The sequence below is a fragment of the Bifidobacterium asteroides genome, from assembly GCF_048001765.1.
Taxonomy (GTDB): domain Bacteria; phylum Actinomycetota; class Actinomycetes; order Actinomycetales; family Bifidobacteriaceae; genus Bombiscardovia; species Bombiscardovia asteroides_K.
In genome coordinates, this window is sequence record NZ_CP181447.1 from 1,787,121 (window position 1) to 1,902,463 (window position 115,343).

The 115,343-nt window shown below is 60.8% G+C and carries 84 protein-coding genes, 6 tRNA genes, 3 pseudogenes and 1 CRISPR repeat array (1 of these 94 only partly in view); of the genes and pseudogenes, 15 read left to right on the top strand and 78 right to left on the bottom strand.

Annotated elements, in window-relative coordinates:
* Positions 1–32: 32 nt before the first annotated feature.
* The 13 genes from rpmG to ACNAOV_RS07445 all read right to left on the bottom strand — a co-directional run bounded on the left by rpmG (position 33) and on the right by ACNAOV_RS07445 (position 10,258).
* Positions 33–200, bottom strand: a complete 168-nt coding sequence (gene rpmG / locus ACNAOV_RS07385) for a 50S ribosomal protein L33 (RefSeq protein WP_015022386.1) — start codon at positions 198–200, stop codon at positions 33–35.
* Positions 201–246: 46 nt separating this feature from the next.
* A tRNA-Met gene (locus ACNAOV_RS07390) sits at positions 247–320 on the bottom strand.
* A 4-nt stretch (positions 321–324) separates the two neighbouring features.
* A tRNA-Thr gene (locus ACNAOV_RS07395) sits at positions 325–396 on the bottom strand.
* Between the two features lies 1 nt (position 397).
* A tRNA-Tyr gene (locus tag ACNAOV_RS07400) sits at positions 398–479 on the bottom strand.
* A 117-nt stretch (positions 480–596) separates the two neighbouring features.
* Positions 597–1,592 (bottom strand): class 1b ribonucleoside-diphosphate reductase subunit beta, encoded by a 996-nt coding sequence (gene nrdF, locus ACNAOV_RS07405; protein WP_029678084.1) that lies wholly within the window; start codon positions 1,590–1,592, stop codon positions 597–599.
* A gap of 171 nt (positions 1,593–1,763) precedes the next feature.
* Positions 1,764–3,959, bottom strand: a complete 2,196-nt coding sequence (nrdE, locus tag ACNAOV_RS07410; protein WP_416517194.1) for a class 1b ribonucleoside-diphosphate reductase subunit alpha — start codon at positions 3,957–3,959, stop codon at positions 1,764–1,766.
* A gap of 51 nt (positions 3,960–4,010) precedes the next feature.
* Positions 4,011–4,508 (bottom strand): class Ib ribonucleoside-diphosphate reductase assembly flavoprotein NrdI, encoded by a 498-nt coding sequence (gene nrdI, locus ACNAOV_RS07415; protein WP_416517195.1) that lies wholly within the window; start codon positions 4,506–4,508, stop codon positions 4,011–4,013.
* A gap of 175 nt (positions 4,509–4,683) precedes the next feature.
* Complete coding sequence (nrdF, locus tag ACNAOV_RS07420) at positions 4,684–5,679, bottom strand: class 1b ribonucleoside-diphosphate reductase subunit beta (protein ID WP_416518178.1); 996 nt, start codon at positions 5,677–5,679, stop codon at positions 4,684–4,686.
* A 65-nt stretch (positions 5,680–5,744) separates the two neighbouring features.
* On the bottom strand, positions 5,745–6,233 hold the full coding sequence (nrdI, locus tag ACNAOV_RS07425) for a class Ib ribonucleoside-diphosphate reductase assembly flavoprotein NrdI (RefSeq protein ID WP_416517196.1): 489 nt from the start codon (positions 6,231–6,233) through the stop codon (positions 5,745–5,747).
* A 178-nt stretch (positions 6,234–6,411) separates the two neighbouring features.
* Complete coding sequence (locus ACNAOV_RS07430) at positions 6,412–7,512, bottom strand: histidinol-phosphate transaminase (protein ID WP_416517197.1); 1,101 nt, start codon at positions 7,510–7,512, stop codon at positions 6,412–6,414.
* Between the two features lie 119 nt (positions 7,513–7,631).
* On the bottom strand, positions 7,632–7,925 hold the full coding sequence (gene groES, locus ACNAOV_RS07435) for a co-chaperone GroES (RefSeq protein ID WP_015022393.1): 294 nt from the start codon (positions 7,923–7,925) through the stop codon (positions 7,632–7,634).
* 178 nt (positions 7,926–8,103) lie between these two features.
* Positions 8,104–9,528 carry a hypothetical protein gene (locus ACNAOV_RS07440; RefSeq protein WP_416517198.1) on the bottom strand — a complete coding sequence of 475 codons (1,425 nt, stop codon included), beginning with the start codon at positions 9,526–9,528 and terminating at the stop codon, positions 8,104–8,106.
* A 76-nt stretch (positions 9,529–9,604) separates the two neighbouring features.
* On the bottom strand, positions 9,605–10,258 hold the full coding sequence (locus tag ACNAOV_RS07445; RefSeq protein WP_416517199.1) for a GNAT family N-acetyltransferase: 654 nt from the start codon (positions 10,256–10,258) through the stop codon (positions 9,605–9,607).
* A gap of 79 nt (positions 10,259–10,337) precedes the next feature.
* Between ACNAOV_RS07445 and ACNAOV_RS07450 the strand changes: the two genes are divergently transcribed.
* The 4 genes and pseudogenes from ACNAOV_RS07450 (at position 10,338) to ACNAOV_RS07465 (ending at position 12,872) form a co-directional block, all read left to right on the top strand.
* Complete coding sequence (locus tag ACNAOV_RS07450; RefSeq protein WP_416517200.1) at positions 10,338–11,015, top strand: 5-formyltetrahydrofolate cyclo-ligase; 678 nt, start codon at positions 10,338–10,340, stop codon at positions 11,013–11,015.
* 101 nt (positions 11,016–11,116) lie between these two features.
* The gene (locus ACNAOV_RS07455; protein WP_044097723.1) at positions 11,117–11,332 is read left to right on the top strand and encodes an FmdB family zinc ribbon protein; all 216 of its coding nucleotides are present in this window, start codon (positions 11,117–11,119) and stop codon (positions 11,330–11,332) included.
* A 72-nt stretch (positions 11,333–11,404) separates the two neighbouring features.
* Positions 11,405–11,743, top strand: a pseudogene (locus ACNAOV_RS07460) (SAF domain-containing protein); the annotation flags it as partial.
* Positions 11,744–12,461: 718 nt separating this feature from the next.
* The gene (locus ACNAOV_RS07465; protein WP_416518179.1) at positions 12,462–12,872 is read left to right on the top strand and encodes an MscL family protein; all 411 of its coding nucleotides are present in this window, start codon (positions 12,462–12,464) and stop codon (positions 12,870–12,872) included.
* A gap of 9 nt (positions 12,873–12,881) precedes the next feature.
* Here ACNAOV_RS07465 and ACNAOV_RS07470 read toward each other — a convergent pair whose 3' ends face one another.
* The 12 genes from ACNAOV_RS07470 to ACNAOV_RS07525 form a co-directional block, all read right to left on the bottom strand.
* The gene (locus ACNAOV_RS07470) at positions 12,882–13,115 is read right to left on the bottom strand and encodes a hypothetical protein (protein ID WP_154312797.1); all 234 of its coding nucleotides are present in this window, start codon (positions 13,113–13,115) and stop codon (positions 12,882–12,884) included.
* Positions 13,115–16,825 (bottom strand): helicase, encoded by a 3,711-nt coding sequence (locus ACNAOV_RS07475; protein WP_416517201.1) that lies wholly within the window; start codon positions 16,823–16,825, stop codon positions 13,115–13,117. The genes ACNAOV_RS07470 and ACNAOV_RS07475 overlap by 1 nt, the downstream gene beginning before the upstream one ends.
* An 8-nt stretch (positions 16,826–16,833) precedes the next feature.
* Positions 16,834–18,423, bottom strand: coding sequence for an FHA domain-containing protein (locus ACNAOV_RS07480; protein WP_416517202.1), 1,590 nt, complete (start codon positions 18,421–18,423; stop codon positions 16,834–16,836).
* A gap of 259 nt (positions 18,424–18,682) precedes the next feature.
* Positions 18,683–20,218 (bottom strand): glycoside hydrolase family 30 protein, encoded by a 1,536-nt coding sequence (locus ACNAOV_RS07485; RefSeq protein ID WP_416517203.1) that lies wholly within the window; start codon positions 20,216–20,218, stop codon positions 18,683–18,685.
* A gap of 52 nt (positions 20,219–20,270) precedes the next feature.
* A complete protein-coding gene (locus ACNAOV_RS07490) occupies positions 20,271–21,812 on the bottom strand; it encodes a glycoside hydrolase family 30 protein (RefSeq protein ID WP_416517204.1) in 1,542 nt (513 codons plus the stop codon).
* Positions 21,813–22,090: 278 nt separating this feature from the next.
* A complete protein-coding gene (rplL, locus tag ACNAOV_RS07495) occupies positions 22,091–22,471 on the bottom strand; it encodes a 50S ribosomal protein L7/L12 (RefSeq protein WP_015022403.1) in 381 nt (126 codons plus the stop codon).
* Positions 22,472–22,573: 102 nt separating this feature from the next.
* Positions 22,574–23,095, bottom strand: a complete 522-nt coding sequence (rplJ, locus tag ACNAOV_RS07500) for a 50S ribosomal protein L10 (protein ID WP_015022404.1) — start codon at positions 23,093–23,095, stop codon at positions 22,574–22,576.
* Positions 23,096–23,321: 226 nt separating this feature from the next.
* Entirely contained in the window at positions 23,322–25,889 is a 2,568-nt protein-coding gene (locus tag ACNAOV_RS07505; protein WP_416518180.1) for an alpha-L-rhamnosidase C-terminal domain-containing protein, read from the bottom strand.
* Between the two features lie 188 nt (positions 25,890–26,077).
* Positions 26,078–26,971: a hypothetical protein gene (locus ACNAOV_RS07510; protein ID WP_416517205.1), complete on the bottom strand. Its 894-nt coding sequence runs from the start codon at positions 26,969–26,971 to the stop codon at positions 26,078–26,080.
* A gap of 3 nt (positions 26,972–26,974) precedes the next feature.
* Positions 26,975–27,874: a carbohydrate ABC transporter permease gene (locus ACNAOV_RS07515; protein WP_416517206.1), complete on the bottom strand. Its 900-nt coding sequence runs from the start codon at positions 27,872–27,874 to the stop codon at positions 26,975–26,977.
* Positions 27,875–27,878: 4 nt separating this feature from the next.
* Positions 27,879–28,868, bottom strand: a complete 990-nt coding sequence (locus ACNAOV_RS07520; protein WP_416517207.1) for a carbohydrate ABC transporter permease — start codon at positions 28,866–28,868, stop codon at positions 27,879–27,881.
* Between the two features lie 130 nt (positions 28,869–28,998).
* Positions 28,999–30,351: an ABC transporter substrate-binding protein gene (locus ACNAOV_RS07525; protein WP_416517208.1), complete on the bottom strand. Its 1,353-nt coding sequence runs from the start codon at positions 30,349–30,351 to the stop codon at positions 28,999–29,001.
* Positions 30,352–30,659: 308 nt separating this feature from the next.
* Between ACNAOV_RS07525 and ACNAOV_RS07530 the strand changes: the two are divergent.
* Positions 30,660–30,911, top strand: a pseudogene (locus ACNAOV_RS07530) (DeoR family transcriptional regulator); the annotation flags it as partial.
* A gap of 201 nt (positions 30,912–31,112) precedes the next feature.
* A complete protein-coding gene (locus ACNAOV_RS07535; RefSeq protein WP_416518181.1) occupies positions 31,113–31,997 on the top strand; it encodes a substrate-binding domain-containing protein in 885 nt (294 codons plus the stop codon).
* A 198-nt stretch (positions 31,998–32,195) separates the two neighbouring features.
* On the opposite strand, the gene mtnN is transcribed toward ACNAOV_RS07535, so the two are convergent.
* From mtnN to rpsO, 14 genes are all read right to left on the bottom strand, one after another.
* On the bottom strand, positions 32,196–32,930 hold the full coding sequence (gene mtnN / locus ACNAOV_RS07540) for a 5'-methylthioadenosine/S-adenosylhomocysteine nucleosidase (RefSeq protein WP_416517209.1): 735 nt from the start codon (positions 32,928–32,930) through the stop codon (positions 32,196–32,198).
* A 65-nt stretch (positions 32,931–32,995) separates the two neighbouring features.
* On the bottom strand, positions 32,996–34,216 hold the full coding sequence (locus ACNAOV_RS07545; protein ID WP_416517210.1) for a 3-deoxy-7-phosphoheptulonate synthase: 1,221 nt from the start codon (positions 34,214–34,216) through the stop codon (positions 32,996–32,998).
* The gene (locus tag ACNAOV_RS07550; protein WP_416518182.1) at positions 34,213–35,334 is read right to left on the bottom strand and encodes a 3-deoxy-7-phosphoheptulonate synthase; all 1,122 of its coding nucleotides are present in this window, start codon (positions 35,332–35,334) and stop codon (positions 34,213–34,215) included. Before ACNAOV_RS07550 ends, ACNAOV_RS07545 begins: the two co-directional genes overlap by 4 nt.
* A gap of 178 nt (positions 35,335–35,512) precedes the next feature.
* Positions 35,513–36,877, bottom strand: coding sequence for a C1 family peptidase (locus tag ACNAOV_RS07555; RefSeq protein ID WP_416517211.1), 1,365 nt, complete (start codon positions 36,875–36,877; stop codon positions 35,513–35,515).
* 112 nt (positions 36,878–36,989) lie between these two features.
* On the bottom strand, positions 36,990–38,006 hold the full coding sequence (locus ACNAOV_RS07560) for a CPBP family intramembrane glutamic endopeptidase (RefSeq protein ID WP_416517212.1): 1,017 nt from the start codon (positions 38,004–38,006) through the stop codon (positions 36,990–36,992).
* Between the two features lie 199 nt (positions 38,007–38,205).
* A complete protein-coding gene (locus tag ACNAOV_RS07565; protein ID WP_416517213.1) occupies positions 38,206–39,930 on the bottom strand; it encodes a cell division protein in 1,725 nt (574 codons plus the stop codon).
* Positions 39,931–40,074: 144 nt separating this feature from the next.
* Positions 40,075–40,794: a pyroglutamyl-peptidase I gene (locus ACNAOV_RS07570; protein WP_416517214.1), complete on the bottom strand. Its 720-nt coding sequence runs from the start codon at positions 40,792–40,794 to the stop codon at positions 40,075–40,077.
* A gap of 22 nt (positions 40,795–40,816) precedes the next feature.
* Positions 40,817–41,608: an IspD/TarI family cytidylyltransferase gene (locus ACNAOV_RS07575; protein ID WP_416517215.1), complete on the bottom strand. Its 792-nt coding sequence runs from the start codon at positions 41,606–41,608 to the stop codon at positions 40,817–40,819.
* Between the two features lie 119 nt (positions 41,609–41,727).
* Entirely contained in the window at positions 41,728–42,708 is a 981-nt protein-coding gene (locus ACNAOV_RS07580; protein ID WP_416517216.1) for a polyphenol oxidase family protein, read from the bottom strand.
* A complete protein-coding gene (locus ACNAOV_RS07585; protein WP_416517217.1) occupies positions 42,705–43,586 on the bottom strand; it encodes an aldo/keto reductase in 882 nt (293 codons plus the stop codon). The genes ACNAOV_RS07580 and ACNAOV_RS07585 overlap by 4 nt, the downstream gene beginning before the upstream one ends.
* A 78-nt stretch (positions 43,587–43,664) precedes the next feature.
* Positions 43,665–45,932, bottom strand: a complete 2,268-nt coding sequence (locus ACNAOV_RS07590; protein ID WP_416517218.1) for a DUF2207 family protein — start codon at positions 45,930–45,932, stop codon at positions 43,665–43,667.
* Positions 45,929–46,513 carry a LemA family protein gene (locus tag ACNAOV_RS07595; protein ID WP_015022422.1) on the bottom strand — a complete coding sequence of 195 codons (585 nt, stop codon included), beginning with the start codon at positions 46,511–46,513 and terminating at the stop codon, positions 45,929–45,931. Before ACNAOV_RS07595 ends, ACNAOV_RS07590 begins: the two co-directional genes overlap by 4 nt.
* Before the next feature lie 109 nt (positions 46,514–46,622).
* Positions 46,623–49,403 (bottom strand): polyribonucleotide nucleotidyltransferase, encoded by a 2,781-nt coding sequence (locus ACNAOV_RS07600; protein ID WP_416517219.1) that lies wholly within the window; start codon positions 49,401–49,403, stop codon positions 46,623–46,625.
* A gap of 250 nt (positions 49,404–49,653) precedes the next feature.
* The gene (gene rpsO, locus ACNAOV_RS07605) at positions 49,654–49,923 is read right to left on the bottom strand and encodes a 30S ribosomal protein S15 (protein ID WP_024626835.1); all 270 of its coding nucleotides are present in this window, start codon (positions 49,921–49,923) and stop codon (positions 49,654–49,656) included.
* 420 nt (positions 49,924–50,343) lie between these two features.
* Between rpsO and ACNAOV_RS07610 the strand changes: the two genes are divergently transcribed.
* Together ACNAOV_RS07610 and ACNAOV_RS07615 are read left to right on the top strand one after the other, a co-directional pair.
* The gene (locus ACNAOV_RS07610; RefSeq protein WP_044097728.1) at positions 50,344–50,547 is read left to right on the top strand and encodes a DUF4176 domain-containing protein; all 204 of its coding nucleotides are present in this window, start codon (positions 50,344–50,346) and stop codon (positions 50,545–50,547) included.
* Between the two features lie 636 nt (positions 50,548–51,183).
* A complete protein-coding gene (locus ACNAOV_RS07615) occupies positions 51,184–52,410 on the top strand; it encodes a hypothetical protein (protein ID WP_416517220.1) in 1,227 nt (408 codons plus the stop codon).
* Between the two features lie 160 nt (positions 52,411–52,570).
* On the opposite strand, the gene ACNAOV_RS07620 is transcribed toward ACNAOV_RS07615, so the two are convergent.
* The 12 genes and pseudogenes from ACNAOV_RS07620 to ACNAOV_RS07675 form a co-directional block, all read right to left on the bottom strand.
* Positions 52,571–53,287 carry a hypothetical protein gene (locus ACNAOV_RS07620; protein WP_416517221.1) on the bottom strand — a complete coding sequence of 239 codons (717 nt, stop codon included), beginning with the start codon at positions 53,285–53,287 and terminating at the stop codon, positions 52,571–52,573.
* Positions 53,288–53,638: 351 nt separating this feature from the next.
* The gene (locus tag ACNAOV_RS07625; protein ID WP_198183408.1) at positions 53,639–53,917 is read right to left on the bottom strand and encodes a hypothetical protein; all 279 of its coding nucleotides are present in this window, start codon (positions 53,915–53,917) and stop codon (positions 53,639–53,641) included.
* A gap of 600 nt (positions 53,918–54,517) precedes the next feature.
* Positions 54,518–57,835: direct repeats of the CRISPR family, unit length 32 nt; unit sequence ATTTCAATCCACGCTCCCGTGAAGGGAGCGAC.
* A gap of 461 nt (positions 57,836–58,296) precedes the next feature.
* The gene (cas2, locus tag ACNAOV_RS07630; protein WP_029678121.1) at positions 58,297–58,587 is read right to left on the bottom strand and encodes a CRISPR-associated endonuclease Cas2; all 291 of its coding nucleotides are present in this window, start codon (positions 58,585–58,587) and stop codon (positions 58,297–58,299) included.
* A 12-nt stretch (positions 58,588–58,599) separates the two neighbouring features.
* On the bottom strand, positions 58,600–59,631 hold the full coding sequence (gene cas1c, locus ACNAOV_RS07635; protein ID WP_416517222.1) for a type I-C CRISPR-associated endonuclease Cas1c: 1,032 nt from the start codon (positions 59,629–59,631) through the stop codon (positions 58,600–58,602).
* Positions 59,632–59,690: 59 nt separating this feature from the next.
* The gene (cas4, locus tag ACNAOV_RS07640; RefSeq protein ID WP_416517223.1) at positions 59,691–60,392 is read right to left on the bottom strand and encodes a CRISPR-associated protein Cas4; all 702 of its coding nucleotides are present in this window, start codon (positions 60,390–60,392) and stop codon (positions 59,691–59,693) included.
* Between the two features lie 10 nt (positions 60,393–60,402).
* A complete protein-coding gene (gene cas7c / locus ACNAOV_RS07645; protein WP_416517224.1) occupies positions 60,403–61,335 on the bottom strand; it encodes a type I-C CRISPR-associated protein Cas7/Csd2 in 933 nt (310 codons plus the stop codon).
* Positions 61,328–63,121 (bottom strand): type I-C CRISPR-associated protein Cas8c/Csd1, encoded by a 1,794-nt coding sequence (gene cas8c, locus ACNAOV_RS07650; protein ID WP_416517225.1) that lies wholly within the window; start codon positions 63,119–63,121, stop codon positions 61,328–61,330. Before cas8c ends, cas7c begins: the two co-directional genes overlap by 8 nt.
* The gene (gene cas5c / locus ACNAOV_RS07655; protein WP_416517226.1) at positions 63,118–63,774 is read right to left on the bottom strand and encodes a type I-C CRISPR-associated protein Cas5c; all 657 of its coding nucleotides are present in this window, start codon (positions 63,772–63,774) and stop codon (positions 63,118–63,120) included. Before cas5c ends, cas8c begins: the two co-directional genes overlap by 4 nt.
* A 45-nt stretch (positions 63,775–63,819) precedes the next feature.
* A complete protein-coding gene (cas3, locus tag ACNAOV_RS07660; RefSeq protein WP_416517227.1) occupies positions 63,820–65,964 on the bottom strand; it encodes a CRISPR-associated helicase Cas3' in 2,145 nt (714 codons plus the stop codon).
* A complete protein-coding gene (locus tag ACNAOV_RS07665; RefSeq protein ID WP_029678130.1) occupies positions 65,951–66,199 on the bottom strand; it encodes a hypothetical protein in 249 nt (82 codons plus the stop codon). The genes cas3 and ACNAOV_RS07665 overlap by 14 nt, the downstream gene beginning before the upstream one ends.
* A gap of 563 nt (positions 66,200–66,762) precedes the next feature.
* On the bottom strand, positions 66,763–67,002 hold the full coding sequence (locus ACNAOV_RS07670) for a helix-turn-helix domain-containing protein (protein WP_110413429.1): 240 nt from the start codon (positions 67,000–67,002) through the stop codon (positions 66,763–66,765).
* Positions 66,986–67,432: pseudogene (locus ACNAOV_RS07675) on the bottom strand (hypothetical protein); the annotation flags it as partial. The pseudogene ACNAOV_RS07675 and the gene ACNAOV_RS07670, both read right to left, overlap by 17 nt.
* Positions 67,433–67,494: 62 nt before the next feature.
* Here ACNAOV_RS07675 and ACNAOV_RS07680 point away from each other — a divergent pair.
* Together ACNAOV_RS07680 and ACNAOV_RS07685 are read left to right on the top strand one after the other, a co-directional pair.
* Positions 67,495–67,647, top strand: a complete 153-nt coding sequence (locus tag ACNAOV_RS07680) for a hypothetical protein (RefSeq protein WP_416517228.1) — start codon at positions 67,495–67,497, stop codon at positions 67,645–67,647.
* 799 nt (positions 67,648–68,446) lie between these two features.
* The gene (locus tag ACNAOV_RS07685; protein ID WP_416517229.1) at positions 68,447–69,451 is read left to right on the top strand and encodes a hypothetical protein; all 1,005 of its coding nucleotides are present in this window, start codon (positions 68,447–68,449) and stop codon (positions 69,449–69,451) included.
* Between the two features lie 367 nt (positions 69,452–69,818).
* On the opposite strand, the gene ACNAOV_RS07690 is transcribed toward ACNAOV_RS07685, so the two are convergent.
* Positions 69,819–70,289 (bottom strand): holo-ACP synthase, encoded by a 471-nt coding sequence (locus ACNAOV_RS07690; protein WP_416517230.1) that lies wholly within the window; start codon positions 70,287–70,289, stop codon positions 69,819–69,821.
* Between the two features lie 683 nt (positions 70,290–70,972).
* On the opposite strand from ACNAOV_RS07690, the gene ACNAOV_RS07695 reads away from it, so the two are divergent.
* A complete protein-coding gene (locus tag ACNAOV_RS07695) occupies positions 70,973–71,374 on the top strand; it encodes an RDD family protein (RefSeq protein ID WP_416517231.1) in 402 nt (133 codons plus the stop codon).
* Between the two features lie 112 nt (positions 71,375–71,486).
* Here the strand turns inward: ACNAOV_RS07695 and ACNAOV_RS07700 are convergent, their stop codons facing one another.
* The 6 genes from ACNAOV_RS07700 to ACNAOV_RS07725 all read right to left on the bottom strand — a co-directional run bounded on the left by ACNAOV_RS07700 (position 71,487) and on the right by ACNAOV_RS07725 (position 88,100).
* Positions 71,487–71,792 carry a hypothetical protein gene (locus ACNAOV_RS07700; RefSeq protein ID WP_416517232.1) on the bottom strand — a complete coding sequence of 102 codons (306 nt, stop codon included), beginning with the start codon at positions 71,790–71,792 and terminating at the stop codon, positions 71,487–71,489.
* 482 nt (positions 71,793–72,274) lie between these two features.
* Positions 72,275–72,348 (bottom strand) — tRNA-Gly (locus ACNAOV_RS07705).
* A 2,103-nt stretch (positions 72,349–74,451) separates the two neighbouring features.
* Entirely contained in the window at positions 74,452–83,817 is a 9,366-nt protein-coding gene (locus ACNAOV_RS07710; protein ID WP_416517233.1) for a fatty acid synthase subunit beta domain-containing protein, read from the bottom strand.
* Between the two features lie 51 nt (positions 83,818–83,868).
* Complete coding sequence (locus ACNAOV_RS07715) at positions 83,869–85,440, bottom strand: acyl-CoA carboxylase subunit beta (RefSeq protein WP_254478269.1); 1,572 nt, start codon at positions 85,438–85,440, stop codon at positions 83,869–83,871.
* Positions 85,437–87,272, bottom strand: coding sequence for an acetyl/propionyl/methylcrotonyl-CoA carboxylase subunit alpha (locus tag ACNAOV_RS07720; RefSeq protein ID WP_416517234.1), 1,836 nt, complete (start codon positions 87,270–87,272; stop codon positions 85,437–85,439). The genes ACNAOV_RS07715 and ACNAOV_RS07720 overlap by 4 nt, the downstream gene beginning before the upstream one ends.
* Positions 87,273–87,338: 66 nt before the next feature.
* Positions 87,339–88,100 (bottom strand): biotin--[acetyl-CoA-carboxylase] ligase, encoded by a 762-nt coding sequence (locus ACNAOV_RS07725; RefSeq protein ID WP_198205707.1) that lies wholly within the window; start codon positions 88,098–88,100, stop codon positions 87,339–87,341.
* A 522-nt stretch (positions 88,101–88,622) separates the two neighbouring features.
* On the opposite strand from ACNAOV_RS07725, the gene ACNAOV_RS07730 reads away from it, so the two are divergent.
* On the top strand, positions 88,623–90,515 hold the full coding sequence (locus tag ACNAOV_RS07730) for a DUF6020 family protein (protein ID WP_416517235.1): 1,893 nt from the start codon (positions 88,623–88,625) through the stop codon (positions 90,513–90,515).
* Positions 90,512–91,744, top strand: coding sequence for a PucR family transcriptional regulator (locus ACNAOV_RS07735; RefSeq protein ID WP_416517236.1), 1,233 nt, complete (start codon positions 90,512–90,514; stop codon positions 91,742–91,744). The genes ACNAOV_RS07730 and ACNAOV_RS07735 overlap by 4 nt, the downstream gene beginning before the upstream one ends.
* Positions 91,745–91,818: 74 nt before the next feature.
* Here ACNAOV_RS07735 and rplA read toward each other — a convergent pair whose 3' ends face one another.
* The 12 genes from rplA to dapE form a co-directional block, all read right to left on the bottom strand.
* Positions 91,819–92,508, bottom strand: a complete 690-nt coding sequence (rplA, locus tag ACNAOV_RS07740) for a 50S ribosomal protein L1 (protein ID WP_029678147.1) — start codon at positions 92,506–92,508, stop codon at positions 91,819–91,821.
* Positions 92,509–92,572: 64 nt separating this feature from the next.
* Complete coding sequence (gene rplK, locus ACNAOV_RS07745) at positions 92,573–93,004, bottom strand: 50S ribosomal protein L11 (protein WP_198205710.1); 432 nt, start codon at positions 93,002–93,004, stop codon at positions 92,573–92,575.
* Between the two features lie 138 nt (positions 93,005–93,142).
* Complete coding sequence (nusG, locus tag ACNAOV_RS07750; protein WP_416517237.1) at positions 93,143–94,000, bottom strand: transcription termination/antitermination protein NusG; 858 nt, start codon at positions 93,998–94,000, stop codon at positions 93,143–93,145.
* Between the two features lie 30 nt (positions 94,001–94,030).
* Positions 94,031–94,255, bottom strand: coding sequence for a preprotein translocase subunit SecE (secE, locus tag ACNAOV_RS07755; protein ID WP_416517238.1), 225 nt, complete (start codon positions 94,253–94,255; stop codon positions 94,031–94,033).
* Positions 94,256–94,299: 44 nt separating this feature from the next.
* Positions 94,300–94,375: transfer RNA gene (locus ACNAOV_RS07760), tRNA-Trp, on the bottom strand.
* A 120-nt stretch (positions 94,376–94,495) separates the two neighbouring features.
* Positions 94,496–95,704, bottom strand: a complete 1,209-nt coding sequence (locus ACNAOV_RS07765) for a pyridoxal phosphate-dependent aminotransferase (protein ID WP_416518183.1) — start codon at positions 95,702–95,704, stop codon at positions 94,496–94,498.
* Positions 95,705–95,747: 43 nt separating this feature from the next.
* Positions 95,748–96,890, bottom strand: coding sequence for a glutamate 5-kinase (proB, locus tag ACNAOV_RS07770; RefSeq protein WP_198205712.1), 1,143 nt, complete (start codon positions 96,888–96,890; stop codon positions 95,748–95,750).
* Positions 96,887–98,566: a GTPase ObgE gene (gene obgE, locus ACNAOV_RS07775; RefSeq protein WP_416517239.1), complete on the bottom strand. Its 1,680-nt coding sequence runs from the start codon at positions 98,564–98,566 to the stop codon at positions 96,887–96,889. Before obgE ends, proB begins: the two co-directional genes overlap by 4 nt.
* A 140-nt stretch (positions 98,567–98,706) precedes the next feature.
* Entirely contained in the window at positions 98,707–98,958 is a 252-nt protein-coding gene (rpmA, locus tag ACNAOV_RS07780) for a 50S ribosomal protein L27 (protein ID WP_015022457.1), read from the bottom strand.
* 32 nt (positions 98,959–98,990) lie between these two features.
* The gene (gene rplU / locus ACNAOV_RS07785; protein WP_024626855.1) at positions 98,991–99,299 is read right to left on the bottom strand and encodes a 50S ribosomal protein L21; all 309 of its coding nucleotides are present in this window, start codon (positions 99,297–99,299) and stop codon (positions 98,991–98,993) included.
* 155 nt (positions 99,300–99,454) lie between these two features.
* A complete protein-coding gene (locus ACNAOV_RS07790) occupies positions 99,455–102,115 on the bottom strand; it encodes an Rne/Rng family ribonuclease (RefSeq protein ID WP_416517240.1) in 2,661 nt (886 codons plus the stop codon).
* A 236-nt stretch (positions 102,116–102,351) separates the two neighbouring features.
* Positions 102,352–103,581: a succinyl-diaminopimelate desuccinylase gene (gene dapE, locus ACNAOV_RS07795; RefSeq protein WP_416517241.1), complete on the bottom strand. Its 1,230-nt coding sequence runs from the start codon at positions 103,579–103,581 to the stop codon at positions 102,352–102,354.
* A gap of 144 nt (positions 103,582–103,725) precedes the next feature.
* Here dapE and ACNAOV_RS07800 point away from each other — a divergent pair, with 144 nt between their 5' ends.
* Positions 103,726–104,670: an AEC family transporter gene (locus tag ACNAOV_RS07800; RefSeq protein ID WP_416518184.1), complete on the top strand. Its 945-nt coding sequence runs from the start codon at positions 103,726–103,728 to the stop codon at positions 104,668–104,670.
* Between the two features lie 22 nt (positions 104,671–104,692).
* On the opposite strand, the gene ACNAOV_RS07805 is transcribed toward ACNAOV_RS07800, so the two are convergent.
* The 8 genes from ACNAOV_RS07805 to ACNAOV_RS07840 all read right to left on the bottom strand — a co-directional run bounded on the left by ACNAOV_RS07805 (position 104,693) and on the right by ACNAOV_RS07840 (position 114,556).
* The gene (locus ACNAOV_RS07805; protein WP_416517242.1) at positions 104,693–106,042 is read right to left on the bottom strand and encodes a Maf family nucleotide pyrophosphatase; all 1,350 of its coding nucleotides are present in this window, start codon (positions 106,040–106,042) and stop codon (positions 104,693–104,695) included.
* Complete coding sequence (gene thrB / locus ACNAOV_RS07810) at positions 106,032–107,084, bottom strand: homoserine kinase (protein ID WP_416517243.1); 1,053 nt, start codon at positions 107,082–107,084, stop codon at positions 106,032–106,034. Before thrB ends, ACNAOV_RS07805 begins: the two co-directional genes overlap by 11 nt.
* Entirely contained in the window at positions 107,084–108,424 is a 1,341-nt protein-coding gene (locus ACNAOV_RS07815; protein WP_416517244.1) for a homoserine dehydrogenase, read from the bottom strand. The genes thrB and ACNAOV_RS07815 overlap by 1 nt, the downstream gene beginning before the upstream one ends.
* 112 nt (positions 108,425–108,536) lie before the next feature.
* Entirely contained in the window at positions 108,537–110,108 is a 1,572-nt protein-coding gene (locus tag ACNAOV_RS07820; protein WP_416517245.1) for a diaminopimelate decarboxylase family protein, read from the bottom strand.
* A 26-nt stretch (positions 110,109–110,134) separates the two neighbouring features.
* The gene (gene argS / locus ACNAOV_RS07825; protein ID WP_416517246.1) at positions 110,135–111,892 is read right to left on the bottom strand and encodes an arginine--tRNA ligase; all 1,758 of its coding nucleotides are present in this window, start codon (positions 111,890–111,892) and stop codon (positions 110,135–110,137) included.
* Positions 111,893–111,935: 43 nt separating this feature from the next.
* On the bottom strand, positions 111,936–112,325 hold the full coding sequence (locus tag ACNAOV_RS07830; protein WP_416517247.1) for a Rid family detoxifying hydrolase: 390 nt from the start codon (positions 112,323–112,325) through the stop codon (positions 111,936–111,938).
* A gap of 103 nt (positions 112,326–112,428) precedes the next feature.
* A complete protein-coding gene (spxB, locus tag ACNAOV_RS07835; protein ID WP_416517248.1) occupies positions 112,429–114,183 on the bottom strand; it encodes a pyruvate oxidase in 1,755 nt (584 codons plus the stop codon).
* A 297-nt stretch (positions 114,184–114,480) separates the two neighbouring features.
* Positions 114,481–114,556, bottom strand: a tRNA-Arg gene (locus ACNAOV_RS07840).
* A gap of 366 nt (positions 114,557–114,922) precedes the next feature.
* On the opposite strand from ACNAOV_RS07840, the gene ACNAOV_RS07845 reads away from it, so the two are divergent.
* A protein-coding gene (locus ACNAOV_RS07845) for a hypothetical protein (protein ID WP_416518185.1) crosses the window boundary here: on the top strand, positions 114,923–115,343 show its 5' portion. 209 nt of this gene lie beyond the right edge of the window; 421 of the gene's 630 nt are visible here — the first part of the coding sequence; its start codon is at positions 114,923–114,925; its stop codon lies off the right edge, out of view.

Below are 115,343 nucleotides of genomic sequence, written 5' to 3' on the forward strand. Positions count from 1 at the left end.
CGGGTTCCGATGAAGCCAAAAGACGGGAAAACTCAGCGGGTCTCCCGGTGCAGGGTATGCTTGCCGCAACGGGGGCAGAACTTCTTGAGCTCCAGACGGTCAGGAGTGTTACGACGGTTCTTGGTCGTAATGTAATTACGCTCCTTGCACACGGTGCACGCCAGCGTAATGCCAGGACGGATATCTGCGGCTTTTGCCATGGTTCACCTCTATAGTCGTTGCACGACCGACGTATGTCGGCCACAGTAGCGAGGAAGAGACTCGAACTCTTGACCTTACGATTATGAGTCGTACGCTCTAGCCAGCTGAGCTACCCCGCCAGAGAGCCTCGGGTGAGAATCGGACTCACGACCTCTTCCTTACCAAGGAAGTGCTCTGCCACTGAGCTACCGAGGCGTGGCGGATAGAGGATTCGAACCTCTGAAGCATTACGCGGCTGATTTACAGTCAGCTCCCTTTGACCGCTTGGGAAATCCGCCATGCCGCACTAGAACCGGAGCTCCGTACGGCAACTTGCCTATAATGACATGTTTTTCCGTTTTCCGCAAGTCCCGCTCCAACGTCGTGTCTTCCGTGTCAGAGCGGGACCGGACAGGTCAGAAATCCCAGTCGTCGTCGTCCGTCTCCACGGCCTTCCCCATGACGTAGGAGGAGCCCGAACCGGAGAAGAAGTCGTGGTTCTCGTCAGCGTTGGGGCTCAGTGAGGCGATGATGGCCGGATTCACATCGGTGGTGTCAGAGGGGAAGAGGGCCGGATAGCCCAGGTTCATCAGCGCCTTGTTGCCGTTGTAACGCAGGAACTTGGTGACATCCTCAACCAGACCCACCCCGGAGTACAGGCTCTCGGTGTATTCCACCTCGTTGTCGTACAGGTCGCCCAGGAGCTCGTAGGTGTAGTCGCTCATGGCCTGGCGCTCGGAGTCGGAGACCTTGGCCAGCCCCTTCTGGTACTTGTAGCCGATGTAATAGCCGTGTACGGCCTCGTCACGGATGATCAGACGGATCAGATCGGCCGTGTTGGTCAGCTTGGCATGGCTGGAGAAGTACATGGGCAGGTAGAAGCCCGAGTAGAAGAGGAAGGACTCCAGCAGGGTGGAGGCCACCTTGCGCTTCAAGGGGTTGTCACCCTCGTAGTAGTCCAGGACGATCTGGGCCTTGCGCTGAAGGAACTCGTTGTGCTCGCTCCACTCGAAGGCGGCGTCGATCTGAGGCGTGGAGGCCAGGGTGGAGAAGATGGAGGAGTAGGACTTGGCATGGACCGACTCCATGAAGGCGATGTTGGTATAGACCGCCTCCTCATGGGGGGTCAGCGCATCCGGGATCAGGCTGACGGCGCCCACGGTCCCCTGGATGGTGTCCAGAAGGGTCAGCCCGGTGAAGACCCGCATGGTCAGGGTGTGCTCCTCCTCACTCATGGCCTGCCAGGAGGGCAGATCATTGCTGACAGGAACCTTCTCCGGCAGCCAGAAGTTGCCGGTCAGACGGTCCCAGACCTCCAGGTCCTTCTCGTCCTCCAGACGGTTCCAGTTGATGGCGGAGACCCGGTCGATCAGCTTCAGCGGCTGCCGGGGAATGGAAATGGGTGGGACCATGGTTGATTGCTCCTTGTTGGATAGGTGTTCGACAGTGCGACGCGAATCATGACAGGACCGTCAGTCTACCGCATGGACGGACCCGACCTGTGGATGTGGATACCAAAGGGCCGGCGCCGCCATCAAAGACAGCACCGACCAGTGATTGCATATGCCTTAAGGACAGGTTCCTTACAGCATGCAGCTGACGCAGCCCTCGACCTCGGTGCCCTCCAGCGCCTGCTGGCGGATCCTGATGTAGTAGAGGGTCTTGATCCCCTTGCGCCAGGCGTAGATCTGTGCCTTGTTCAGGTCACGGGTGGTGGCCGTGTCGGGGAAGAAGAGGGTCAGCGAGAGCCCCTGGTCCACATGCTGGGTGGCCTCGGCGTAGGTGTCCACGATCTTCTTCCAGCCGATCTCGTAGGCATCCTCGAAGTAGTCCAGGTTCTCGTTGGTCATGTAGGGGGCCGGGTAGTAGACGCGCCCGATCTTGCCCTCCTTGCGGATTTCGATCTTGGATGCGATCGGGTGGATGGAGCTGGTGGAGTGGTTGATGTAGGAGATGGACCCGGTCGGGGGGACGGCCTGGAGGTTCTGGTTGTAGATGCCGTCCTTGAGGATGGCAGCCTGGAGTTCCTTCCAGTCCTCAACCGTGGGGATGTGGACCTGGTACTGGTCGAAGAGGTCCTTGATCCGCTGGGTCCTGGGCTCCAGGGAACGGCTGCCCTCGGTGTACTTGTCGAAGTAGTTCCCCTGCCCTGCCGGCTTGGCATAGTCGGACTTGGCGAAGGAGGCGAAGGCCTTCCCCCGCTCCACGGCCAGGGCATGGGAGGCCCTGTAGGCATGGTAGGCCACGGTCATGAAGTACATGTCCGTGAAGTCCAGCCCCTCCTCGGATCCGTAGTGGATGCCCTCGCGGGCCAGGAAGCCGTGGAGGTTCATCTGACCCAGGCCGATTGCATGGCCCTCGTCGTTGCCTCGCTTGATGGAGGGGACGGCCTCGATGTTGGTGTGGTCGGAGACGGAGGTCAGGGCCCGCACCGAGGTTTCGACCGTGTCGGCCAGGCCGCCGTCCATGGCCTTGGCGATGTTCAGGGACCCCAGGTTGCATGAGATGTCGCGGCCGACATGCTCATAGTTCAGATTCTCGGAGTAGGTGCTGGGCTCCTGGACCTGCAGGATCTCCGAGCAGAGGTTGGACATGGTGATCCGGCCGTCGATGGGGTTGGCCTTGTTGACCGTGTCTTCGAAGAGGATGTAGGGGTAGCCGGACTCGAACTGGATTTCGGCCAGGGTCATGAAGAAGTCGCGGGCGTCAATGTACTTCTTGTGAATCCGCTTGTCCTTGACCATCTCCTCGTAGTGCTCGGTAATCGAGATGTCGGCGAAGGGCTTGCCGTAGACCCGCTCCACGTCGTAGGGCGAGAAGAGGGCCATGGGCTCCTTGCGCTTGGCCAGCTCGAAGGTGATGTCGGGGATGACCACGCCCAGGGCCAGGGACTTGATGCGGATCTTCTCGTCCGCGTTCTCCCGCTTGGTATCCAGGAAGCGCATGATGTCAGGATGGTGGGCCGACAGGTAGACGGCGCCGGCACCCTGGCGGGCACCCAGCTGGTTGGCATAGGAGAAGGAATCCTCCAGGAGCTTCATGACCGGAACCACGCCGCTGGATTGGTTCTCGATGTGCTTGATGGGCGCGCCCATCTCACGCAGGTTGCTGAGCAGCAGGGCCACGCCGCCGCCCCTCTTGGACAGCTGCAGGGCAGCGTTGACACCGCGGGAGATGGACTCCATGTTGTCTTCGATGCGAACCAGGAAGCAGGAGACCGGCTCGCCGCGCTGGGCCTTGCCCAGGTTCAGGAAGGTTGGGGTGGCGGGCTGGAAGCGTCCGGAGATGATCTCATCCGTGTACTCCATGGCGGCCTGCTCGTCCCCGTCGGCCAGCTCCAGGGCCACGGCCACGCAGCGCTGGGGGAAGTCCTCCAGGTAACGCTTGCCGTCAAAGGTCTTCAGCGCGTAGGAGGTGTAGAACTTGAAGGCGCCCAGGAAGGTCTCGAACTCGAAGCCGCTCTCGGCTGCATGCTTGTAGATCCTATCCAGGAACTCAGGGGTGTAACGCTCGAAGACCTTCCGGTCATAGTACTCATGGTCCAGAAGGTAGGCGATCCTCTCGGCCGTGGAGGGGAAGGTCATGGTGTTGGGCCCCACGTGCCGGTCCATGTACTGGCGCTCGGCCTCGTGGTCCTTGTCGAACTGAATCCTGCCGTCCTTGTCGTACAGGTTCAGCATGGCGTTCAGGGCATGGTAGTCGTGAGCCGGATCGAAGGTCTCCTCATCCTCGGATGCGGTCCTATCCAGGGCCAGGGACGTGTCCTCGTTTGCTCCCATCAGGTGTCCTTTCATGAATATGACGATGATGATACGTGTAATGAAATCGGCTCAGGACTCGGGGTGGTTGCGGAAGAAATCCACGACCCCACGGCGGACCTTCTCCTGGTCCTCCTTGGTGCCCATGAGCTCGAAATAGTAGAGGAAGGGCACATTGCACTTGCGGGAGATGATGTCACCCGCCATGCAGAAGGCCTCCCCGAAGTTGGTGTTGCCCGAGGCGATGACCCCGCGGATGCCGGCCCTGTTGGCCGGATCGTTCAGGAAGCGCTTGATCTGCGGCATGACCGCCTTCTTGGCTGACCCTCCCCCATAGGTGGGGACGATCAGGATGTAGGGCTGCCGAACGTTGAGCGGCGGATCCTTGGGCCTCAGAGGGATGCGGAAGACGTCAATCCCCTCGTCATCCAAATGGCAGTTGGCAATGAACCGGGCGGTGTTGCGCGAGGCCGATGAAAAGTAGACCACGGCCCCCAGGCGCTGACCCTGGGCGGCGAACTCGGGAGCACTGAGCTCCGAATCAGTTCCGGCGGTCTGCTGTTGCTCCATGCTTCCTCCTGATCAGGCCATCCAGAGCCTGTCTTGACGGTGATGTCCGCCCAGAGGACGGACCGATCAGAACCCGCCCAGCGCGAGCCTGAACTACTATATGTGCTATTTATATTGAAAACGGTGAGCATATATAGGGTTTTCTGTGCCCAATATCACACCGGTTCCAACTCGCCTAGAAGTCCCAGTCGTCGTCGTCCGTGGACTCGGAGTGCCCCATGACGTAGGAGGAGCCCGAACCCGAGAAGAAATCATGATTCTCGTTGGCCGATGGCGACAGGGCCGCCAGGATCTCCGAACTGACATCGGTCTGGTCGGCTGCGAACCGGGCCGGGTAGCCCAGGTTCATCAGCGCCTTGTTGGCATTGTAGCGAACGAAGGCGAAGACGTCCTCGACAAAGGGGAAGCCCTCATAAATCTGCCCCGAGTAGACCATCTCCAAATCATAGAGCTTGTCCAGCAAATCGTTGGTGAACTTCTCCAGCATGGCCTGGTCGGCCTGGGTCCTCTCCTCCAGACCCCGCTGATACTTGTAGCCCGAGTAATAGCCGTGGATGGCCTTGTCGCGCAGGATCAGCCGAATCATGTCGGCCGTGTTCATCAGCTTGGCACGGCTGGAGAAGTAGAGGGGCAGATAGAAGCCAGCGTAGAGCATGAGGGAAGAGAGCATGGTGGAGGCCACCTTGCGCTTCAAGGGATCCTCGCTGACATACTCGTGCAGGACCGTGTGGACGCGCTCCTGGAGGACGTCGTTGGCCACGGCCCAACGGTAGGCCTTGTCGATCTCCTCGCTGGAGCAGAGGGTTGAGAAGACCGAGGAGTAGGAGCGGGCGTGAACCGACTGCATGAAGGCGATGTTGGTGTAGATGGCCTGCTCTTGCTCGGTGCGGGCGTGATCGATCTGCACCAGCTCGCCGATGGTGGCCTGGGTGGTGTCCAGCATGGTCAGTCCGGTAAAGACGCGGACCGTGGTCTGGCGCTCATGATCGGTCAGTGTGTTCCAGGAGGGTATGTCGTTGGACAGGGGCACCTTCTCGGGCAGCCAGAAGTTGGAGACCAGGCGGTTCCAGACCTCCAGATCCTTCTCATCGGTGATCTTGTTCCAGTTGACCGGGCGAATCCTGGCCTCAGGAGTGACACGGTACTGGGGCGGAGTGATGGATTGGCGCATCATCTCGTCGTCGGCATAGACGCCGGCCTCTGACTTGGTGCTTTCTTGCGTGCTTTCCTGCTGGCTCATGACAAAACCGCCTTTCGTGAATCAGTCGACTGCTGCTGGAGCTGCACTCCCATACCGGCCAGAATGGCCCTGACCGCTTGAACGTCCTCCGAGGTGCCCAGCAGCTCGAAGCGATAGAGCTCAGGGACGCCGCATCGACGGGCTATCAGCGGGCCGGCCGCGCAATAGGCACTGCCGAAGTTTCGGTTGCCAGAGGTGACGACCCCGCGGATCAGTCTGCGGTTGACCGGATTGTTCAGGAAGTGGATGACCTGCTTGGGCACGGCTCCCTTGGCTGACCCACCGCCATAGGTGGGCACCAGCAGAAGGTAGGGCGCATCCATAACGGGCATGGGCCGGCGCCGTTCATACAGGGGGATGCGGATGGGCTCCTCCACCCCCAGCCGCTGCACAAAGCGATGGGTGTTGTTGGAGACGCTGGAGAAATACACCAGCTTGGAGGCGCCATCGGGAGGATCGTGCCGATCCACATCTGCTGAGGACATAGTGACTGCTGCTCCTTGGTAAACACTATATATTGGATAGACTTGGCCAGCCAACCACAATATATAGGTTTATCCAAGACGACACAAGTTCACGCAAGCAAAACCGCCCCCGCTGTGAGATTCCATACAAGGACGGAGACGGCAATCAAATGCTTTTACGCTCGAGCCGGCGCAACCTTCAGTCGGAGGTCGAGTCCTGGGGTAAACCCTCTCGACGCAGGGCGGCACAAACCTCCAGAACCCGGTCGTTGGCCTCCCGCTCCCCCACCGTGATGCGAATGCCCTCGCCAGGGAAGGTCCTGACCGACAGGCCGGCATCGCGGAAACGCCGATCAGCATGCGCTGCGGCCTCGCCCAGAGGCAGCCAGTAGTAGTTGGCCCTAGGCTGAGGAATCTTCCACCCCTGATCCTGCAAACCAGCCAGGATTCTGGCCCGTTCCTGCTTGAGCGCCTGGACCCGTTCGGCCAGTCGATCCTGTGCGTCCAGGCTGGCCATTGCTGCCGTCTGGGCCACATCGGTGACGCCGAAGGGCAGGGCCACCTTGTTCATGCCGGCAATGATCGGCTCGGCAGCCACGGCGTATCCAATCCGCAGACCCGCCAGCCCGTAGGCCTTGGAGAAGGTCCGGGCCACTATCACATTGGGATGCTCCCGCATGAGCGACAATCCGTCGGCTCGATCGGGGTCGTCGTTGAACTGTATGTAGGCCTCGTCAAAGAGCACCGGCAGGTCGGCGGGCAGAGCCTGTAGCAGACGTTCGGCCTGGTCGTGGTCGACATTGGTCGCAGTCGGATTATTGGGATTGTTGACAATGACCAGTTTGGTGTGGTCGTTGACTGCGGCGATCATGGTTTCGATGTCATGCCGCCCCTGCTTATCCAGGGGCACCGGCACCCCGGTGGCACCAGCCATGGTGACGATGATGGGATAGGCCTCGAAACTACGCCAGGGATAGACCACCTGGTCGCCATGACCGGCCACCAGGTCAACCAGCTGGGTGATGACCTCAGTGGACCCGCATCCCAGCTGGATGCATGCTGGATCCACCCCGTGCAGCTGGGCCAGCCGCTCTACCAGAAGGGCGCCACTCATGTCCGGATAACGGTTCAGATGACCCAGGGCCTGCTCCGAGACGGTCTGAACCACGCCTGGCAGGGGCGGGTAGGGGTTCTCGTTGCTGGAGATCTTGTAGCTGGTCAACCCGGGAACGGCTGGTGCCGGGCTACCCTGCCGGTATCCGGGAAGGGAATCAATGCTGGCGCGATGACGATAGTACATGAGCACCATGCTAGTGGCCGCTATATGTCCCTGACGTGTTTGTTCCGTTGGACGGTACTGACGAGACGCAAATGGCCCCTGGTCCTTCCGCAGGACCAGGGGCCACTATCACCGCTTCTTTACTTGAGGATGGCCAGAACGTCGCGCGCGGACACGATCAGGTAGTCCTCGCCGCCGTAGTTGACCTCGGTGCCGCCATACTTGGAGTACAGAACCTTGTCGCCAACCTTGACATCCATGGGGATGCGCTCGCCCTTGTCGTCACGACGGCCGGGGCCTGCCGCCAGCACCTCGCCCTGCTGGGGCTTCTCCTTGGCGGTATCTGGAATGACCAGCCCGGAAGCGGTCTTGGTCTCCGCCTCAGCCTGCTTGATGACGATCTTGTCTTCCAACGGTGTGAGTGAAATCGACACTGTGGACCTCCTACATCTTGTGAGAACAGCCAATGAACCCACGCCGGAACGTCGATGAGAGGCTGACGAACACTCACCACGCATTCCTTTGCGCTACAAGTCATAGTAGCGCGAAATTAGCACTCTGCCAACTTGAGTGCTAACGCTGGTGGTGAAAGATGACTTGCCGATTGGCCCCTCAGGACTTGTCTGCCGGGCGACGCCGGGCCAATATGGCCTCCACGCCGATGGACAGGGAGTCCTCGCTGCGATCAGGCGCTTCGACCTGGGCCTGCATCTCCCGCTTGTGAAAGTCGTCGGGCTGTCCAACAGACTTCTTCTTTTCGGGGGGACGGGCCACAGAGACCTGCCGGGTGGACTTGATCTCCAGGCTGTGAGGGCCCTCATCTTCGTTATGCTTGCCATCCTTGTCTGATCCCTCGCCACGGGCCGACCCCAGGGAGAAGGAGATCAGATCCTGGCCAGCCGCCATACCGAAGGCATCCAAGGCCGGAGAGGGGCTGATACGTTCGAGTTCGTTGGTGGCATCCTCCTGAGCCTTAGCCGAAGCCGACGAATCCGGACGCTCCCTGCCAGCAGACGCAGAGACCGAGCTGGGCTTGCCCGAATGGGCAGAGGCGGATTGGGCGGGCGTCGACTGCGGGGAAGCCGAGCGGGCTGCAGGCTTGGATGCCGAGGACTTGTCCACTGACGGTTTAGGAGCTGTGATCTTGGAGGCAGTCTTTTGGGCCTTTGAAGATTTGGTAGTTGCCGGTTTTGAAGTCTTCGGCCTAGAAGCTGCTTGTTTGGCCGGGGTCCGTTCGGAGGCCTTCCTGGCGACGGATGGACTATTCGACGCATGTCCAGTCTGTGCAGCGGCCTTCTCGGTCGACTTGACGGACCCGGCCGAACCCTTGGCCTTACTGCTGTCGACTGTCGACTTCGCAGTCTTGGCCGAATTGTGCCGTCGAGCCTTGAGGGCTACCTGCTGATCAGCCTTGGCTTGGGCCAGCGTTCGACGGATCTCACCCTGGTCAAGCACATCCGTGGCAGTTTCAGCACGGGCCTCAACCTTGGCCTGCCCAGACTTGCCGGAGGTCTTGCTCTTAGTCAGACTGGCCGCCTGCTGACGACGCTGCCGGGCACGCCGCTGGGCTAAATTGCGCTCCCAGGCCCGAGCCTGGGCTGAAGCATGCGCGCCTGCGGCCAACACCACTATCACTAGGGCCAGAGGAATCAGAGTGAACCATGGGCTGTAGCCCATAAGGAAGGAGCATCCGGCCACAAGCAGGGTGATGACCAACAGGGTAACGACCAGGATGCGACGACGGCGTATGGCCGCGCGGCGCAACTGTCTGATCTGCTTGATGCGCTGGGCCTGACTGCGCCGGTTGCCATCCTGCTGCCCTTGCTGCATGACCAACCCTTTCACCGTCCTCGACTGCCTGTCGCAGAACCTCATGCCGTCTTCCCGCCCGACCATGTGCAGGGAGGTGGAAAGCCTGTCCTGGCGATGCTCCGAGGCCCGCTTCATACCCTTGACAGTGCGAAACGGCAGCCAACCCAGCACCAGAATCACCGCAATCACCAAAACCACGATGCTGCTGAGTGATTCATAAACCATAGGTACTACGTTAGTTGACGGTATGCCCCAAGCGGCAAGTCAAACCCAGCGTGTCGACCATATCCGCCCCAGAGGTTCATAGACGATCCAGCAGATCGGGATCGAATTGGTCGCTGATCCAGGCAAAGGTCAGGTGGTCCCTCCACTGTCCGTTTACATACATGTAGCTGCGGCGCAGTCCCTCCGGCTCCATGCCCAGCTTTTGGACCACACGCAGGGAACGCTGGTTTTCAGGCAGAATCGCCACCTCCAGACGGTGCAGATGAGGCCCCCGCCTGTCCCTGAAGGCCCAATTCGCCAACATCGTCAAGGCCAGGGGCGCGAATCCGTGACCAATCCAATCCTGGTCCACCCAGTAGCCCGCTACCCCCGTGCACATGGATCCATAACGGATGGCGCCCAGGGAGATCTGCCCTACGATGCTCTGATGAAACTCCATCAGGAAGACCGCCGAAGTGCCCTCCTGCCGGGCACGCTCCAGCTCCTGCATCCACTGGGCATAGGTCATGCCAGGTCCATGGCGGGGGTCCCCTGATTCCCATGGCGCCAGCCAATCGCGGTTCCTCCAACGAACCGCATTCCAGGCTGCCTGGTCACCCTCGCGGATGGGCCTGAGCAGGAAGTCCCCATGGCCTGGAGGCGGAGTCAGACAATCAGGCAAATCCAGTGCATGGGCCGAGCGGGCACGGGAACCCTGCCAGACCTGGCGGAAGGTATGCAGAACCGACATGACCCCATATTCTCACCGAACGGCAACCGAGGCGGGCATGCGTCCACTGGGGAAAGCCCCTGCTGGTAGAACTGAGGACATGAACGAACAGGGACGCATCAATAAGGACAAGCAGAATCGGCGTGACCGGCTACTTGAAGTCCGGCGGCACATCGACCGGGCTCAATGCCTGGAAGCAGGCCGCAAGCTGGCCGATCTGCTGGCCAGTCAGGTGCTTGCCAGATTCAAAGGCTCCCGAGGCCGCCAGAGCCTGATCGTGGCTGCCTTTTCCTCCATTCGGGGGGAGATAGCCATGGACCCCAGCCTGGACCTTCTGCTGGGCCGGGGTTACCAGGTGCTTATCCCTATGCTTGGTACGGGCATCCAAGTAGGTTGGGGACGCCTGCAATCAAAGCAGGATCTGGATGGCATGAAGCGGATTCCCGGCTGGCGGCCGGACGAGCCCGATGTGTCGGCCCTGCCAGCACAGGCCTTGAATCAGGCCGACCTGATTCTGGTGCCCGCACTGGCCATCGACCATGCCGGCATTCGTCTGGGTCGGGGCGGCGGCTGGTATGACCGGGCTCTGGACCTGCGCGCCGAACAGGCTCCAGTGGTGGGCATCTGCTGGCCTGGCGAATTCGTGGAAAACCCTCTGCCCCATCTGGACCATGATCTTCCTGTGGATGCCGTCCTGACGCCCCAAGGTTTCACGCCCACAGCCGCAGGTCTGTCACGAAGGCCCGGAGCGGACCATAATGGTGATGAACATGACTGACGAGAGGCCCGGTGCCGATTCTTCTGGTCGAAGCCACCACTAGGATATTGGGTGTTGAACCAATCGTCGCGCGAACCGACCATCAGCGGAGGGAAAGAACGGTGCCCACCTATCATTATCGTTGCAAGAACTGCGGATACGACTTTACCAAGGAGCAGTCTTTCAACGACGAGCCCATCACCATCTGCCCCAAGTGCGGGCAGCAGCAGGTCCGCAAGGTCTTCTCCGCAGTGCCCATCGAGTTCAAGGGCCATGGTTTCTACCGGACCGACGGAGCCTCATCTTCCTCCTCTTCAAGCTCCACAAGCAGCAAGTAGATCGAGAAGCACATTCGACCACATCGACCATGCGGACCCATATGCCTGCCAAAATCCTGACAGGCTGGGGGCATGGTCGATTTTTCCATCTTCACCAATAAGAACAGGCCTTCAGCTACCACCGGTTCCCTGACCCGACGACGGCGGCTTTTTAAGCTGCGACGTGCGGGAGCCGCCCTGGCATTGGGGCTGGCGGTCTTCTGCACCTTGCAGATTCTGGTCCAGGCCCAGGGCCGCCTGTCTGTACTGGTCGCCTCGCGGCCTATTGCACGCGGATCAGCTATCGAGCCTGGCATGGTTGAAACGCGTATCCTGCATGGCAGGGAACGGCTGCCCGGCCTGATTTCTACATTTGGGCAAGTACGTGGGCGGCGGCTGATGATCAGCCTCCACACAGGGCAACCGTTGACCACGGCCATGATCAGCAGCAGACCGGCACAGCCACCCGCGACCACCCCGGTGACCGTCCGCCTGGCCGACGATCCAGGAGACCTGCAGGCTGGCGACAAGGTGAATTTGCTGGCCTCGGGAGACTGCCCAGCCAGTGCCGGCATGCATTCTGTTCAGCCGAATTCTCTGCCACCCTCATACGCGAGAGATCAGCCAGGTTCTGACGGCGAGCCAAGGCCTCCCCATGTCCAGCAAGTCAACGGCCTGCAAACGTCAGCTCCCAGGCAGTCTTCAGGTGGTGGAGGCTGCATGATAGCCGAGCAGGCGTTAGCTCTACAGACGGCGCAGGCCATCGCCAAAGATCGATCCGATCTGGAAGCACGGGAGGGCAACCAGTTCCGGCAAGCGTCCCAGGCGGTCTTCGCCCTTGATGCCAGTCAGGCTCTGCTCCTGCTATCGCTGGATCCATCTACACCTGTCATTGCCATCCGCCCCGACAGAACTTCTGCACCGACACCCTCCATTCATGTCGGAAAACCGAAACCAACCTGGGCCCGCGATAATGGAGGAAGAAGCAGGCATAGGTGCTCTATGCCTCACATCAGCTACGGAAGGATGCAGGATGGCCTCGATCAATCAGGTGGCGGCCAAGGATACCGCCGAAGCAGTCCACAAAATCTCGCAGATCAGCAACAAGGGCGTGCTGGGCGAGTTCAAGCAGTTCATCTCGCGCGGATCCATGGTGGATATGGCCGTGGGCGTGGTCATGGGTTCGGCGGTGACCAGCGTGGTCAACGCCATCGTCAACAATCTGATCAGCCCCCTGATTGCCATGATCTTCGGCAAACCGGACCTCTCAGGACTCCTGACCATCACCTACCGGAACGCCACCATCTCCTTCGGCGCCATTCTGACAGCCCTGCTCAATTTCCTCTTAATCGCCATCGCCGTGTACTTCTGCATCATCATGCCCATCAACAAGCTGCGGCAGCTGAGCCGGGCGGCCTCAGGCATCAAGGACCAGCCCAACGCTCCCAGCCCCCAGGACCAGAGCCTGCAGCTGTTGCGCCAGATTGCGGACGACATCCACCAATCGACAAATGCAGACAGTCAACAGGCTGGAACCGGACTGCCCAGGAACCAGGATTAGGACCGACAGTCAGTCGCCGCGCTCATTGGGGAAGAGCCCCCAGTGAGGCGGCAGCTCGCCCAGAATCCGCCGGTCATCCCCGTCAAGACGATCCTGCGCACATACCCGGTCCTGGGGATCCTCCTCGGTGCCATCAACATCGAACCGTTCCTTGCCTGGACGAACCACCCGCCGATGGCGACGCCGTCGCGGAGCTGAAGGCTCACCGGTCTGATTCCCCCGGTCTAGCTGGTCATCCTCCATCAACGCGCCTGCTGGTAGATATCGGCAAGACGGGCAACGATCCTGTCGGCTTCCTTGTCGGGGTTGACAAAGGCTGAAACGCTCCAGACGGTCATGACCGACCAGCCGAGATACTGCAAATCCTCGGTGGTGAACCGGTGACGCTCCCGGGTGGACTGGGTGTGCATGAACTCTGCATCGTCGGTCAACACGGCCAAGGCATAGGGCTTGTTCTTGAGTCCTACCACCAGCGGAATTCGGGGGGCCTGGTCGTACCCGTAATCCAGGGCCACATCCAGCCCCCGGGTCCGCAGCCGCTGGGCCAGATCCCTGAAGAGCACATTGGTGGACTGTTCGGCTTGTTCGGGCCGGGCGGGTTCAGCGTCGGGATGCTCAATCCAGGTCAAAAGATCCTTGAGCAAACGCGGCCCGGGCTGGTGAATGCGGTCGTCCTCCAGATCATCAGCGGAAAACGCCGCGACGATATCCAGATTCCGATCCGGCAGAACCAGAGCATCCAGCAACATGCCCTTGCCCCCTTCGCCCTCCAGATCACCGAACTGCTGCAGAAGACGGCCGTGGGTGGTCTTGGCAAAGCCCAGAGTAAGGATCACGTCCGTGGCCCGGGCACCGCAGACCTCGTCAATGCCGACGATGCGTACATGCCGCAGGAACTTGGCAAAAACCCTGTCCTTGGCTGCTGCCGACTTGAGCTCGGCACCCAACCTGGAGCGGTGGGTTGCCGACAGGGTGACCACAGTCAGCAGATAACTGTTGGGCACCAGGGAGAAGGATCCGGCCTTGCGTTTGAGCATGTTGACAACGGCGGCCACCTCCTGTTGGCTGGACTCGACCAGCCCAGTGGCCATGACAGGGACCCCGGCGCCCTCCACCCTGGTCAGGGTTACCCTGCCAGGCTCCCGGCAATCGGGCACAGGCGCCGACAGATCCCCATATCCATGATCTTTCAGGAAGGTGTCCAGCCGAATTGAACGGCGCGAGGGGCGGGCTTTGACAGTGACCGGGACCAGTTGGTCGACCAGCTGCAAGAGGCCATCCGAGGTGATGGTAGGCCGGTGGGCGATGACGGCCACCTGCCGGGCACGAGCCAGCACGGTCAGCACCTGGATGGAAGGCATATGGGCTCCGGCATCGATGATGACCGTGTCGGCCAGCTGTGTCGGATTGGTCCTGGTCGCCAGTGTGGCCGGAGTTGCGATGATGATGGGTTTGGCCGCCGACAGGATGCCGGGGTGGGCCTGCTGGAAGACCGCAAGGGAGGCACCAGGGTTGCCGGCCAGCATGGTGTGCAGCTGATTGGCCTCCTGGGTGCGGGAGAAGAGCAGCTCGGACAGGCGCTTTTCGCTCTCCTGGGCAACCATGGGCCCTACGCTGGCCACGTGCTGGGCATCGACCTGGCTGAAGCGGTCGGCTGCGTTGGACAGGGCGGAGCCGTCCTGGTTGGAGATGATCTGCGAGGAGCGCATGATGTCGTCGAAGACCGTGGTCCACCAGGCCAGCTGCAATTCAGCCCGTACCGCCTTGCCCTCAACCTGGCGGTTGCGCAGGTCCTGGACCAGGTCCTGCAGCCCCGCCTTGTTGAATTCGCCTTCCAGGGCGCAGCGCTCAGGCAAGGTATCCAGGGCTGTATGGTCGTCAAAGAGGGCTTTGAGCCGCTCCTCCACCTTGTTCAAGTCCATGGTCTCCAGATCGCCGCCAGCTGGAGTCGAGGCCAGAACGGTATCCAGAGCCGTCATGTCGCGGATCAGGGATTCCTGAGTGTCGATGATGACATCCAGTTTGGGCGGCAGGACCGGCCAGCCGCCGTGGGGGACGAAGGTCCGCCATTGCTCGGCCTGCTTGGAGACCACCACCAGTGACTCATGCAGATCCTCGACCTGGGCACCGGGCCTGAGCAGGCTCTTGGCCTCCTTGACCAGACGTCGACGTTCCCAGAATCCCAGATTGGTGCCATTGGCCTTGCGATCAGCCTTGGACTTGGTGGCCTCGATCATGGCAGGAAGGTCACGCTCGAAGATGGAGGGCTGGAAGACATCCAGAACCCGGCGCAGATTCTTGAGGACCACCACCTGCCGTCCCCAATCCTTGACGGTAGCCGGCACGGGGAATCCGCAGGTCTCCACAGTTGATTTGACCTGTTCGCGGGTGTCCGGCAGAAGCCGTTGCAGGAGACGAACCACGCGGGAGTAAGCGTCCACAGCCTCGTTCTCGTTAACCAGGGTGGCACCGAACCAAGGCGTGTCCTGGGGGCCGATGACGAATTCACCCAGCTCGGCAGCCCTCTCCAGCTTGTCTGCCCAGGCATCCAGCTCAGGCTGCAGGTTATGGGCTGTGGCCGCGCCCAGACGGACACGGGTGGCGGGGTGCGTAGGCATATTGGCGATGTTGGCCAGATTCTGAATGGTCTGGTAGGCCGAAACCCCCCAGCTGGAATCGACCCCATGCAGATCACCCAAATAGCGGGTCAAGCGGGAGCGGACACCCACAAGCTCGTCAGCCACCTGATCGAAGTGTTCGCTGGCCTTGCCGGGTTTGAACCCCACTGCATCGATCAGCCGCTGATCCAGGACCCGGCCAAGCTGATCGTCGGTCAGGTCAAGAGCCATGTCCGCCATCCCGGCGGCATCCAGACGATGCTGGAAGCGTCGCTTCTCCTCCACCACGCAGGGCACATAGAGCACGGTTCTTCCAGCGGTGACGCAGCGCGAGGCGATAGCCAGAGCATCGTCGGCGCTGTGGCGGCCGGTCTGTTCATCGACAAGCACGCTGTGCCCAGTCGCCACCAGCTGGGCGGCATAGCGGACCCGGTTGTCCACATCTCCGGCCTCGAACTCGCTGTGAGGGTCAGCATCAAAGGGGCTGTAATCGGGCACAGGCCCGCCCTTGAGCCGCTCGGAGGCAGCCTGGTCGCCAGCCAAGGCATCCAGCAGATCGTTGCCCGTGGACCCGGCGGTCATCCGATCCAGAATCCGAAGGCTCTCGCCCAACAGCTGGGCCGATGGCTCAATGAAGCATCCCAGAACGATTTTCCGTTCGATGGTGAAGTCGCTGATATGCGGCGTGATCAGGGCCGTCATGTCCTTGAACAGGGATGAAGTTTCGGGGGTGCCGCCCTGATAATGGGAGGCGGAAAACAGACGGTCCGGATCCAGGGTGATGCCCCGCTCACGCATAGCTGAGATCAAGGCAGGATTAAGGTCCACCTTGCCTGTGAATCTGATGGATGCCCTGGATGCTCCCTGCGTGCTCTCGTCGATACGCACAGGATAGAGCAGTACGGGCATGTCACGCCCCTGCCAGGCAGCCACCCCCACCACCATGGAAAGCTGGGCGAAACCACTGGCACGCTCCTTGGCGGCCTGATCGTCCAGAACCCGCTCCATGCGTCGGTGGGCCGCACGCAGCATGCCGCGGTCGCGGAAGAGCGCATCCAGATGGACCTGGCCGCTGGCGAAGAGCTGGGCAATGCCTGAAGGATGCGCATGCGTCAGGTCCATCTGCGCCGCCAGTTGCGACACATTCTCCAAGGGGGTCAGGCCCACCTGGTTCTGGTAATCCTGGCGCCATCCTCGAATTCGCTCCAGGGGAGTCAACGGGGCCTTGACCTCTTCTGCCGCGCGGTCAGAGGAAGAGCCTGCTGTTGACGCCTGTGCATCTTCAGCCCGTTTGTCCTCTTCCGACCCCCCGGTGCTCATTACCGTCTCGCTCATCCGTCCACTCACTTCCGCACGGCGTTCAGATATTCGTGATACCCGTCATTGTTGCGCAGGGCAGCGTCGATGTCCTGGTCGCCCTGAGCCTCCAGCCAGGCGTACAGATCATCATAGAGGGCCGGGTTCATCGCCAGGAAAGGCAGCAGCTGCCGATGCTTGGCCATGGCGAACTGCAGGGCGAAGTCCCCGGTGCGTTTGGCATCATCGGAACTCATCCCGTCCACCACGATGGCCTCCTGGCCACGGTCATAGTCACCCTTGGAAACCCGCTCGAAGACGGATCCGGGCTCGAAGGCCGGCTTATAACGCTGGTCATTATCCTGCTCATCCGCTTCTTGGGGACGCCGGGCCTGATCCGATTCCTTCTTGGACAAGCGGGCCAGCTCCACAGCTCCCAGCGGGGTGAACCCCTGGGCCGAGTCCGCTTGGCCCCTCCGACCTTGCCGTGGCTGGCCGTCCTCATAGCCACTGCGGCCGGAAGCTGCACGATCGTCACGATGACCACGACCGTCACGGGTGTCACGGGCATTGCGAGCAACCTGGTCGTAGCGATTCTGTTCAGGAGCGGGTTCAGCGGAACGGGAACGGCGAGCATCTGCGAAAAGGTCGCGATCGACAGGCTGGCTGTCCTCCTCTTGGGTGCCGACCAGCGGCAGTCCCTGCTCGGATTCTTCCTCTTGCCATGGCAGATGTCGAGGGGTTTCACCACGAGCATCCTGGGCCTGAAAGTCACCTTCACGCCGGTCGCTCTGACGGTCTTCGAATGCCCTGTCATCCGGCTGGTCGGCATAGGCCCTGCGACGGTCCGATTCCTGACCATCCGCTGGGTCTGCGTCAGCCGGCTCCCTGTCAGCCTGGCTAGGCTCAGCTGAATCAAAAGCATCGGAATACCGGGCTTGCGAGCCCCGCGAATCTGCGGGCTGCGACGGATTGTCCTGCGCGTCGCGAGCGACTGGGGCAGACCTGGGACGATCTTGTGGAGCGCTGGCGGCCTCTTGGGAAGAATCGGCTGTCTTGGCGGCACCCAGGGCCATATCGTGAAGGGCAGTGACCCGGTTGCGGACTCCGTCGGCCTTGAAGATGCCAGTGGGCTCACCGGCGCGCATGTCCAGAATGTCATCGACGGACATTTCAGCCGCATCAGGCTCCACCACGCCCCGGGGCTGTGTGGAGTATGAGAAGAGATCAGGCACTTGGGTCGAAGGATCGGTCTTATCCTCTTCAGGATTGCTTATGCGCACGAAGTCGACGGGAACATCTCCGAATTGGAAACGAGCTGAGCTGCTGGACAGCGGGAAGTCGGCATCCACAGGCAACCTGACCAGTGATCCGTCGGACTGGATCAGATAGGAGCCATTTGTGGAACCCATGTCGCGCAGGGTGGCCAGACCGTCCTGGTCGACGGCGAAAATGGCATGTCGCTTGGACATGGATTTAGTCTTATCGGGCACCTCCAGGCGACGCCGGCCGTCATCGGCCAGCGGACGCAGAGGCTTGCGGCCGATTTCGACAGTCTCACCAGGCTTGAGCCGGGTCTCTTCCGCCCCATTGAACTTGATTATCCACACCTGCCCCGGTCGCCGATCGTCACTCACGCTTTCGACCTCCCAAATCTGCAGCCGCCTTCACTCGGTACTATCGCCTATTCTGTCATGAAACCCAGAGATAGGATTGATTGCGTGCCGAATTAACTGATAAAGGACACATGAAAGACTGGCAGGCATGTCAGCGCAGTGAACCCTCCCTGCAGGCAGGGCTTTGGCAACAACGCGATCGACTCGAGCGACAAGAAACGGCGTCCGCTCTTGCTCTGGATAAAACCATCAGAGTCAAGCAGCGGACGCCTTCATCGGATCAGTCCTGGTCGACCTCGCCCTCATCGTGGTCGTCTGCTGGATGTGAAGTCATATGGACGACGAATTGGTCGTCCTCGGGCACCGTACTGCGGTTGAGACGCTCGGAGTCTGACATGTGACAGGAGACCGTTCCGAAGGCAGGTACGCTCACCGGTCGCCAGCAAGCGCCCCAGCCATTGACGGTCAGGGCCGCCTGGATGGGCTCTCCGGTCGGATTGTAGAGGATGGCGCTGAGCTCACCGTCGTCGCGAACGAAGGCGACCGACCCCAGGCCGCCGGTCCGGCCGTCACGGGTATGGCTGGTGGAGGCCACCCTGCGAGCGCCGACCGGCACATCCTGTCCGAAATTACGGAGCATGAAGTATTCCAGATTGCGTTTGACCCCGCCGGTTCGAGAATCGACGGTGATGACCCCGCGCCGACCCATGGTTCGCGCCCAGCTGGGCAGACCCCGCTCATCCAAGGCCAGATTCCACAGGTCGATCATGCCCACGCCCTGGCGGACCAGTCCGATACCAATCTCCCCGAACATGACGTGGCTGGCCTCATCCACCTGCTCGTCCAACATGCAACGGCGCTCACTCATGATCGAGCGCCATCCGGGGAACTGTCTGGTGGCGTTCACGACCCACTTGGGCAGACCGGAATATGTATGCATGGCTGTCCCGGCGAAGCTTTGGGCCTCGACAGGAGTCATATAGTCGCTGACCGGTCGGCTGAAGAACCTCAGGCCGTCATCGCCGAAGAAAATCTCCACCTCGGGGAAGCTACGGTCCAGCGCCGGACGCAGGTAGTCCACGCCCCAGCGCACCAACTCTTCGGGGGTCCAGATCGTCATGGGCCAGGGCGGATTGTTGGAGGGCTCGTTCTGCATGGTGACGGCCGCAATGGGAATGCCAAGCTCCTGGTAAGCCTGGATAAACCGCACGAAATAGCGAGCATAGGCGGCATCGACCGTGTCACGTGGACGGTAGCCATTACCGCAGTATTGCCCCAGCCGCAGACGCCCGGCCCCGTCCAGCCGACCGCTGTCCTTCATCCATGCAGGTGCACTCCAGGGAGAGGCCAGGATCCGCACGCCCGGGTTGATGACCATGATCTCCTGAAGGACGGGAACCACATACTTCATGTCCTTGGTGGCCTCGGGCGAGCCCGGCTTCCCTTGCCCAATGGAGAAGTAGGTCATATCCGAATCCGACATCACGCCCTCGGGCAGATCGTCATAGGAGTAGTAGCGCTGGCTGGAGAAGTCGCAGGACCCCATGGAGATCCTCAAGGTGGACAGGCCCGCCTGAGCCGGATCGAAGAGCTCGGTCAGAATCCGATGACGTTGGTCGGCATCCATGGCCGTCATGAACAGGTAGGCACTGGAGTCCGTCAGAGCAGCACCGGCCCCCTCCCAGTACTGGTAGCGTCTGGTCGGATCAATGACGATGGGGACGGCTGCACCGGGCCCATTCGTCGTCTCCGGGGTCGCTATCTGTTCTCGCCGCTGGGACAGATCCCCTGCCGTCGCGGTCCAAATCTCCTTCATGTTCGTATGTCTCCTTCCGCCGGGCCCTTTCCCGGCATCGCCATTCCGGTCCTTAGTCCTGTCCGGGAGCCTTGTCATCCACGGTGTACTCAGGCAGTTGCAGAGCAAAGTCCTCATCCTCGGGTACGGCCGAATCATTGATCCGCTCGCTGGTCGTCGCGTGCATGGTCACGGTCCCCCAGGCCGGCACGGTCACACTCTGCCAGCGGTTCCCCCAGCCGTTGACGGTGACAGCCGCCTTGATCGGCTCGCCCGTGGGGTTGTAGATATGGGCGGCGATGGATCCGTCCGGGCCCAGGAAAGCCACGGAGCCCAAAGAGCCGCTCCAGCCGTCCGGAGTGTAGTTGCTGGAGTCAATCACTACTGAACCGGGTTCCACATCCTGGCCGAAACTGCGGAGCATGAAATACTCCAGGTTTCTGCGAACCTTGCCGCTGCCATGATCGATGGTGACCACCCCGCGTCTACCGTCGGCACCGATCTGGTTGGGCAGCCCACGCTCGTCCAGGGCCATGTTCCACAAGGTAATAAAGGAAGAGCCATGACGGACCAGCCAGTTGCCAATGACACCGGACATGATGTGAGCCGCATCCTCGGGGGTCTGGTCCAGCATGCAGCGACGTTCGGTCATGCCATAGATCCACTGCGGATAGACCCGGTTGGCATAGTCCAGATTCGGGTAGTCGTTGTCATAGGTGTGCAAAGTCAGACCATCAATGGATCTGGCCTGCTCAGCGGTGACATCCTTGTCGACCGGTCCGGTCAGGCAATGTGCCGAGTCGTCGTTGATGAAGATGCGCACCTGGGGGTGCCGACGGTCCAACGCAGGACGCAGGAATCGGTAGGCGAAGTCGGCCTGCTGGGCCAGAGTCCAGGTCATGGCCGGCCAAGGGGCGGCGTTGGAGGGTTCGTTCTGCACAGTGACCGCCCAGATGGGGATGCCTATGGCTTCCATTTCGTCGATGTAGCGGGCGAAGTACCGGGCATAGGCCCCTTCGATAGAGTCCTCCAACGGATCATAACCGTTGCCTGTCCATTCGCCGAAACGCAGATGGCCGCCCATGCACAGGTGGCCAGTGTTCTTCATCCAGGCCGGTGCGGTCCAAGGGGAAGCAATAATCTTCACAGCAGGGTTGATGGACAGAATCTCCTGAACGACGGGGATGATGTACTTGTAGTCCTTGGTGGCGTCCGGAGCGCCCGGCTCGCCCTCGCCCAGGGAGAACCTATTCAAATCCTTGTCATGCTCGCCGTAGGGAATGTCGTCGTAAGTGTAGTAGGGCTGTGAGGACGGCTCGCAGGAGCCCAGCGGTATGCGGATGACTGAAAAGCCGCCCTTGTCCGGGTTGAACATGTCATCCAGAAGAGCATGCCTTTGCTGCGCGGATTGGCTGCCCCAAATCAGCGAGGCCGCGGCATCGGTGATGGCGGCTCCGGCCCCGAGCCAGGGCTGACGTCTCTGGCAGGGGTCAATGACGATAGGCTTGGCATCCTTGGGCTTCTCCCCCATTGCAGGGGCTTGCAGGGGCCGGCGGCGATCGGTCAGGTCTCCGGAGGTCACGGTCCAGAACTGGTTGGTGAAGGTGATGGTCATGATTGCTCTCTCGTTGTCATATCTGTGCATCGGCGCCACGGTCGATAGGACAGGGCCTTAGCTTAGCAGCGATTACAATCATGAACAAACCGTTTCGATCAACTTCGATCATCACGACTGAACGCTCATCCTACGTTCCGAAATGACCTATGCAAATCGGCTCGGGCAAGCATAATCACCCCTGCGTGCACGGTAGGACAGGGTATAGGAAAAGCCCCGCACCACATCAATTGCAGTGCGGGGCTTTTCAGCATGCAAAGGCTCAGAAGAGCCGATGACTACTTGAGCTCGACGGTGGCGCCGGCCTCTTCCAGCTGGGCCTTGGCCTTGTCGGCGTCTTCCTTCTTGGCGCCTTCCAGGACGGTCTTGGGGGCACCGTCAACCAGAGCCTTGGCATCGGCCAGGCCCAGGTTGGTGATGGCCTTGACGGCCTTGATGACCTGGATCTTCTTGTCGCCGATGGCGGAGAGGACGACGTCGAACTCGGTCTTCTCCTCCTCAGCGGGAGCAGCAGCACCGGGGGCGGCAGCGGCCACGGCCACAGGGGCGGAGGCCTCGACATCGAACTCGTCCTCGAACTTCTTGACGAAGTCGGACAGCTCGACCAGAGTCATTTCCTTGAACGCGTCGATGAGCTCGTCAGCGGAGAGCTTGGCCATAATGGCTTCCTTTCATTTGTGGCGACCGGCATTGACTGGTAGGCCGATCACCGAACATCTTTTTTGTGTTTGCCGTATGAATCCGGGCCGATGGCCGTGGACTCAGGCGGCCTTTTCCTGCTTCTCGCGCAGGGCGTCGAACGTGCGCACAGCCTTGGTAGGCACAGCGACGAACAGGTTGGCGGCCTTGGACATGGTGCCCTTGAGCGCGCCGGCCATCCGGGAGAGCAGAACATCGCGGGATTCCAGATCCGCGATCTTCTCCATGGCATCCGCGTCAGCAACAGCTCCATCGATGAAGCCGCCCTTGACGATCAGTGCCGGGTTGTCCTTGGCGAAATCACGCAGCGTCTTGGCGGCATTGACGTAATCACCCTTGACAAAGGTGATGGCGCAGGGGCCGGCAAGCATCTCATCGAGACCCTCGATTCCAGCCTCTTTGGCCGCAATCCGGGCTAGCGTGTTCTTCGCCACGTTGTAGGAAGTATCGCGGCCTAGCTTGTTTCGCAGATCGGCGACCTGCGGAACACTGAGCCCGCGGTACTCGGTGAGGATGATGGCATCGGCGTCACGGAACTTGTCCGTCAGCCTGGCGACAGCCTCTTCCTTTTCGGGCCTTTTCATGGCGTTCCTTCCTAGACAGACCTCTGGAGGGAGCCGGACGACTGAGCATGGCAGGCAAAAAGAAAGCCCTGCCGACAGGCAGAGCGGAAAACAGGTCGCAAGGACCAATTTGAAACTCAACCTGTGCTGGCTCGATCATCCGAACTTAGGAGACCCAAGGGTCCCGACCAACGGTCTTTGGTATGCAACGGCTAATAGTACACAGATCAACAAGGACCGTCAAGTTCTATAGACGCGGCACCATCAGATGGTGATGGCCGCAGGGCAGCGCATCCGTAACCAGGGATCCTGCTCTGCAACGAATGCCGGCCAACCGGCTCTCTGCATCCAAGGCCTTCAGCATGATCGGCGACCCGTCCAGGAAGACCTCGACCTGAACCCCTGGTCTGACGCCGAGCACAGGAGGGAGGACCAAGTAACCCCGGCAGCCCTGGGGCACGGTCAATTCCAGATCGATGCCCGGCAGGAGGACAAACCCTGGCCTGTTATCCACTCTTCCCGTGATTGTATAGGAGATATGGATGTCCCCCGTGGGCACGGGCATGGTCAGCTCGGCCCGGGCCAGGCCTCCGGGCTGTGGGGCTGCAAGGAACTCACGGTACCCGGGCTTCAAAGGCCGCAGTCCCATCAGCCCGCTGGAAATCAGCCAGACAGGCGAGGCTCCCCAGGGGTGCGAATAGGTGGTGTTGGATTTGATCGATGGGTCCCAGGCCTCCATGGTGCCTCCAGCACCCTGGTCCAACATGTGCTTCCAGCTGCGCATACCCTCCCCTGCTGAGAGCAGAGCCAGAGCATCAGCCCCTAGGCCTGATCGATAAAGTCCATCCAAAAGCACGGCGGCCCCGTAGGCACTGCAGGCCATTCCCCTACGACGTAGATAGGCACCGACCTCCTCCAGACGAGCGGGATCAGAGGGAGGCGCAAAAGCCAGCACAAAGGCCGAAGCATGCATGGCGCAGTGATTGATGGCCGGACCGTCGGGACCGTCGAGCAGACCATCCCGGTAGGCACCGACCGCTGGATCGTAGAGCCGCTCGTCCAAGGCCTCTTGCATTTTCCGGGACACCTCTGCCAGACGGGCAGCTCTGCTACGACGTCCCAATGCCCGTGACAGACGAGCCATGGCTTTATAGGCGGCACTGGCCAGTGCGTTGATGACCGTGTTGACACGACCGAAGACATATCCATCACGTTCAACGGGCGGCCAGTCGACCAGGTCTCCATCCATCTGGCTGGAGGCGCCGGGGTCCTTGACGATCAACCCGCTGTCCTGGTCCAGATACCTGTCTGGCAGCAGTCCCATCAGCCGGTCGTACTGGTCCGCCGCCTGGGTCAGATCTCCGGTGTGCATCCAGGCATCGTGAACAGCCAAAATGCTGTAGAGGGGCCACTCGGTGGGCCAGGTTCTATTGGCGATCAGATAGTCCACGCTGTAACGACCCAGGGCGGGCGCATCATCCAGCACCATATGAGCCCGCTGCTGGATCCAGGCATCAGCCTCATAGGGAGCCCGCTCCCTGGTCCAGGAATCGACGTAGATGTCGGCGTTGAGTCCCCTGATGGTGTTTCGCCCCAGCTGCCAGACCTCATCCAACAGAGGCCTGTCGCAATGAAACCTGGCATGGTCGTCATATACGGGAGCCTCAAGGCACTCTGCCCACAGGCCCCCGTCAGACAGGCTCGCCAGCAGCCCTTCAGGGTCGGATTCCGCCGACCATATCAGCTCCAGATATCGGAAGACCCGGATCCCCCAAGTCTGTGCCCGGTTGCGGCCAGGCTGCAGCCGCCAGCGATCCTGATAGACGTTGGAGGTGGCCAGACGGTAGCGAACGCCGCCTTGGCCGTCCAGGACCTCCCCGTAACGGACAATCAAGTCCAAATGTTGCGACAGATCCACCCGCAGACCGATGCCGCCCAACCGTACGGAACCGAAATCCAGCAGAAGATGGCCGGGCACTGTCTTCAGAACCCGATGAACATCCACCCGGGTCAGTCTGGTGCCGTCTGCAGGAGCTGCCAGGCACTTGGAGAATGAGGACCGAATCCGGACCTTGGGCCAATCCGAGTCGTCAAAGCCCGGTTTGGAAAAACCCCAGGGGTATCGGGACAGATCAATGTCCTCAGCCGGAGCCTGATAGTAGGTTGTACCGATAGAGGCGCTGTCAGGAAATGCCTTGGCCCCGCTAATAGCCTTCCATTCGGCATCCGTGCCATACTCCACCCTGCCATCAGGCCGACCAACATCCAACTGGGCCTGGAAACGGCGGCCCTCCATGGCATAGGCCACCACGCCCAGAACGTTCTGAGCCCCCGGACGCAAGAGGTCGGTGACCTCGTAACCCCTGTAGCGATCCTCTCCATCCAGGGGGAATACTGGACCACAGCCCAGAAACCGCCCGTTGAGCCATAGTCGATAGACAAATTGACGCGCGGGTACAGTGCTGTCGGCGGTCGCATACAGGCTAGCCCAGAGGATCGGCCCCGGGGGCAGCCGGACCACACCACGCATCAGCGCCCAACCTTTGGCATTACCCTGAGAACCTGAGGGGTTCTTTTCGTCCTCTGCGGACCAAATGGCTTGAGCATGCCAGACCAGGCCAGGCCCCGTTCCAAAGGTGATGGGTTCAGACCCTATCAACCGACGGCCCTGTGCATCCAGCAGAAGAACGGTCAGCCAATACCGTTGCGAAGGACCCATATCCGGTCCAGGGAGCCGACTGCCATTGAGCTCGTCCGCAGGTTGGATGCCGGTGTCTACAAGTATCCTCCCCTTAGGCTGTTCGAAGACTTGCACCCTGGCCAAACGGACCCTATCCGCCCAGGACGGCAAAGGGTCCAACCTCCACCTGACCGTGGGCCTGAGTCCCGGTTCGATATCCACGGGACAATCCCGATCCTCGATCAACACCTGCAAAGGCTCACAGCCCATTCCAGTAAATCCTCCTTGAGCCTGCTCTCAAATGCAACTTTCTTCATGAACCGCTATTGCCGGTAGTCCTGCAACGCAGTGAAGGAGGAACCCTTGGGTCCAGCAGCCGGCAGTCCATACATGACCTGGACGCCTGGGTCCTCGCTCTCACGGGCCATCTGCCGGAAGAAGGGGTCAGCCTGCCACCGCACGGCTGCCCAAACCAGATACCAGATCAGGCCAGTGGCCAGAAGAGCCACCAGGATGGGCGAGCGCATCAGCCCCCAGACATACCCAGCCAGGATCGCCAGCGACAGAACCAGCATGTACCAGCGGCGAACCGACAGGAGGAGACCATTGATCAAGACCTTGCGGATGCGCGCCAGAGGATATTCCACCAGTAGCACCAGAGAGACCAAGGCGGTCTGCACCAGGAGCAGCAGGCATACCAGGATTGGGAAGAACATGATCTGGCCCCATGAGAGCTGTGACATGATCTGCAGATCATAAATCAGCGCGAAAGCAATGAGCCCCAGAGGTAACCAGGTCGCCCATGACCTCAGGGCCAGCACCTTGTAGGCCCGCCAATATGCACGGAAGAACCCATAGACCGCCCCCGAATCCACATAGGGTTTCGCTATCCAATCCGGCAGAGATTGCCCACGCTCTGTCATGGAATCCATGGCCTGCCGCCTGGCCCGGGCAGAGGCCGAGGACAGGCCTGGATGATCGCGGTAGATAGCAAAGAGGGCGGCCAGACCAGGCGCGGACAGCACGGCTGCCAGCAGATAGGTCGGGAAGTACTGCGGATCTCTCAGAAAGACCACTACAGCAGCCAAGGGCAGCATCCCCAGCAGGGAGCAGCACCCAGCACCGAGCACCACAGCAATTGAGTTGGTGATCCCCAAGAGGGCACGCATGGCGTAGCCCTTGGCGGGACGCCCCTGGTCGCCATCGCTTCCAGCCAAGACTCAGCCTTTCATTCCGGATGTCGCAATGCCGGCGATGAACTGTTTCTGCCCGATCAGGAAGACAATCAGAATGGGCAGGACCGAAAGGACCGAGCCGGTCATGATCATGGCAAAATCAGCATTGTACTGGGAAATGAAGAGCTTGAGGCCCAGCTGGATCGTGTAGAGCTTCTGGGAACGCAAGTAGATCAGCGGACCCATGTAGTCGTTCCACGTATTAGTGAAAGTGATGATTGCCAAGGCTGCCAGTGACGGTCCCGACAGGGGAAGCATGATGCGCCAGTAGATGCCGAACTCACTGAGCCCATCCAATCGGCCCGCCTCAGACAAATCCTCAGGTATGGTGTCGTAGAACTGTTTCATCATGAAAACACCGAAGGCTCCAAAGGCTTGCAGAAGGATGATGGACCATCGCGTATCGGAGAGACCGACGGCGGAGACCAGCTTGAACTGCGGAATCATGTAGGCCTGCCAGGGCACGGCCATGGTGGCAATATAAATCAGGAAGAGGGTGGTACGCCCTCTGAAGGGGATCTTCGAGAAGCCATAGGCGGCGAAGGATCCGGTAAAGACCTGTAGGAGGGTCACAATCACAGCAAAGAAGATGGTGTTGAGCAACCAAGTCGTCATATCGGACTTGGTCCAGATGGCTATGTAGTTCTCCCAGTGCCAGACCGATGGGAACCACTTGATGGGGATGGCGTAGACCTCATTGTTGGGTTTCAGAGAGGACAGGAACATCCAGAAGAAAGGCAGGAGCACGAAGGCGGAGACAGCAATCATGGCCAGATACCCGATGATTGTTCCGACGATCTTGGTCGGGGGGACCTGCTTCTTGTTCCAGGGTATCTCCTCACCAGTAGGCGAGGGAACGGTTGCAGAGACTGTGTTGGTGGACATAATCTCAGTCCTCCTTCAGGTTGTTGTACCAGAACTGGACCAGCGTGACCACCATGCAGATGGCCAGAAGAACCAGGGAGACGGTCGAAGCATAGCCGAAGTCACCACGTTCGAAGGCTACACGGTAGATATACTGCGCCAGCACCAGAGTGCTGGTGCCAGGGCCGCCATCGGTCATAACCAGTGTCAGATCAAGGATCTTGAAGGATCCGATGGTCAGGGTGACCATGACGAAGAAGAGTGTGGGGCGCATCATGGGAACGGTCACATGCCAGAAGCGCTGCCATCCGTTTGTGCCATCAAGCTCAGCGGCTTCATAGAGCTCTGAGGGGATGGTCTGCAGACCTGCCAGGAGCAGGATCATATAGTAGCCAACCTCACGCCAGGTGCCCACGACGATGACGGCAGGCATGGCCCAGGCCGTCGAGCCCAGCCACCCCGGGGGATTGCTGATGAAAAGCCGAAGGAAGGAGTTTATGGGGCCGGACTTGGGGTCGAAGAGCATTCCCCAAACCTGGGCCGCAGCCACTATAGAGGTGATGTAGGGGAAGAAGGCCACTGTTCTGAAGAAGGCGCGCCCGCGCAGCTTGGAGTTGAGCAGGACGGCCAGGGCGAAGGCCAGGACCAAAGTCAGGGGGATGTGGACTATCGAGTAGTAAATAGTGTTCCACACCGAGGTCATGAAGATCTTGTCGTGGGATAGCCTGACCCAGTTCTTCACACCGTTCAAGACTGGGTTGCCGAAAGCCGACCACTTGGTAAAGGCTATATAAAAGAGCGTCAGGGTGGGCAGGAGAGTCAGGCAGATAAAACCTATGAAATTCGGCGATATGAATATCAAGCCATTGCGCAGGTTCCTTCGTGAAATAGCCTTGGCGTTGAACTTGCCCTGCTTAATTTTGGGGGCTCGTCGCCCGCCGCCGGGCCCATGAGACCCCGTTTGGTGATCAGCGACCGCCTGTCGATCGTCGACCACGCCGATTTCTTCTGACATCTGTGCCTCTCCTTACTACCATCACGCGTCGTGGGTTTGAGCAGTCCCCAGCCGCTCTTACTCCAATTGGCTCAGTGGGAGGCTTCAGAACACGTATATGCATCCTGAAGCCTCCCTGCGTCACCGGAGACTATTCGTCCAGCACGCCCTGATCCTTGACGTTCTGAGTTGCCTCCTTGAGCCCATCGGATGGAGATTTGGCACCGGTCATGATCGAGGAGTGGGTGTCCTTGAGGATGGAGTTGATGGTATCCGTGGCCGTGGCCACGGGGGCTTCCATCTTCATGTCGTGCTTGCTCCATGCATCCTTGGAGGCCTGGTCGGAGGCCATACCCTCAGGAGAGAAGAAGGTCTCGGTCACCTTGTCGTCAATGTAGGCGGGGGTGGTGGAGAGCTTGGCCAGCTCAAGAGCACCACCTTGACCTGTGGCCCACTTGACGAACTCCTTGGCAGCAGCCAGTTTCTGACCGGAAGACTTGGAAGAGATTGCCAGGCTGGTAGGGCTCCCGAAGGTAATCGGGGTCTTGGGCAGCTTCTTGTCGGGATTCTGGGGAGCCGGAGCCATGCCCCAGCTGAACTTCTGGGCTTCGCCTGACTGTTGCTGACTGACAAGGGTGGCGGCGTACCAGGTGCCCATGGGCATCATAGCTGCCTTCTGAGTGCCAAACTGCGCTTGATACTGAACCTTGTTGGTAAATGAGGTGTTCCAGTCGATCGTATACTTGTCTTTCTGCCACTCCAAGGCCCTCTTATAGAAAGGCTCCATGTAGGAGAAGTCGGCCTTGAGGAAGGTGCTGTCTGCAGACTTGCCGCACTGTGCCAGAGCGAAGGACTGCACGACTGACTGCCAGTTGTGCATGTACATGGGGTAGACGCTGTTGGCATCGTAACCTGCTGCCGGCAGCTTCTCCTTGAGTTCCTTAGCAGCCTTGGTGTAATCATCCCAGGTCCACTTGGCGTTCGGCTCTTCGACCCCGGCCTTCTTGAACATATCCTTGTTATAGAAGAGCACCCAGGTATCACTGCGGTAGGGCAGGGCGAAGTACTTGCCGTCGTGGTTATAGCCGTTCAGATCAATATGCTTGTTGCCCTGGTAGCCCTTGGCGATATCGGATATATCCGCCAGTCCCTGCGAGTCTGCATAGGTGACATACTTGAGCATGTTCTTGATGGGGAAGACATCGGGTTGGGCGCCTGAGGAGATGTCCGCCGTCAGCTGCTTGTCATAGTCATCAGCTGAGTACTGCTTGACGTTGACGGTCACGTTGGGGTGGGCTTTATGGAAGCCGTCAGCCAGAGTCTTGAACTCAGGGGTCATATCCAAAGACCATCCTGCGAAGGTGATGGTTGTATTGGCCTTGCTGTCGAATCCGTCGCTGCCTGAGGAGGCCTGCTTGCTTGAGCCGCCACCGCCGCAGCCAGCCAGCAGCATGATGCCCGCAGTGGTCACCGCCAGAGCCTTGGTTATAGTTTTCACGTTCATGGTCATCCCTTTCCTTCGGCGACAATGCCGGGGAAGAGGCCGGATATGGCCGACCCCTCTCTCGCTCCGGATTCATCACAGTCCTTAGGTAAACCCTTGTTGGATCACCTACCCATGATGATTCCGAACGAACAAATCCAGACTAATTGGTCGGAAAATGACCTGAAGAGTTTGTTGCAGTCTGTTTCCATCACTCTTAGGCCATAACTCTGGTATACACTATGAAAGCTAGGAGAGCTGAAAATGCAGGGATGTTGGCCGTCGTGACTACCCTCATCAGCATCGCAGTAAAGCATCGAGGCCGGAGCATGAATCAAAGAGAATCAGGGGCAAGGAATAAAAGACAGGACCACGCTGATGGGTCCTTTCCAAAGCCCCCGGCAGCAGGATGGCTCCCGGCTCAGAGACGAGAACTGATCCTCAACGCACTTCTTAGAGAGAGCGTAGTCAGAGTACCCTACCTGGCGCGGATGATGGGCACCACTGAAATAACCGTCCGAAGGGATTTGAATAATCTGGCCAGTGCTGGTCTCGTCAGACGAGTGCGCGGGGGTGCCCTGGCGGTCAAATCTCTGGATTCCCAAGGCCAATCTTTTGAATCGCTCACAATCTCATCCTCCAACAATTCTGACCCAACCTTGACTGGAATACCAGAGTCATCAGTCAGAACGAAAGTCGCCTCGAAAAGGAAAGCCAGAAGAAAGGGCAATCCATATCAAGCTAGCAGCAGTGGAAACACCGACGGCAAAACCAGTGATGGCATGTCAAGCATCACCATGGATAAAGCCTCCAGCCAGGATAGAGGAGCTGTTGTTCGTAGAAGCCGAATCGGGGTGGCTCTGCCCGAGCCTAGTTTCATCTGGCCCTCAGTGAACGATGCCATCAGACGTATGGCGGCTGAACAATTCGGACTGGAGATCGTGGCCAAGGAAACTTCCTATGAGACCTTTCCTGAGGTAGATATTCTGGAAGATCTGGCCACTGATCCACAGATGCTTGGACTGATCGTGGCCCCAAGCATCGAACCGGATGTCGCGCCGGAAACCTGGCAATGGCTGACCGAGTGCCAACTGCCTGTAACCATTCTGGAACGCCATCCGCCACAGTGGCTGCCCGGATTCTTCGACTCAGTTCATACCGATCACCCAGCCGGAGTCCGCCGAGGACTGCAACATTTCCGCCAGCACGGCCACCACCGGGTGGGACTGGCTCTGGGTAGGACCCCCACCGCAGGCGATATCGAGCTGGGCTGGCAGCTGATGATGCGAGAAGGAGACGGGCTTGAACAGACCTTCCTGCTCAAGGACAAGCAACCATATGCAGCTGAGGATGTCGAGCAGATTGTCCAGACGATTCTCGACACACACACAACGGCTGTCCTGGTCCATCCAGACTACCTGTCCATCGCTCTGGTCCAGGCCCTGGAAAGACGGGGGTGCCGCATTCCCAACGATCTATCCATGATTACCATCGATGGCTACACCAAGCGCCTGACCGTCCTGCGATCCTCGGCCCAGGATCTGGCGACCGCTGCCCTACGCCTCCAAGTGCGGCGGATACAAGACCCGGACCAGCGCATCGAGCACCTCTACATAGAGCCGGAGCTTATTGACAGAGGATCGGTTGCCGACATGGCTGACAAGTAGGCAGCGCCTACTCAGGGCCTGTATGGCGCAACCGACCTCCGGCTGGTCCATGAATCGGTCAAGACCAGAATGGTCGCAATAACCATGTAGTTGATGAATAACGAGCCAATGAATGTATAAAAGAAGGCAGTCAACCCAAGGTCAACAGCCTTCAACAGGCAAAAGGCGCTCAAGCATGGGATTCTTGCCGGTCAGCAATTAAAGCTCGCGCACGATGTCCAGTACCAGCCTGGCGGCCGTGTCGGCATATTCGGAGATGTCGAACTCCCGGAAGACCTCGTAGTCGGTATCGGCGTTGTCACTGAGAGCACGGATAACAAGAGCAGGCACCTTGTTGCGGGCAGCCACGTGGCAGACGGCCGCTCCTTCCATCTCGACCGCATCGGCCCCGGTCTGCTCCTTGACCTGGGCAATCTTCTCCGGGTTGTCCACAAAGTAGTTGCCTGTGGCAATGGTGCCGACGATGTGCTTGATTCCCATGGCATCCAGAGTGCGGCTTGCCAGATCCAACAGGTGGGGGTCCGAGTGGAACTCCTCGGTACCGGGAGCCGACTGGGCCACCAATCGCATGTCCGTGTCCAGATAGCGCAGGGTGCCTCCAAGAACCACGTCGTTGATGTGCAAGTCCTTGTTCAGGTTGCCGGCGATGCCGGAGAAGATCACGGCCCTGGGATGGAAGGCATCAATCAGATACTGCGTGGTGGCGGCGATGTTGACAGTACCCATGCCGCCCACTGTGGCAGCCAGTCGAACCGGGCCCTGCGACCCATCAAGGGTGCCACATATGACTTTCAGTCCAGCATCACTGGCGTGCGGATCCTGATCCGCCTGCTTCAGACCTTGGCCAATCAGGGCCACTTCCTCGTCCATGGCTCCTATGACGACAACCGGTCGTCGATCTTCACCCTTCAGGGAACCGTCCGTTTCGCTCATGCCTGACTCCTTATCCATGATTTCACCTGCGACTGCGGCCCGACCAGCCTACTGCAAGCCATGAGTCAACGAGCCGTGCTGCGACGACGTTCCACTGCTTCTGCCAGCTCCTCCAGCAGATCCTGAGTATCGGGCCAGGAGATGCAGCGGTCGGTGATCGAGCACCCGTAGACCAGTTGGTCCAGCGGGGCCGGCTTCTGATTGCCGCCACGTATGAAACTCTCCATCATCAGCCCGGTAAAGCCCTCCTCGCCGTCGCCTATCCGCTGGGCCAACTCATGGATAACCTGGATCTGACGCCGCTCATCCTTGCCGGAATTGCCGTGGGAGGCATCGATGAGCAGTCCGTGGGCAGCCGCGCTGTCCTTGGGCATGCGCTGGCGAAGCACGGCGAGAGCCGCCCGCACCGAATCCTGATCGTAGTTGGGGCCGGACTTGGAACCGCGAAGGACCAGATGACAGTCGGGATTGCCCATGGTCGCCACCGCTGCGGCCTGACCCTCGTGGTCTATACCGAAGAAGGTGTGGCGCTGAGAGGCCGCATAACAGGAGTCGATGGCCACATCCACGCTGCCGTCCGTGGCGTTCTTGAAACCGATGGGCATGGACATGCCGCTGGCCAGCTGCCGATGGACCTGGCTCTCCGTGTTCCGAGCACCGATGGCCCCCCAGCTGACCGCATCAGAAATGTACTGGGGTGATGTAGGCTCAAGGAATTCAGTGGCCGCCGGAAGTCCGGCCTCCAGCACACCAAGCAGAATGCGCCGTGCCAGAACCAGTCCCTTCTGGATGTTGTGGCTACCATCCAGGTCGGGGTCGTTGATCAGCCCCTTCCAGCCGACCGTGGTCCGGGGCTTCTCGAAGTAGACCCGCATGACAATCAGCAGCCGATCCTTCAACCGATCATTGACGGCCGAGAGACGACGGGCATAGTCCAGCGCAGCATCGGGGTCGTGGATGGAACAGGGGCCCACAATGACCAGCAACCGGTCGTCCCGCCCATGCAGGCAGTCCACAATCTCCTGCCGGGAGCGGATGACCAGGTCCTTGGCCGGTCCATCCAAGGGGTATCGGGTCAGCATCTGCGCGGGCGAAGGCAGGCGGTCAAGCTCAAAGACCCGCCTGTTGACGATCCGGCCTATGCCTACCTCGTCCTCCCACCTGGGCACGTTCCCGGTCTGCAGGGGGTTGACGCCGGCCGCCAGCGCCTTGTGCACCAGTTCAACCTCGTAGGCCTTGCTGGGTCGGGGCAGAGGCTCCTGTGGCTCATCCTTCATCCCACTCATGCCTTCATCCTTTCCCGACGGGCTTGCACGGCATCGGCCAGAATCTGCAGCAGTTCCTCGGTCCTGTCCCAGGCGATACAGGAATCGGTGACGGACCGGCCGAAGACCAGCTGATCCAGTGGGGCCGGCTTCTGGTGACCGCCCTCAAGAAAACTCTCCATCATGATCCCCGACAAGCCCTGCTCGCCCTTGGCGAGACGGTCTGCCAGCTCCTCGACCACCTGGGCCTCGCGTACGGGGTCCTTGCCGCAGTTGCCATGGGCTGCATCCACAATCAGACCCCGGCAGGCACCAGGACCCAGCGGTGCCTGACGCATAACCTCCAGGGCGGCCCGGACGGATTCCGCATCGTAATTGGGACCATGACCGGAACCGCGCAAAATAATGTGACAGTCGGGATTGCCCCTGGTCTCCGCAGCGATGACATGACCGTCCAGGTTGATAGACAGGAAATGATGCTCGGATGCCGCAGCCAGGCAGGAATCGACCGCAGCCTCTACACTGCCCTCGGTCGAGTTCTTGAAGCCCATGGGCATGGACATGCCACTGGCCAGCTCCCTGTGGACCTGGCTCTCCGTGTTCCGAGCACCGATGGCCCCCCAGCTGACTGCATCAGAAAGATACTGCGGGGTGATGGGATCCAGCCATTCCGTGGCCGCCGGAATCCCCTGACCCAGGACCTCCCAGAGCACCTGACGGGCCAGGCGAATTCCCTTGCGAATGTTGAATGTTCCATCCAAGTCGGGGTCGTTGATCAGCCCCTTCCAGCCGACCGTGGTCCGGGGCTTCTCGAAGTAGACCCGCATGACAATCAGCAGCCGATCCTTCAACCGCTCATTGACGGCCGACAGACGACGGGCGTACTCCAGAGCAGCCTCAGGGTCGTGAACTGAACAGGGGCCGGTGATGACCAGCAGCCGGTCATCCCTGCCATGCAGAACATCGCGAATGGCCTGGCGGGAGTCCCGGACCAGCTCCATACGCTTCGAATCCAGGGGCCTCGAGCGCAGAAAGACCCTAGGTGCCGGGATGGGATCCAGCTGACGAATGTTGACATCCACTGTTTCGGGAAAGACGGCCGTATCGGCAAAATACTGCCGCTCCTCTTCCGGGATGATATCCGGTTCCTTGACGAATGCCACGGTCGCTCTCCTCTCTGTCGCGCTACGACGATCATGCCCGAATTGCTTATGACCGCCCACATCCGGGTCAATGTGGACGGTCCGTTCCCGCGACCCTGATAGACCACGGGAACGGACAGTGAGATAGGTAAATATGGCTAAATGGTGCTGTTGCTCAGGCCAAGGCACCCATGGGGTCCCAGGCGGGCAGCATGATGGCCTCCAGGTCGAAGGCCTTGCGATACTCCTCGGACAACATGGACTTTGGTACGGCCACCTCATAGACATACTGGCTGAACCAGTCGTCGCTCATGGTGAAATAGCCCTTGTTGGCGATGTCCCCGCCCCAGGAGTTCTCCACCCGCCAGCGATTGGTGGTCCGACCGTCATCGGCCACGTCCACGCCCACGAATGCCATGGCATGGTTCTGGGCCGAGTCGCCGAAGCGCACCCGTTGCTCCTTGTCCATGTCGAAGTCAACACCGTAGACCCGGCCATACTCGAACAGGTCGGTGGCCCACTGACCGGCCTTGCGGTCCATCATGGGGTGGCAGTCAGCGCCGAACCAGACCGGCAGACCCTGCTCGCTCATCAGACGACGTGCACAGTCCTTCATAACCTCCACCGGGACGTTCAGGTACTCGGTGGGGTCGCCGCCGGCCACGTTGCCCAGATGCTCGATGCCAATCTTGCGACCCTTGGGGTGCTCGGGGCGCGGATCGTCGACCAGGCAGACATAGTCCTCAAGCCCGGCATTCACGTAGCGCTTCCAGAACTCCTGCGGGGTGATCCGCCCATCCCGGTGGAAGACGCCATCCTTGTCGGTCCACTCCCAGTCGAAGCTGGTGGGCGGTGTGCCCAGATGAATAGTGAGGATACGGTGACCGGCCTCCAGGGTCTGGTCGATAATCTCGTCGATGCCGTTCGGATTGGCCACCATGTGAGCAGTGGCCTGATGGAGCAGACGACGCAGCTGATCGTTCATCTGGCTGGTGTTCTGGGAGGAGGCGGTCTCGGGATAGTACTGCTTGGGCACTGCGCCGTACTTCTTATAGATGTTCATGGCCATGATCCACTGGCCGCCATCGCCCATGACATCGCCCATCAGGAAGCGCATGAGCTGGGAGTCGACGGGCTCGCCTGCACGCACCAGAGCCGCCACGTCGCGCAGGAAGTAGTTGACGCGCTCAAGCTTGTCATAGTACATGGCGTAGTTCTGGGACAGCTCGAAGTCGCCCATGGGGTTGGCGGTGCTTTCGCCGTCAATGTTCAGAGCCTTGCGGGCAACGAATCGAGCTACATTCAGCGAGCTGAAGAGCCAGCAGCGGCCGGAGTGCGCCTGCGAGGTGACCGTACCATTGTCGATGCTGACCGAAAATCGGTGCTGGAGCAGACGGGAACGATTATAGTTGTGGGCCACTTCGTCAATGCCTACCTGAGTGACGGCGTTCATGGCGACGTGGTTGGCCTCGCGCTCATCGAAGGCGGTGCGCAGGCCCTCCAAACGGGTCTGATCCAGTGGTGTCAGTGCTGATGTCATACGGTCTACCCTTGTTTCCTTTCATGCGGATGTATCTGCATCCCTGCATCCAGCATAGCGGGAATCAGTCATCGAGGGTTCGCCTGGAGGAGGATGTGGACAACTGTATCTATCAAGCCAGGGAGAAGCGCTGGGCTGCATTGACCACTGCCAGGACCACCAGGACGGCCAACCCAAGAGAGATCCAACCCTTATAGGTTCCGTGGCGTGAGCGGTTGGCGCGCAGGTAGTCTGCCAGTTGTCCCCGAATCACCCAGAGGACGGCCAGTCCCCCAACCAGGCCCAGAATGGTCATTCCTTGGTTGATCATCGTGCCGGTGCGGGCCGGCACCGTCTGGGTCAGCCACATCATGGCGTCAGCCAGGACCAGGTTGTTGAAAATATGCAGAGCCATGGACCAGAGGATGGAGTATTCCATGGCGATGAAGCCCAGGACCAGACCCAGCAGGAAGGTGAACAGACTCTGGGTGATGTCCCCGTGCAGGCAGGCGAAGATAAAGGAGGAGGTGACGATGGCGAAGGTCCGTCCGAAGGGTCTGAGCCTGCCCATGACCACGCCACGCAGCAGGAACTCCTCGACGACGGGGACCAGGATGGCCGTGTCCAGGGGCGACAGGAAACCGTGCTGGCCCGCAGCGATCTGGGAGGTGGTGGAATGGTAGACCAGCCCCAGGGCCTGGGATCCCTGGTTGACCACCCAGGTGAAGCCCGTCTCGATGCTGCTGGCCAGCATAATCAGCAGGATGGCCCCGATCAGCACGGCCGGACCGGGATCGGTCTGCGCCTTGTAGCGCACCGGGTTAGAGCCACGGCCGAGCAGGTCCTGGCCGCGGGTACCGAAGAGAAAGACCAGCATAACCAGATCGCCTAGCAGATCAGCCAGACCTGGCTGACGAGCAATGCCCAGGGCTGCGGCCACCGAGGGTAGATTCAGAACTCCCGCAATCAGATTGGCTACCACCAGGTACACCAGAGCATAAAGAGATTGCAGATCCACCCCACGACGCACCTGAGCGCTCCATGAGCGTACAGGTCCTTCGGATGCGCTCGACCCTCCCTGTCTGCCCGCATCCGTCTCAATCGAATATGTGGCAGACACATGTGATGATGCATGCTGTGAATGCTGCATGATGCTCTCCCAACCCTGTGACCTCTGGCCTGCACCCTTTCACCACCGACTCTAGGCCACGGCAGCGGTTCGGATCGAGATTGACGCCCATGCCGGTTCGGCATGGGGTCACGCAATTTCCAGGAAGGAGGGGAAAAAGAAAGGCCGGCTTGCAGATCATGCCTGCAAGCCGGCCTTGGCGAATATGGACGTTCGCTGATCAGTCCCGATCGGTCGGGGTCACGTCATCGTTGATGGGTGGAATGACCGTAGTCTCCTGGTCAGTGACCGCCTTCTCCACCTGTCCATCCTTGGCCTGGTCTGGCGTATCATCGGCCTGGACGGATGCATCGGGCAGGACGCTCGGCGCCGGGGAGGGCAGGACCTGGGTCGGCATATTGGCCGAGGACCGGACAGCCACAGCTGCGCTGGCTTCATCTTTGGCATCCTTGACGGAATCAGCTGCCGCATCATCAGCCGCCAGGTCATCGGCCGGTTGGCTCTCCGCGACCGAATCGACCGAAGTCTGAGTGGCTTCTTCCTGATTCTCGGTGACGGGCTGACCGATACCATCATCCTCGCTTTCGGCCTTCGAAGCAGGCACAGGTAGCGGATCCGCGGCAGGTACAGCGTTGACTACGGGAACACTGGGAGCCTGGCCATCGTCCTGGTCATTGACCACAGCCTCATCGTGGAAGCCATCAAAGTTGCCGAAGGACTTGGAGAAGATGTTCCGCAGCTCGTCGACCCGGGAGGTGATAGTGGCTTCCCGATGCTGCAGCTTGGTGATGTGATCCTTGAGCCCGTCCAGCTCAGCCTGGGCGGCCTTGCGATAGGCCTCGACCTCGGCCTGGGCGCGCTGCTTGGCCTCCTCCAGCAGCTGGCTGGCCTTGCGCTCGGACTCTTCACGCTTGAAGGCGGCGAACGAATCGGCATCCTTGCGGGTGGCCTTGGCCTGTTCTATCAGCTCCTGGGTCTCCTTCTCGGTCTTGACCCGCCGTTCCTCCAGGCTCTTGAGCAGCTCGCCCACCTTCTTGGTGGCATCCTCCTGCTGGGCTGCGATGTCGGAGCGGACCTGCTCGGCCTCGGCGTTGACCTTGGCCATGGTCTCGGCACTGGTGACCTTGGACTCGTCCACGATCTGCTGGGCCTCGGACTTGGCCTTGTCGGTGATCTCCGAAGCCTGCCTGCGGGCATCGTTCAGGCTCTTGGAGACCTGCTCGCGTACGTCGGCCAGCTTCTTGTTGGCCTCGGCCAGGGCCTTCTGAATCTGATCGTTGGCATCCTTCTTGAGCTTGGCGATCTCCTCGTCACTCTTGCGCCGCTTGTCGGCGATCTCCTTGGCAGCCTTGGCCTTCTGCTCGGACAGCTCCTTGTCCTGGGTGGCCTTGCTGGTGGCCAGCCGCTTCTCGTGCTCCTCGCGGGAGTTCTGCAGCTCCAGATCCAGGGCCTGGCGACGTTCGGCCACCACCTTGTCGGCTGCGGACTTGCTCTGCTCGCTCTGCTGCTTGGCAGTGGTGGTGACGGTCCTGGCTTCGTCGTTGGCGGCCTCGACGATGGACTTGGCCTTGGCGTTGGCCTCGTCCACGATGTGCTTGGCTTCAAGCTGGGCCTCGTTGACCAGGGTCGTCGCCTTCTCCTGGGCGGAGGTCTTGGTGGATGCCGCATCCTGCTTGGCACGGTTGAGCAGCTCGGTGCTGGTCTGCTCGGCCGAGGCCAGCAGCTGCTGGGCGTTGGCTCCAAGGGAGGCGAAGGAGTTGCGCGGCTGTTCGACCTTGCGTGACTTGGCCTCCTGGAGTTCCGCCTCCAGCTTCAGAATGCGATCATCGTCAGCCTTGATCTGCTGACGCAACCGGGCCAGATTGCTCCGTGAGGCCGCCAGGGCCTGGTCGACCCGCTCCTTGTCATAGCCTCGCAGGACAACGGGAAACTGATCTTCGGCCATGGAAACACTCCTCTTCGCCACCAGGACATGCCGGCCCGTGACAAGGATGTCTTCGGTCCGGTGGATTTACCTCGACTCTACCCCATGGCAGGCCAAAATTCGCCGTCTGACCTGCCGCCGACACATTGGCCTTACATAAGGGTCTCAGGCAATAAGAATAGGACTGGAGGAGGGCCTGCGATAGTAGCGAATGGTCTCATTGACCACCTCGCGCACAGCCTGTATCTGCTGATCCAGGGGCAGACCGCACTCCTGACCGCCGCTTTCATTGACCAGGGGAAGGCTGACGAACCCGGCCAGGACATCCTTGTGTCCTGCAGCCCATGCCAGCAGGTTGTAGAAGAGCGCGTTGCAGACATAGGTACCCGCGTCCGAGCTCAGCGTGGCGGGAATGCCACAGGTGCCGAAGTCGTGCAGGATGGCCCTCAGCGGCAGTCGGGTCCAGTAGGCGGCCGGGCCCCGGGGGTCGATGGGCTGGCGGCTGTTCTCGCGGCCGGCATCCGAGGGCTCCTGCTCCCCTGAGTTGTCACGGTCGTCTGCGTCGTCCTCCTTGAGGTTGACGGCGCAACGCTCCATGGCGATGCCGCGAGCCCGACGCTTGAGACCTGTGGCGATGATGATATCGGGGTGCACCCGCTCTATGGCCTCATGCAGTATAGGCCAGGCCTTGGCGAAGCTGACAGGCATGGTGACGGAGGAAATAGCCAGGTCCACGCCCTCCAAGGGATCCTCCTCGGTGGGGCCGACTGGCCGCATGCCCTCCATGCCATGCTCGGCCAGAGCCTGTGAGACCTCATAGGAAGGGTTGACGTCAACACCCTGGTAATGGTCGTATCCGGCGACGATGACCTTGATCTGCTCCATGTGCCCCATGGTACACAGGACTTCACCCGGCTAGGGAGCGCGCTATCCATTCAGCCATGGGCACGTCCGAGGGCAGAGTGATCTTCATGTTGGTCACGCTGCCGGCCACGATGGCCACCGGCTCCTCAGGCAGGTAGTCCACCACGACCCGGGTGTCATCAGTGGGATGGAAATCGGGGTCCGCGGCAGCCAGGTCGTAGGCCTTGCGGAGCGTGCTGAACCGGAAGGCCTGCGGGGTCTGGGCCCGGAACATGTTGTCACGGTCGGGTACCTGGCGCACCACCTTGCGTTCGCCCAGGTCGCCGCCCATCAGCATGGTGTCGGTCGAGGCCACGGCCACGGTTGCGGCCTTGAAGGTATCCAAGGCATCGATGCAGCCATCGATGGACTCCTGGCTGACGAAGGGCCGCACCGCATCGTGGATGAGCAGCTTGGCATCCTGGGGGATTTCCGCATCAGCCAAGGTCTGCAGGGCCGCTTCGGTGCTGTCCTCACGCTCGATGCCGCCCTGGATGACCGTGCGGACCTTGTCATAGGTGTCATCGCTCACAATGGCTTCGACAGCCTCCCGCACCCGATCGTTGACCACAACCAGGATGTCGGTGACCCGGGCATTGGACTGGAAGGCGTCAATGGACCAGGTGATGATGGGTTTGCCGCCCACCTGCACCAGCTGCTTGGGGTTGCTCTCGTCAAATCGAACGCCCAGCCCGGCCGCCAGAATAACCGCCACAACTGGCTGAATCTGCTCCTCCGAGTCCGCGTTATCCTGACTGACATCGGACGGGGCTGCTGATGCTCTGCTCTCACTCATAGACTCAACGGTACTCATACGAGAACAGAGAAAGGTGCAGACCCGGCGCTATCTGCACCGAACATCTGCACCCGAGGCCTGCTCCGGCTGCTGGGAACAGGATTAATCAACCTACAGTGTCAGTCGTCGGCCAGAATAAGGGCCAGCATGCGCCCCTCCCCCGACTTGCTGGCCAGTGAGGCCCGGCGGTGGGAGTACCAGAGCGGATTTTCCAGCGTACATAACGGTCGGCGCAGATCTTCAAGACGCTTGGACAGGGAGGGACCCTCACCGTCCTGGCTGCACAGCTCTTCCAGGTCCGGGTCCTTACGCAGGTAACTGGTTGCGGCACCGACCCTGTGGGCGGAGTCTACAATATTGGTCACTCCTGCCGCCTTCAGTTCCATCCTGGCTGCGGCGGCGATGTCGATGGCGATTCCGCCGAATCGGCATGGTCCGGATGCGCCTGGGAAACGCTTCTCGAAGCCATCGGCCAGTTCCGAGCCCACCTGATAGCAATCCGCACAGATCCGAGGCCCCAAGGTTGCCACAATCCTGGACGGGTCGGCGCCCTTGTCGACCATGGCCTGGACTGTTGCCGGAATGACTCCGGCAACCAGACCACGACGGCCGCAGTGGGCCGCCCCCATCACGCCGACCTGAGGGTCGGCCAAAAGCACAGGAAGGCAGTCGGCGGCAAAGATGCCCAGGGCCAGGTCACGACGGGTGGTCACCTGAGCATCGGCCTCGCAGCGTCCCTGGGGTTGCCCCTGGTCGGCATCCCAGACCCGGGCTGAGTGAACCTGGTCCACCAGAACTATGGGACGGTCCAGCTGGCGGCCCAAGGCCTGACGGTTGGAAGCCACCGCCTGCGGGTCGTCACCGCCCTTGCCGCCTAGATTCAGCTGGGCATAATCGCCTGATGAAACCCCGCCCAGCCTTGTGGTATAGACCACCTTGATCCCTGGCGCCAGGGCTATGGGAATGGTGACTGGGATGGGACGGCCCTGATCGTCCAGCGAGGACAGGGGGCTGCTGTCCAGCAGGGTTCGTTCCTGATCCCAGGCTTCGCCCTGAAGGCTCCGGGCGTCCTGCTCGCTTGGTTGGGGCTTGCGGCTCATGCAGTCGCCGCCCGGTTCAGACGCTCCATCTCCTCCTCGCTCAGCTCCATATCGGCCGCCTGCAGGGAGTCCAGAATGGTGGCCGCCCTGTGAGCCCCGGGGACCACAAAGACGTTGCTGTTCTGGGACAGCTCCCAGGCCAGGACCACACGCTGGTAGGAGACGCCGTGCTCCTGGGCCACCTGCCGGAAGGCATCATAACGGGTTTCGTCCTTGGGTGCTCGGAAGCCTCCCAGGGGACTCCAGCAGACAAAGGCCAGGCCCAGTTCGGCAGCATGGTCCAACTCCTGGCGGGAGCTGGTGAAGGTGGGCGAGAACTGGTTCTGCACTGCTACGAGGTCGTCGCCCAGAATCTGGCGAGCCAGGTCCATCCGCTCGATGTCTACGTTGGAGACGCCCAGGGTCCGGGCCACACCTTGCTTGGCCAGCTCAGCCATGGCCTCCAGGGACTCCTGGTAGGGCACCTCCGGGTCAGGCCGATGCATATAGAGCAGATCGATGGTGTCCACACCCAGGGCCTGGGCAGACTCCTTGGCGTGCCGGATCAGGCTCTCCGGCCGACCGTCCACAGCCCAGGTGGGCCGCCCGTCGGTAAAGTTGCGGTAGTGTCCCACCTTGGTGGCCACCAGCACATCCTGACGGGGTCCCTGCCAGGAGTCCAAAGCCTGGCGAACCAGTCGCTCGTTGGTCTGTTCGGGACCGCCCGATTCGTAGTATGACCAGGCGGTATCCAGATGCCGGCAGCCGGCATCCAGGGCCTGGTGGATGACGTCGATGGCCGTTGCCTGGTCCGGCTTGCCTTCAATGGACAATCCCATGCAACCCAGTCCGACCGCTGTCGCAGTAAAGGGCCCCAAGGCCCGCATCGACGATGTCATGCATATACTCCCGTCTTGTAGATTGAGGCCGGCTCCGATGCCGCCGGCCTCCCATTGAGCTTAACCTGCAGTCCAGTCTCAGCGGCCGCCGAAGGAACCGCCGCCAGAACCGCCACCGGAGCCACCGAAGGAATCACCGCCACTGCCAAACCCACCAATACCACTGCCAGAGCCATTGCCGCTGGCTTGGCCGATCAGCCCGCCGATCTGTTCGAGTCCCTGGGTCAATTGAGTACCCAGATCAATCACGCCGCCTTGGCCGAGTATCGAATTGGCAGTCAATACTTCCGGGCCACTCAGGGAAGAAGCCACTGGAACATTCTGGCTATAGGGCAGGAAGGTCCAGTAGAGCAGACTGCCGCGAGCGTTGTCATTCAGCCAGTCATAGTCGGTCAGTTCAGGGCTGGACTGGGCCAGCTGACGGACGACCCGGTCACTTATGCCGAAGGCCGCAGCGTAGACCAGGTAACGGTCCCAGAGCACCAGATCCTCCACGCCCCGGTGGCTAAAATCGCTGAAGTCCAGCAGGTAGCGTCGGAGCCCTGAGACCTGGCCGGCCATGAGTTGTCCATTCCGGCTGAGCACTTGCGAACTACCATAGCGCATGGAGAATGCTGCCACAGCCACCAGAAGCACGGCCAAGGGCGCACGTACCAGCACGGTGCCCGGCAGGAATCCAGCCAGCAGGATGAAAGCGGCCAGGAGAACGGACAGGACGGCCAAGACCCCCAGACCATGGCGGTAGGCGCGCAGGTCGGCATTGTTGGTCTCATACTTGACGGCCTTGTCGAAAGCCTCCAGGTAGACCTTGCCATGATTTGCTTCGGTGCTGGCGAAGAGCGCAATCATCTCATATAGGTCGAAGCGTTTATCCTCGGAGCCCATCATGGCGCAGGCACCTTCCAGCATGGTCAGGCAGGCTTCCTCGCTGAAGGACAGGGCCAGGGAGGCTCGATCCTGACTGCAGACCGGATTGATGACCACTTCCATGGACTGCAGTTTGCCTTTGTGGAACAGCGAATGCATCACCTTGGTCACGGCACTTCCGCCTGGATTCGCCCGGTCCTCATACCTGACCGGAATCAGAGCGATGGCCCGCTTGGAGGCCAGGGAGAGAATGGTGGCCGACAATTGCCTGCCAATAGAGGATTCTCGGCTCAGCATCAGATCGTTGATAACGGCGGCCACGGCCGGTGACAGATCAGGAGGCTGACGATAGTAGATAATATCGCCTCGGTACTGGGAGTCCCCATAGGTGCGGAAGGCCTGCCAAAGCATGACCGCAATCAGCGCGATAGCAGCCACGAGTGCCAAGACGCCCGCCAAGAGTCCGATCCGCGCCCGTCTGGTCTGCTCGGCCTGCCAGCGCTCATACTGCTGACGCTCCTGCTGGACGATGCGGTCAAGTGCCGGTTCAGAGTCGGTCCTGACCACCGAAGAAGTCCTCCCCGCATCGAAGAGCACCACCAAATCCAGATGCTGGCCAGGCTCGATGTGGTCTGCGGAGAATTGGATACGGTTGTCATCCTCTACCTGGTAGGAGCCCCTGCCAGCGAAGTGCAGCCAGGCCTTGGCATCCTTGTCCTTCTTTGTTCCTATCTGCTTGGGCAGCTTGACATCGGCACTCATATGCTCAACAGGAATCTGGTTGGTGTCACCCACGGGCTCCCATTGGAATTCGGCCACATCGGGATGGGCAGTGGTGACCCCATGGAAGGTCATGTCGATGCGGAAGCGCCGTCCCGAATCCTTGGCAGTCTGCGGAATGTTCCATCCCAGCTCCACCTGGCACTGGTTTCCTTGGTCGCCGCAGGCGGAACCCTGACCCGCATCGCCCGGATTGTAGGATTCCAGCCCCGAATCCGAGACCGTGCCCATATACCAGGTGCCAGCCATGGTCTTGTCCCAATCGGGAACTTGATTGAGGTTATCAGGATCCTTCGGCGGGTCGGTCTGCCTATATGTGGAGCCATTAGTCAGATCAGTCACGCTTACGTCGCTTATACCGGTCAGCCGATCAGGCTTGATCTGATAGCGCTGGTAGAGCTCCCGCCAAGGACGTTCGTCGCCGTTGTCATCCTCGCGGGAATTCATGGTGACGGTCAGGTTCTGACTGATATGCAAATCGCCATTATCCATGACCTGAACATCGTAATCGACTGAATCGTATACCAGGTCGGGCCGATTCCTATTGAAGACCAGCAGGGCAGCAACCAAGCACGTCACCAAGCCTGCCACCAGAGCCAGGACCAGGGCTCGGAAGAAACGGGAGGTACTCCAGGAGGGATGGCCAGAGGAGGGATGTTTCGAGCCCGCCTTCCCGGAGGAGGCCGCTGGGGCGTTCACTGTCCGAAGTCCACAACGGGCGCCTGGCGGCTACCCTCGTCAGCCTGGAAGTACTGGGCCTGACGGAAGTGGAAAAGTGAGGCGATGATGTTGGAGGGGACCGTCTCGATGCGGGTGTTGAACTTCTGGACCACGTCATTATAGAACTGCCTGGCGTAGGCAATCTTGTCCTCCAGGTCCTTGAGCTGACGCTGCAGATCCAGGAAGTTCTGGTTGGCCTTGAGCTCAGGGTAGGCCTCCGCCCGAGCCATCAGGGTGACCAGGGATTGACCCAACCGCTGCTCGGCATCGGCACGGGCCTGCATCTGGTCCCCACCAGCCGTCTGGGCCTGGGCCACATCGGCGCGGGCCTTGGTCACCTCCTCCAGGACGGTGGACTCGTGTGAGGCGTAGCCCTTGACCGTCTGGACCAGGTTGGGCACCAGGTCGGCACGCTGTTTGAGCTGGACGTCAATCTGGGCCCAGCCATTGGCCACGCGGTTGCGCAGATTGACCAAGCCGTTGTAAGCCCCGATGCCCCAGATGACCAGCAGCACGACCAGCAGGACAATGACGATAAGCACGATCAGTGATACGGACATGTTCCCAATTCTCTCACGGAAGGGTCTGCATACAAAACAGGACCCCGCCCATTGGAACGGGGTCCTGTCGGAAGACACCGAATCAATCAGCATCCGGCATCAGTGGGAATCAGTCCTCACTGTCGAAGGGATCGAAGTCCCTGCGCACGCGGCGACGGGGACGCTCGGAGCGCTCCTCCCGGTCGGCCCGATACTCGTCATAGTGCTCGTCGGCGGCATAGCGCGGGTTCTCCCTGCGGCCACGATAGCCGCCACGCCCGGAAGAGCGACGCTCATGACGACCGCCACGATCACCGCGGTCATCACGGTCGGCACGGCCGCTACGACCACGGCGCTCGCCACGGCCACGGCCGCCACGGTCCTCGTCCTCGTCGCGGGAGGCCCGACGACGATCGCGACGGGAGCCACGGTCCTCGTCCTCGAACCAGTCTCCGCCATCCTCATAGTCGCGATCGCGGCTCTGACGACGGTGCCGGGGACGGTCCTCCTGGTCCTCGTCGTCATAGTAGCGGTCATCACGCTCTGAGCGGGAGCGGCGTGGGGCCTCATACCGATCCTCACGCTCTGAGGAACGGCTGCGGCGATCACGACGATCACGGTCGCCACGGCCGCCGCGCTCACGGCGATCTCCGCCACGGTCACGACGGTCTGTGCGACCGCCGCGATCACGGCCTCCTGCGGACTCCTGGTCCTCGAAGCCAGGGATGGCCAGGGAGATCTTGCCACGGTCGTCCACGCCCTGGACGATGACCTCGACGGTGTCGCCCTCCTTGAGGACGTCCTCTACGGAGTCGATGCGCTCGCCGTTGGCCAGGTTGCGGATCTGCGAGATGTGCAGAAGTCCATCGGTGCCAGGGGTCAGGTTGACGAAGGCGCCGAAGCTGGTGATCTTGACCACCTTGCCGTTGAAGGTCTCTCCCGCCTCGGGCACGTGCGGGTTGGCGATCTGGTCGATGACCTCCTTGGCCTTGGCCGCTGCCTCGCCGCCCTCAGAGGCGATGTAGACCGTGCCGTCATCCTCAATGGAGACGTCGGCACCGGTGTCCTCCTGGATCTGGTTGATCATCTTGCCCTTGGGTCCGATAACCTCACCGATCTTGTCGACAGGAACCTGGGTGGTGATGATGCGCGGCGCATAGGGGCTCATCTCAGCAGGCCCATCGATGCACTCATTGATCACGTCCAGGATGGTGGCCCGGGCTTCCTTGGCCTGCTGCAGGGCGGCGGCCAGGATGTCGGCGGGAATGCCGTCCAGCTTGGTGTCCAGCTGCAGGGAGGTGATGAACTCGGAGGTGCCGGCCACCTTGAAGTCCATGTCGCCGAAGGCATCCTCGGCACCCAGAATGTCGGTCAGGGTCTTGTAGGTGGGCCGACCGTCGACCTCGCCTGTGACCAGACCCATGGCGATGCCCGCCACAGGGGCCTTCAGAGGCACGCCGGCAGCCAGCAGGGACAGGGTGGAAGCGCAGACGGAGCCCATGGAGGTGGACCCGTTGGAGCCGATGGCCTCAGAGACCTGACGAATGGCGTAGGGGAACTCCTCGCGGCTGGGCAGAACCGGGATCAGCGCGCGCTCGGCCAGGTTGCCATGGCCCACCTCGCGGCGCTTGGGCGAACCCACGCGGCCGGTCTCGCCGGTCGAATAGGGCGGCATCTCGTAGTTGTGCATGTAGCGCTTGGTGGTGGGGCCGGACAGGGCGTCGATGGTCTGCTCCATCTTCAGCATGTTCAGGGTGGTGATGCCCAGCACCTGGGTCTCACCGCGCTGGAAGAGGGCGGAGCCATGCACGCGGGGGACCACGTCCACCTCGGCGGACAGGGTGCGGATGTCGCGCAGGCCACGGCCGTCAATGCGGTAGTCCTGGGTCAGGATGCGGCGACGGACGATCTGGCGCTGGAGCTCCTTGAAGGCGTTGCCCAGTTCCTTGTCCTTCTCGGCCTCGTCCATGTCGGTGAACTCGTCGGCCAGAGCCTCGCGGACCTTCTCCTTGATCTCGTGGATGCGCTCCTGGCGGGGCAGCTTCTCCGCGATGGACAGGGCCTGGTCCAGGTCGGCGTGTGCCACTTGGTCGATGCGAGCATAGAGCTCGTCGGTGTACTCGGGGAAGAGCTGGAAGTCCTTGGTGGGCTTGGCGGCCTTGGCCTTGAGCTCGCTCTGGGCCTCGCAAAGAACCTTGATGAAGGGCTTGGCAGCCTCGAGACCCTGGGCGACCACCTCTTCGTCGGGCTTGATCTGGCCCTCGTCATAAATCAGGCTCCAGGCGTTCTTGCCGGCGCCTGCCTCGATCATGGCGATGGCGACATCCCCGCCCTCGACCACACGACCGGCCACGACCAGCTCGAAGACGGCGCGCTCGCGCTCGCTCCAGCGGGGGAAGGCCACCCACTGGCCATCAATCAGGGCCAGGCGCAGACCCGAGACCGGACCCTCGAAGGGCAGACCCGCGATCAGGGTGGAGGCGGAGGCCGCGTTCAAGGCCAGCACGTCGTAGGCATCCTCGGGGTTAACAGCCAGGATGGTCTCCACAACCTGGACCTCGTTGCGCAGGGTGTGCGGGAAGAGGGGGCGCAGAGGGCGGTCAATCAACCGGCAGGCCAGGATGGCCTCGTTGGAGGGCCGACCCTCGCGGCGGAAGAAGGAGCCGGGGATCTTGCCCGCGGCGTACATCTTCTCTTCCACATCAACGGTCAGCGGGAAGAAGTCGTAGTTCTCCTTGGGGCTGGATCCGGCGGTGGTGGTGGACAGCACCATGGAATCGTCATCAAGATAGGCGGCTACTGCCCCATCCGCCTGCTGGGCGAGACGACCCGTCTCGAAGCGCACCGTGCGCTTGCCATATGATCCGTTATCGATCGTGGCTTCTACAGCCGTGATTTCGGGACCCTCCATAGGGTTCCTCCTTTTGTTTACTTCTTGTTTACTACCTGATGTCAGGATGCTCGGCATCAATTGACTGCCGGAGATCCTTGTACTTCGGTCTGGTCCTGCCGAACCCCATGTCCGGCTATCTTCATTCCTTGCGGACCAACCTTGCATTTGAGTTCAGCACCATCTTCTACAACCCCATCCCGGGGTTAACGGTGCCTGGTTCAGTCATGCAAAAGCGCCCGAGCGCTAGGCCCGGGCGAAAGCATGCATATTAGTGGCGCAGTCCAAGACGCTCCACCAGGGAACGGTAGCGGTTGATGTCCACCTTCTTGAGGTAATCCAGCAACCGGCGACGATGGCCGACCATGAGCAGCAGGCCGCGACGCGAATGATGGTCGTGCTGATGCTGCTTGAGGTGCTCGGTCAGGTCGGAGATGCGCTTGCTCAGCAGAGCCACCTGGACCTCGGGGGAACCGGTGTCACCCTCGTGGGTCGCGTATTCCTTGACGATTGCCTGCTTCTGCTCACTCGTAAGAGCCACGGCTCCTCCTCTTGCATTCTTCCGTTACGCGGTGCACCAGCCCTATGCTGAAGCGCTCTCGATCCGCGGGCGAAACACGCCAAAAGTCCATTATACACATTTTGCGGACCAAACAAACAGTGACGGAATCAGCAAAATGAAGGAGAGCATAACGAAAATTGGATTAGTACCAATGAGGAATCAGCCATCTCACTCCGATGTAGCGAAGATATCGCACTGTGTTGCACGAACCGACCGTGATTTACCGTGTAGTCCTACCATAGGTTGTTAGAGAAGTTGAGGGAATGTAACTTCATTCATCCACCAAAGAGGGCACCTAATGAAACAATCCGAGCAGAACTCCATCAAATCAGAAAATACCATTCTTCCTCTGGGATCCGTGGTGAAAACCAGAAGAGACCCGGGTACCCTGCTGGTTACATGCATGGAACAACGGGTTACTTTGACTATGGTGCCGTACAATTCCCGTATGGCATGACTGATCCGGCCAAGATCGTTTTCTTCAACCGCCAAGACGTGACGGAAATAGTGTTCATGGGATATATCAACGCCGAGGAACGATCCTATGAACGAAGGTTTGATGAAGTCACCAAATCAACCTCCTACCCCCACCTTCATCTCTGATTCAGTTACCGGTCACATAGGACATACTCGATAAAAGGGATAGAGGGGAGAAGACCAAAAACGACCTTGACGGATGCGTTAATGAAGCAACCGCCTAGGCTATGCAACTGAGCACGTTGAACCGCTCTTTCATGGTCGGCGATTTTCTTTCTGGCGGTTTTGAATCATTGAGCGGCATTGCTGATTCCTTCGGCACATACTGACAACAGGCAGCTACCCAAGATGCTATGGCTCATGGCCTGATCACTGCCTCTGGTGGTGTTATCGGTGCTGCAGCATGAGCTGCCGCTGGAGCAGTTGTGGGATTCAATCGCCCCTGGACCAAGTACGATTGTAGGAGGTGGAATTGGTTTAGCCGTAGGATACCTCGGTACAGTAGCCGGCAACGCTTTTTACGACGATTCCGTCAATCGCGGGAATGGAGATGACAGTGGGGCCACATGAAGGACAATCTATGGTAGCTTTCCCACTGTCTTCTGCATCGCCATGTGCGCGGCTCGGATTGAAACCGGGGATGACATTAGTGGGGGCGTACTGATGTTGTACCTATTGATAGATGTCGTATTAGGCTCTCCGGCGATGCTGGTCTGGTTGTTTGTGTTGATGTCGTTCAATGCGTGGAGGTCGAGGCGGCTGATGGACCGCGTCCTGGCGCCCTACCTCCTGGCGCGGGGCCTGTGCCTGCAGACCTTCCAGGGGCATGTGTGGCGGCGGCGCGGCAGGATCGGCCGGCCCCGGCCTGGGCAGGTCCTACCCCTGGGCTCGCTGGTTGTCCTGGCCGACGGGCCTGCCAGCGTATCCGGGGCCTACAGAGGCACCGGATGGTTCGACGGACTGGGAGAGGACGGGCTGGTGGTCCGCCTGGTCGGCCAGTACGTGCAGCCACCCGAACAGGCCGCCGGGTCATCCGGTCCATGGTACGCGGGCAGGATCTGCTCCGTGGGCGGCCTTGCCTGCGGACCCGGCGTGGTCCCCGGCGACGACGCCCCCCTGCCCGAGGTCGGCGTCGGCCACACCCCCGACCCCGACCTGGTCATCTTCACCCAGGACCAGGTCAGCCTTCTGGCCTGGAAGGGGCCCGACAACCCCGTCACCAGGCTCCTGCGCGCCCGCCAGGTCCGCGCCCTCGCCCGCGACCACCGGCGTGAGGACCAGGTTCGCCGCCGGGCACGGCCGACACCGAGCTGGCACGCCAGCCGCCCCGCATGGTGGCGCTACGAAGCCATCGGCTTCCTGCCCGACCGGTTCACCCGCGTCTACTGGGACCGCGTCCGCAACCAGCCCGTTAAGGCCCCCATGCGCTACCGGACCCCGGAAGCCAGGGAATACAACAGAAGACACTACTCCGTCCCCTTATCCATCATCGCGCTGATCGTCATCATCTTCATATCCGCCTTAAAAATAGCCCGCGCATGGCACCGCTTCGAACCGTACCATCCACTCCAGGGCGGCGATGTCCTCCTGGGCATGCCCCGACGGACCACAGCGATCGTCAGCTGCGTCCTAGGCCTCGCCATCGGCGTCGGCGCATGGGTTTGGGCCACCCACCGGCAATTCCCCCAACACCAAATGACCCCGGCCAGCAGCCGCGAACTCCAAATCGCCCTCGACAATTACTGGATCGGCATGCGATACATCACAGGAACTACCATCCCCTACACCATGCATGTCCTCGGCTACAGCGTTTACATCCTGGTGCCGCTCATGTTCCTCACTGATTTCTTCACCCTTCCCGAATGGGTCCATACCCTCATGGGCTGGCCCTTCGTCGCTCTGTTTGTGACCTGCGGGATCCTAATCATCATAGATACCTCCTACGCCGAGCGGATAGCCAAACGCCTGGATCGGGAATTAGCCGAGTAAAGCCCATATGCATCAGCCCCCTCCCCCGTGGTCAATTGCGCTTTGGTCTTACTTTCGCACCTCTTGACAGCGTGCGGACAGGAATCAACCCAAAACCACAACTGACAGTTACCGACACCCATCGTGCAGCATATTCTGGTAAATTCAGCGATCCTATGATTCATGCCGCGGTGATGAGGCCTCCGAAGAGGACGATGGCGATGGCAATCAGTTCAATGATGCAGAACATGGACAGTGCCGACCAGCTGTGAGTCAGCGTGTTCCAGGGGGAATCCTTGCGCACGCAGACCAGGATGGCCACAAAAATAACAGCAAAGACCGCCACGCCCAGCCCGGCCGCGATGATGCCCAAGTTGGCCGCGTTGGCCAGGATGGCCTGATGCTGGTAGACGACAAAGGTGCTGTACCAGAAGTTCATCTTGAGCAGGCAGAGTCCGGCGATCAGCTGTTCTGCAGCCAGGCCCAGAACGAAGACCACCCGCCAGAACCATGAGGACGACTCGATGATGGACATGCCGATGCCCATAAAGGTCAGCACGGTCACTGTCCAGGCAATCAGGGCTATGCCTCGCGGATCCAGGACCGAGGCATAGTGGAGCACGCCCTGGGTGTGGTTGATGGCCAGCGAGCGCCCATATCCATAAGGAATGACGATGGCCAGGAGGACCGCCAGCGCGAAGACAACCCAGCGGACCGGGCGGGCACGACGCTGCTCGATCTCAGCCAACGAGTACTCCGAATCCGGAATGGTCGCCTCAGGATGAGCCGAGACCTTGTTCACCGCAGTCGCCTCATCCGGGTGCGATGGTACGGCTGTGGAACCAGCTGAATCGCTTCTGCCGAGTTCCGCGTCATCCGCATCGTCGAATTGCTCCATCGGCGACCACACCTCCAAGTCCGCTACTCGTGGACACATCGCCTACAAGCTTATACCGGGAGGCGCATCCGCACCCAGGAACACCCGGGCCGCGTCTTCTGCCCAACCGATCATGCGCATCTGAAAACCATGACAATCCGCGTTCAAACACCCTGCTAGGCATTTGCTAAGCGGCAATGGATGCCTTGAAGGCAGAAGCAACCTTCAATCAGGGCGCACCAATGCGATTGCTGTGGCTGAAGGAGAATCAAACACTCATGTTCGAACTATGAAGCGGTCATGGATTCTCCCCGGCGCTCCTATAGCGCTCCCTTTACTGATTGCAACAATATATAGGAGCCCCGGAATGAGTCAGTCGAACTGCCTGATGCCGAGGACATCGTAGAAACTCACCTTGCTATTGCCGCCGAAGCCTGCACCATAGTTCGTCCCATAATATGTCCGATCCGACTGGATCATTTTCCTGTCCTCATCATCCAGCGAATCCCAGACCCGGCGTTCGGTCTCATCCATATCATCAGTGATGGGATACCATGACGCGTAACTGTTGATCCGGTCATCAGGAATATGGTCATGAGTGGTGCAGGCCTTATCCTTGGATGCCATTTTTCTCATGAAATCCTCATCCATAACCATTCATCTCCTCTCATATTTGTGTTCCTGAAGGGCATCATCCGATGGCCCGTAGAACCATTCCTGCAGATGCAGGGGAGCACGGCACTTTCGGGGGTTAGTAACAAGCAAATGGTATAAAAACGACTGACACAATACCGAAGCAACAACTCGTAATCCTGCTTAGTAGGAGTACAATTTATGACGGAGTTCTGGTGAAAGAACTGATTTGATACGTGTTACCGATAGAAAACGGTGCTGTCTGGATAATTCAAAGTAATGCAATCAGTTTTCCAATTTAGGCTTCTATGAAAGGGGCTACGCATTTACCGCAGGTAGAGAACCATCGTAGTGGTATTCCCGACCCACGCTCCCGTGAAGGGAGCGACCTCTTAAACAGGGCGAGGTTTTGATCGACCTGATATTTCAATCCACGCTCCCATGAAGGGAGCGACACCACGGCGAGGGTGTCGCCGTCGAAGTCCCCGTCATTTCAATCCACGCTCCCGTGAAGGGAGCGACACCTCTACGCTCAGGTCACCCGGTATCCTAGCGATTTCACCACGCTCCCGTGAAGGGAGCGACGTGTTGCCATGGTTACCTATCCTCTTTCTTTCTATTTCAATCCACGCTCCCGTGAAGGGAGCGACCGGTCTTCAGGTCCTTGCCTGCGGGCATGTTGATATTTCAATCCACGCTCCCGTGAAGGGAGCGACTTATTTTGAACCCTGACTGCGTCCCCATCCATGGAATTTCAATCCACGCTCCCGTGAAGGGAGCGACTCAATCAGACGAATCACTATGTATCGGCAGTAAAATTTCAATCCACGCTCCCGTGAAGGGAGCGACTGTTGCTACACGTATACTGGCCATGGCGCTCGCGATTTCAATCCACGCTCCCGTGAAGGGAGCGACTTGCGACTTTAGCCAATATATCAAATATATTAAATTTCAATCCACGCTCCCGTGAAGGGAGCGACAACAGAGTTGAAATTCAGCCCCGAAACCCCGGTTATTTCAATCCACGCTCCAGTGAAGGGAGCGACGAGCAGTATGGCCAAGGTTACCGCAAATGCACTATTTCAATCCACGCTCCCGTGAAGGGAGCGACGATTACTCGGACGCGGGCAGTTATGACAGAAAGGCATTTCAATCCACGCTCCCGTGAAGGGAGCGACCAAGGCCTTGTCGAAGCCTTTTTCAGACACCGTATTTCAATCCACGCTCCCGTGAAGGGAGCGACAGGACAGGCCGTTGGCGCTGACTCCGTAGTGGAAATTTCAATCCACGCTCCCGTGAAGGGAGCGACGTATGACTACGGGGTTGTTCCCTTCGATGGCGGATTTCAATCCACGCTCCCGTGAAGGGAGCGACGACTCCTGGTGCTTTGTTCAAGTACATTCTGTCTATTTCAATCCACGCTCCCGTGAAGGGAGCGACTTCCCCATTCGAGTTCATACTGAGCAAGCTTCGGTATTTCAATCCACGCTCCCGTGAAGGGAGCGACGCGGGTCGCAGCCGCTGTCTCCGGCCATGTGATATTTCAATCCACGCTCCCGTGAAGGGAGCGACACTTTTGCTGTGACAGCGCCGGCAGTGTCCGCGGTATTTCAATCCACGCTCCCGTGAAGGGAGCGACGGGTTTTATTCGAACAAAGTATGTTGGTTTGGTATTTCAATCCACGCTCCCGTGAAGGGAGCGACCCTCCCTGTGTACCGTAATAGTAATCCCAACAAAAATTTCAATCCACGCTCCCGTGAAGGGAGCGACATTCGGCCAGGCGGGCCCTGTGCCTGACCTGGGCATTTCAATCCACGCTCCCGTGAAGGGAGCGACGCTGTGGCTTGGCGGTCATTGCTGTAGATATGAGATTTCAATCCACGCTCCCGTGAAGGGAGCGACTAGTTTCTGCGGGTCAAAAGTGCTCGATTGCAGATTTCAATCCACGCTCCCGTGAAGGGAGCGACCAGCAATGAGGGAGTGTTGCGTGTCGGCATAGACATTTCAATCCACGCTCCCGTGAAGGGAGCGACAGGCCATGCTGCGGCCGAGAATCGTGCCCTGCGTATTTCAATCCACGCTCCCGTGAAGGGAGCGACCGGCTGACGGTTTATGCCGCCGCCGTTGTCAGAGATTTCAATCCACGCTCCCGTGAAGGGAGCGACCCTTGCGCCAGTTCTCCAGTTCATCCATCGACCGATTTCAATCCACGCTCCCGTGAAGGGAGCGACAGTAGAGCATTTTGCGGAATTCGCGGGTGTTGGAATTTCAATCCACGCTCCCGTGAAGGGAGCGACCCTCGCTCCGCTACACAGGACTTCGCTCAGTATATTTCAATCCACGCTCCCGTGAAGGGAGCGACGACCGTCAATCCGAGCGCCTGCAGGTACTTGAGATTTCAATCCACGCTCCCGTGAAGGGAGCGACGACTTCGGATATTGCCACTACGTCTGACACGGTATTTCAATCCACGCTCCCGTGAAGGGAGCGACGCTCAGGCTCGGCATGCAGGATCTCAAACAGGTGATTTCAATCCACGCTCCCGTGAAGGGAGCGACCACGGCCAAGGCAGTCAAGGACGGCAGATGCGAATTTCAATCCACGCTCCCGTGAAGGGAGCGACGCCTCCGATCTGGCCAAGCGGCTGGACCAGGATATTTCAATCCACGCTCCCGTGAAGGGAGCGACAGATTTTGAAGACGCTATAGTGGATACGCTTAGGATTTCAATCCACGCTCCCGTGAAGGGAGCGACTTGTTTCAATTTATATCATACCGTCATTGCCTAAATTTCAATCCACGCTCCCGTGAAGGGAGCGACAAAGTCCAAGGCGGCAATGCGCGACATGTATCGGATTTCAATCCACGCTCCCGTGAAGGGAGCGACGTCTTTTGCAAAGGCGGAATTTATGAGTAAACTTATTTCAATCCACGCTCCCGTGAAGGGAGCGACCCTCCTGATACAGGGCGGAAAGCGCCGGGGTGAAATTTCAATCCACGCTCCCGTGAAGGGAGCGACATGCCATAATAGTCATCCCTGTTGACATGATGATTTCAATCCACGCTCCCGTGAAGGGAGCGACCATGGCAGATATCATCGTCGGCTAGATGGGTGGATTTCAATCCACGCTCCCGTGAAGGGAGCGACTTGGTTGTTCGATAGTGGTTGGGGGTTCCTTGGAATTTCAATCCACGCTCCCGTGAAGGGAGCGACGCTACTTCTATGTATATGAGCATTGTCTCGATGGATTTCAATCCACGCTCCCGTGAAGGGAGCGACCACCTCCGTAGGAGCCCCATGGATCACACCAAACATTTCAATCCACGCTCCCGTGAAGGGAGCGACGGTTGTCCACGGCGTACTGGCCCGCCTGCTGGCTATTTCAATCCACGCTCCCGTGAAGGGAGCGACCTCCCAGACGTGGTCCTTCGATGCGGTCCACCTGATTTCAATCCACGCTCCCGTGAAGGGAGCGACCAGCCGCCCCGACCCTCGCCGGGCAAGCGGAAACATTTCAATCCACGCTCCCGTGAAGGGAGCGACTATCGGCTCCCCCCGACTTCGGACAGACAGGAGATTTCAATCCACGCTCCCGTGAAGGGAGCGACATAAGCTATATACGGTTTCAGGCTCACGTTCCGTATTTCAATCCACGCTCCCGTGAAGGGAGCGACCTTATAGCTGAAATCAACCGTCTTCTGCCATATATTTCAATCCACGCTCCCGTGAAGGGAGCGACCATTGAGGTTTCGACCCCTCAAATAATCTTTGAATTTCAATCCACGCTCCCGTGAAGGGAGCGACTGGTATCGACAATTTCCCTACGTTAACAATCGTATTTCAATCCACGCTCCCGTGAAGGGAGCGACTGGCCGGACGCGGAGGCCTGCGCACCGCCCGGAAATTTCAATCCACGCTCCCGTGAAGGGAGCGACAGCACAATGATACATCCAATGGCCAATATATGGTCGGCCTTTAATGGCCGACGACTTCCAAAAACCTAACCCAACTACCTAATTTCTATCACTAGTCGCGGAATTGAAACAGTACTTTAAGTCGATAACATCACTATTCAGTTATCAAACAACCGTTCATCCGTTTCACTAAAATTCTAGCTTTCTTCGCACCTATAGCTTTCCGCTTGTAACTTTGAAAAAGAACATTGACCACAAAAACATGCGAAATTTAGATCGAATGTTGTCATAAAGCAACGATCTGCAGCGCGAAGGATCAGACGAATACATGATTGCTAGGGTTTCGCGTCAACTATGGTCCACAGCATCAGTCAGCATAATGCACTGTTTACAGAATTACACCGACCACTTAGCCCGCATCTAATTTCAGTGGCTCAAACAGTACAATACAGCCAAAAGCACATAACCAAAGTCCCGTGATTCTATAGCATCATCACTTGGTCAACGGGGATATGGCGCCTCACCCCGTAGTAGTGGATTCTACGGGAATATCTGGCACCTAGGTCGTACATAATCAAGCTGTCTTCCTGAGGATTAATCAACGTCATCAGCCGCTGTTTTAGGAGCTCACGGTCGGCAGGAGTGACCACGCATTCAAACACACTATTTTGTACACGCTGCCCAAACTTCATGCACTCATGGCCGACCTGTCGCAACCGCTTCCGCCCAGCCGCCTCACAGGTGTCGACATCATAGGCAACAACCACCATCATTATTCTTCCACCCTACTTCCAGAACATTGGAGGATAGGCATCCATATCCCCACGTATGTATCTAGCCAGCAATAATGCCTGCACATAGGGCACCAACCCCCATGGCACTTTCTCCTTAAGAAAGGGGTGCATGATTTGCTCATTTTTGCGCTTCTGCCAGGCTGAAAGCACCTGCTTCCTCCCCCTGTCGTTAAGATAGGTTCCTCCGTTCTCTCGAATCTCGAAATCTCCGGCCTTAATCACGTGGGTGTTGACTAGCGACAAAGCCAGCCGATCCGCAAAGACAGGGCGCAATTCCTCAACAAGATCCAGAGCCAGCGAAGATCTGCCTGGCCTGTCTGTATGCAAGAAACCGACATAAGGATCAAGGCCGACACCTTGAAGTGCAGAACGACAATCTCCGGAAAGTAGCACGTAGATAAATGAGAGCAGGGCATTCATCCTATCCATCGGTGGCCTCCGGCTGCGCTGCTCGAAGTAGAAATCATCCTTATTTGTGAGGATGAGATCATCAAAGGCATAAAAGTAGCACTTCGCGGCCTCCCCCTCCACACCACGAACCGAATCCGCTGTTAGGCAACCGTCCAATTCCTGCAAGGCTGCCGACAGACTGGCACTCTGCTTTTTGACACGAGGCACATTGATCCGTAAAGCGTGGTCTCTGGTAGCACGCTCCAACACCTGTCGCGCATTGAATATCTTGCCCATGACGAACGAAGCTGCAATCGAACAGACCTCATTATCATCATCGGCCATGTGATACTGACGGCGTCGCAAAAGCACATTTCTGTTAGCTTCTCCAAGCACAGACCCGTAGTACTTGCCCTGAGGAGAATAGAAGGCAAATGAGACTCCAAATTCATTGCACTTACCCAGCAAGGCCGGCGAGGCACCCTTGTAACTGAAGCAAAGAATAGACTCCAAGGCACGTAGAGGAATCCGCCCCATGACGTGGTCCCCCTCATTCACCACGACGTTCTCCTGCTCCAGGGAAAGGTAGGCATCCTCTGTAGTGACAAACAAGGTGTTCAACATCTGTCTCAATGGATCATCGCTTCCCTCTGGTGTTTTCCCTCAATAGACTCTCATTGCTCAAATTACCCCTACAATTCTTTCAAGGTCTTTCGAATGTAGTCAGCAGCGGAAGACTTATGCACAAGTTCGGGCAGGCAGATATCCTTCAATGAGCATGACCGGCATCCTGTCTTTGGCTTCACCTTTGGAGTACGGCCTCGCCGATAAAGGTCCCGCATCTGCGCCAGATCATCGACTACCTGAGCGCGAAGATCATCGTTGAGTTCGACCACTTCACGGCGCTTGGTCCGCTGGTAGAACAATGCCCCCTGGCTGATGCTGCAGGAGAGCATCTCTTCCAGACACATGGCTTCGCCGCACAATTGCAAACGGTCAGCATTATTGACCTTGCTGGAACCATGCTTGTACTCAATAGGATAGGGTGTCCACCGTCCTCTTCTGCCTGTCAATGCAACTCCATCCTGAGCTGTATGGAATTCAACGATGTCACAATCGCCGACCACTCCCAGCCTTCGGGAGAATACACGCAGGTCGCGCAGTATCAAGGTGTCGCCACGTTTTTCTGAAGCATGGTAGTCGTGAGCACGCCGATGTTCGAAGTCTCCTGCATATGTTCTGGTGTTGTCATGCCATTGCTCCTCTATGTGAATCAATGCCCATTGGCGCTTGCAGAATTCGAAATGCTGAATGCCAGACAGGGCCAGCCATTCATCCTCAGGATATTCGGCCGGCCCTGTGGCCATGGACAAGTCCATAGAATTATCACTCATTGCAGCAGACTCAGCCATCCACCATTTCAGTCAGTTCGACCGACTGCGGAATAGCTGAAGTATCGACCGTCACATCGTAATCCGAGAAGCTGCGCGGTGTTTCAACCTCAGGCTTATGAGCCACATGAATGCTATCGAACAGCTTGTAGGAGGGAGCATCACCAAGATCGTTGCTGTGCTTGAAGACGTAGAGTTTGCGAACGGCCATCTTGCCTCTAGCTGCAGAATGATCGAACTCGAACATGTTGAGAATGGCCTGCCAAAGCATGGCCAGGTCCTCCTCGCTAAATCCGGTGGTCTTTTGTGCAAGCTTGGCATTCACATAGCCATCAGCACGGTATAGACCGTAAGGAACGATGGACTTGTTGCCCATCTCGTTGTTCTTGTTCTCTTGGTCTTTTTCCGTAGTAATGGCCACTCTGGTGATGGTGACAGACTGCGGGAAAATCGGATCGATGGACCTCGAGAATCCAAGTTGCACAGGGCCGCGCACCTGGCCACAGGCCAACCCGCCCTTGACGAAGGTGGTCATCACCGCGCCAAAGGTCCTGATATCGAAGAAATTGGAGCACATGTAATCGAGGATTAATCTATCCAGCTCGCCGTTTTCTTTCTTGGCCTTCTTTAAAGCCTTCCCGATACTGTCCACATCGAGATCCCCATTGACGCCAACCGCTTTTAGCGCCTCAGCATCGAGGCGGTTCAGCGGAACCTGCTGCTTGATATAGATACGCCAGGGCGCCTTATCCCCATTAATCAGCTGCACATAGTTACGTATCTTCCTCTTCAGGCAAACATCGGTAACAATACCAATCCCGGTCTCACTATCGGTTCGTGGCATATTGCCTGATTCCGGATCTCCGTTGGGGTTGCCATTCTCAACATCATAGAGAATTGAGAAATCATACCTATTTTGGATTGCCTTGGCAGTTTGCTCACTCATTTACAACTCCTTCTTCCTTGCTGATTTCCTTATTGTCGTCCTTGTTCTTGCCCTTGTATCGCTCCTGAGTCTCGAAATAATATCCGAGCTGGAAAGCACCCTGTTCGGGCAGCGATAACCTCGTCGGGAAACTCTCGCCGATTCTGGTCATCAGATCTGCTATACGCTTGGTATAGTAAATGCGCGTTCCCGTCGACAGTTTTCGCAGGTGCTTTTTCGCCAAATCGCCCAAGTGCGGGAAAACCACGGCTGGCATGGTCGATGCGTTAGTAAAGAAGCGGTCACCAATCGTGGTATTGATACCGGGATTCGCAGCATGTTGTATGTCCTCATATAGGGCGAACAGTCGTCCTAGGACATAGGGCACATTAGTGCTTTCTTTGTTGATGGACACTTGCAATACCTCCTTAGGGCATTGGTTGTTTGGGTGACGAAGAAAATACGCTTTGATGATTGCAGCCTTGGCGCGGGGCACGTCATGCTCAACGCCTATGCGGTTCTCAACAGCAGTCAGGAGCGACGTAGGATAGGGCGCACCTGTAAGAATGGCCTTAAAAAGGTCGGAAACTGTATGGGGGGAAGCTGGGATCCTCTTTTTCCCACCATTGGCGGGCGGTACAGTTTGCGCAAGCAGCATCCACACAGGTAGGTCACGACGCTTGTCAAATTTCGGGCGTTCGATATCCAGATCTTCATAATGCCGACGTACATGCTCCATGTAACTGCCATAGGTGTCCTTCAAGAAGAAGGACACCGAAAGTCTGGCGGCGTTGGGGGCAAGTCCAAGGATATAGAAATGCTCATCCGGATTAAGCCTGACACCATTGAAATCAACTGGGTTTCCTTTAGACAAGGCCGTGACAGTGGCTATCAGATCCTGTTGATCAACCCCTACGGCGCCTTCAATACACATGTTCATCTCGGCTGAGTACTCAGCCTGTCCTGATTCTGCCCAAGAGACAATCGTCAAGGAACCATCATTGACAGTTCTTGTGTACTGATCGTCCTTCAACACAGTATTTAAGGCTGTGGTGTAAGCGAAAGCTTCACGCTTGCTCATAGGAGCATTTTGGTCCTGCTTTTTGTTGTAGGAAAGATACGCTGGCGCATTGAAAGACACCAGTGCGGATCCGCTGGATTGTGCGTTGCGGACGCCTCTGATATTTGGATGAGTAAGAGCGGGAACGACGGCTTGGCCTGAAACAACACTTTGCATGGTTTCAGAACCAGCGGCCGGATCATCACCGTCCTCGTCACCCGAAGAGAACCATGAATCCCAGTATCTTTGCATGGTTGGGTTTTCAGATAAAGGTAAGCCGCTGCGGCAGAGGACAAAATTACCGGTCATGGCCTTCTTCCAGTCCCCTTCGCCTAATTTCTCCTCGACAACTGCCGCTTGAGGCGTCCGGGAAAAGAAAGCGAGCACTGCACGGGCTTCATCATCTTCGGCGTTTGCAAGCACCTGACGATGCAATTCAGCAGCAGCTGCAAAGCGCTTGGCCGCCTTGTCTGTTGCACCGTTGGCATCTGCACCTAGCAGGTAAGAGGAGTTGTCGCAGAGGAAATTGGCCTGAATTTTCACTGTCCGCAGTGCATGTGCTGGAACAGGCATCATACGTCTGAACTGCTTATTCTTTGTCAATGTCCCAAACGGAATGACATGGGTTATGGACCCATCATCCGCTATGTCCAGTCCCCATGGAACGTTTTCAACGCTGTATCCATACCTCGGGGCCTGGCCAGCCTCCACCAGCCGATCGTAAAGTCTGACTAGTTCGCCAATCATGAGCTCACCTTCGGATCAGTTGCATCCAGCACGCCGTTAACCAGCTCAGCCCTGAAAAACATAGGTTGCGGATCCGCAGGATCTCTATAGTCCATGTCATATAACATGTACCCCAGATCCCGACGACCGTTTTCGAATCCCTTGGGCTGACCCTTATCGGCATCCCAAAGCCGAAAATCGACAGGGAACTCCCGTGTTCCGAAATAAGGGTGATGATAGTATTGCCCGTTCTGAGCCCGTCTATTGAACATGCTGATGAACTTAGCCGGCGTATCCCCTTCAGCTGCTTTGCTATTCATATCAAAGTGCGCCTCAATCACATAGTGAACGTCTCGCAGAATGGTGGAGGCACGCTGCTGAATGTCTGAGGAAGCATAGATCGCGCTGTCTTTGGAAGGATCATTGATCATCGACCTGATGGTATCGGCCGAGATCACGCTGCTGACCTCATTGCGACGAACACTGGTGAATCTGATAGGATTCATAACCACGATCCTGTCAATCCGCCAGACCATGCCCGGATGCCAGAACACAGCCTCCAGAATCCCTCGTGCCGCCGACGGCGTCATCACGTCGTACGAGACCCTCTCTACTTTCATTTCCGGTCTGGTGAAGAGGGCGTACGGACCCCAGACCTCAAGTTGTACTGTCATTGGTCTCCTTTCCTGTTGCCGGTATTGCTAATTACGATTCAGCCATCAATACAGCAGACCGTTTTGAGGCAACTGATCTTCATCGACCTGCAGACCTGTAGCACTGTCGTACATGCCCATGTCCAGCAGAACAAATGCATCGTCATCCGACCTGGCACCGTGCTCAGCCAAAGCGGATATCTTCCCAGCCTCTTTGAGTCTGTCCAGCTGTCTAGGCCAGACATTGACCGCGTACCGGCCCAATCTGCGGAACAGCCCTCGCGTATAGCAACGAGGATCAGTCAGCTGGGCACACAGGGCGCTCGCTTCTTCATTGACCGGTATATAGACGGGAACAGTTGGCGTATCAATCAGCTTGAAAAGCTCAGCAATCTGAGCGAACGGCATACGGCATCCTGATATTCCACGCTCATGAGCCTTAAGAATTTGACGCTGATCGAGACTCTCATCCCCACGCATTCCAAAGAGCCTGGTGAAATATTCATGAACCGCTTTTGAAGATGCCAGGTCAGCATTGCCTTCCCGCACCAACTCGAAAGCCAGCATATTCTGCTTCAAAAACGAAACCTGGCCCTCATCAGTCGAAAAAACATGAACCAATGAGGCATCCGCTTCACGTCGACCTTCTCTATTGCAACGGCCAGCTGTCTGAAGAATCGAATCAAGACCAGTCTGTTCCCTATATGCCTCAGGAAAATCGACATCCACTCCGGCCTCTATCAGAGACGTGGATACGACCCTGCAAGATTCTCCCTGGGTGAGGCGATCCCGTATCTGCTTCAGCAACCGTTCCCTGTCATAGGCACATTGCAGTGTAGTCAAGCAGAAAGTACCGTCTTCAAAGCCATGCTTTCGCACCGCTCCGGAGATGTACTGCGCCTCCTTACGTGTGTTGACCACGCACAGAACCTGATTATGGCCTTCTACAGCTTCAGCCATCTCATCCATGTTCTTATGACCGTCATCGACGATTCGGTTGCGCCTGAATTCCGAGCGCTCCTTTTCGCTTAATGGTGCAATTTCAGGGATGGTCAGATTCGGGCATTGAAGAGCCTGAGCAAACAGTTCCTGCAAGGCCGGCTGTGTTGCTGTGCACAGCACCGCGGTGACGTGATAATTGGCAACCAGTTCAGCTATGGCCTGTACACATGGTTTCAGCTGAGGCAAGGGCAAGGTCTGGGCCTCATCGAAGATCACAACAGAGTTAGCTATGTTATGAATCTTCCTGAGTTTAGAGGCCTTGTTGGCGAACAGGCTTTCGAAAAACTGCACAGCAGTGGTTACGATAACCGGCATGTTCCAGTTCTCGGCCGCAAAACTGCGATGCAAATCGTTTGCTGTAAGCTCGTCTTCCTCTTTTAATTGGAAAGCAGCATCTGCATAGTGTGGTAGAACCGCATCTGGCCCAAGGAGGGTTTCGAATTCCTTTACCGTCTGGTCGATGATTGACGTGTAGGGCACGACGTAAATAACCCTATCCATATGGTGTGTTTTGGCGTGTTCAAGCGCGAACGTAAGCGAGGAATCAGTCTTGCCGCCGCCTGTGGGAGCGGTCAGCGTGTATAGACCTGGCTTCCATTCAGGATCGGCTCCGTGAGTAAGGCAGTCACGCAATATGGCATTGCGTTTTTCATTCAATGACGTACTCGCCTTCGCCGACAGGAAGGACTCAGCCCTGCGCTCCATGATTTCAGCAAGCGCCTTGATTCTGATTGACTGATGCTCACGCAGCTGCCCAGCCAGCGCTTTGCTTATTTCGCGTAATTCCTGTGGAGGCGGCATAATAGAGCTGGACAGACGATCGGGACCGAGATCCTGAAGCAGCTGCTCGAGAAATGGTGATTCATCGCGCTCTACTTTGCCATTGACAAAGAACTCAGCATCCAGCCGATCCGCATCCACTAGCGCTGATTCGTGCATACGGATACGCATCATGTCCGAGAAATGTGAGCCCAAAGAAGGAAGCGGCTTGACTTCGGGAAGAGTGATCTCATCCTTCCAATGCGATGCATCAGGGTTGGGACGCTTCATTCTGCCGACCAAGGTGCTTGAATTCTCGGTATCAATACGATTGCCAAAATCCGGCAAACCAGCATGATGCCCTGCAATGGCAAATGTGGCTTCTTGAAGATGGAGCTTATAGGCCACTTTCATCCCGTATGAAGAGTGATTGACACTACTGCTCATCATAGGCCTCCCTGATCATCCTCTGGAATTCCTCCGAATACTTGCCTATGTCGTGAAGAAGGCCTGTATCCAGACCCATATCAGCCTGATCTTGGTCATACAGATAACCAGCCAGCCTGCCGGCGAAGGCTGCATCAAGACATCCAGTCATCACCAGATGCTGCACGCAGACCTCGAAACCATGATCTTTCGAAGTGCGGGCCAGATACTCGTCTATCTCATCGCCTTCGGTCGTCATGCGATCATCTCTTCCTGACTTAGGTCACTGTTGAGCGGTTGCGCTGTATTGACCCGAATCCAAGCCGTCAATCGCCATACGCAAACCGGCTTCTCACGAATGAACGCAGAATCCTCAACCATCGCCCCATCTCCTTTGTATAGGCGATCACTTGTGTTCTGATACAGAAATATAAACCTATTAATGAATAATGTCAATTCGGTTTCTGGTTATTTAGAAAGAACTATATATTACGTATATATATACAATTACTGAAGCTTGGTTTTATCTAGGGAAAATCTAACGAAGGTATAAAGGCTCATCAGCCTAGGCCGATGAGCCCTAGCCTTATTCTACTAAACAGCCAGAAACCATTTCAATCCACGCCTTGCGGCGACTACGTCTGTATTCTGACCACAGCATTAAGCAATGCCGATCATGCATACAAACCAACCACAATCCAAGCATGCGCCATAGTGACGTTTTAAGTTATAGCTAGATTGCTTTGCGTTACAGACACTTTATAAGATACTCCACTTCAGCTGCTGTATTTGCTTGGCAGAGTCATTGACTTCATCCACCTTCTACAAAGTACGGCGGCGGTACTCCATAGGAGGCATACCTACTTTGGATTTAAAAGCGCTGCAAAAGACGGACAGCTTGGAATATCCGCAATTCAGAGCAATCTGTTCGACAGGCTTGGAGGAATTGCTGAGCATACTTCGAGCCGCATTGATTCGCGCGTCCATAACATAGGCATGAGGCGTATAACCGGCTGCCTTTTTGAATACCCTAATGAAGCTAGGCTCACCGAGACCAGTCATAATGGCAAGCTGATGATTGGCAATATATGTCCATCACCATTTGAATGTCATGACCGCTCCTGTCAATGTCACCCTGCCCCACCGGCGCATCAACGAACCATGTCAGAATGTCCGTCACATATTTCGCAAGCATTGTTTCGGATAAATAGGTGCCGGACCGAAATATGTTGTAAATGGTCTTTAGCGGGTGCAATGCCTTTTCATCCTGCACCAGAGCGAAGATCGGCCCTCGCTTGGCAATTATCTGCTGGTAATAAAACCGGGACGCCTGACCATCGAAGTACATCCAAAGCATCTCTGTCGACCCCACAGACTGATAGCGATGGTATTGGTAACAATCCAAAAGTACAAACTGACCACCATGGGCAACGCTCCGCATAGCATTGGTACGCGGTGTGAGCTCCCCTGATTTCAAATACATGACTTGAAAACTGGGATAGGTGTCACGCTAGGTGCGATGACCATTGAGCATACAGTAAGACCATCTTGGCATTGAGACTGCGAGCAAGGGTCATGAATGCTTGGCATTTACTTATTCATGAAGCCGAGGCCCTGCAGCAGAGTGCTCAGGAATCCGGGGATTACCCTATTCAGGAGGGCAAAGCCAACGATAACGACCGCTATGAAGACGACGACCCCTATTAGCTCGTCACGCTGCTGCTGACGGTGTTCAGCCTCACGCGCCGCAGCCATCCTCTTGCGGTAAACCACCGGACACGTCGTCCCTGGACGATGACGATGTACAGGACACTCTGGATCATACTGACACATACCATTAGCATAAGTCTCCTCGCCAGATCCATGCATTGGTACTAGCCCGTAAGTTCCACTTGCTTCGTCCTTGTCTGGCCACACCAGACAACCCCAAGATTGGGCGCGATCCAGTCAAAAGCATGTTTAGCAGGGTTATACGCTAGCCAAACCAATCGCCCGAAACCGTTTCCCTCCTTCAAAGACAAGGATGAAGATGTAAACTCGGCTGCATTTACCGCTGCGTTCCCTATGCCTGCCCTCATCGATGAGCCCAGAGGCACCAGCAACGACCCCATATTGCGAGTACGGAAGTCAAAGACAAAGAAGCGAAAGACATACCTACCGCACTCCTACGCGTCTACAGAGCGATTCGGGATCACTCTGGTTGTTAGTTTTGAATTATCGTGGCGAACCTACCAGCCATCCGTTCTGAAATCTTTGAACTCAGAATAAGCGAAGAGGATTGGACCAATGACAACGATGTTCCCCTTGATGGAATCACGCCCGCTGATGCAGGGAACGCATGAAGTCAAGTCCTGCGAACCTGCTACAAATGTGACTATTCACACGTATGCGGGGAATACGCGTAGTATGCACAAAAAAGTTTGCATCAGTAAGGATTATCTTCGAGGATGCAGGCGTTCTGTCGCAGACCATACAAGGCCTGCACCATGAGGGAAGGGAATCAGTCATGGCATGGAAGGGGAATGCGCAGGGCATATCGGCAAAGGCCGACCATCAGCATTTCATCGTCGGCCTCGTGGCCGTCCTAGTGGTTGCTACTGGCCTGTTGCTAGGGGTGTGGACTTGGTCTTCGCATGTCAAGGCGGAATCCCTGGCCGACTGCCGGTCGCAAGCGGCTTCCGCGGCTCGGAGCGTGAAGGCCTACAAGGCGGACCGGGCTAAGGCGCAGCGGCGGGCCCGGGCCATACCCCAGGGCGACGTGTCCGACGTCAAGGTCGTGGCCGCCGTGGACAAGGCCGCTAAGCCCTCCGTCCCCGCAGTGCCCTCGTGCAGCGCGGACGACTCGTGGAGCTCGTTGAGAGCCTTGGCACAGCAAGCCGCCCAAGTTACCGCCAAGGTTGATACTGCCGACCGCGGCGTCAAAGCGGCCTCGGAGAAGGTGGCCCATGACGAGGCCCGGACAGTCAAGGCGCACCTGGACAAGGCAATCGCTGACGGGGACTCGCTGTTCTCGGGCAGCGACGGCCAGGTGGCGGACAACGCTGTGCGCGATGCCCTGAAGACGGTGCTCGACCAGGCCAAGGCCGTGCAGGCCGACGCCAAGGCAGACACCAACGCGCGGCGCAAGGCCATCCAGGACCTCGCCAGCCAGATGCAGGCAGTCAATGACTCGAAGACCGCCAAGGCCAATGCCGACCAGGAGGCCGCCGATCAGCAGGCTCAGCAGGCGGCTGTTGCGGCGCCGGCGCCTTCCTCGGGCCACACACGAGGCGGCTCTGCCAGCACTTCGGCCCGTTCCAACGGCTCCAGATATGCACGAGGCGGATCACGCAGCGGCCAGACCGCTCGTCGGGCAGGCGGATCAAGAGGCGGCTATACCGCTCCCGCGCCTTCGTCGGGAGGTAGCGGCTCCAGCTACGCTCCCGCCCCTGATCACTACACCCAGGAGCAGATCGACGGAGCTCATCATTATTTGTGCATAATGCAACCTGACATCACCAGCGGATGCTGAGCTTCCCGTGCATGCAAAAGGGCCGTCTCCTCGGCTTCGGAGGGGCGGTCCTTTGCGTCTTACGCCTCTGCCATGCCGCACCTGAATTCCTTGCGGACTCACAACCGAACGCTACGCGCTGGGATCATCTCCACGTGAGCAGGGAACACGCCTCAAGAAGAGGCTGCATGTAGTCTACCCGGGAGCCGCAGTCAGCGCTTAGAACGACGCATGTAATACATAGAGCTGACCGCATCTGAAGTCTTGAACCTTGAATTCGACTCCGATACGGTCGGAGCATCGCTCCACATGCCGAAGACTTCTATTTAGCTGCTTAACGTGATAACTAGTAATTAACGCCACATACGTCACATGTCTTAGCCTAATTTCAGACACACCTGCACAAAAGCACAACCGCCGAAGCCACCGATCCATCATGGCTGAGAGCGATGTGCCAGCACAACTGCACTCGATCGACCTGACCACCGGGTAGAGGCAAGGAATGGTAAAGCCTGGCTTCCACGGAGGACTCTAGATGGACACTCGGCCGACCCCGGCCATCGTCCAAGATTTCCACCCCGCTCCAGGGGAAATCATCCAGATCATAGGGCGATGGCTCAGACCCCAGCGCCTGCGACCAAGCTTTGAGCACGGACTCCTTACCGGCCCAGCGCACCGCCAAATGCGCCGCCGTGTCGTCACGCTTGAGCAGGGACCGCTGCTCGGCCTGCCGCCGCTCCCGTGGCGAGAACAAGCTTGTCATACGCGTGCCCGGCATGGCCAGCTGCCGGCCGAACTCCTTCAGGTCGACCAGGTCATGTCCCAACCCCAGCACTTGTCCAAACCCGGCATCATTCATAGGCCCGAGTATGCCCCTCATCGGTCACTGCAGCAAATCATCCGATCAGAAACTCGAAAACTACACAACCTGGGGTCCTAATCAACAGTCACTGCAATCTTGCACAAATAGCCCTAGAAAGGGATAAACCACAAGGAACAAGAGGTTAGCAAGAAAGGAAGGTATGGATAAGAATAGATAGAGTGAGAGTCTGCCATATCTCATAGAGCGAAGTCAGCAGCCTGCTTGGAAGTCAGCAGCCTGCTTGGAAGTCAGCGGGCTGGGCCAACCGCACACAAATCATTTAGGAACATTCAGCGCAGCAACTCAGAGGCTCTTCGCAGGGCTTGAAGCTACAGGAATCCAATCCAAGCGGCGATGAGCATACATTGTCCTTAGCTTGCCACGTACCTGCGAACGGAGGTACAGAAACCAGCGGCAAAAGAATCATGAGCAGCTAGACATTGACCAGGAGTTCAAATCACTCGGTCATGCTCTTATGCCTATGCGTGAATCTCAGCCAGAGTGGTTCACGCCTGTTTGTTTGTTCGGGAAGCACTGCGACCTTTTCCAGCTCGGAGTGGAGTTGCTTGAGTCCTTCGCTCTCGATGCGCAGCCCAGAGAACGTCATCATAGACAGTGCAGGACTACGCTTGTCGTACCGAAAATAAAAGAAAGAGTGTGGCGTTGAGGGGAGGGTAATAATGTCAGCTTTATGGTGGCGCAGAGTGGCGTCGTACCTGCTTCGCATAGTATTGCCTGCGTCGTTGCTATCGCAGTTGGTGGGGACCATTGCATTTGGAAGATCTTCGCCAGGCGGATCTGCTCAATCCTGGATTGATTGCGCTTCTGTGGCTGTTGCCTGCGTGATTTCCGCATGGTCCGCGCGCAATGGGCAATCCTGGGCGCACCGTCTCCTCAAGCTTCAGGTATGCGATCAGGATTCCAACCTGCCCATATCCGGTCTGAGAATGGGCGTGCGGGAGATAGCGCATCTTGCTGATTTCGCATCGCTCTTCATTGGTTTTCTTTGGCCTTTATGGGATGGCAGAGGGCAGACCTTCGCCGATAAGATCATGGGAACAACAGTGACCAGAAAACAATAGGCATGCCTGCAATGCCGCGACGACGCCCTGTACCCATCGTGCAGGCATGCGAAAAAGATACGGCTTCCAGCAGCAAGCAAGCTGCAGGCATTAGTGCGCATGGCGCAGCAAACTATAGCTGGTTTTCATCCGTATACTGCTGGCCGCTATGCATCTGCTCGACAATGGCGAACGCCGACCGTATAGCCACGTATACCACCAGCAGTGCTATAGCGATAATCCAGTTAGTCATGGGAATCGAACCCTTAGGGCCACCCATGAAATGCAGGGAGACAAACCCCAGAATTATCAACGCCAGGCATAGCAGAACAACAAAGACTGCCCGGCCAGTGGTCACTCCTTTGGGGAATAGACGAGTCACACACTCGACCAGGCAGATAATTGACAGCGCAAAACCGACGGATGCCACAATACTCACTATCATCACCTTGCCAATCCCTTGAACAATGCCCAACAACCATCAACACCGAGGGCTGCCAGCAGTGTCTTTCCTAAAGTAATCTCAAATCTCTTTCAATCCTTAAGGAAGCGGCAACTTTCTTGCCAAGCTTCATACCTCGTAATGCACCAAGCATACTTGACTGGATATAACAACTCAATTAGCTTTCCATTCCTGGCGGTCCGTTTTATCAACTGTCCAACCTGGTCATAGAACCCAGAGATGGTTCCAGTGGAAATGCCAGTAGCCTCTCCTGTCCTGGACGATTACGATACCTGTGCGACATCTGGGAGGCCTTGTTGCTGCAGTCAGCCGAGCACCTCCGCGTGTACCCTAACGTGTACCCATTCAGCCCGTAAAGTACCGAATACTGGGGAAGATTTCGCTCAGTCAGACCCGATCCTGACCGCTCCAAGTTGTTGGAAAACCCGCCGAGAATGACGGAATACCAACGATAATCATGGAGCGGGCGACGGGAATCGAACCCGCGTAATCAGTTTGGAAGACTGAGGCTCTACCATTGAGCTACGCCCGCAAAGCCGTTGGCTCGGTAAAGAGCATAGCACACGGGCCCACCGGAACATGCAGCAAATTGGTCATCCGAGGTTTAATTCAGCGCGAAACCTATGTAGACATCTCTGGACCGAATCCCTGTGCGACATGGAGACCTGCGCCGATTACCCCTCCCCCACGGATAACCGTGAAGATTCATACAGAAATTCTGGCCCTTGCCGGCCGAACTAATATCAGGCAGTTCATCCACGTTGAATAAAAACCCTCTCTCGCCAGTATCGCTTCATTGGGTATGCATGGATCAATCCCGTGGATCCGAGGAACATCTTGCGTGTACCCGCGACTGCCTGAGCAATGCGGGATCATTCATGCTAACGCGGTAGCCACTCATTACTGAATACTCTGTATGGAAAAGAACAAATATTCCGCAAGATCTTTCATTTTTACAGAGCGAGGCGAATCGGACTGATATCAAGCCGCCATTCGATCTTGAAGAAAGAAAATAATAGGGAATTGACATTGACAGCGGCAAGTTCGCCGCGCACATCAGCCTCGTCTTTCGACGATGGAAATTCCACTATGCCCGAGCATCGATTGCAATGGCTGAAATCATACGGACGATAACAGTATGAGCATTAATTCTTCTGATACCATCTAAAGCAACGTCAACAGATATTTATTATGCAGTTCTCAAAAACGAGAACAGCGGGAAACAAGTAGTTGGCCACAGTTGAGAAGGGAACTATAGCCAAACATAATTGCCGAGTAGTTAGCCTAAGTTCTTCTGCTTTGATTAACGAAGAGATGAGATTTGTTTGCAGATGAGGTCAGATGTCAGCTTGTTGCTGCGGAGCTAGCATCATAACCTATGCGACAACTTGTTCTGCTTCAGTATCGACAGATTGACCCTACCTAATTTTGGCAGCTTTTCATCTTGCAGCTCCTTCTCAAGAAAGGAAATGAAATGATATTAGCCATTAAACATTTTCTGTCACTATGTTCAGATGACCTCAAGAACAATTGGGGCGAACCAGATTACATGAAGCACCTCGTTGGGGCTACGATATTCGGATTGTGCGGTGTAGCTTTTGGTGTCGCGATGTTCGTTTTATTTCCTTAGACATGCACGATACCTTGCTGCAATATAGTTATATCTACGAGCGCAGCAAACACCGATGAGTGCGGTGTCTTTGCGGAAACGCCGAGTCAGTACGAGCTACCATTATTCACTGGCTGCCGCTTCCCATCAGGGACACCTATCCGTGGGGCAACAATAATCAGTGAGGTTTAGACGACAACATCGTGCACACACGGGGCATGCCTGTCTTTGTTCTGAAAGATAAAGCGGTACTCCTTACAAATCCCTCCAGTCAGCATAGGAACCTTCCAGTCCCTAGGCCTTGCCTCAGGCATAAGGACTCATGTCTAGGAAACCAACTCGAATAGGCAACTGGAAACAGGCGATCCCCTCAATGCAGTGAATCGCCCGATCCGACACCACCAACAACCAGTACCTGCGTCAGCTTTAAGGGTCCCGCCCACAGCATAAGGGGAAAAATATCGGCGTGGCTATGGTGGTCGGGCTTCTTGGCATGAGTATTATGGCAACAAACCTCAGCCGCAGGAATCCCATAGCAGCGGCCACTAACACTAACACTTCGCACGAGTAAGCGGCCGGACGACTCCCCCAAGACAAGTTCGGCCATTCGGGTGGCCCAGCAATAATCCCAAGTAAAACCTGGGCCACCCATCTACTTTTTTATACCTTTTCATGAATGGGGTCCAATCATGTTCAGGTTGTAAGGGCCGCCTGTCCCTCAAGCAGCTTTGAAGCAACCCAATGCACGCACTTCTTAATCGTACTGAAACCAGATACAGATCGTATGCCTGTGTGGGACAAGACAAGTGAAGGCCATAACCAAGCCTGACGTACCCAGAATCATTTCAATCCACGCTCCCGTGAAGAGAGCAATCACCCGAGTACGAGCAGTTGATGAGATCTATCCATAACAAAAGAGGAGGTGAGCCGTCTGGCCCACCTCCTTGATCAGCGCAGTGATTGAACTCTCACCGATTTCCTATTTCCCACTGCAGAGAATAAGAAACCGACCAACTCACACTGCTCTCAGCTCCGGTCGTAGTAGCCGTCGGCACCCAGACGGGCCTGGGGATCCAGCAGCATGGCCTTCTCGACCTCATGGCCCACATACCCGTGGCCGTCCTCATGGAAGCGGCGGTTGTCGATGGGCTCGTAGAGCGGGGCCCGACCCATGCGGCCCTCCTCCAGATGGCGCTGACCAGCGGCCAGGCGGTCGTTGGCCCGGCGACGCCACTGGTCCAGGGCCTCCTGGCCGGAGGTCTTGAGCACGGCCTCTTCGAAAGCACCAGGGCTGACGATGACCCCGATGCCGGAGACATGGCCGAAGCCCAGGGAGGTGACCAGCCCGGCCTTGATCCTGCCCACCTTCAGGGGCTGTTCCAGCCAGACCAGATGGTCGTCGCGTCTCAGGACCGGATCCACGCAGTCCAGGGAGGCATTGGCCGGGATCACCCCGGACCGGAAGAGCTGGGTGAGCCCGTTGATCTGGAAGATGCAGGCACCGCCCTTGGCATGGCCGGTCAGGCTCTTCTGGGAGATGACGTAGAGCGGGTTGCCGTCCGTCCGCCCGATGGCGTGGGCCAGGGTGTTGTGCAGCTCGGACTCGTTGGGGTCGTTGGCGTTGGTGGAGGTGTCATGCTTGGAGACCACGGCGATGTCGTCGGGGCTCACGCCCAGCTTGGCCAGCGAGCGCACCAGATCCGAGTCCCTGCCGCCCATGCCGGCCGCCAGAGCCCCCAGCCCGGGTGCGGGGATGGAGGTGTGGGCACCGTCCGCGAAGGAGTGGATGTACCCTACCACGCCAGCCACGGGCAGACCCATGCGCAGGGCGATATCGCCGCGGGTCAGCAGGATGGTCCCGCCGCCCTGGGACTCCAGGAAGCCGCCGCGCCGACGGTCGTTGGCCCGGGAGAAGAACCGAGGCTGGATGCCCTTGGAGTACATCTCGGCGGAATCGGCGGTGGCGTTCATATTGCCGAAGCCGATGACCGATTCCACGCCGATGTCGTCAATGGCGCCCGTGACCACGAAGTCCGCCTTGCCCAGGGCGATCTTGTCGGCGCCCTCCTCAAGGGAAACCGCGGCCGTGGCGCAGGCCGAGACCGGCTGGACCATGTTGCCGTAGCCGCCGATGTAGGACTGCATGACGTGCGCGGCCACCACGTTGGGCAGGGCCTCCTGGAGGATGTCCGTGGGGATCTCCTTGCCCAGGAAGCGGTCCAGGTAGAGCTTGCGCATGGAGGCCATGCCGCCGAAGCCGGTCCCCTGGGTGGAGGCCACCTTGGAGGGGTGTACGGCCTGCAGGATCTCCACCGGGGTGAATCCGGCCGACAGGTAGGCGTCCACGGTGGTCACGATGTTCCAGAGGGCGATCGGATCCACGTCCCCGACCATGGAGGCGGGAATGCCCCACTTGACCGGGTCGAAGCCCTTGGGGAACTGGCCGCCCACGGTCCTGGACATGGTGGCCCGACGCGGCACGCGGATGCGGGAGCCGGGCAGACGGGTGACGGTCCACTCGCCGGACTGCTCATCGCGGGCGATGCTGGTGTGGTCCGGATCCTGGGCCACGTACTCTTCGGCCATGTCCTTGGTGGGCACCGAGAAGGCCACGTCGTGATCCAGGAAGACGTCCACCTCCTCCTCGTTGGTGCCCTGACGGTAGTCGGAGCCCATGCCGTCGTCGAAGGGACGGATGCCGGAGCGGGCCACCACCTGGTCGTGGTAGCGTTCGGCGATGTCCTGCTCGGGGACCAGCTCGCCGTCGGTGTCGTACCAGCCAGGCTTGGGGCTGTCCTGCCACTCGACCAGACCCATGTTCCAGGCCAGTTCGAGCACGGCGGCGGCACTCAGGTCGACCTGGCCGTCCGAGTGGATGCCCATCTCGGCCTCGAAGCGGGTGCGGCCAGAACCCCAGGGACCCATCTCGCCAATGGAGACAATGACGATCTGATCCTCGGGCCGAGCAGTCACGCCCTGCCAATCCTGCAGATCCACCGGGGCCTGGGCAGGTACCCGGGGTGTGGGCAGGGCCTTGATGACCCGGTCTGGATCCTTGTTGGTATCTGCGGGCGCATCACCGGACTTTCCGGCTGGGGCCGGTGTCGACGGATCGTCGTCCTGGGCAGCCTCGGTCTTCAGGGCCTTGAGGTCCAGAGGGCTGGAACCCAGTCCACCGGTCAGGTCGGCCTTAAGCGGGGCCTGGAGAGCCTGCTGACGGGCCTGAACAGTGCACAACTCGAGCAGTGAATCAGCCATCTGCTCGGTGGAGTAGGTGTGGACGCCGTGGCGCTCCACCACCTTGACCAGCGGATCATTGCCGCCCATGAGCCCGGTGCCACGCACCCAGCCGATCAGCGGGTGGGCGAAGGTGACCCGGCCGGACCAGTCCTGCTCGGGGCGGGACCGGTTGACGATGGCGTCCAGGGCGGCCTTGACCTCCCCGTAGGCTCCGTCGCCGCCGAACATGCCGCGGTTGGGCGAACCGGGCAGGACCACATGCAGACGGTGGTCGACATCGGTATCCGCCCCGATGCCGGCGAACCCGACGATCTGGCGTTCCAGGCTCCAGAGCATGAGCCGGGCCTGGGACTCGAAGAGCCGGCCCGAGTCGGCCATGGTCCCGTGCATGGCGGGGGCTGCGAAGGGCAACAGCAGGGTGGGCTCGTAGGCGGGCTTGAGCACGGTGGTCGTGGCCCCCGTGGTCTTGCGCTGCTCGTTGCCGACCCAGTCCACCAGGGCATCCACATCCCGGTAGCTGGACAGGTTGGCGGACACGATCCAGAGACGGGCACCGCCCACGGCATGGCGGCGGTAGAGGTCGCGGGCCCAGATGACGGTCTGTGGCTTCAGGGAGTGGCAGACGGCGATGACCGTCGCACCGCCCTCCAAGAGACCCGCAGTCAGCGATCCCGCGATGGACTTAGGGGCCACGCCGGTGACCACGGCCACGTCCTTGGCGAATCGTGCCGCGGTCTGGTCCGAGTCGGCAGGGGTCATGGCCTGGTCGGCGATGCCGCTGAAGACCCGGGCCAGATCCTGCTCCCCACGTTTGCCTGCCTGCTCGGCGTACCAGACGGCCTGATCGTGCACCTCGCGTCCGGCTCCTACGAAGCTCAGGCGGCTGCGGTCGTCATCGTGCTCGTGGTAGATGTGAGCCAGATCCTCGCGGGCGCTGGCCCAGCGATCGTCGAAGAGGACGGCGCGCGAGGCCTCGAAGCGTGGCGCCACCTGCTCGGGCCAGTCGCTGCCCAGCTCGGCATCGACGGCAGCCACAACGGCAGCATCCACATTCTCACCAGGCTTGGCGGTCGGAGGCTCAAGCCCCAACTTGTCCAGGAGGAAGCGTGCGGTAGAGGCCAGCACACCCTCAGATCCGGTCACCTGGGCTGCGAAGGCATCCAGGGCGGCGGAGTCGACTACGGCACCGCCAGCAGCACCGCCTGCAGAAGGCATGGAGACCGTGACACCGTGGCGCTGGGCCACCTGCTGAACAGCCTGATCGATCAGCGCATTGGCCGCAGGCACAGTGGAGACAGATTCGGTGGGCAGGAGCGCCAGGTCGCCGCCACGGGAGGAGGCACCCTCACGGGTGTCCAGGACCAGGCTGGCCACGGTGGCCGAGACCCAGCCAGAACCCAGCTGCCAGACGTCGGAGACCCGCTGCTCAACCTGCTGCAGCTTGAGGCCGGAGGGGCCGAAGAGGTCGCGGATGCGCTCACGCACGATGTCGGAGAGCACCGGACCGAAGGGCCGATAGTTGGGGGCCACCTTGTTCACCAGGGCACTCAGGTCGGTCATGCTGGCCTCGGCGGCACCGTCCACGCTGGCCACGCCCAGCTCGGAGCTGATGTCCATCAGCAGCTGGTTGCGCCTGGAGGAGACGCCGTTGGTCAGGGTGTCGGTGGTGTCGGTCTGCCCGATCTGCTCGGGGCGGATCTTGGTGGAGTAGGCCAGCAGAACGGCGATGGCGTCCGAGGCCTTGAAGGTCAGGTCGGCCACATCGGCACCCGATGGGCCGCCGCTCACCGGGGCCGGAGCGGGGGCCGAGTCCTCGGCTGCCACAGGGGCTGAGGCAGGGGCCGGAGCCGGAGCCGATGCAGGTGCGGAAGCAGCAGCCTGAGCCTGAGCAGGTTCAGGACTGGAATCCTGGACAGGAACTGCGGGCTCCTCCTCCACCGGGGCCATGGGATCGGTGTCGGTCAGATAGACCCGGCTCTCGTCCCTGCCCAGGTTGTAGACGCTCACGTGACGCTCGCGGAAGTCTGGCAGCTTCAGGGTCTTGGTGCCCAGGTTGGCCAGGGTGGGCGAATGGCCCAGCCCTACCTCGATCAGCTGCTCCACGCCCAGGCCGCCCTGCTCGGGGGCATCGAACATGAGTGCCTGGGTCTCAATCCAGCGCACCGGGGAGGCGAACTGCCAGGAGAGCAGCTCGGTCAGCAGCAGACGGCCCAGCTTCTGGTCGTCGGCCGCATACCGGTCCCAGACCTTGGGATCGTCCAGAGCCTTCTTGATGCGTTCGGAGGGAACCACCTCCAGGATGGAGGCCGCAAACTCCTTGGTCATCTGGAAGGGCCGTGCAACCAGGTTGGGTATGTAGCGACCCTCCAGGCGGGAGTAGTCGATGTGCTCGGGCAGCAGGGCGTCCAGGGTGTCACGGAACTCGGGCACACCCTTGCGCAGCAGGGTGGAGTGGAAGGGCACGTCGATGCCGGGCACGTACATGAAGGCCGGCTTGCCGCCCGCCTCCTTGGCCCGACGGTTGGCATCGGCACGCAGGTACTCCAGGCCTGCGATGGTCCCGGCCACGGCGTACTGCTGGCCGGCCAGATTGTAGTTGACGATCTCCAGGAATTCGCCGCACTCCTTGGATACGGACTCCACATACTGCTTGACGCCGGAGTCGCCCACACCGAACTGGTTGGGACGCAGGGCGCCCATCCGGTAGTTGCTGCGCCCCTGCTCGTCGCGCTCGATCAGGGAATGCATGGTGGATCCGCGGTGGAAGACCAGCTCCAGGACCGTCTCCAGGGACATGACCCCGGCGAAGGAGCTCAGGGCGTTGTACTCGCCCAGGGAGTGGCCGGCGAAGTAGGCGGGCCAGATGTCCATGCCGGACTCGCGCAGGCGGGCGGTCTGGGCGAAGGCCACGGTGGCCAGGGCCACCTGGGTGAACTGGGTCAGGTTGAGCAGACCCTCCGGATGATGGTAGGTGACCCCTTTGGCCGTCAGGGTGTGGGGGTTGTCACGCACCACGGCCAGGATGGAGAACCCCAGCTTGCTGCGGGTCAGGGCATCGGCCCGTTCCCAGGTCTCGCGGGCGGCCGGGGACTTGGCCCGCTCGTCCAGGACCATGCCCTGCTGCTGGATTCCCTGGCCGGGGTAGACGTAGGCGGTCCTGGGGGCGCGGGCGATCGCCGTGCCGCGGGAGACCAGCTGGCCGTCGATCCTGCAGGTGACCTCCAGGACCAGGCCGCCATGGCGTACCTTGCCCACGCGCTCCAGGCTGATCTCCACCTTGTCGCCCAGCTGGACCATGCCGTACATGTTGTAGGTCCATCCGGCGATCTCGTAGTGGACGCCCTGCTCGTCGGTGGCCTGGGCCGCGTACTGGGCGGTGGCCGACAGCCACATGCCGTGCACCAGCGGCGCAGACAGGCCGGAGACGGCCGCTCCTCGCTTGGAGGTATGGATGGGATTGAAGTCCCCGGAGGTACGTGCGAAGGCGGTCATGTCCTTGGGGGCGGTGACGGTGACGCGGCGCAGCAGCCTGCGTGGTGTGTCCACCGTGTCGGCGCGGATGCCGCCGTACTCGGGAGCCTCCTGGGGCAGCTGGTCGCTGTAGGCGCGGCCACGGATGGCGAAACGCTCGACCTCGCGGGCCAGCACAGTCCCGTCCTGGGCGGCGTGGACCACATGGATGGTCACCACCCGCCCGGAGGAAGATTCCTGGTAGGGCTCGGCCCAGCTGGTCAGCTCGATCCGCTGGCCGGTGTGTTCCAGCAGGCGCTTCTCGCTGACCTCCAGCTCGATCAGGTGGTCCAGATGGACCGCATTGAGCAGTCCCTCGATGATGGGGAAGCCATTCACATAGACGGATCCCAGGGCTGCGTAGATGGCCGGCCAGGCCGGACCCACCAGGGCGTCCGGGGCGAAGCCGGAGGGAATCAGCGCATCGGGTAGGGCGCCTCCGGTGGCCGCCTCATGGTCGAAGCCCAGGTTGGATGCCAGGGTGTAGCCGCTGTGGGCCAGGCCGAAGGGATGCTCAGGGTCGTCATCGTTCTTCTCGATGACAGGCATGGCCTCCAGCTTGTCGCCGGTGACGGAGGTGTTGCCGATGCCGGCTGTATCGGCCAGCAGGGCGTAGACGTCCTTGGGCAGGCGGCTGCGGTCGACCACCGGGAAGAGGCCGACCTGGTCGCTCTTGAGGGTCAGCGGCACGACGATGTCGCGCACCGCATGCCGGTCCAGGCCGCCGTCGGGGTCGTCGTCCCAGTAGGTGTCCAGATGGATGTCCAGGTCGTAGTGCTCGCCCTGGTCGTCCTGGCCGGTGGCGGTGATGGCGTAGTTGGGGTCGTCCATGGCCGTCCCGTATGCCGGATTGGCCATCAGGTGGCCCACCCAGGAGATGTTGGGGCTGCGGCGGATGAACTCCTGTGCGTCAGCGGCGCCTGCCAGCTGGCTGTAGGCCTTGGCGGGACCGTTGTCCAGGCCGCGCACCCGGTCTATGGCCGCCTGCTCGAATCGTCCCAGAATGGAGGCCACCGGCTCGTCCACCGTGGTGATGCCCGCCACGGAGATGGGTCCGGGGATGGCCCTGACCGAGTCGGCGCCGTAGCGGGGGTCCTCGGACTGCCAGAGCTGATCCTGGCCCCACCAGCGCAGCAGATCGTTGTCGATGACCGGCACGAAGGGCATGGGCTTGGGATACTCGCGCACCAGAACAGGGAACCAGGCCACATCGGTGGGCACCACCTTGAGCTCGGCAGCCTGGGGATAGGCCTCATGCAGCCGGCGAAGCGCCTGCTCCGGCTCGGCAACATCCTGCCTGGAGGCGAAGATGGAGTCGAACTCGCCGCTCTGACGCTCGCAGACACGGGCCTCGATGCGCCGTAGCAGGTGCAGGAAGCGGTCGATGTAGGTGTCGTCGGCCCAGGGGTAGGCCAGGTCGGCGAAGCGCTGGGCCCAGTCCTGGTAGGTCATGGTCTCCAGATCGCCGAAGTAGGGCTTGGCGGTCTTGTTCAGGGCCTCGATGATCTCCCCGCGGCGGGTCTCCAGCTCCTCCGGATGCTTCATGACCCGGACCAGCAGACGGCCGCACTCGGCGGAGGAGTTCTCCATCTCGTAGATGTCGGCGTGCAAATGGCTCAGGCCGGAGCCCACGCCCCCCACGGACTTGCCGCTGGGCACCCACTTCTCTCCCATGGGGGCGAAGGGGTCCGGATCGGGGGTGGAGGTGTCGATGCCGGGAGTGGCCACCAGAGCCCGCTTGATCTCGGGATTGGTGTGGGCCTCCTTTGCAGTCATGGCAGCCGTGCCGATCATGACGCCGTCCACGGGCATGTCCGGCAGGTTGTAGGCGCGGGACCACTGGCCGCTGATGTAGTCGGCAGCACGCTCAGGGGTGCCGATACCGCCGCCGGCCACCAGAACGATGTTGGGGCAGGCGCGAACCTCGGCGTAGGTGGTCGAAAGCAGGTCGTCCAGGGACTCCCAGGAGTGGTGGCCACCTGCAGCCCCGCCCTCGACCTCCATGAGAATGTGGGTGGGGGCGACCTTGCGGGCGATGGCCACGACCTGGCGGATCTGGTCCACCGTGCCGGGCTTGAAGGCCACGTATGGGAAGCCCTCCTCGTTGAGCTGACGGATCAGGGACACGGCCTCGTCCAGCTCGGGGATGCCGGCAGAGATGACCACCCCGTCGATGGGGGTGCCGGAGGCGCGCTTCTTGGGCACGATGTGCTGGCTGCCGAACTGCAGATTCCACAGGTAGCGGTCCATGAACATGGCGTTGAACTCGACCGTGCGGCCCTCCTGCAGCTGGTCCTCCAGCTGGGACACATGGCGGTCGAAGACCTCGGCGGTCACCTGGCCGCCGCCGGCCAGCTCGGCCCAGTAGCCGGCGTTGGCGGCCGCAGCCACGATCTCGGGCTCCACGGTGGTCGGGGTCATGCCGGCCAGCATGACCGGGGGCTTGCCGGTCAACCGGCTGAAGGCCGTCTCCACCCGGGGACCGGCCGGTGTCTCAAGCAGACGGGGAGCCAGCTTGGACCAGTCCTGGGTACGGACCGGATCCTCCTCCATGGTGGACAGCTGCGCGCGCCGGGCCTGGTTGGAGGCCTCGACCACGCCCACGCCGGTGCCCTGGACCAGGTTGTCCACCAGCTTGCCCAGGGTCTCGCCCGGGCCCAGATCCACCAGCCAGAGGGAGGCGGCATCCTGCTGGTCCATGACCTCGGCGATCCGGCCGGCCCAGTCGGCATGGTTGAGCAGGACCTCCTGAGCCAGAACCCTGGCACGCCCGGTGTCCAGACCGCAGCGGGAGGCCCAGTCCACGCTCAGATCCACGGCCTCCTTCATGAGCGGCGAGTGGAAGGGCAGGGTCACATCCAGGTACTCCAGAACCGGCGAGAAGGCGGTTCCGCCACGGACCTTGTCCTCGCGCAGTTGGCGCTGATGCTCGCTCTCCTTGCCCGCCTCGATGGCGAAGGCTGCCAGATCCTCCGGATAGCCGGACAGGACCAGATTGCGATCCGAATTGGTCACGGCCACGCTGATGGGGCCGCGAGCGCCAGGCACCCGATCGATCAGGACCTCCACCTGACGGCGGGTGGCACCGCGCACCGAGAGCATAGGCGTGGCCTCACCCTGGCGGTGGATGCCCAGACGACGGGCCTGACGGGTGCCGGCCGCGCCGATCAGCATGGCGGTGGCCAGGATCTGGTCGATGGCGCCCTGGGCGGCTTTGAGGGACCCAGCCGCCTGGATCTCCTGGACCATGTGGACGCCGATGATGCCCTGGGAGTGTCCCAGCAGGGCCACCGGACGGGCCTGGGCCGCATCGTAGCCCAGCTGGTCCATGTCCATGAGGGCACCCAGCTGCACCAGGGCGATGCCGGGCACGCTGACCGCCGCATCGGCGGCCGGTCCCAGCCTGACCGGGTCAGGCCTGTAGCCGAACAGGTCCAGCTGACGGCCGTTGGTGGCCAGCAGGTCAGGCTTGACCGCCCTGAGCAGGTCGGTGGCCGCCGCCATCCGCTCCCTCAGGGCCTTGTCGATGTCGGGATCGCCCTGCAGATCGGCCAGGGCCACGGTCCAGGGGTTGGACTGGCCGGCGAACATGAGTGCGTGCGGCTGCTCGGCGAGACGGTTGATGAAGAATGTACTGGTCATGATGTCCTATTCATAGAGAGTTGGGGATTGCTGATAATGACGAGGGGAAGCTCATAGAGGCTGGTTGCCGTGGTGCTTGTCGTTGACCCTGACGCGTTGCTTGTCTGCCAGGAGGTCCATGGCCTGGACCAGGACCGGTCGGGTCTGCTCCGGGTCGATCATGCCGTCCAGCTCGCCCATCTCCAGGGAGAGATTGGCGTTGACGGTGCTGGTCTCGTACTCCCGGGCCAGCTTGTTTCGCAGCTCATCCACGTCACGGCCGGCCTCCTTGGCCTCCTGCAGGTCGCGCCTGTGGATGATGTTGACCGCGCCCTGGGCCCCCAGCACGGCTATCTGCGAGGAGGGCCAGGCATAGTTGAGGTCCGCGCCGATGGCCTTGGAGCCCATGACAATGTAGGAGCCGCCGAAGGCCTTGCGCAGCACAATGGTGACCATGGGCACCTGGGCGTTGGCATAGGCGTAGATGACCTTGGCCCCACGACGGATGATGCCGGCGTGCTCCTGGTCCGAGCCCGGCTTGTAGCCGGGGGTGTCCACCAGGGTGATGACCGGCAGGTTGAAGGCATCGCAGAGGCGGACGAAGCGGGCCAGCTTCTCGGAGGATTCCACATCCAGGCTGCCCGCGTCCACCATGGGCTGGTTGGCCACGATTCCCACCGGTCGGCCCTCCAGGCAGGCGAAGCCCACCACGATGGACCTGGCGTAGAGCTCCTGGACCTGAACCAACTCGCCGTAGTCGACGATGGCGTGGATGACGTCCAGCACATCGTATGGCTGCCGGTCGTTCTCGGGGATGACCGTGGCCAGTCGCTTGGCGGCCTGGCGCTCGGCATGGCCGGAGATGAAGGCGTACCGGGGAGGCTCCTGGCCGCTGTTGGCAGGCAGGTAGGCCAGCACGGTCCGGGCGTAGTCGATGGCGTCGGCCTCGTCCTCACCCAGGTAGTGGGCCACGCCGGAACGGGTGTTGTGCACGTAACCGCCGCCCAGCTGGTCCATGCTGATGGTCTCGCCGGTGGCTGCCTTGACCACGTCGGGACCGGTGACGAACATGTCCGAGTTCTCCTTGGTCATGATGATCAGGTCGGTCAGGGCCGGGCAGTAGACGGCACCGCCTGCGCAGGGTCCCAGGATCAGGGAGATCTGCGGGACGAAGCCACTGGCCTGGCAGGTCTTACGGAAGATGCGGCCATACTGGGTCAGGGCGGCCACACCCTCCTGGATACGGGCGCCTCCCGAGTCGATCATGGCCACGATGGGAACCTTGATCCGCAGGGCCATGTCCATGAGCCGGCATATCTTCTCGCCCTCGGCCCGGCCCAAGGTGCCGCCCCTGACGGAGAAGTCCTGGGCATAGACGCCGACCTTGCGCCCATAGACCAGGCCGAAGCCGGTGATGACGGCGGATCCCGCACGGTCCCCGGCGATGTCGCCACCGGCGAATCGGCCCACCTCCTCGAAGGTGTCCTTGTCGAAGAGCAGATCCAGACGCTCACGGGCGGTCTGCTTGCCCTTGGCATGCTGACGGTCGCGGGCGTGCTCCTCGGCCTGCTTGGCCAGGGCGGCGGCCCGATGGATGCCCTGGCGCACCGGCTGGGAGCCCAGGGTGGATTCGGTGACGCTCATGCCTGCTCCTCCCCGCCCAGATCCAGGGTGACCAGGGTCTGGCCCGGATCCACCCCCTGTGCCACGGACACGTCGATGGTCTTCACACGGCCCTTGGCCGGGGCATAGACGTAGTTCTCCATCTTCATGGACTCCAGAACCACCAGCAGGTCGCCCTTGTCCACCTCCTGGTCGGGGGCCACGTTGATGCGGGTGACCACCGCCTGCATGGTGGCCACGATGACGCCGGACCGGGCCGCATCCTGCCGGGGTGCGCCGGGCTCCTGATCGCGCAGCCCGCGCCCGCGCAGGGGCTGCCGGGGCCTGGAGATGCCGCCGTGGCCGCCGACGCCGCCCATGCCTCCCAGCAGCGACTGGGGCAGGGCCAGCCTGACCCGCTTGTCGTCGATCTCCACGTTGTAGGTCTCCATGGGATCGCTGTCCCGGTCCTGTTCCTGGGCGGAGGCGCCGGAGACCGAGGCGGGCTGGCCACTGCCGTTGGAGGCCGGCTCCACGTTCAGGTAGACCCGTTCGAGCCACTTGGTGGACACGTCAAAGGAGTGACCGTCCTCGGCGGTGAACTCAGGGTTGGTGAAGATCTTCTGGAAGAGGCCGGCCGGGGTGGGGACCCCGCTGATGCTCATCTCGCGCAGGGCCCGACGGACCCTGGCCACGGCCGCCGGACGGTCCTGGGCGGTCACGATCAGCTTGCCCATCATGGAGTCGTCCCTGGGCGAGACCGTGTCGCCCACCTCCACGCCCGAGTCCACGCGGATACCGGGGCCGGAGGGCCACTGAATCGACTCGATGGTCCCTGAGCTGGGGGTCAGGTTGGTGGCAGGATCCTCGCTGGTGATGCGCAGCTCGAAGCTGTGACCTCGGGGCGGAGGCGCCACGTTCAGGGAGCCGCCATCGGCTATCCGCAGCTGCTCGCGGACCAGGTCCAGCCCGCAGACCTGCTCGCTGACCGTATGCTCCACCTGCAGCCGGGGGTTGACCTCCATGAAGTAGACGTCGTCCCTGGGGGTGACCAGAAACTCGCAGGTGCCCAGGCCCACGTAGCCCACCGTGTCGAACAGGCGGCGGGAGAATCCCTCCAGTTGGGCGATCACGTCGTCGGACAGGAAGGGGGCCGGGGCCTCCTCCACCAGCTTCTGGTTGCGGCGCTGGACCGAGCAGTCCCTGGTGGAGTAGACGGTGAACTGGCCGTGGCTGTCCCTGCCGGACTGGGTCTCCACGTGCCGGGCCCGGTCCACGAACTTCTCGATGAAGTAGTCGCCCAGGTCGCCGCCCTGAAGGGCATCGTGGTTCATGTAGAAGGTGCGCAGCTCGTCGCTGTCGTTGATCAGTGTGATCCCACGGCCGCCGCCGCCGTCGGCCTTCTTCATCATGACCGGATAGCCATGCTCGTCGGCGAAGTCCAGCAGGGGACGCATGTCGGTGACGGGCTGGCTCAGGCCTGGCACCACCGGCACCCGGGCCCGCTCGGCCACCTTGCAGGCGGTGATCTTGTCGCCCAGCTCGTCCAGGACCTCCGGATCAGGCCCCACCCAGGTGATGCCCGCCTCGATCACCTTCCGTGCGAAGGAGGAGAACTCCGACAGGAAGCCGTACCCCGGGTGGAGGGCGTCAGCGCCGGACCGGCGGGCGATGGAGACGATCAGATCCTCGTTCAGATAGGTCTCCAGGTTGGTGTCCCCAGGCAAGAGGTAGGCCTCGTCCGCCATCTGGGCATAGGGGGCATCCCGATCCTGGTCGGCATAGACGGCCACGGTGGCGATGCCCATCTCCTGGGCGGTGCGTACAACCCGCAGGGCTATCTCGCCGCGGTTGGCGATCAGCAGTTTTTTCATTCCCCTCTCCTCACTGGTTGTTCAAGGGTGATTTGGACTGACGAAAAGTATGAACAGGGTGGGGATTTAGGCCCCCACAGCGGCCACTTCGGGCAGGACGCCCACGTCTGCCGTGGACACGTCAACCTGGCCGCCGTCGGGTAACCGCACCCGCAGGGAGGCGTCCGGATTGATCTGCAGGGCACGGCCCTCCACGGGCTCACCGGCCACAGGAACGACCCTGACCCGCCTGCCCAGCGTCCAGCTGAGTGCGGCAATCCGCGAGCGCAGTCCTTGCGGCCCGTTCAAGGTCCTGTCCAACGCCCCGTCAATGCCGAAGGGGGCCATCTCCCCGCTCAGGTGCCAGCTGATGGCGTCGACCAGATCGTCGCGCAGGGTCTGGTAGTCGGGCAGGCCCTGGTAATGCAGCTGCAGGGATGTTGACTGCGCAATGGGCAGCGCCTGCCGGGGCAGAAGGAGGTTGATGCCGATGCCGACCGCCAGGGCCGACCAGTCCTGATCCACCCGGACCAGTTCGCAGAGGATGCCCCCCAGCTTGGCCCCGCGGCAGAACAGATCATTGGGCCACTTGAGGGTCAGGACCCGTTCAGGGTCGCCGCCGTCGGCCAGCGGGCAGCCGTGGTGTTCAAGCACGTCCTGGAGGCCTTCCAGAGCGGCCAGTCCCGCCACCATGGGCATCCATCCGCCAAAGGGTCCGGTCAGCAGGCTGGTGGGCAGCGGCAGGGCCCAAGTGGCCAGCAGGGAGCGTCGGGGCTGATTGACCCAGGTTCGGGCAAGACGACCGCGGCACCGGGACTGCGCATCCGCAACCGCTACGCTCAGCGGCATGGTGCTCCCCCCGGCGCCCGGCCATCGCCGAATACCTTTACTTGCGACTCTTCCCTCGTATCGTGTAGTCGTAGAAACACCCTCGCGGGCATTTTTTCGAGGCCTATCTTCGGCTTTTCCCCTTGTGCCAGAGGCCAGTCCCTTCACGGTCCCCGTGCTCGTCGTCGATTCACCGCCCCCAAACAGCCGCTCGACCCGGTCGCGCGCATCCGAATACGTCGAGGCTTCCAGAGCATGAGCCACGAGCGTATTGGTCGAATCGACGGTGTCGAGCACCACGATCGAGGAGATTACGCCACTGTCCAGCGATGCCGATGGCTGCCACTTGATATTCTGATGAGGCACGCGTTCCACTATACGGCACAAGGGGTCAGCCCTGGTAGCGAGCCACCCACAAAAGCGGCGGCCGGTTTTTGTATCTTTTCACAGGGGACCCCTGGATGGCCCTGAGCGAATCCTCGGATGGGCACTGGATAAAATGGGGAAGCCGTACACCAGGCACGACCCGCGAAAGGGGTTCTTTTGAGCGCAGACAGCGGAAGGGCGCAAGCGAGAGAGGCGGGCGAACAACCTGTGCAGACATCCGCCTTGCAGACCGGGAGGCCTGGTTCCCGTGCATCCCGGACCGTCGGCCTGGTCCTGGCCCTGCTGGCCTGCCTCTGGGTTGCCTTCTGCACCGGTCTGGGCCCCATCTACCGTCAGCAGGGTTCGCTGACACAGGTGGGCTTGCCCCAGGTGCTTATCATGCTGGGCACCCTGGCCCTCTGTCTGGCTGCAGTCCTGATCTGCCGCCGGATTCTGCTGGGTCGCGAGCCTATCAGGATGCCACAGCGATTGACCGCCCTGGCACAGCGCCCGCGGATGCGTGCCTACGCGGCCTTCATCACCAGACAAACCAGCGGCTGGCGGCCCATCATGCGTCTGCTCCTGCTGGGATGGGCCTGGGCCTTTCTTACCCTGCTGGCCGCCTACGGGGCCGACCTGTACGCACAGGCCCAGGAATGCGCCAACTTCCTGGCCCAGCTGCAGGGCGATCAGCCTCCCTACGGCGGCAATGCCTTCACCCAGATGGACGTCTACCCCATAGGCCACTACCTGTGGCCGGGGCACCCCACCTTCCTGACCGACCAGCACAACATGGTGCTGACCTTGTTCTACGGGATGACCATCATGGCCTCCAACCATCTGACCGGATCCTATGATGCGGGCATCGTGCTCCTGGCAGGGCTGCAGGTGATCTTCGCCGCTTTCTGCTGCGCCGTCACTGCCGACCGCTTCCTGCGCGGGAGCGGAAGCGAACAGGTTGGAGCCCTGGCCCGCACCCTGGTCATGCTCTTCTTCCTCCTCTCCCCCTTCGTGGTCTTCAGCACCTTCAGCCTGACCAAGTCCCCCCTCTTCGCCTTCGCCTTCATCTGGTGGTTCGGCATCTGGCACCAGCTGGAGTCAGTGGACAGGAACTCGCCGCTCTACGCCAGCCAGGCGACCCGACTGCGACCCGCCCTGGCCCTGAGCACCCTGATCATGCTGATCAGCGCCAAGTACGCCCTCTACATCGTTCTGGCACAGCTGGTTCTGGCACTGGTCATCCATCGTCGCCAGTGGGTCACCATCCTGATAGGGCTCCTGCTGCCTCTGATTCTGTTCATCGGGGTGACCGGGACCCTGACGGCCACGGGGACGGTCATCAAGGGTGATCCGGTGGAGAGCCGCAGCATCCAGCTGCAGCAGATCGCCCGGGTCGCCCAGCGCAACCCCCAGGGGATTCCGGCCCAGGCGAGAGCCGACCTTGAACCCATCATGGACCTGGACAATGCCGCCATCCAGTACACCCCCTGGGAGGCCGACCGGGTCAAGTCCTCGGGCAACCAGCCCAAACTGATCGTCTATCGCTGGAGGACCGTCACGCCAGAGCAGCTGTCCCGGCTGAATCGGGCCTGGCTCCAGGTGGGACTGCGCAACCCGGTGATCTACCTGGATGCCTTCATGGCCGAGTCCTACGGCTACTTCGACCCCGGCGACCCTGCCTACGTGGCCATGTCCTACTACCTGAACAACGGCTACGTGCAGAACTCGGGCTCCTGGCTGGCGGCCTGGTGCCACGACTGGCGCAACGGGGTGACCGGATTCGTCAGAGCCTGGGCCGACACCCCCCTGCTGGGCCTGGTGGCGCGTGCCAACTTCTGGGTGGTGGCCGCCCTGCTGCTGATCGTCGCCCGCCTGGCAGCCGGTCACTGGCGCGGGGCCCTCCGCTGGTTCCCCCTCCTGCTGATCATGGGGGTCATGATCACCGCCCCCGCCAACAACTTCGAACGGCACATGCTGCCGGTGGACATGGTGGTGCCCTTCCTGATCCTGGACATGGTCCGAGAGAGCCGCCGTGCCCGTACCGAAAACCTGATGGACCGGCCGACATGATCGGCAAGCCGAAGCGGTCCAGACCGAAGGACGACGACCCTGCCGAGGCGCAGCAAGCTCGCCAGGCATCTACCGCCTCCGATGCCGCCATGGAGCGGATCCTCCGGAAGACGCTGGACCATCTGGAGGAGGCGCTGCCCTGGGCCAGGTCCCTGCCCGCCGACGGGCGCAGAACCTTGGAGGGGGCCATCCGAACAGCTCTGGACGACCTGCTGGCCCGACTCGACTCCCAAGGCAAAGAAGAGGGAGAAGTCCCCTCCCCCGTGCCAGCCGAACTCTCCAGGAGCCTGGGCCCGCACCGGGCCATGGAGCTGACCCGGGTCATTCTGGACATGCTTGAGGAGGCTGGCCGGACCATGGAGGCCGAAGGGGAACGGTCCACGCTGGTCTACGCCCGTCATGCCGCCACCGCAGCAGCCGGTCTCTACGCCGACCTGGCCGAGGCGCGGAGCGGACGTAAAGCCGTCACGGAATCCAGGATCATTCGGCATCTGATCGAGAAAACAGCAGACACACGGACCGTCGACGATTTGGCCCGGCTGGGCTGGCCGACCGAGTTCGACTGCTTTGCTGTCGTTGGCGAGGCCCGGGGCAACGATGACGGACAGGGCATGGAGAACGCCCGCCAACCCATCCATACCACGGTGGCTCATGAAGGCGGCAGGGCCTTGGTGGGCGAGAGCGATGGGCTCATGACGGTCCTGATCAATCCCGACCGGTCGGGCACCCCGGCAGACTTCTGTGCCTCCATCCTGCGCTTCTTCGCTGACGGATCAGCTGTCTGCCTTGGACCTGTCCGCCATGGAATCCCCGGTGCGGAAGCCTCCATCGGAGCCGCACTGAGCACCCATGCGGCGGCTCCAGCAGTGGCCGACCCCATCACCGCCGCCCTGCCCAGACCACTGCACGCCGACGACCTGCTGCCTGAACGAGCCCTGAACGGGGACAGGGACGCTGCCGACCAGCTCTACCAGGAGGTCTATCTGAGCCTGGCCGGACAGGATCCGGACGGGCCCCTGCCGACCACCCTGCTCACCTTCCTGCGCTCGGGCAACTCGCTGGAGGTCACCGCCAAGAAGCTGGGAATCCATCCCAACACCGTGCGCTACCGGCTCAGGCGCTGTGTGGAAGTAACTGGCTGGGATGCCATGGACCCCCGAGAATCCTTCGTCCTGCAGGCGGCCCTGATCATCGGCAGAATCCGCAGGTCGCATCCGGGCGCCGACTGACTGGCACCTGGCCAAGATATAAAAAGAGCGGGGACCCGGAGGTCTCCCGCCCTGGAAGTATCAGCCGAACCGGCTCAGAGCACCGCGATGTCCAGGGGGACGCCCGGGCCCATGGTGGTGGTGACGGTGGCCTTGGTGATGTAACGGCCTTTGACCGTGGCCGGCTTCAGGCGCTTGATCTCCTCGTCGACCGCGTGGAAGTTCTCCTCCAGAGCCTGCTGCTCGAAGGAGACCTTGCCCACGGGGAAGCTCAGGTTGCCGTTCTTATCCACACGGAACTCGATACGTCCGGCCTTGATCTCGGTGACCGCCTTGGCCACATCCATGGTCACAGTGCCGGTCTTGGGGTTGGGCATGAGGCCACGGGGGCCAAGCACGCGGCCCAGACGGCCGACCTTGCCCATCATGTCGGGGGTGGCCACCACGGCATCGAAGTCCAGGTAGCCGCCGGCGACCCTGGTCACCAGCTCGTCGTCGCCCACCTCATCGGCTCCGGCCTCGGCGGCTGCAGTCGCCTGGGGGCCACGGGCGAAGACCAGGACGCGCACGGTCTTGCCGGTGCCGTTGGGCAGGCTGACGGTGCCGCGGACCAGCTGGTCGGCCTTACGGGGGTCCACGTTCAGGCGGTAGACGGCCTCCACGGTCTCGTCAAACCCGCGCTTGGGCATGCTCTTGAGCAGGGCGATGCCCTCCTCGGGGGTGTACAGGTTGGTGCGATCGACCTTCTCGGCCGCCTCGCGGTACTTCTTGGAACGCTTGGTCATCTGCTTCTCCTATCAGCAGTCGCGGTGCGGGCAAGCGTATGCCCTACCGCTCACAACGAAAATTTCAGTCGGTGACGGTGATGCCCATGGAACGGGCGGTGCCTTCGATGATCTTCATCCCGGCCTCGACGTCACGGGCCGACAGATCCTCCATCTTGGTCTGGGCGATCTCGCGGACCTGGTCCTTGGTGACGGATCCCACCTTGGTGGTCAGCGGGTTGCCGGCACCCTTGGAGACACCGGCCGCCTTGCGCAGCAGGTCGGCTGCCGGCGGGGTCTTGGTGACGAAGGTGAAGGAACGATCCTCGTAGACGGTGATGATGCAGGGGATGACCTGGCCCATCTTGTCCTTGGTGGCATCGTTGTACTGCTTGCAGAAGTCCATGATGTTCACGCCGTGGGAACCCAGTGCCGGGCCCAGCGGGGGCGCGGGGTTGGCCTTGCCGGCCTCTATCTGCACCTTGATCAGCGCGGTGACTTTCTTCTTTGCAGCCATATGCTGGTTCTTCTTTCTACGAAGCGGTGATGTCGGAGACCATGGGTCCCCTCCCGCAACCTGTTCTTTCCAAATGCGCTCCACAGGGGAGCGCAAGCCTAACGATTATCGCATCGACCGGGGACCGGCCGACGGCGCTCAGACGATCTTCTCGACCTGGTCGAATCCCAGCTCCACAGGGGTGTCCCTGCCGAAGATGGAGACCAGAACGGTCAGCTTCTGTGTAGTGGGCTCCACGTCGGAGACCACGGCGGCCATGGTGGCGAAGGGTCCTTCGGTGACGGTGACCTGATCGCCGACGGCGTAGGAGACCTCCACCGTGCGCTTTTTGGCGGCCTCGGGCTTGTCCCCAGCGGCCTTCAGGGCCTCGGAGGCGATCATTGGGGCCATCATCTGGACGACCTCCTTGCGTGTCAGCGGAGCCGGCTCCTTGCTGGGGCCGACGAACCCGGTGACGCCCTCGGTATCGCGGATGATGCGGCGGGCGTTCTCGTCGGGCCACATGCGGATCAGCACATAGCCAGGCACACGCACGCGGGTGACGACCTTCTTGCCCTTGTCGGTGTGCTTCTCGACCTCCTCCATGGGAATCTCCACCTGGAAGACCTTGTCCTCCAGGCCGAAGGAGGCCACGCGGGACTCCACATTGGCCTTGACGCGCTTCTCGTAGCCCGAGTAGGTGTGCAGAACGTACCACTTGCCCTCAAGGGTGCGCAGCTTCTTGGAGAACTCGTCCACGGCACGCTGACCGGGATCCTCCTGGTCGGCCTGGTCATCGTCAGAGGAGCCGTCGGAATCGGGAGAATCGGCCTGGCTGTCCTTGGCCTGGGCGGATTCGGCGGGTGTGCTGTCCTGCTCGGCCTGCTCCGAAGAGGTTCCGAGCTGCTGATCCTGGACCTGGGCATCCTCCTGCGTGGGGGCATCGTCGGACGCCGACGGGACCGACTCGGCGGCCTGATCGGGGTCCAATCCCTCTCTGGTCAGATCATCACTCATGGATCACTCCACCTTCTACCTTGTCACGGCTCAGCCAAATATCAGGAAGGCCAGTTTGCCCAGCCCGAAGTCCATCACGGTCACGAAGACCATCAGCAGCAGCACAAAGATGAAGACGGCCACGGACCAGCCCACCAGTTCCTTGCCCGTGGGGGTCACGACCTTGCGGATCTCATCGATGACCTGCTTGATGAAGAGCCCGATACGCGTGAAGAAGTTCGGCTTGGCTTCCTCAGCCCCATCCTTCTGTGCCATGGTCATCCGTCCTTCGTTTGTTCTGCATCATCTGCTGCAAGCCTTGGCAGGGAAGGCGGGACTCGAACCCACAACCTACGGTTTTGGAGACCGTTGCGCTACCAATTGCGCCACTTCCCTATCGGAACTTTCCACCAGCCTACTCGGCAGGGAGGAAAAACCGCCAAATCGCTAGTTTAGCCTAAAGGGTGGATTGAGTCCAACCGTGTTGCCCCGATAGCATTTTGCCCAGGAGCCGGATCAGACGCTGACCCATTCCCCAAGTCGCCGCATGCCCTCGGCCAGGTCGTCGTCGGCCAGCGCGTAGGAGAAGCGCAGACAGCCGGGCGCGCCAAAGGCCTCACCAGGCACGGCCGCCACCTGGATCTGCTCCAGGATGACCTCGGCCAGCTCGCCCGAGGTGGCGCAGACCGTGCCCTGCGGACCCACTGGCCGATTCAGCAGACCGGACACGTCGGCAAAGGCGTAGAAAGCGCCCAGGGGTTCAGGGCAGGTCACCCCCTCCATGGCGTTCAGGGCATCCACGATGGCACGTCGACGCAGTGCGAAGGCCGACCGCATGGCCTCAACGTCCTCCAGACCGCCGGTCAGGGCAGCCAGAGCCGCCTGCTGGGAGACGTTGGCCACGTTGGAGGTCATATGCCCCTGAAGCTTGGCGGCCGCCTGGGCCACCGGCAGGGGTGCAACCAGCCAGCCCACCCGCCAGCCGGTCATGGCATAGGTCTTGGCAACGCCGTTGACCACGATCAGCTGATCGCGCACCTGCGGTACCAGAGCGCCCGGATAGGGGGTGCCCGCCCCCTGGTAGGTCAGGTGCTCATAGATTTCGTCGCTGATCACCCAGATCCGGTGCTCCATGGCCCAGCGGTCCACGGCAGCCACCAGGTCGTCGTCCCAGATCGCCCCGGTTGGATTGGCAGGCAGGTTGAGAATGATGGCACGTGTGCGCTCGGTCCGGGCCGCCTCCAACTGTTCCAGCCTGGGGATATAGCCCTGGTCGGCTCCGCTGAGCACCGGGACCGGCCGACCGCCAGCCAGCAGGACCATCTGGGGATAGCTGGTCCAATAGGGTGCGGGAATGATGACCTCATCGCCAGGGTTCAAGAGGATCTGGAAGGTCTCGTAGACGGCCTGCTTGCCGCCGTTGGTGACCACCACCTGATCCGGGTCGATCCGGTAACCCGAGTCGCGCAAGGTCTTGTCGGCGATGGCCTGCTTCAATTGGGGCAGACCAGCCGTAGGCGTATAGCGGTGGTTGCGCGGATCCAGACAGGCGCGGGCCGCCGCCTGCACGATGTGGTCAGGCGTGGGAAAGTTGGGTTCGCCGGCACCGAAGCTGATCACATTCATGCCCTGGGCCTTCATGGCCTTGGCTTTTGAATCCACGGCCAGGGTGGCACTGGGGGCCACCGCATCTATGCGTCTGCTCAGGGTCTGCCATTGCGCCATAGTCATGCTGCCATGCTACCGCCCAGCACCCCCAGGGCTGTGCTCAGACCAGGACCAGAGAGTCCCGATGCACCAGCGGGTGGGCATAGTGGGCACCCAGTCGGCGGCGGAGCTCCTTGGTGTTCAGGCCCAGCATGTCCTGGGCCTCCTCGGAGTCGTAGCCGGACAGGCCCTTGGCCACCTGGTGACCGGACTCATCGTGGATCCAGACCGGGTCCCCGGCCGAGAACTCACCCTGGACCGATCTGGCACCAGCTGCCAGCAGACTGGCCCTTCCGCCGCGCAGGGCTTTGACAGCCCCCTGATCCACCAGATAGCCACCCCGGGGCCGGGAGGCGAACTTGATCCAGAGCCGGTGCGAGGAGCCCCGCGGACGGATGGGGGCGAAGAGGGTGCCCACCCGGTCCCCGGCCAGGGCAGGACCTGCAAGGTCGGCGCGGGTCAGGACCACGGGCATGCCGGAGGCCGCAGCAATCCGAGCCGCCTCCAGCTTGGTGGACATGCCCCCGGTTCCCAGCCCGGAGACGGAACCCTGGGCATCCACCTGGTCCATGATGGCCGCCACATCGGGCACGAAGCCGATTCTGCGCGCCCCGGGCCTGGATGGGGGCTCGGTGTAGAGGGCATCCACATCAGTGAGCAGGACCAGGGCATCGGCGCTGACGATGTTGGCAATCAGGGCCGAAAGATGGTCGTTGTCGCCGAATCGAATCTCGTTGCTGGCCAGGGCATCGTTCTCGTTGACGATGGGGGTGACCCCCAGATCCAGCAGACGGCAGAGGGTGCGCCGGGCGTTGCGGTACTGGACGGCATGGGTGGTGTCACGGGCGGTGATCAGGATCTGGCCAACACGCAGGCCATAGCGGGCGAAGGCGGTCTCGTACTGGGCCATGAGCAGACCCTGGCCCACCGAGGCCGTAGCCTGCTGGGTGGCCACGTCACCGGGACGTTGGTCAAACCCCAGGGTGCCGAAGCCGGCGGCGATGGCCCCGGAGGTGACCAGGACCAGGCGAGCGCCATCCAGAGCAGCCGAGGCCAGGGCCCCTACCAGCGAGCGCAGGCGGCCAAGGTCCAGGTGCCCGTGGGGATCGGTCAGGGAACTGGATCCCACCTTGACCACCATGGTGCGGGCCTGGGCCACCCGGGAGCGGACCGCTGCCTCGTCGGATCCCTCCCCTCCGGTCATTGCCCGGCCTCCTCCGAACCGGCGGACTCCGAGTCCCCGCGCCCCAGCAGACCCTGCCTGTCGTGGGGATCGTCGTCCACGGAGGGGTCGGCCCAGTGTCCCTGGCGCCGCTCCTGCTCCATGACCTGACGCACCGCCTGCCGGGCGTCCATCATCTGGTGGTACTGGCGGCGGCGTTCGCTGTTGGTACGGCGGCGGTTGAGCCCCTGGCTCTCCTCCAGACGCAGGTCACGGCCCCGGGCCACCTGGGGGGTGCCGTCCAGCATTTCGGCCCCGGCAGCCACGCTCGGATCCCAGTCGAAGGCCACCGCATCGTCACCAGGACCGATGCGGACCTCGTCCCCGGGTCTGGCTCCGGCCTTGCGCAGGGCATCCTCCACACCCATCCGGGCCAGGCAGTCGGCCAGATAGCCCACGGCCTCCTCGTTGTCGAAGTTGGTCTGGCGCACCCAGCGCTCGGGCTTGGCTCCGCAGACCCTGAACCAGGTCTGTCCGGACCGGGTCTGATGCCGCTCAAGAGTGAAGTCGCCGGACCGGTCGCCACTCCTGCGCCGCCGCTCCAGGGGGTGGATGACCACGCGCTCCTGCTGTCTGGCTTCCTGCTGCTCCTGCAGCTGCCTGCGCAGACGGTCCACCAGACCGGCCAGGTAGTAGCCCAGTTCCTTGAGCCCCTGATGCGAGGCTGTGGAGACTATGAAGACCTTGAGACCCAGGGCCTCGAAGTCGGGCCGGACGAATTCGGCCAGTTCGCGGGCCTCCGGCAGGTCGGCCTTGTTGAGGATGATCACCCTGGGCCGCTCGGCCATGGGGATCGCCCCCAGCGGAAGCTCCAGGCGGTCGGCATAGCGGGAGAGCTCCTCCTCCAGGGCCCGATAGTCGCCCATGGGGTCCCGATCAGGCTCCAGGGTGGCGCAATCAATGACGTGGGCGATGATCTCGGTGCGCTCGATGTGCCTCAGAAACTCCAGCCCAAGGCCCTTGCCCTGGGATGCCCCCGGAATCAGCCCTGGCACATCGGCCATGGTGAAACGGCTTTCCCCTGCCTGGACCACGCCCAGGTTGGGTACCAGGGTAGTGAATGGGTAGTCGGCGATCTTGGGCCGGGCCGCGCTCATGGCCGCCACCAGGCTTGACTTGCCTGCGCTGGGGAAACCGACCAGGGCCACATCGGCGATGGATTTGAGCTCCAGCACCAGGTCGCGTTCCTGCCCGGGGTCCCCCAGCAGTGCGAAGCCGGGGGCACGTCTGGCCTTGGTGGCCAGGGAGCGGTTGCCCAGGCCTCCCACGCCGCCCTGGGCCGCCACGAACCGGTCCCCTGCATGAGCCAGATCGGCCAGGCGCTCACCCGGCTGCTTGCGCTCGCCCTGGCCGCCCTTGGCGGTGAAGACCACAGTGCCCACAGGGACCGGCAAAATCAGATCCTGGCCACGGCTGCCGTCCTTGTCGCCGCCCAGACCCATGGTGCCTGATTCGGCCTGGCGATGCGGCAGGAAGCGGTAGTCCAGCAGACTGGTGGCGTTGGCATCGGCCTGAAGAATGACCGAGCCGCCCTGGCCGCCATCGCCCCCATCGGGCCCGGCCAGGGGCTTGTACTTCTCGCGGCGGATGGAGGAAGCCCCATTGCCGCCGTCGCCACCCTTGACATGGACGGTGACCTGATCCACAAATGCACTCATAGGGGCCCATGGTACTCAATCCGGCCTGACATGCGGCCCCTGAGAGCTGAATGCCCGGCATCTCCATACATAGGCAGAACATATGCAAAAAGGCCACCCCATGACAGGGATGGCCTTTGGCCGATGCCGATAAGGGGCAATCAGGCGGTAAGCACGTCAACGACCTTGCGGTCACGCCGGTTGGCGAACCGAACGGTGCCGTCCGTCAGAGCGAAGAGGGTGTGGTCCTTGCCCAGGCCGACATTCTGACCGGGATGGAACTTGGTGCCACGCTGGCGAACGATGATGTTGCCGGCCACTACGGCCTCGCCGCCGAACTTCTTGACGCCCAGGTACTGTGCATTCGAATCGCGCCCGTTGCGTGAGCTGGACGCGCCCTTCTTATGTGCCATGTCTGGTTCCTTTCCTACCTCGACCTAGGCCCTCAGGCGATGGCCGTGATCTTGACCACGGTCTGCTTCTGGCGGTGGCCCTTGCGGCGCGCCACGCCGGTCTTGTTCTTGAACTTCTGGATGTTGATCTTGGGGCCCTTGGCCTCGTCGTCCACGACCTCGCCCTTGACGGAGATCTTGGCCAGATCCTTGGCGGCCATGGTCACCTTGGATCCATCGACGACCAGCGCGACCGGAAATTCGACCGACTCGCCCTTCCTGGCAGCCAGACGGTTGACCGTGATCTGGTCACCGACCTCGACCTTCTCCTGATGGCCTCCGGCCTTCACAATCGCGTACATAGCCCTACCTTGCCTGTTGTCCAAAGCTGTATGCGCCCGGCATCCGAGTCCTGCCATGCGATTGACGGACCCGTCCAGACACCAGCTAACCAGTATAGAAGCAAACACACCGCGTCGTCAAATGTGCCTGCCCCGCCGACAAAACGAAATTCAGTTTATGACTCCTTGGCGACATCCGCCGTCCCAGCCTGGGCATCGTCCTCGTCCGACGCCGCCTGGGCCGCCGCAGCGATCCTGGCCAGCTTGGCCTTGACTGCAGGTGTCGAGCCGGTGGACAAGGTCTCCTTGGTAGAAGAGCCATGCCCATGCTTGTTGGTCTTGACGAAGGGGTCGCCACCCTTGACCGCGTATGGGTCGGCATAGGAGGCGGAGATGGTCGGCTTGTCGTGGAGGATGAAGCCACGGCCATGGCAGGTAGGGCACTCCTCGGAGAAGGCCTCGACCAGACCCTGACCCACCCGCTTACGGGTCATCTGTACCAACCCCAGGGAGGTGACCTCGGCCACCTGGTGCTTGGTGCGGTCCCGGGCCAGGCACTCCACCAGACGGCGCAGGACCAGGTCGCGGTTGGCCGGCATGACCATATCCACATAGTCGATCATGATCATGCCGCCGATGTCACGCAGGCGCAGCTGCCGGGCGATCTCCTCGGAGGCCTCCAGGTTGCAGCGGGTCACTGTCTCCTCCAGGGACTTGCCCTTGCCTATGAAGCGGCCTGTGTTCACATCGATGGTGGTCATGGCCTCGGTGCGGTCGATGACCAGGGAGCCACCGGAGGGCAGGTAGACCTGACGCTCCATACCCTTGCGCAGCTGGCTGTCGATGCTCCAGCGGTCGAAGACATCCTTGCCCTGGTGTTCGGCCGGATCCCAGTGCTCAAGCTTCTCCTCCAGGTCGGGTGCCATGGTCTCCAGGTAGTTGCGGACCCTCTCGTAGACCCCCTCGCCCTGGACCACCAGCTTGGTGAAGTCGTCGTTGAAGATGTCGCGGACCACGCGGATGGCCACGTCCGGCTCGCCCTGCAGCAGCTTTGGGCGCTTGCCGTGCAGAAACTCCTTGCGCTTGTCCTCGATCTTGCTCCACTGACGTTGCAGGTTCTCCAGGTCCTTGGTCAGGGCCTCCTCGCTGGCCCCCTCGGCCGCGGTTCGGATGATGACGCCCATGTCCTTGGGAGCCACCCTGGAGACAATGCTCTTGAGGCGGGAACGTTCGCGGTCGGGCAGCTTGCGGCTGACACCGGTCATGCCGCCTGAGGGCACCAGGACCAGGAAGCGGCCGGCCAGCGTGACCTGCGAGGTCAGCCTGGCACCCTTGTGACCGATGGGATCCTTGGTGACCTGGACCAGCACAGGATCGCCGGACTTGAAAGCCAGCTCGATCCGGCGAGGCTGGCCCTCCAGACGAGTGGAATCCCAGTTGACCTCGCCGGCATAGAGCACGCCGTTGCGGGCCTGACCGATATCCACGAAGGCAGCCTCCATGCTGGGCAGGACGTTCTGGACCCGGCCCAGGTAGATGTTGCCGACAGTGGAGACCTCCTGGATGTCGGAGACGTAGTGCTCCACCAGGATGTCGTCCTCGATGACCGAGATCTGGGTGTGGTGCTCCTTCTCGCGGACCACCATCAGACGGTTGACGTTTTCGCGGCGGGCCAGGAAGTCCTGCTCGACCAGCTGTGACTGACGGGAGCGCTCGCGGCGGTTGTCCCTCCGACGCTGCTTCTTGGCCTCCAGGCGGGTTGAGCCTTCCACGTCGGTGATCTCGTCAATATATTGCTGCTTGCGCGAACGGCGGGTGCCGGACTCCTCTGACTCGCCCTCAGCGGACTTGGAACCCCTGCGACGACGGCGACGACGGGTCAGCGGGGCCTCATCCTCGTCATCCTTGTCCTTGTCCTTGTCCTTCTCCTGCCCGCGACGGCGACGACGAGTGGAAACGGACTTCTCAGAGTCCTCATCCTCGCTCTTGGCGCGGCGACGACGACGGGTGCGGGTGCCGGACTCCTGCTGGTCCTCGTCCTGCTCCTGATCATCGTCGACCACGAAGGAGATGCCCTCGTGATCCAGGTCCTCCTCGATGCGCTCCACCTCGTCGGCAGCCCTGCGTTCCTCGGCGTTGAGCCTTCGTGAACGGCGTGAGCCGCCCTCTGAAGTACTCCTGGACCTGTTCCGGCGGGAGGTCTTGGACGATTGCTCGGTATCCTCATCCTCCTCATCCCGGTCCTCACGCTCATCCTGCTCAGGCCGGGAGGCGGGTATGACGGGCTCCTGGAAGAGCAGGGATGTCATGGGACGGGGACGGGAGGCACGGGCGGCACGCGGACCCTCATCCTGCTTTTCGGCCTTTCGGTCTGTCCTTTGGCTGCGGCCCGAAGTCAGAGCCTCCACAGCCTCGAGGGCACGTTCCTGGCGGTCCTGATCAGGTTCGCCCTCCTGGGCATGCTCCTCGGTGCGTCGACGGGCAGTAGTTCGGGTGCGACGACGAGTGGTCGCCCTGGCCGACTTGGACTCGCTCCCATCCTCCTGGGCGCTCTGATCGGCCGCCTGATCCTCCTTGGGCTTGCGGGTGCGACGGCGACGGGTGGCGGAGGGCTTGGACTCGTCGTCCTCCTCATTGGCCTTGCGGGAGGTTTTGCGCTTCTCGGCCTCGACCTTCACAGGCACGTCGGCACCGGCGGCGCCGGCCACCCTGACCACACGTCGTCCAGTACGGCGACGGGTGCCGGAACCGGCGGTCTCCTCGACCTGCCGGCCCTGCCCATCACCGATGGCGGACCTATTATCCTGGGTATCCTCAGTATTCGTTTTTCCGGGCACAATGCTCCTTGCGGCACGCCGCCTCGCGCCGCTCTCACGGTTCCGATCCGTCCTCACGCTGCACTCTCACTGCAACCGCGCACCTATGTACGCCCGATCGAAACACCTTGGCAAAAAGTCTTCCTGACGCAGGCGGACACCGACGCCCACACGGATCACTGGGTCTCCGTCCGGGGGGATCAACGCCTACGCTGCAAGTGGTCAGGCAGAACCACCGTCATCTAGTATGTCACAGTTCAGCAGCCATCAGGTCCATTGAGCCATTCGACCAGTATTGCTTCCAGCCGGACCAGGTCATCCAGGGGCACCTGTTCGTCGGCCTTGTGGGCCAGCAGGGGGTTCCCCGCGCCCAGATTGACGGCTGGTAGGCCAAGGGCTGAAAATCGGGCCACATCGGTCCATCCCAGCTTGGCGCGAGGCTGCTGGCCAGTGGTCCGGACGACCAGGTCGGCCAGCGAACGGGCCCAGGGCGAATTCAGGCCCGGACGGGCCGCGGGCGATTCGTCGCACATACGCACCGAGAACCCCTGGAAGACCCCACCCAAGGCCATATGCTCGCCATTGCCCAGCTCGGCGCCTGTCCCCTGACCCATCATCAGCTCCTTGGCCTGGGCCAGGCTCTTGTCGGGGGCGAACCGGTAGTTGACGTGCACCCGGCAGCGGTCTGGAATGACGTTGGTGCCCAGGCCGCCCTCGATCATGGTGGCGTTGAGCCCCTCCCGGTAGTCCAGGCCATCCACCCGCACCGTAGCCGGACGGTACTGCTCCAGACGGTCCAGAATGGGCGCGGCCGCGTGGATGGCGTTGCTGCCCATCCAAGCACGGGCGGAGTGGGCCGCCGTACCGTGGGTGATCAGGTCGAAGCGCATGGTTCCATTACAGCCGGCCTCGATGGCACAGTCGGTGGGCTCGCCGATGATGGCGAAATCCCCCCGCACCCAGTCGGGGTGGGCGGCTACCACCCGACCCAGCCCGTTCAGGTCGGCCTGGACCTCCTCATGGTCGTAGAAGACGAAGGTCAGGTCATAGACCGGCTCCTGCAGGGTGAGTGCCAGATGAAGAAAAACGGCATCCGAGGCCTTCATATCGGCTGTGCCTCGGCCGTAGAGCACCCGGGATGCAGGGTGGGCGGCGGCCAGATCGGTGCGGATGGCCGGGTCGCCGGGCTCCAGCCAGCGCGGGGGCAGGTTCCCATCCACGGGCACGGTGTCCAAATGCCCGGCAAGGACGATGCGGTGGGGACGACCCAGCTGGGTGGAGGCCACAACCGTGTCGCCCAGCCGACGGACCAAGAGGTCAGCCCGTGAGGACAGGGCCCTCTGGACGGCATCGGCCAAGGCGGTTTCCTGACCGCTGACCGAAGGTATGGCGGTCATGGACTCAAGTAATCTTGCCAGGGCCTGGGCAGGTTCAGCCCCCCGGACGCCGGCGAGAAGATCAATATCCGTCTGTGTGTTCTTGGCCATAGTGCCATGCTAGCGGGCCGAAGGAGCGCAGATGGACCTACAGCAGCAAGCATGAGGTCCGGGTGGCACAATGGGGACGACGGAAGCGGTGACCCTCCGCCTGGGAGGCCGCCGTCCACCATGCGAGACGAGGAGGATGCCGGGGTGCCTGGACTGCTCAGTGCCATGGAAGGATTCTTCATCATCGGCGTGGTCATCGCCGTGGGCTATGTGGCCGCCCGCTTCCATGTAGGCGGTCCCACGGCCCAGCTGGTGCTCAACAAATACTCCTTCTTTGTCTCAACGCCCTGCCTGATGTTCGCCATCCTCTCCAAGCAGAAGCTGTCCGTCATCTTCCACCCCAGCATCATCGTGGCCTTCCTGTCGGCGGCGGCCGTGGGTCTGCTCTTCGTGGCCCTGAACGCGGCCAGCTTCCACCTGCCGGCTGCCGAAGCCACCATCGGCGCTCTCGACTCCCTGTATTTGAACTCCAACAACATCGGGCTGCCCGTAGCCACCTATATTCTCGGCAATCCCACACTGGTGGCACCCATCCTGGTCATGCAACAGGCCCTGTTCACCCCCATCGGATTGACCGTTCTGGACGCAACCACCAGCGGCAAACTCTCGGTCAAAACCATCCTCAAACAGCCTCTGAAACAGCCCATCCTCATCGGCTCCATAGGCGGCATAGTGATATCGGCCATCAGCGCCCAGGTCGGCCATTTCGTCATACCCGACTTCGTCTACAAACCCATCGACATGATCGGACAGTCGGCCGTGCCCATGATCCTCATGGCCTTCGGCATGTCCCTGCGGGGTTCGCGGCCCATGGGCCGGGGCACCGACCGCCGGGCCACCATAAGCGCGGTAATCCTGAAGAATCTGGTCATGCCCATAATCGCCTACCTGCTGGCCCGGTTCATGATGGGCTTCAGCGGAGCGGAGCTGTACGGGTGCGTGGTTCTTGCGGCCCTGCCCACCGGCCAGAACGTCTACAACTACGCAGCCCGCTACGAGGTGGGAACCACCTTCGCCAGGGACGGCATCCTGCTGAGCACGATCAGCTCGCCTGTGGTCATCGCCCTGATCGCTCTGCTGCTGAGTTGATGAGCCCGGACAGGCCTCCTGCTCAGCCTTCGTCCGCCAGGGTCTCCAAGCGTTGCCGGAAGTGTGGCCAGTCCTGACCGAAGGCCTTCAGAAGGGGAAGATCCGCGACCTTGTCCAGATCCACCCATTCCAGGGCGATGCTCTCATCGTCATTCATGCGCGGATCGACCTGGTGGCCGGGACGCTCGAAGGCCAGGATGGTCGTGTAGCCCCAGGGGCCATGGTCCTCCAGGTAGGAACCCACCACCTGAATGTCCTCCGGGCGGATGTTGGCCTCCTCATAGCTCTCGCGCAGGCCGCCCTCCAGGGGGTTCTCCCCGTCGGAGATGGCACCGCCCGGCACACCCCAGGTGCCACCTTCGGCGCTCCAGCGCGCCCGGTGCTGCAGAAGCACGCTGACCGGCGACCCGGTACGGGCATCACGCCGGGCCAGCAAGACGCCAGCAGCCCCATTGAGCCCCCAGTGCCGCTTACCGCAAGCACAGTCAACCCATCCGTCGCCAGGCTGATGGACGTTCTCCACGGGGGCGACCAGTCCTTCAGGACCGTGCGTCGATCCGGCAGTCTGTTGCTGCTCGGGCATGACGCGTTCGGCCCACAGGTCAGGCCAGGAGACGCCCAGCTCCTGGGACAGGGCGCGCAGGGTGGGCATGCTCAATCCCATCACCCCGCTGGGATCGCCCTGGATGCCCTGGATGAAGGCGCTGCCCAATCCCTCCAAGGTGAAGGATCCGGCCACCTCCAAGGGTTCGCCGGTGGCCACATAGGCCTGAATGACGGCCCGGTCGTAGTCTCCGAAAGTCACCTGAGCGCTGCTGACCGCTTGGGCCCGACGACCGGTGGCCAGATCGATCAGACAATGACCAGTGACCAGGGTGCCGGTTCGGCCGCGCATGGCCATCAGCCGTTCCAGAGCACGCTCCGGCTTATGAGGCTTGCCCATGACAAGCCCGTCCATGCAGAATAGCGAGTCGCATCCCAGCAGGAGGGGTCCGCGCTCGGCACCGATCATCCCGCCCCAGGCCCCAAGGACCTGGCTCATGGGATTCCGGGAGGATGCACCAGAATCGCTCTGGCTCAGAGGCCTGAACGTGACCAGTTCGCCACGCGAGCGCCTTTCGGCATCCTTGACGGCATCCATGGTGGCTTGGACAGCCGAAGCCTTGGCCTCAGCCAGGACACTGACCCGTTCGCGCGTATCCAGGTCCTCCAGGTGACAACCCAGTGTACGAGCCCGTTCCGCCAGCACAGCCGGCTCATCCACCTTTGATGGTCGGATGACGGGGTCAATGCCCGCCTGGACCAGAAGCCGCCGCCTGGAGGGGGAGGATGAGGCCAGGATAAGAGGGATATGCCTGTCTTCAGTGTTCACGATTGCCTTCCTGGTCCCGTTCCACCTGGACCCCTTGGCAGTCCACGTCCAGGGGCAGAATCCGCCAGCGACCGGAATCCAGATAGTCCTTGGCAAGAGTCCGCAGCTCGTTTTCAGCTTCCCCGTAGTGCAGGACGATAATGCAGGGCCCGGCTCCAGAGACCGCCGCCGCGTAGCCCTGACGGCGCAGGAGTTGCAGGAGCTTGGTTGAGGAGGGCATGAGCCCGGCCCGGTATGGCTGATGGAGCCGGTCCTGGGTGGCTACGAAGAGCAGGGCGTTGGCCCTGGCAGCCTGCTCGGCGGACTCGGTCCCCGGATCATCCAGGGACACGGGGTTCAGTGCGCCGGGAATCAGGGCCGCCCTTGACAGGTTGTGAACGGCATCCGCGTAAGGCACCCGGTTGGGCAGGGCCTGGCGGGCCTTCTGCGTGGACAGGCGAGCGCCAGGGACGAAGACCGTGGCTTTGATGGACGGATCCACCTTGTAGCGCAGGGTGTGGTAACCGCCCTCCAAGGGTGCACCCCCGGCTATGGGCAGGGAACCCACCCCTTCATCAGTGGCCAGGTCATAGGAGACGGTCAGCCCCCCGTAGACGGCAGGCGCCACATTGTCGGGATGCCCCTCGATCTGGGCGGCCAGTGCGAAGACGGCATCACGGCGCAGGGGGCCGGTGTGGGCAAAGGCCGCAGCCGCAGCGATCCCGGCCACGATGGCCTCGGCGCTGGATCCCAACCCCCTGGCCTGGGGGATGCGGTTGACCGCGCGCATGATGAACCCGAACCTTGGCAGCCCAAAGACCTGGCAGGCCCGCCTAAAGGTGGAGACGACCAGATGGGTCTCGTCTCGGGGCAGGGTCCGCTCCCCCTCACCCTTGATGACCACATAGGCGGTGGTATCGCCCAGGTCCACGGAACGCGTGAAGACGATTTCGTCATGGTAGTCCAGTGCCAGACCGACCGCATCGAAACCCGATCCCAGGTTGGCGCTTGTTGCTGGCACACGCACCCGCACAGTGGACGGGCCCTCTACAGCAGCGGTCATCATTGGGCCTGCCGATCGAAGACGCGCAGGATGGAGGCCTGCCCGGTGACCGAGTCGAAGGTGGAGATCCGTTTAACCACCTGCCGCAGGGTCACCTCGTCGCAGAGGTGGGTGACCACGCGCAGCTGCTGGATCTCGCCGCTGTAGCCCGGATCATGGAGTGTGGGCTTGATGTCCTGGTTGACTCCGTTGATGGAGATGCCCGCCTCGGAAAAGACCTGGGCGATGGCCGCCAGCACGCCAGGCTTGTCATGTATCAGGAAACGGACGGCAAAGGCGGCCCGGGATGCATCCAGCGGGGCCATGGGGATGTTGGCATACATGGGAATCCCCGGTCCCATGCCATGCTGGACGATGTGGCGGGCCTCGGTGACCACGTCCCCCACAACGGCTGATGCTGTGGGCGCTCCACCGGCACCCCGGCCGTAGAACATGAGGTCGTCGGCGGCCTTGGCGGTGACGAAGACGGCGTTGAAGCTGCCATGGACCGAGGCCAGGGGGTGACTGTCGGGAATCAGCGCCGGATAGACCCGGGCGGAGATACCCTGTTCGCCGCGTTCGGCTACGGCCAGAAGCTTGATGACCCGATGCTCGGTCTGTGCTGCTGCAATATCGTCGGCGGTGATGGCACGGATGCCCTCCACGGGAACATCGTCCAGGCGCACATCGGTGTGGAAGGCCAGCGTGGCCATGATGGCGGCCTTGGCGGCTGCATCCAGCCCGTCCACGTCAGCGGTGGGGTCCGCCTCAGCAAAGCCCTTGGCCTGGGCATCGCGCAGGGCCTGGTCGAATTGAAGACCCTTGGTGGTCATCTCATCCAGAATGTAGTTGGTGGTCCCGTTGACGATGCCCACCAGGCTGGTGATGCCGTCTCCCACCAGAGACTCGCGCAGGGGCCGCACGATGGGGATGGCCCCGCCCACGGCCGCCTCGAAGTAAATGTCAACTCCACGCTCTTCAGCAGCCCGGTAGAGCTCAGGACCGTGCTGGGCCAGCAGGGCCTTGTTGGCGGTGACCACGCTGGCGCCGGACTCAATGGCCTTGAGCAGCAGGGTGCGGGCCGGCTCGATCCCGCCGATCAGCTCGATGACGATATCCGCCCTGGTGACCAGGCCGGCTGAGTCTGTGGTCAGCAGTGACGGATCAATCCAATCTGCCTTGACCTTGTCAGGGTGGAGGACTGCGATGCCCACCAGCTGCAGGGGACGGCCCACCCGACTGGCCAGATCCCGGCTCTGCTCCACCAGAAGGCGGGCGGTCTGGGAACCTACGGTCCCTGCCCCTAGAAGTGCTATGCGGATGGGCCTGACGGCCTCCTGCTGCTGCATGCGTTCAGGCATATGGTCCTCCATCCGCCCCAACGGGGCCTGTCACCGGGTGTTGCTCCATCTTAGAAAGCCAATCCGACACCCTTATCCACCCCCAGCGGCTGATTCCATCCGAGGGCGGGACTCATCCCTGGTCCAAGGCCAGCAGGTCATCCATGGTCTGCCGCCGCAGCATCAGATGGGCGCCGGACTGGTCCAGACCTACCACAGGAGGAATCAGAGCCTGGTTGTAATTACTGGCCATGGTCCGCCCGTAGGCGCCGGTTACCGGCACCAAAAGCAGATCACCCCGGCGAATGTCGGCAGGCAGGGCCACATCCTGCACCAGGATATCCCCCGATTCGCAGTGCTTACCGACGATACGGGCCTGAATCCGATCCACGCTGCCCGGTCGGTTGGCCAGAACGGCAGTGTATTCGGCTCCGTAGAGGGCCGGACGGATGTTGTCGCTCATGCCGCCGTCAACCGAAACGTAGGTGCGCACGCTTCCGTCAGACAGGGGGACGGGCTTGACGGTGCCCACCCGGTACAGACTCATGCCACAGGGTGCCACGATCCAACGGCCGGGCTCGAAGGCGATGACCGGCATGGGCATGCCCAAGCGACGGTTGATGGCGACCATGTCAGCCCCCAGGCTAGTCAGGGTCTGGTCCAGATCCATCCGATCCTCATCCGGGGTGTAGGGCACGGAGAAGCCGCCGCCAAGATCCACCTCGGGCATCAGGTATCCGTCAGTGGCCCAGAAGGTGTGCCTCAGCAGCATCATGCGTCGGGCGGCCTCGATGAAGGCCGAAGAGTCATGGATCTGTGAGCCGATATGGGTGTGGATGCCCACCAGCTCCAGTTCCTTCTCGTGGGAACGAATCTCCTTGAGCAGGGCGATAGCCGGTCCGTCAGCCAGGGCGGACATGGCCTTGATCCGGGCGGGATCAGCCGGTTCAGCAGGCCCGTTGGCAGCGGAATACAGGGCCGAAGAGGAAGGTGAAACCACGGAATCGACAGGAGCTGAGTAGCCGTTTGCCTTCGTGGCCGCCGAAGTCGCTGCCACAGCCTGTTCGGAGGAACCCGGCTCAGGCCCAAGGTCCAGCAGGCCTACGTCGGTGCCCTGGGGCAGCAGGGGGATGCCGAACTTCTGATCCTCATGGGCCGTCGAGATGTACTCGTGACCGCCGGCGTGCACACCCACGGTCACCCGGAGCATGACCTTGGCGCGACGACCCTGCGCCCTAGCAGCAGCGGCAATCCGGGCAGGCTCGTCGGGCGCGTCGATGACGATGGCCCTGTAGCCCTCCCTCACAGCCAGGTCGATCTCCTGGTCGGACTTGTTGTTGCCGTGCAGGACCAGACGGCGGCCAGGGGCGCCGGCGGCCTGGGCAATCAGCATCTCGCCCAGGGAACAGGTGTCGATATCCAGCCCCTGGCGCAGCATGATCCGCACGGTCTCCTTGCTCAGGAAGGCCTTGCCGGCGTAGCTGACCCTGGTGGTCGCACCGCCCAGATCCCGCAGGGCCGCCTGACAGAAGGCCGAGGCCCGTTCCGCCATCATCTCGGTGTCCATCAGATACATGGGGGTGCCGTAACGCTTGGCCAGGTCCTCCATGGAGCACCTGTGCATGGTCAGCATGCCCTGACGGTCCCGCTGCAGAGCCCCGGGCCAGAACCCGTCGGGCCCCAGCCCGCACATCCCTGTTTCCATCAACGACCTCCCGGTGACCTTCAGGCTTACATACGGTCCGGGGCCTGGACGCCCAGCAGCCCCAGACCGTTGGCGATGACCTGCTGCACGGCGTCATTGAGCCGCAGACGTGCCGCCGCACGGGCCGGCTGTGGATTCCTGTCCTCATCCTGGTCCAGATCAGCCCGGCCAGTAGGCTCCATGGGCACCACGCGCTCCAGGTTGTACCAGCGGTGATAGACCCCAGCCAGCTGCTCCAGGTAGTGGGCCACCCGGTGAGGGGCCTTCTGGTCGCCAGCGGTCTGAACAACATTGGGGTAAAGAGCCAAGACGCCCAGAACATCATTGTCGGCGGCAGTGTCCAGCAGGGACAGGTCGGCCCCGGACCGGTCGATACCCGCCTGGGCTGCATTCCGATCTACATTCTTGGAGCGGGCGTGTGCGTATTGCACGTAGTAGACGGGGTTGTCGTTGGTGTGCGAGGCCAGCAGGTCCAGGTCGATGTCCACGCTCTGGTTGTAGTCGGTGCGGGCCAGGGAATACCGTGCTGCATCCACACCCACGGCATCCACCAGATCGTCGATGGTCACCACGTTGCCTGCCCGCTTGCTCATGCGCACGGCCTGACCGTCCTTGATGACGTTGACCATCTGGCCAATCAGAATCTGCATGTTCACGCCTGGGGTGTCCCCGAAGGCCGCGCAGATGGCCATCATCCTGCCGATGTAGCCATGGTGGTCGGCGCCCAGCATGTAGATGGCCTCGTCACAGGGATCCTTGGCCCTGCGCCGCTTGTTCAGGTAGTAGGCGATGTCGGCCGCCACATAGGCCGCGTGGCCGTCGGACTTGATGATCACCCGGTCCTTGTCGTCACCGTAGGTGGTGGAGCGGAACCAGGTAGCCCCATCCTTCTCGAAGATGTCGCCCTTGGCCCTCAGCTCGTCAATGGCCCGGTCCACCTGGCCGGACTCATACAGGCTGTTCTCATGGAACCAGACATCGAAGTTGACCCGGAAGTCACGCATGGACTGCTGGATCTCGGCGAACATCATGGGCACGGCCCGGGTGCGGAAGGCCTCGCGCTGGGGGCTGTCACCTTCGGCGCCGTCCTCGTCGCGCACCCTGGGCATGGCCAGGATATCCTGTCCTTCTTCGGCAGCCTCCTTGACCACCCGAGAGGCAATCTCATCGATGTAGGAGCCTTTGTAGCCGTCAGCGGGCACGGGCTCGCCGTGGGCCGCCGCCACCAGCGAACGGGAGAAACGGTCGATCTGTGTGCCGTGATCGTTGAAGTAATACTCCCTGACCACCTTGGCGCCATTGGCTTCCAGGACGCGAGCCATGGAGTCGCCCACAGCCGCCCACCGTGTGCCGCCGATGTGGATGGGACCCGTGGGGTTGGCCGAAACGAATTCCAGATTGAGCGTGCGCCCGCTCAGGTGATCGTTGCTCCCGAAGGCGGATCCCGCCTCCAGGACCGCATCGACCACAGCAGCCGCTGAGGCCGAGTCCAAAGTTATGTTGATGAAGCCGGGCCCTGCCACGTCCACCTGGGCGATCCCGTCGGCCTCTCGCAGAGCATCGGCCAGGGCCTGCCCCAGTTCAGCAGGTCTCATGCCGGCCTTCTTGGCCAGCTGCATGGCGATGTTGGTGGACCAGTCCCCGTGGGAGCGGTCCTTGGGGCGCATGACCGCCAGATGGTCGGCGTCAGGAACCATGTCGGGCTCCAGACTTCCCAGGCGGCCTGACTGGGCCATCTGGACGGCGGTCGAAGAGATGATACGGGCAAGTGCTTCAGGACTCATGCCCTCAAGTCTAGCGACGGCGGGGACCAGCAACCGACCTGTCTCAGGCCAGGGCCACGACCTCGATCTCGACCAGGGCCCCCTTGGGGATGTCCGCGCCACCGAACGCCACGCGGGCCGGCCGCACCGAGCCGATGAAAACCTGAGAGTAGGCCTGATCCACCTGGGTGAAATCCTCCACCCGCCGCATAAGGATGGTGGCCCTGACCACCTTTTCCATGCCGGTGCCGGCTGCATCCAGGATGTTCTTGACGTTCTTCAGGGCCTGGGTGGCCTGGTCAGCCGCAGTGCCCTCCACCAGCTCGCCGGTGTCCGGGTCGATGCCCAGCTGTCCGGAGACAAAGACAAAGCCCCCGGCCTTCACAGCCTGACTGTAAGCCCCCAAAGCCTGAGGCGCATATGGCGTGCCGATCTCTTCCGGTCCATCTTCCATGAGTCCGTCCTTTCTTCAGGTCCGCCGCACCCATGCCGGGCCGAAGCCCCGGGCGGACACCCTCCACTATAGGAGTGCCCGCCCGGCGCAAGCGGCACCAGTCTCAGCCCTTGCGAGCCTCCTGACCCATCCAGTAGGCCAGGGAGCGCAGATCGCCGGCCTCGTAGGTCTTGACGAAGTTTTCGACCTGGTCCGGATCCGAGCAGGTCTCCGGGAACCGCATATAGCGGGTATCCAGAGGGCTGGCTCCTGTCAGCTTGATGTCAATGACCGAGGACCTGTCGGCCTTGCGAGCCTCTGAGAAGGCATGACGGGCATCGGCCACCGTGCGCACGGTGAAGCCCAGGGCGCCCATGCCCTCGCCGACCTTGGCCCAATCGGTGTCGGGCAGGTCCACTCCGCTCAGGGGCTGATGGCTGTCGTCGCGCTGCTCGGCCTCGATGTAGCCCAAGGACTGATTGGAGAAGACCACGTTGATGACCGGTGCATGGTACTTGAGCTGGGCCAGCACCTCCTCACCGAGCATGGCGAATCCGCCGTCGCCGCTCAGGGAGTAGACGGTCGATTCCGGATGCTCCAGCTTGGCGGCCAAGGCGGCCGGCACGGCGTAGCCCATGGTGGCGTGCTTGCCAGAGACGGTCCAGCGGTTGGTAGGCTTCAGGTGCAGCAGACGCAGGAAGTCGATGTCCACATTGCCCACGTCGGGGATGACAATGTCATTGTCCTCAAGCTGCTGATCGATGATGTGGTAGACGGGCTCGGGCCTCAGGGGCGTGCGGGTGTCTTCGTTGAAGGAGGCCAGCCACTGGTCCCAGTTCTCCTTGCTGCGCAGGCAGGCCCTGTAGAAGACGGACTCCTCCTGGTCCTGGCCGGCGGCGGTTATTGCCTTGAGGGCCTCGCGGGCGTCGGCCTGGATGGCAAGGACCACGTTGGCTTGGAATCGCTTGCCCAGCTTGGCCGGGTTCAGGTCGATCTGGATGACCTTGGTATTGGGAGTGACGAACATGGACCCGAAGGGGTTGTCCGAACCCACCCAGACCGTCAGATCCGAGGTGTAGATGGCCTCCGTGGCGGTCTTGGTGGCCACACGGCCGGCCGACTGCAGGTAGGCAGGATAGGTGTCCTCCACGATCCCCTTGGCCGGGAAGGTGGAGACCATAGGCATCTTGAAACGCTCGGACATGGCGACCAGCTCATCGCGAGCACCAGCAGCGCCCTGGCCGAAGTAGAGCAGCGGCGCCTTGGCGGATTGAATGATCTCCACCGCCTTGCTGACCTGGTCGGCCGCAGGCTTCAGAGGCTCAGGCTTGCGGAAGTTGGGTGCCGAAGCCACCGGGCGGTCGTCGATCTCGGCCCAGGCCAGATCCTTGGGAATGATGACCACGGAAACCCCGTGGTTGGCATAGGCGCGGCGGATGGCCTCGTCCACCAGGGCCGGCAGCCCTTGGGCGTTGGTGGCGGCCCGGGCGAATACGGCCACATCGGTAAAGATAGGCACCTCATCCATGGCCTGGAAGAAGTCCATGTTCATAAAGGCCTGGGGCACCTCGCCCACCAGGGCCAGCACCGGCACGCCGTCCTCACGGGCATCGTAGAGGCCATTGAGCAGGTGGACCGCACCAGGACCAGACGAGCCGAAGCAGACACCGATCCGGCCGGTCAGCTTGGCCTCCCCGGCGGCAGCCAGGGCTCCGGCCTCCTCATGACGAACCTGGATGAAGTCGATGCGCTCGCGCTCGTTGTGGATTGCATTCATCATGGAGTCGAAGGAACCGCCGGGCAGGCCATAGATGCGCGGCACCCCCCACTGCTCCAGGACGTGAAGGACAGCATCCCCTGCATTGATTCGATTGGCCATGTGAACTCCTTTGCTTCGCCGCGGAAAGGAGGCTCCGCCACAACGCGGAAGCGTCGGTCCTCCCCGACGTTCGGTCTTACCCTTTCACTATGGCACCTGAGGACGAAGACACAAGCGGGCCAAGGGTCATGTTCCTCAAAAGCTTAGTGATTCACCACACATATGGTGACGCATAAGGTGCGATTACTTCATCCAGTCATTCAGTAAGTGCCATGATCATGATCCCGGGCATGATGACAGACGGGAGTCGTATAAAGAAAAACCCCTGCGCTTTTCCTTGCTGCAGGGATTTCATCTTGGTGGGCTCGAAGGGATTCGAACCCTCGACCTTCTGTTCCGGAGACAGACGCTCTATCCGCTGAGCTACGAACCCGACAGCCACTTTTCAGTGGACAACAGAGACCATACTAGGACACTTTGCGCATTTTCGCACCCATGTGCGTCCTGACGTGTCGGTCAGACGCCAACCACTCTCGGCGTGTTGCCGCAAGATTCCGGGCGTTTCGTAGGTATCGTGATGGCAAGGCCTCGTGCCACCGCCCCGGTTGCGCCATTGCATCCTCATGCGGTGGCGCGAAGCCGCCAACATTCCCGGATGATCTTCTCTCGGGATAGTCTCCACTGTAGTTCCTTCACCCGGCCATCACAAGCGGCCTTCACATACCTGGACAACTCCAATGGGCTGTGGACAAGCAAATGGCGGCCACGCCCTGCCTACCGTACCATTGGATATATGGCCATGAATGAGGACGAGGACGATTTCGAGTTCGAGCGCAGATTCTTCTGCCGGGACCTCCCCCGGGAGCTGCTCGGAGAGAGTCGGCCGACCCTGATTGTGCAGAGCTACTACGTGCATGAGGACAACTTCGCCCTGCGGGTTCGCCTTCAGGGGCAGGTGGATCCGGTGGTGCCCATGACGGCCCGGACCGATGCCCTCCATACCTTGCTTGAAGAGGGAGACCACTTCGACGCTGCCTCAATGACGGCCAAAGGCCCCTCTGTCGGCGGCACCCGCTACGAGGCCGAACGGGCCATAGACCCGGGAATCGCCCTGGAGCTGGTTCTGCGCGGCGGCATTCCCATTGTGAAGAACCGGTATGGGGTCTGGCTGGACGAGGACTGGTGGAACCTGGATGTCTTCGGGGACGGCAACGCTCCCC

What these genes read in the sequence shown, in the direction of transcription:
- rplU (WP_024626855.1), bottom strand. Translation starts at nt 99,299, where the DNA reads ATGTACGCGATTGTGAAGGCCGGAGGCCATCAGGAGAAGGTCGAGGTC.
- cas8c (WP_416517225.1), bottom strand. Translation starts at nt 63,121, where the DNA reads ATGATTGGCGAACTAGTCAGACTTTACGATCGGCTGGTGGAGGCTGGC.
- nrdI (WP_416517195.1), bottom strand. Translation starts at nt 4,508, where the DNA reads ATGGAGCAACAGCAGACCGCCGGAACTGATTCGGAGCTCAGTGCTCCC.
- ACNAOV_RS07615 (WP_416517220.1), top strand. Translation starts at nt 51,184, where the DNA reads ATGGACCGCGTCCTGGCGCCCTACCTCCTGGCGCGGGGCCTGTGCCTG.
- ACNAOV_RS07695 (WP_416517231.1), top strand. Translation starts at nt 70,973, where the DNA reads ATGTCAGCTTTATGGTGGCGCAGAGTGGCGTCGTACCTGCTTCGCATA.
- ACNAOV_RS07545 (WP_416517210.1), bottom strand. Translation starts at nt 34,216, where the DNA reads ATGAGTGGGATGAAGGATGAGCCACAGGAGCCTCTGCCCCGACCCAGC.
- ACNAOV_RS07735 (WP_416517236.1), top strand. Translation starts at nt 90,512, where the DNA reads ATGATCGGCAAGCCGAAGCGGTCCAGACCGAAGGACGACGACCCTGCC.
- ACNAOV_RS07830 (WP_416517247.1), bottom strand. Translation starts at nt 112,325, where the DNA reads ATGGAAGATGGACCGGAAGAGATCGGCACGCCATATGCGCCTCAGGCT.
- ACNAOV_RS07600 (WP_416517219.1), bottom strand. Translation starts at nt 49,403, where the DNA reads ATGGAGGGTCCCGAAATCACGGCTGTAGAAGCCACGATCGATAACGGA.
- rplA (WP_029678147.1), bottom strand. Translation starts at nt 92,508, where the DNA reads ATGACCAAGCGTTCCAAGAAGTACCGCGAGGCGGCCGAGAAGGTCGAT.
- ACNAOV_RS07685 (WP_416517229.1), top strand. Translation starts at nt 68,447, where the DNA reads ATGGCATGGAAGGGGAATGCGCAGGGCATATCGGCAAAGGCCGACCAT.
- ACNAOV_RS07445 (WP_416517199.1), bottom strand. Translation starts at nt 10,258, where the DNA reads ATGTCGGTTCTGCATACCTTCCGCCAGGTCTGGCAGGGTTCCCGTGCC.
- ACNAOV_RS07520 (WP_416517207.1), bottom strand. Translation starts at nt 28,868, where the DNA reads ATGTCAGAAGAAATCGGCGTGGTCGACGATCGACAGGCGGTCGCTGAT.
- cas3 (WP_416517227.1), bottom strand. Translation starts at nt 65,964, where the DNA reads ATGATGAGCAGTAGTGTCAATCACTCTTCATACGGGATGAAAGTGGCC.
- proB (WP_198205712.1), bottom strand. Translation starts at nt 96,890, where the DNA reads ATGACCGGAGGGGAGGGATCCGACGAGGCAGCGGTCCGCTCCCGGGTG.
- ACNAOV_RS07525 (WP_416517208.1), bottom strand. Translation starts at nt 30,351, where the DNA reads ATGAACGTGAAAACTATAACCAAGGCTCTGGCGGTGACCACTGCGGGC.
- rpmG (WP_015022386.1), bottom strand. Translation starts at nt 200, where the DNA reads ATGGCAAAAGCCGCAGATATCCGTCCTGGCATTACGCTGGCGTGCACC.
- cas4 (WP_416517223.1), bottom strand. Translation starts at nt 60,392, where the DNA reads ATGAGTGATAATTCTATGGACTTGTCCATGGCCACAGGGCCGGCCGAA.
- cas2 (WP_029678121.1), bottom strand. Translation starts at nt 58,587, where the DNA reads ATGATGGTGGTTGTTGCCTATGATGTCGACACCTGTGAGGCGGCTGGG.
- ACNAOV_RS07490 (WP_416517204.1), bottom strand. Translation starts at nt 21,812, where the DNA reads ATGACCATCACCTTCACCAACCAGTTCTGGACCGTGACCTCCGGAGAC.
- ACNAOV_RS07565 (WP_416517213.1), bottom strand. Translation starts at nt 39,930, where the DNA reads ATGGCCGAAGATCAGTTTCCCGTTGTCCTGCGAGGCTATGACAAGGAG.
- ACNAOV_RS07475 (WP_416517201.1), bottom strand. Translation starts at nt 16,825, where the DNA reads ATGAGCGAGACGGTAATGAGCACCGGGGGGTCGGAAGAGGACAAACGG.
- rplJ (WP_015022404.1), bottom strand. Translation starts at nt 23,095, where the DNA reads ATGAAAAGGCCCGAAAAGGAAGAGGCTGTCGCCAGGCTGACGGACAAG.
- cas5c (WP_416517226.1), bottom strand. Translation starts at nt 63,774, where the DNA reads ATGACAGTACAACTTGAGGTCTGGGGTCCGTACGCCCTCTTCACCAGA.
- rplL (WP_015022403.1), bottom strand. Translation starts at nt 22,471, where the DNA reads ATGGCCAAGCTCTCCGCTGACGAGCTCATCGACGCGTTCAAGGAAATG.
- ACNAOV_RS07585 (WP_416517217.1), bottom strand. Translation starts at nt 43,586, where the DNA reads ATGACATCGTCGATGCGGGCCTTGGGGCCCTTTACTGCGACAGCGGTC.
- ACNAOV_RS07560 (WP_416517212.1), bottom strand. Translation starts at nt 38,006, where the DNA reads ATGCAGCATTCACAGCATGCATCATCACATGTGTCTGCCACATATTCG.
- ACNAOV_RS07485 (WP_416517203.1), bottom strand. Translation starts at nt 20,218, where the DNA reads ATGAAGGAGATTTGGACCGCGACGGCAGGGGATCTGTCCCAGCGGCGA.
- nrdI (WP_416517196.1), bottom strand. Translation starts at nt 6,233, where the DNA reads ATGTCCTCAGCAGATGTGGATCGGCACGATCCTCCCGATGGCGCCTCC.
- thrB (WP_416517243.1), bottom strand. Translation starts at nt 107,084, where the DNA reads ATGACCGCTGCTGTAGAGGGCCCGTCCACTGTGCGGGTGCGTGTGCCA.
- ACNAOV_RS07440 (WP_416517198.1), bottom strand. Translation starts at nt 9,528, where the DNA reads ATGGTTTATGAATCACTCAGCAGCATCGTGGTTTTGGTGATTGCGGTG.
- ACNAOV_RS07465 (WP_416518179.1), top strand. Translation starts at nt 12,462, where the DNA reads ATGGTGGATATGGCCGTGGGCGTGGTCATGGGTTCGGCGGTGACCAGC.
- nrdF (WP_029678084.1), bottom strand. Translation starts at nt 1,592, where the DNA reads ATGGTCCCACCCATTTCCATTCCCCGGCAGCCGCTGAAGCTGATCGAC.
- ACNAOV_RS07670 (WP_110413429.1), bottom strand. Translation starts at nt 67,002, where the DNA reads ATGACTGGTCTCGGTGAGCCTAGCTTCATTAGGGTATTCAAAAAGGCA.
- cas7c (WP_416517224.1), bottom strand. Translation starts at nt 61,335, where the DNA reads ATGAGTGAGCAAACTGCCAAGGCAATCCAAAATAGGTATGATTTCTCA.
- ACNAOV_RS07430 (WP_416517197.1), bottom strand. Translation starts at nt 7,512, where the DNA reads ATGTACTATCGTCATCGCGCCAGCATTGATTCCCTTCCCGGATACCGG.
- rplK (WP_198205710.1), bottom strand. Translation starts at nt 93,004, where the DNA reads ATGGCTGCAAAGAAGAAAGTCACCGCGCTGATCAAGGTGCAGATAGAG.
- ACNAOV_RS07690 (WP_416517230.1), bottom strand. Translation starts at nt 70,289, where the DNA reads ATGAATGATGCCGGGTTTGGACAAGTGCTGGGGTTGGGACATGACCTG.
- ACNAOV_RS07715 (WP_254478269.1), bottom strand. Translation starts at nt 85,440, where the DNA reads ATGAGCGTCACCGAATCCACCCTGGGCTCCCAGCCGGTGCGCCAGGGC.
- ACNAOV_RS07535 (WP_416518181.1), top strand. Translation starts at nt 31,113, where the DNA reads ATGTCAAGCATCACCATGGATAAAGCCTCCAGCCAGGATAGAGGAGCT.
- ACNAOV_RS07725 (WP_198205707.1), bottom strand. Translation starts at nt 88,100, where the DNA reads ATGCCGCTGAGCGTAGCGGTTGCGGATGCGCAGTCCCGGTGCCGCGGT.
- nrdF (WP_416518178.1), bottom strand. Translation starts at nt 5,679, where the DNA reads ATGCGCCAATCCATCACTCCGCCCCAGTACCGTGTCACTCCTGAGGCC.
- ACNAOV_RS07765 (WP_416518183.1), bottom strand. Translation starts at nt 95,704, where the DNA reads ATGGCGCAATGGCAGACCCTGAGCAGACGCATAGATGCGGTGGCCCCC.
- mtnN (WP_416517209.1), bottom strand. Translation starts at nt 32,930, where the DNA reads ATGAGCGAAACGGACGGTTCCCTGAAGGGTGAAGATCGACGACCGGTT.
- ACNAOV_RS07555 (WP_416517211.1), bottom strand. Translation starts at nt 36,877, where the DNA reads ATGACATCAGCACTGACACCACTGGATCAGACCCGTTTGGAGGGCCTG.
- ACNAOV_RS07575 (WP_416517215.1), bottom strand. Translation starts at nt 41,608, where the DNA reads ATGAGTGAGAGCAGAGCATCAGCAGCCCCGTCCGATGTCAGTCAGGAT.
- spxB (WP_416517248.1), bottom strand. Translation starts at nt 114,183, where the DNA reads ATGGCCAATCGAATCAATGCAGGGGATGCTGTCCTTCACGTCCTGGAG.
- ACNAOV_RS07710 (WP_416517233.1), bottom strand. Translation starts at nt 83,817, where the DNA reads ATGACCAGTACATTCTTCATCAACCGTCTCGCCGAGCAGCCGCACGCA.
- secE (WP_416517238.1), bottom strand. Translation starts at nt 94,255, where the DNA reads ATGGCACAGAAGGATGGGGCTGAGGAAGCCAAGCCGAACTTCTTCACG.
- argS (WP_416517246.1), bottom strand. Translation starts at nt 111,892, where the DNA reads ATGAGTCCTGAAGCACTTGCCCGTATCATCTCTTCGACCGCCGTCCAG.
- ACNAOV_RS07665 (WP_029678130.1), bottom strand. Translation starts at nt 66,199, where the DNA reads ATGACGACCGAAGGCGATGAGATAGACGAGTATCTGGCCCGCACTTCG.
- ACNAOV_RS07720 (WP_416517234.1), bottom strand. Translation starts at nt 87,272, where the DNA reads ATGAAAAAACTGCTGATCGCCAACCGCGGCGAGATAGCCCTGCGGGTT.
- dapE (WP_416517241.1), bottom strand. Translation starts at nt 103,581, where the DNA reads ATGGCCAAGAACACACAGACGGATATTGATCTTCTCGCCGGCGTCCGG.
- rpmA (WP_015022457.1), bottom strand. Translation starts at nt 98,958, where the DNA reads ATGGCACATAAGAAGGGCGCGTCCAGCTCACGCAACGGGCGCGATTCG.
- ACNAOV_RS07595 (WP_015022422.1), bottom strand. Translation starts at nt 46,513, where the DNA reads ATGTCCGTATCACTGATCGTGCTTATCGTCATTGTCCTGCTGGTCGTG.
- ACNAOV_RS07470 (WP_154312797.1), bottom strand. Translation starts at nt 13,115, where the DNA reads ATGGAGGATGACCAGCTAGACCGGGGGAATCAGACCGGTGAGCCTTCA.
- obgE (WP_416517239.1), bottom strand. Translation starts at nt 98,566, where the DNA reads ATGAGTGCATTTGTGGATCAGGTCACCGTCCATGTCAAGGGTGGCGAC.
- ACNAOV_RS07450 (WP_416517200.1), top strand. Translation starts at nt 10,338, where the DNA reads ATGAACGAACAGGGACGCATCAATAAGGACAAGCAGAATCGGCGTGAC.
- ACNAOV_RS07625 (WP_198183408.1), bottom strand. Translation starts at nt 53,917, where the DNA reads ATGGATGAGGATTTCATGAGAAAAATGGCATCCAAGGATAAGGCCTGC.
- ACNAOV_RS07570 (WP_416517214.1), bottom strand. Translation starts at nt 40,794, where the DNA reads ATGGAGCAGATCAAGGTCATCGTCGCCGGATACGACCATTACCAGGGT.
- nusG (WP_416517237.1), bottom strand. Translation starts at nt 94,000, where the DNA reads ATGAGTGATGATCTGACCAGAGAGGGATTGGACCCCGATCAGGCCGCC.
- ACNAOV_RS07515 (WP_416517206.1), bottom strand. Translation starts at nt 27,874, where the DNA reads ATGTCCACCAACACAGTCTCTGCAACCGTTCCCTCGCCTACTGGTGAG.
- ACNAOV_RS07620 (WP_416517221.1), bottom strand. Translation starts at nt 53,287, where the DNA reads ATGGAGCAATTCGACGATGCGGATGACGCGGAACTCGGCAGAAGCGAT.
- ACNAOV_RS07580 (WP_416517216.1), bottom strand. Translation starts at nt 42,708, where the DNA reads ATGAGCCGCAAGCCCCAACCAAGCGAGCAGGACGCCCGGAGCCTTCAG.
- nrdE (WP_416517194.1), bottom strand. Translation starts at nt 3,959, where the DNA reads ATGGGAGCAAACGAGGACACGTCCCTGGCCCTGGATAGGACCGCATCC.
- ACNAOV_RS07815 (WP_416517244.1), bottom strand. Translation starts at nt 108,424, where the DNA reads ATGCCTGAACGCATGCAGCAGCAGGAGGCCGTCAGGCCCATCCGCATA.
- ACNAOV_RS07610 (WP_044097728.1), top strand. Translation starts at nt 50,344, where the DNA reads ATGCATGGAACAACGGGTTACTTTGACTATGGTGCCGTACAATTCCCG.
- ACNAOV_RS07820 (WP_416517245.1), bottom strand. Translation starts at nt 110,108, where the DNA reads ATGGAAACAGGGATGTGCGGGCTGGGGCCCGACGGGTTCTGGCCCGGG.